This window comes from Chryseobacterium sp. CBTAP 102, assembly GCF_003201365.1.
In the GTDB taxonomy this organism is placed as follows: Bacteria; Bacteroidota; Bacteroidia; order Flavobacteriales; family Weeksellaceae; genus Chryseobacterium; species Chryseobacterium candidae.
Window position 1 is genome coordinate 346,786 of sequence record NZ_QICX01000002.1, and the last position, 101,211, is coordinate 447,996.

Genomic DNA, 101,211 nt, shown 5'->3' on the forward strand with positions numbered 1-101,211 from the left:
TATGAAAACAAAAGAAGAATTAAAACTCTATTTCGAAAATGGAGATATCCCAAAACAGGAAGACTTTTGGGAATGGCAGGACGCTTACTGGCATAAAGGAGAGAAACTAAACAATACTTCACTTGATCTGCCTGTTTATACAGAATTTGCCTATTCACCAACGGATAGTACAGAAATTATTGGAACTGATAACATCATTGTTTTTCCTGAAGGTATAAAAACTGTGGGAGGATTTATCTTTTCAGTATCTGTACCACGCATTTCAAAAATTATTTTTCCTAAATCTCTGGAAAGGATAAAAGCTCGAGCATTTAACTCTCAATACCTAAAGGGATCCATAACAATTCCTGGTTCATGTAAAACAATAGAAACATTCGCTTTTGCAAGTGGTAACGCCCGGATATCAAAATTAATATTAGAAGAGGGAGTAGAAACTATTGAATCATCAGCATTTCAGTTATCAACAAGTAACGACCTAACAGCTTTATATATTCCAGATTCAGTCAGCTCTGTTGGAGAAAATGCATTTGCCATTCCTTCCCTTAAGAATGTTTCAGCGCCTACAGGATTAGATCTAAGTAAGGCAGGTATTCCGTCAACAGCTACAATCACCTATAGATAAACTCAACAACATGAAAACAAAACAAGAATTAAAACAATATTTCGAAAACGGAGACATTCCGGTACAGGAAGAATTCTGGGAGTGGCATGATTCATACTGGCACAAAGATGAAAAGATTCCTGCAGATCAATTAGATTATGATCTGTCTAAAAAAGCAGATGTAAACGCTTCCAATATAAGCCAACAGGATGCTCAGCTTTGGAAAGAAAAAATTGAAACTCAGACAGCTATTCAGTCGCCCCAACTAAATGGAAACGTCTTAACCGTATTTTATACAGGTGAGAATGGGGTTCAGCAAAGTAAATCGGTAGATTTAAGCAGTTTGGTAACCCGTGATATCAGCATTGAAAACGCGGTATATGATGCCTCTCAAAATATGATTACCATTACCCAGAATGACGGATCAGCATTTCACATCAATCTCTCGGAATTCAGCATCATTCCAACGACCAATGCTGATGGAAGTGTAACAGTATCACAGGAAGGTCAGGAAAAAATCACTGTAAAAAAAGTAGCTGTAACAGGAAGTTACAACGATCTTTCCGATAAGCCAACTTTTAGCGGGAATGATAATTTACAAAATGTTATCGACAGAGGTAACGGAACAACCAAACCTATTATTTTTCAGCCAAGCCAGGGCAGAGCGGGCGAAATAAACTTCAGTCCTACCACTTATTCCTTTTGGTTTGGAAATTTGAATACGGATCATACCGGAGCTTACGGACTAGGCATTGGTTATAATACATTATCAAAATTAACCACAGGAGCAAATAACGTAGCTCTCGGTTCTTACTCTTTAAATGAAACCACCACAGGAAGATGGAATACCGCAACAGGTGTTTCAAGCGGAGCTAAACTTACAACGGGTAATTTCAATGCTTTTTTCGGAACACAAGCGGGAACTGAAACAACAACAGGAAATGGAAATACGTACATCGGAGATGAGGCAGGAAACAAAAATATTGCCGGAACCAATAACACTGCGCTCGGTCTTGGAGCCGCCTATTCCTTAACTAATGGAACCCAGAATACCTTTTTAGGTGCTTTTGCGGGAAATATTCATGGAAAAGTGACAACTTCAGGCGCATGGGGTTCCAATACATTTATCGGATATAATGCTGCTTCAACCACTCATGCAATGGGGGTCTGGGGAGATAACAATGTCGTTATTGGCTGTAACGCTCCATTAGGAGGTTCCACATTCAACAAGTTGGTTATTGAATCCAATCCGGTAGCAAGACGTCATGATTTTGTAACCCCTTTAATTGGTGGAGACTTTGCTGCAAGAACATTGGATTTTGATGCTGTAATCAGTGCAAAAAGAACTCCACTGGCCGATAACACCTATACAAAAGTAGCGGTTCTGAATGCCGGTAATGTATTGGGATATAAAAACCTTTCCGACTTCCAAAACTGCATTCCTCTCACAGGAACAGAAGTGAACAATCCCGTATCCGGTCATATTCAGTTTGAGAATGCCGAAGCACCGGAAATTGAATCTCTTCTTTATAAAATTAATACCCAGGACGGAATTAAAAACCAGGTAGGTTTCTTTCCAAGCGGAGTTTTGATCACATCAGGCAGTGTAGATAATTCTATACAATCGAATTTAGATGTCAGTAAAGATTACGGTGTATTGGCAAGAGCTTATGGCGCAAAACTTAGTTTAAGTAATGCCGGAGCCTCTTTAACGAGTTTTACCGATCATTCTGACGGAAAAGGAATCATGGTAAGCAATTATCCAGATGAACCTGTTATGGTAGAACATCAGGTATCAAATGCCAGAGGATTAAGTTCTAAAACTTATTTTGGAGACAACGCACAGGAAAATGATTACATCCAGAAACAATATGCAGACAAACAGCATTCCTACAGCACCAAAGAAGAACTGACAGGCGGAAAATGGATCAATGGCAAATCTGTTTATAAAAAAACATTATATCTGGATCAGATTCCAAGAACAGGTGAAATCGACTTAAGATCTGAATTCCCGGATCTTGAAACCATCATCTCTAATGAAATGTTTACAGAATGGTATGATCTTAAAGCTGCATTTGCAGGTAACCAATGGCGAACAAAAGCATACATCACGATCGAAAGAGAAAGAGCAATTATTGAACTACTAAATGTGCCTGATTATGATTATTCTCTTATCAACTCGTTTACTCTAACACTTGAATACACCAAAAAATAAAAACAAAATGCCAACAAACGATACATCAACAGCAAAATCCGCATTTACTGTCGGAAAATCCTTAATAGGAGAAGGAATTATTAACTACAAAGAAACAAACCCTATGAATACCAATAATGCATCACAATCACTTTTCAGATTTGTAAGTCTGAGAAACCCGCAATTAACAGAAATTAAAGACAAAAACTTAGGATTTATCCACAGACCTAAAGGAGTAACCGGTGTTTTTGATACAGCAGTCGTTGGAAGACCTGCCAAAACTTTAAAATTTACAGCCATGAAAAGGGCTGCCGGTGAGTTTAACAATTCCGGATTCGAAAGCGAGAAGAAAATCGAAGAAGGAGCATTTAAAGACCTTCTGATGATCGGAAGAAAGCTTTCTAAAAAAGAAACATTAGAAAGCGCTGACTGGAAGTTGGTTACGGATTATTACAAAAGCCTTATTAACACCAACAGACAGCTGAACGCAGAAGGAATTGCTATATTTTCCCAGCTTTGGAATAATTATATTTATCAGATTGTTACCCAGGGAGATTTCTATATTAAAGAAGCCATCAGCCACATTTTAATGGCTATTCAGCTTGGTTTTGCCAGCAACCAGGACCTTACAGATCAGGAAATCATCAAAATTAATGGAGAAAAACCATTGGAGAAGGCAATGGATGGAAAAATTATACTCCCTACCATTCTATTTTCAGAGGATACAGAAACGGCATCTTTAGTTTCTGCGAGAGCTGAAGGTTCTGAACCCGCTTTGGCAGCAAGAACGGTTCAAAGATTAGAATCTGAAGCAAGAGCTTCGTTTGTATCCAGTAAAGCGATCCACAGAAAGGAATCTCTTAACACACTGAATTCCGAGCTGGAAAAGCTTCAGAAAAAGTTCCATAAATCCAGACATCAGGCCTACCAGGATGAGTATTCCAGATATATGGCAGAAAACAAAGAACGTTTGGAACTGTATGACAGAAAGCTGGCAGAAGTAGACAGTAAAATCACTCCGGACATGTCTGAAGAAGAAAAAGAACGTCTTTACAGCACTTTGAAAGAATATGAAGTTGCTCCTTTCGTATTTACATACAAAAATGAAATCAATTTAGAAGATTTACAGGCAAAGCTTTCTCCTGAATCTTTCGACCTTTTTGTGGAACTTTTCGGTGAATCCACAACCAGCTTAACTTCTGTGGCAGAAGATACAGACAGCCTTCAGATCCTTTCGCATGACACCTTAAGAATGGGTGCTCAGACCATTGTTCTCGATGATGAGATTGAAAGCTATGCTGATGCTTTACTTGTTGTAAGAAACAATATTTCTGCTTCCATGGAGACCGCACTTCAAAACAGCCCACTTCCGGAACAGCAGTATGCCAATATCGGCGGAGCTTCAATACCTCTTATGCAGAATACAGCCAGAACACCGATGGCATACAGCTTATATGCTCACAGTGCTTACATAGTAGCAGGCAGCAGAGGATTTGTTAATTTTTCTTTTGAGGTTGAAGATGTTTCGTGGAGTGTTGCCAATGCTAAAATTACAGCTACAACAGATGCTGCCGGAACTTTCGAAGAAAATTACAGCAATATTCCTGTTGTAGATAATAAGATTACTTTGCCTGCGGCTTTGGTAAACAGATTCAGAACCAGCTTTAGTTTCAAAATAGAAATTATTTTTGATAACGGAAGCCAGGCTTATGGAGAGATTGCCACACAATATCTGAAAGAAGACTTAAACCTTACCGGAATGCTGACTTTGAAGCGTGCAGCAGTGGAAAACCCAGGAACCCCTGAACCAGGTACAACCCAAAAACGTAAAAATTTCGGGATCAAAAGATTGGGAGTAGCAGATTATATGAAAGTCGTGCAAAGTGTTCACGCTTATGTTCCTGGAGAGGTTTCTAATATTGAGAATGTTATGGCAAGCGAACTGCGACATAAATCTTCGGTTTCCAGAGAATACTCTGAAATTACCGATACAACTTCCAAATCTCAGGAAACAGAGAAGATGTCAGACACTTCCAAAACTTCCAGAACGGATATGCAGACCGAAGTTGCGAAAGAAATTGAGAAGCAGCAGAGTATTTCTGCCTACACAAGATTCAGCTATGGAAATGACAGTGCCATGAAGTTTGAAATCGGTGCAGATTATGCCAATAATACGGCACAGCACGACAGTACAAGACAGGCTGTGATGAAATCTCAGGAAATCACGGAAAGAGCAATGGAAAGAGTTCTTACTAAAATTTCAGAAGAAAGAGTTCAGAAAATCATCAAGGAATATACGGAAACCAATGTTCATGAATATGATAACAGAGGAAAGGTAACCAATACTGATAATGCTGAAGCTGCACAGCCTAAACACATTACCGGAGTTTACAGATGGATCGACAAGAAAATGAAAAACCAGATCTACAACTATGGTAAGCGTACAATGTTTGAATTTATGGTTCCTGAACCTTCAAGATTACACCGTCTGGCTCTTACTGTTGCCAAAGCTCAGGTGCTTAAGGCTCCTGTAGATCCAAGAAAAGCACCGGAACCATGGTTAATGGCAGATCCAAAATCTGCAACGATTGTACAAATCCAGCATTGGGCACAGGAATATGGAGTAACTTTAGAAGCTTTCCCGGAAGCAACAAAACAGGTTATTCATACAGCTTCGGCTGTTCCTAGTCAAAATGATGATTTTGGAATTGACTATACACAGTTTACCATCCCGGACAATTATGCCGGAAAAAATGCAAGTTTCAATTGCGTGTCAACAAGAAACAGAGGTGGAGGATGGTCTGGATCCCGTTATTCTGAAGTATTCTTCTCTAATTTTAAAGGAGACATGATTGGACGTTCTGAACGTGGTGGAGACCTTGTTTTTGGCGAAGCATCATCTGGCTTCAATATCACAGGTAATGTATCTTTCCAGGTGAAGGGACACAACGTAAGAAGTTATACCATCAAAGTAGTGGTAAACTGTGAGCTGAGCGATGTCTTTATCAACAAATGGAAAACAGACAGTTTTAACGACATTATTAAAGCCTATGAAGCTGCTTATGCCAAATTCCAGGAAGATCAGGCAAAGCTGGATGCAGAACAGAAAGAAAAAGAAGCCCAGCTTAAAGAAAGACAGGATACTTTCTACCGTTATATGGAACATGATGTATTAAAGCACAACTGTATCGCTTATTTATTACAGGATTACCTTTATACATTAGGCCAGGAAACAACCAACGGTGCTGATGAGAAAACAACCATGGATAATTTCCAGGTATACCTGAATGAAAATCTGGACAGATATACAGCCCTTGCCAAGTTTATGGAGCAGGCATTCGAATGGGAAATCATGGATTATACCTTCTATCCATACTATTGGGCTAACCGTAAGAGCTGGCAGGAATTCTATATCAGCGAAAGTATGGACCCATTGTTCAGAAGTTTCCTGCAGGCAGGTATGGCAAGAATTATCGTTACCGTAAAACCAGGTTTCGAAGCAGCTGTTCAGTTCTTCCTTGAAACAGGACTAATATGGAATGGCGGTTCTGTTCCGGTAATCGGAGACCCAATGTACATGAGTATCGTGGACGAAATGAGACAGCCTACCGGAGAACCTCAGGGTAAATACTGGATTACCAGAATCCCTACTACATTGACGATCCTTCAGGATAAGTCTACAGGACTTCCAGTGGATCATCCGCTTCCTATCTTCCCTGAAGATGATCCGAAGAACTGTGAAAATCCAAAAGAACTGGAGTTTGAAACAAGCTTCTCTTTGGATAAGGATGCGCAATTGCAGCATAGTGATGGTACTACAACATTGCCTACAACAATTGTTGGATAGAATTTACCTTAATGGCGGTGTGAAATATCACCGCTATTTTTTACAATTTTTAATTTCAAAAAACTTAAGAAATGAAAAATATAGATATTAGAAACTTAGCAAAGATTGGTGTGGCAGATGTAGATGTTTATAAGGCTAATCATAGGAAATTTAGTGCCACATCTCCCAAATTATTAATGTTTTTTAGATCTTCAGATCAGGCGAAGGGTCTTCCTAAAGATTCATCTGGTAAAAACAACGATATGAAATATAATCAATCATTTGGTTTTGATATGTTTTGCCAGCATCTATATGGTAATAATACTGATGTCTACAAAAACGGATACTATGAAAAAAAGGTAGTTGGCGGAAAAACAGTTGACGACAAATCAAGAGAAAAAATTGTAGGAAAACTTGAATCTTTTTATGAAAAAGATCCTAATCTTACATATGAATTAAAAGACCCAAAAGGTCCGCCAGTATCTTACTTTATTGATGAGACATACACATTATCAAAAAGGAACAAAAAAATGACAGATATCAGTTATTATATTCCCAATGTACTTATTAAGCCAGGTCAACAAGTCGTATTGTCTGCCAAATTTTTCGACACAGATAATGCTTCAAAATTAGGAGCTATTGTTTCATTCAAATTATCTAATAATAAAGGTATTGAAACTTTTACCCCCTCTCTTACATTTAATAATAATGAGGATGTTTTAGATTTTATTATTAAAACTAAGTCAAGTGAATTTATTGATGACAAAACAACAATAACTGCCTTTATCAATGATGGTACGGGAAAGGAATTAGAAATAGGCAAAGTAAATCTTCTACCAAATAAATTATTAAAAGCGAAATCTTTCTTTATTGATGTTTTCTATAATACGACTACTTCAACAGCTCCCTTCAATGGTACAACAATGATAAATGATTTAAATATGAAAGCTTTAAATCAATCGTCTGTAGAATTAATTTCTGGAGGAGCAAATAAAACAATGTTTATTAAAGCTAATGATCAAGAACTTGTAGATGGAAAATATGACGGGCAGCCAATTTCCAATATTTTGACAAATAAGGGAGCTGGAAAGCCATATGAACTCAATGATTTAAATAAAGCTTTAAGAATAATAACGTCCAGATTCTATGAAGAAATAATTAATGAAATTATAATAAATACTGAAACAGAATTAAAAAATCTCGATGTAAATGACGGAACTGCTACAAGAAAGCTAATTGATCCATCTACCTCACTAAAGGGAACATTAGATGACCTGGATATTACAAAGCCTTTCAATTCAGGAGGTAATATTATGAAAAGATATGATTTTATTAAAGATCGATTATATGGTTATTTACATCATGAATTTAAAATAAATTATCTTTTTGCATTTATATGTCATAATATCGAAACAAAGGTAACTACAACTTCAACAGCAACTACTTCAACTACTTCCCGTGATGAAGCAATGGCTTTTCTCGATGCAAAAGAAATCATTATTCCCAATAATGCTATTGGAAAAACAATGACTTTAGCTCATGAAATTGCACACTGCTTCGGTGTAAGGCATACTTTTGATATTTCAGGAAGCAGTCCACAAATAGGGGATCTGAAACTTCCTCAGCAAAAAACCCTTGAAAATATTATGGATTACCCTAAGAATGGTGATGCTGACAGAAGGTCTTTTATTAAATACCAATGGGATAAAATAAGAGAGAGTGTTTCTTCGCGTGTAAATACAGTTGCAGAACTTAACTTTGAACAACATACCGACAGAAACCAATCCGGTCTCGTCGATTTTTCTAAAGAAACAGGTTATATATGGGACTATAGCAGAAATTTAATGGACTTCCTCATGAGAGCAATGGAAAAAAAATATAATGGTGATTATTCAGAAATTAAAAATTCTAGTGATAAAATTTTGACTATTTTTGATAATGAAATTACCAAAACTTTAAATAAATTATGAAAACTCTATTTAAACTTATACTTTTTATATTTATTCCATTACATTTTTCAGCTCAGGGCTCTTTACAATATGATTTTAAAAAACAGGTGAATTATGTTTTTCAAGGTTCTCTATATGAGGCTTTCCAAGAAGCTGTAACCAATTATAATAGTAATTCCAAAGAATATATTCAGTCTGATATTCTACCTTTAAAGTTTGCAACTCAGCATAAAGAAAGTAAAAATAAAAACTACACAATAAAAATTGAAGATTTCCCCAATCAATATAATATAAAATTCAAATTTGATCAATATGAGAACAGCAAGGAAAACTGTTTGAATTTTTTAGAAATTGATACAAATAAATTATTTATACAATCACAAAAAGATAATTCAGGAGTTAAGTATATTAATACATATTTAAACTCTTTTATTCTAAGTAGTAGTTGTGATAATGATAACACAAAAACATGGATTTCAAAAAGTTTCCTATGCAAAACCCATGTGATATCTAATGATTACATTGATCTTAACAAAGATTCTAAAATATTCAACATATTGTATTACAACACTTTATCATTAACCTCTAACAGCGCTAAAAATAAGTTTGAAATTACTATTTATGAGAAGGTTGATAGGCAAATGAATCTTTTAATGAGAAAAACAATTATAAAAGGGAATAAGGAAGATGCAATTGATTATTTAAAACGCTATAATATTAATTACAATAGCATTAATGATAAGGACTTTCAGGAACAGGATTTCAAAAAAATTTAAAACTGATTCCTAATAGTAATACTTAAAAAAATTTTGCAGAAATAATGTATAGATGTTACATTTTGAAACTATACAAAAAGTAGAAATACTTTAATTGATAAGCCTCAGCATCCTGTGGCTTATTTTTTTAACTCCAAAGCTAGCTATATTCATCACATATAAAATATTGATGTAGCTAAATAATATGATAACCTCGAGAGTGAAAGAAAAAGATTTAACATGTGACCGTTTAGATGGCGGAGGAGTTCCTGTATATTATCGCAATGGCAGCCCTTTTACAGGTGTTGTTTTAAGATACTATGATACTGGCGAACTTTTTTGTGAAGAGGAATATAAAGAAGGATATCAGGAAGGATGGTTCAGATCTTATCATAAAAATGGAAAAAGATATACAGAATATAAAGCGCATAACAATGTAGAATACGACGGAACTTATAAAAAATGGGATGAAAATGGTAATTTAACGGCATCCTTCTAATAAAAATATAATAGATAAAAAATAAAACACGACACGTTTTGTCGCATTAACCGCATATATTTGTCTTATAAAACCTTACCATGAAACGTAGCACTGCTGCATCATAAAAAAAGAGAAATGAAGAAAGATTTTTATCTGACAAGATATGCCTTAATTATTAAAAGATTAGAAAGTTCTCCAGCTACTTATTCCCAGCTGGAGCACTATCTTTTGAATTCTTTTGAATTCCAGGATGCCGATATCAAAAGTTATTCTATCCGTACCCTGCAGAGAGATATCCGCGAGATTTCTGATCTCTTCAATCTTTCCATCCACAACAAGAAAAAAGGAGACAATCGATACTACATCGAGAGCCGTCCCATTATGGAAGTGGATGAGTACAACCAAAAACTACTGGAATCTTTTCAGGTGAGTAACGCCATGAATACCCACCCCGATTTTTCAGATTTTATCTTCTTCGAAAGCCGTAAACCCACCGGTGTAGAACATTTCTATGACCTGTTCTTCGCGATCCGAAATAAAAGGGTTGTAAGTTTTGAACACTACAATTACAAGAATAAACTGATGACCTCCAGAAAAGTTCACCCTTTGGCCTTAAAAGAATCTAAAGACCGATGGTATCTTATTGCCATTGATACAAAAGATAAAGTTTTAAAATCTTTCGGGCTGGACAGAATTAATTATCTGGATGTATCCAAAAATCAGTTCAGAGAAAAGTACAAATACAACTTCAGGGAGCATTTCAAAAATGCATTCGGGGTGATGAACCTTACAGAACAGAATCCACAGAACATTGTATTGAAATGCAGCCGCCACCAGGGAGAATATATCAGAAGTTTTCCGCTTCACCAGTCACAGAAAGAAACCAAAGAAACTCCGGAAGAGATCTATTTTGAGTTCTTCCTGCATCCTACTTATGATTTTATGCAGGAGATTCTTTCTTATGGAAAGGAAGTAACCGTTCTGGAACCGAAAGGTTTAGTTGATGACATCCGCAATCATTTGCAGGAATCTTTGAACCGTTATCTTGAAAGCTGATCATCAGGAATATATTCCATATTTTTTGTTATATTTACATAAATATACCTTTATTGAAAACTTTATTCATTGGCATCAGCTGCTTTATCTCTTCCTTTTTTCTCGCCCAGCAGAAAGAAGAGTTCAGGCTTGTAAAGAGTTATTATAACCAGCACAGAAATATGCTGAATAAAGAGTTTAAAAAGAAATTTGATGCCGAATCCAATACGGTAAAAAAAGCTGCTATAAAAGGAGACTTCCTTTTTTTCATGAAAAAAATGGACAGCATTGAAAACAATGCTCTGATCGGAGCTTTATTAAAAGTCAGAAATCTGGAAGACCTTCAAACCATCAAAAATACCGCATTCACCTCATCCGAAAAGTTTGCAGATGCCGAAAAGATCGCAGATTATCCCGGAGGTATCAATTCTTTGAGGCAGGAAGTTGCCAATCTGCTGTACGTAGATGGGGTATATTCTGAAGAAAAGATGGTAAAAACAGATGTCGCTTTTATTGTAGAAAAAGATGGAACTGTCAGCAATGTTCATGCGCAGGGAAATAATTTCACCTTCAACAGGCAGGCAGAAATAGCCCTGTATTCTCTGACCGAAAAATTTTCTCCGGCAATACTGAAAGGCGATCCTACTATTTACCGTTTTAAACTTCCTTTAACTTTAACGATAGCGGATTAATGTTTACAGACGAATATTACATGAAAATGGCTCTACAGGAGGCAGAAACCGCTTTAGAAAAAGATGAGGTTCCTATCGGATGCGTGGTGGTTTCAAACAACAGAATTATTGCAAGAGCCCATAATCTCACCGAAACACTGAATGATGTTACAGCCCACGCAGAAATGCAGGCCATCACCTCCGCAGCCAACTTCCTGGGAGGAAAATATTTAAAAGACTGTACGCTGTATGTTACGATGGAACCTTGCGTCATGTGTTCAGGCGCACTTTCCTGGTCTCAAATCTCGAAAGTAGTGATTGGAGCACGGGATGAACAAAGAGGTTTTATCAATAAACATCTTTCTCTCCACCCGAAAACAGAAGTTATTACGGGAATCATGGAAGCGGAATGCTCTTCTATTGTTAAAGAATTCTTTAAAAGTAAAAGATAATTAAAAACAAAAGCCAGAGGATATTGATATTCTCTGGCTTTCAATTTTATAACCACAAATACCTTATATTCAGTTTTTTAAGATACAATATCTCACCAGATCAAAATATTCTCCGTCCTTTTTCACTTCTTTTATGAGAACAGCCTCCTGCTCCATTCCTATCTTCTCCATAATTCTTCCGGACGCGGGATTGTGAAGGAAATGAGTGGCAAAAATTTTATTCAACTTTAATTCATTAAGACCAAAATCTATTATCGCTTTTGCGGCCTCAGTTACATATCCTTTATCCCAGTAAGGAATTCCTATCCAGTAGCCAAGTTCAGCTTTATCATCATCTCTGTCATGCAGCCCAATAGCTCCCATGATTTGACCTTCTTTATTCCGGATAGCAAATGTGTATCCGGTATTGTTATCAAAAGCTTCTTTTGACATTTTCACCCAGGATATCGCATCATTTTCCACGTATGGATAAGGAATATTAGAGGTAAGATCAGAAAAAATTCTGTGCTGAAGATATTCAACTATAGAAGAAATATCTCTTTCTTCCAGCTGGGAAAGAGTCAGCCTTTCTGTTTGTATGACGGGAAATTTTTTCATTATGTTAACAGTAAGATTGAGGAACTAAAGTATCGGCTGGATTCAACCTCAACTTTAACCATTTAAATTTATAAATCTTTTCCGAGGAAATAAAGACCTTTCAGGGTGTGAAGTCTGTCCATCACATGAATCTTATCCGTCAGAGGCTTATATACGTGAGAAACACCTCCTGTTGCCACTACAAAACAATCGTCATTCACTTCCTCATTGATGCGGGTTACAAAACCTTCTACCATCCCAAGAAAGCCATATACCATTCCGCTTTGCATACAGGTTACCGTATCCAATCCCAGGACAGATTTTGGTTTTTTCAGTTCGATATCCGGAAGTTGTGCGGTCTGGTTGATCAGCGAATTCAGAGATGTAACAATTCCCGGAGCAATAATGACTCCTAAAGTTTCCCCTGTTTCAGCTACACAGCTTGCGGTAAGAGCCGTCCCAAAATCTATGACAATCTTTTTTCTGTTCGGGTACAAATTGTGTGCTGCCACCAGGTTTGCGTAAATATCTGTTCCCATCTGCCTGGATTTCGCCTGAACTCCTGAAGGTGTTGACCTATCAACAATCACAGGATTTGTTCCATGAATTTTTTTGATGCCGGAGCTCATTACTTTGGTAAGCTGAGGTACTACGGATCCGATAATTACCTTATCAATCTCTTTGGGATCAATTTTATAGGTCTGATACAGCATCAGCATCTGTACATAAAGCTCATCTGCTGTTCTGTAAGGTTTTGTATTGATAACCCACGAAATATCACAATTATCCCCATTGAAAAGACCAAATCTGATATTGCTGTTTCCTACGTTTATTACAATTGAATTCATTGACATATTTTTCAGAAGAAATTCATTACATAAATTGAAATTCCGCTTATTTTTGAGGCACTAAATTTAATGATTTTTATAAAAAAAACCTGCCAATCTCCCATAAATTAAGATAAGCTCAATAATATCATTTATAAAAACTCTCCTGTTTATAAACTGTACAACTCTTCCGGAAGTTACAAACAATAGTCGTTTTGGCCTTCAGCAGATGTATGGAGGTTTAAAACAGGGCTGCGGTAGACTTCAGTAGATGTCCTAAACGCTCCTGCAAGCTGTAGTAAGTCCAAAGAAGCCTCTGAAAGTGTCCCGCGGTTCTGCTTGTAACAAAATGATAGATTTTTTAATCATTATCGAATATATTAAAGTAAAACACCATCAAAAAACATCTCTATAGATTAAAAAGATAACGGCGCGGAAATTTTATTTCCGCGCCGTTTATATTATTCTTTTTGTATTGATTATCTCACTTCAACAAAATTATTTTCCATATTCACATCTGCAATTCTCTGGCTGAAATCAATCCCCAGAACAGATAACTGAGATTTTGTGTAAGGAATAGTAAGGGTATATTCTTTCTGTGTCCAAGGCCAGTAAGGCATTGTTTTAAACTCACCATAAATATCTTTTTCTTTCCATGTGTGGGTCATATTCATTGGAATCTGATAGGTAACGATTTTCTTATCGGTTGTCATCACTCCAAAGTCAATCGGCATTGGAACCTGTCCGTTATTAATTAAAGTAATGGTGGTAGATTTTGCATCGTATTTTACATCCTTGATTCCGTAATCGATTGTCTTTGTTGTATTAATCCAATAGTTATGGAACCACTTCAGATCCATTCCGGAAACTTTTTGGGCAATATGAAGGAAATCTCTGTCTGAAGGATGTTTCATACTCCACTGGTCATAATATTGTTTTAAGGTTTCTGTAAGATTCTGCTCTCCCATAATATATCCAAGCTGTACCAGATACAACTCCCCTTTCACATAAGATGCATAGGTATAAGCTGTTCCGTTATCATGGTGGTCACCTAACCAGACTGCCGGTTCTTCAATTCCTTTTTTAATAAAATTTCTGTAAGCATCCAGTGTTTTAGCAAAAGGATTTGGCAGATCTTCAGGGAATAACTGATACATGGTATATCCTTCCGCATAGCTTGTAAAACCTTCATCCATCCATGGACGCACAGATTCGTTAGTGGCAAGCATCTGCTGATACCATGAGTGAGCGCCTTCGTGAGCCATTAGCCCCATTAAATCTTTAATATTTTTAGCTTCTCCCAGAATCATGGTACACATCCCGTACTCCATTCCTCCATCACCTCCCTGGATAAATGCGTAGGTAGGATATACATATTTTCCAAAGTGAGCATTCATAATCTGGAAATACCTGGTAATATAAGGCTGTGATTCGCCCCACACTTTCGTTTTATCATTTTTCTGATACACCAGATATACTTTCGGACCTTCCGGAACATTGAAGCTTTCTACCGAATAATCTCTGTCTGCACTCCATGCAAAATCAAGAATATTTTTTGCAGTCCATTTCCAGATTGCCTTTTTATCTTTTTCTGTTTTTATTTTTGCATTAACATCATAACCTTTTACTTCTGCAGGATTTTCCAGGATTCCTCCTGCTCCTACTACATAATCTTTGTTGATTTTAATGGTAACATCAAAATCGGAGAATGGTGCATGGAATTCTCTTCCCAGATAATCAAAAGTGGCCCAGCCGTCATAATCGTACTCAGCAACTTTCGGATACCACTGCGTCATGGTCATATCTACTCCTTCTCTGTTGTTTCTTCCGCTTCTTCTGATCTGCATAGGAATCACAGCATCCCAATCCATTGTAAACGTAGTGGTAGAATTTGGCTTGACAGGTTCTGCCAGATATACTTTCATAACGGTTTCTTGAACTTCAAATTTCAGATCTTTCCCATTTTGTTTAATCCAGTGAATATTCTGAGCACCTTCCTGGTCTTTAGGAATGGAAGCAAGTCTTGAAACACCGTCTTTCTGTAGTCTTCCGTCACCATTTTTCCCTTGGGAAGCCACTCTCTGATCCATCATAGAGTTAGGTTTGAAAGCATTCCAGTATAAATGAAAATAAACCACATTCAGCTCATCGGGTGAATTGTTGGTGTATTCTAAAGTTTGTTTTCCCTGATAGGTAAATTTTTCAGCATTGACATCAATATCCATCTTGTATTTCGCAGCCTGCTGATAGTAAGCTCCTTGCTGAGCCTGAAATTGTGAAATGATAAACGCAAAAATGATTGCAGCCGATTTTCTCATTTAAAATTTTATTTTTTCTAAAGGTAGGTAATTTAAATAAAAGCCTCAAATAGGAGTTATTCTGAGGTTTTATTCTGTTTGTTATGGTTATAGATGGATTTTGATCTGAATTGTTAAATTTCTTTCTGAGTTTTCTTGAAATAATTCTTGTCAAGGTTTGAAACCTTGACAAGAATCACTGATACACGGCTTTTCAAAGGTGCTATATTTATTTTCAGGCGTTTTTTAATAATTTCTTAATTAAAGTAATCTGTCCCAGATGATAATAGCTGTGTTCAATCATTCCATCGATATTTCTTTGGTAGGTTCCGTATTTTTCATCAACAAAAACCTCATCAAGTCTGGAATCAGGCATTTGTTCTAATAATAATGCAAACTTTTCAGAATCTGTCCATAGTTTATTCAACAGCTCTTCCCATTGTTGCTGAGATTCTATGGCTGGAAGATCAAAACTGAACTGATCTTTGATCTCAAGCCCGCCGCCTTCAAAAACATTAATAATGCCTGCAATATAATAATCAATATGAAAGGTAAGCATGGCAATGGTATTTAAAGAATCTACTTTTGCAACCGCCTGTTCCCAGGTAACATCTGAAAGCTGATCTTTAAAATTGGTATTGGCGATCCAGAAACCATCCAGTAGAACCTCTCTGAATCTTTTGGCAAGTTGTGAAATTGAGCTCATGGATATTTATTTATGTTTCCTAAAGATAGGTTTTTATTTAAATACAAATTTCACCAATGAAAACCACTATTCTAAACACAATAAAATAGTGCAATTTGTGCAAATAAATTTGTGATATTCGTGTTTAATTAATTACAAAAAACCTCAAATACAAAAGTATCTGAGGTTGATATTATAATTTTAAATTACAATTATTTTTTTGCAGAAGCTTCTTTCTTTCCACTTCTTAAAATCTTTTCAAGAATTCTTAAAGTGATCAGATAGGTTGGCTTTACTCCCGTAAGCCCCAACCCTCCTGAAGACAATGTACTCCCTGTTTCCAGCGGATTATCTGAAGCGTAATAAGCATACATTACAAACAGGTCCGGTGAAATGTGGTGTCTGATCTTAGAGGCTACCTGAATGGCTTTCTGGTAATGCGCTCCTTCCATTTCAAGACCTATTGCTTTCCATGAAGTATTCATAAAATACAAAAGAATATCTTTATTCTGAAGAGAAGTACCCAGAACGGTAATCATAGGACCTTCAAAAGCTTTTAATTCATCATCTTTGAAATCTTCCAGTTTTAAGGCATTTTCAAAAGGATAGTTATCTGCCGTTCCTTCAAAAATATGGGAAGTAGGAATCATAATATCTCCTTTCTCTCCGGTAAGAATACCTGCTTTACCCATAATGGAAACAGATTTTACATGCATCATATAAACTTCTCCTTTATGTTCAAAAGGTCTAAGCAATTCATCCATTACTTCAAAAGCCTGCTCTCCGAATGCATAGTCAAAAACCATTACCACATCATCTCCTCCGAACTTGCAGTCTGCAAATGGGGTATTCTTTAGATCTGTTTTGCTGAGGTCTATGATTTGTACATCTATATTACTTCCGCTCTTGTCCGCAATATGGATCATTCCTTCCTCCAAAGCATATTTTAAAACCTTATCACGAAGTTCTTTTTTGTTCGAAATCTCTTCGTACAATTTATAATCCACCTCATGATGCTGCTTCTTTTTAAGGGCATTATTGGCATACAGCATATTTTTCACCGAGTGCATATTGGCAGAAATAATATGCAACGGACGCATGTGAAGATTGTTTTCAAATAAAACCTCTTTCACTTTGTTGGCCCATTTTTCACCAAAATAATGGTGACCTACTCTTTCTTTTAATATAGAACTGAAATGAATTTCTCTTTCTCTGCTTCCTTTGGCATCATCAAGACTTACTTTTGCCAAGTTGTAAATGATTTTGAACAGACGGTCAGGATTATGATCATCACCGAAAGTATTGTAAGCTCTCAACGTTTCATCAAAAGATCTTCCTATTAAAGAAGAAAGATGAATAAGCGCCACTTCTTTTTCTTTTCTGCTGAATTTCTTTTCACCTTTCACTACTTCTTCAATAATTTTGAAAGCACGTGTCGGCTTCCAGTTTTCATCCTGAATGAATGCCAGATTACGGATTTTGTCAGCTTCTATAAAAAGGAAGGTAAGGTGGGTAAGAATGTCATAAATTTCGGAACGGCCCAAAAGAACCTCAATATTCATCTGGTGTTCGTCTATTCTATAGCAGTTTCTTCTTCTTTTCTTAGGGACAATAGGTTCGAAACTTCCTTTATCAAACCCTTCATCAGATGTAAGGTGAATAAAAGCGCATTCTTCAATTCCTTCCGGAAGTCTGTCCAGCACGTACATCAAACCGTCCAGTTCCAATTTACTTGGAATATTCATGGTTCCATAAATTTCCGGATTGATGGTCTTTAACAAACTTCTGATACTTTCTCCTGAAACTCCGCCCGGCTTGAAAAATCCTCTATAAAACAGGTGTCTCATAGAGATGTATAGTCTTTCAATAGCCTCTGTTGTTTCTCTTGCTCTAGAATTTGTCATAAAATAAATTTCACACAAATATACAAAATCTCTGCTCAACTTATTTTAAGCAACCTTTAAGAAAACACTTAAAATAGTGTGAGTTTGCTATTAGAAAAGGGACGGAAAATTTAAATCCTTTTATCCTGGCTGTATGAAAATTTACGAAAAAGCATTTTCCTGAAAAGTAAAAATCAATCTATCCAATTGTTCCGGGATCAGCCATTTAGATATTAAGGCTTTGAGGTTGTGCCACAGCAGGAGAATTCATAAGTATAAAACCTTTAAAGAAATTGCCAAAAGGGGCCTGTTTTTCTGGGGTGATTTTACAGTTTTAAACTTCATGTTTTTTACCAATGACAAAGGCTGAATTATTGATTGTATAATCACTGCTGCAACTTTAGATGAACAGAAATCCACGGCAATATAAAAACTTTACGAAAAATATATGAAAACAAAATCTTTAACTTGAATGTTCGATGCCTATGTGCTGCGCAGAAGAGTTACTATGGAAACCATCTTTGATCAGCTTAAAATATTATCAGGTAGAGCATTTATGACACAGAAGTATAGCCCAATTACCTCAATACTATTTTTTCTGCACAGATAATATCCAATTTCATTAAAAAAGCTTTCTCTAAAAAACAATTCTGCAGATACTAAACAGATTTATTTATTTTAATAGTTATACCGAACCCTCTTGAAATTATTTAACAATATCGCTGTAAAACAAAATAACCAGAAGTAATATTCACACAAAACTGCAATTTATCATTTCAGTTTAATATTTTTTTAATGATATTCATTGTGTATAATAAAGATTTTCATCTAAATAAAGAGGAATTAATAGTGGTTATATTTCATGTTTTTTTACATTTGCAAAAAACACATTTATTTATTTACTGAATTGCCACGGCAATTAAAAAAATCTATTCTTCACAACGACTATTAAAGTTTAATGGATAGATTATTATTTTTTTGAAACATTTAACTTGTAAATTAATAATAATTATGATGAAAAAAACCTCTACAATCTACAAATGGGCATTTTTACTTATTTGCTTATTTCTTAACGACAAAACCAAAGCTCAAATTTACACAAGCACGTATGATGGAATTAGTTATTCCTCTAACCAACCAAACAATTTGAATATAGTTTATTTTGTAGCAAATAATGTCCCATTAGATCCAACTTATAAAACACGTCTAAGTGCTATAATGCTTTGGGGACAAAATTTTTATAAACAAAATATGATAAGTAATGGATATGGTGCCAAGGCATTTGGCCTTTTTAGAGAAACGGCGAATCCTAATAATGTTAAAATTATTTTGATTCATGGAAGCCAACCCCTTTCAAGCTATCCTTATACCGATTCTGGTTTAATGCAAAATGAAGTAAATACTTATTTTGCGAATAATCCAACACAAAAAACCAGTGAGCATACACTTGTGATTGCAGCCGTTCCAGATCAGGCTACCGCAAACGTTCCTTTTTATGGCGTAGGCAAAACTTGTTTTGCACTTGATTATCCACAATTTAATATTCAATATGTGGGCACCAGTACTTATGAATTTTCTAAATGGTTTGGGGGAATGATGCATGAACTTGGACATGGCCTTAATTTGCCACATAGCAGGCAAACCAACTCCGAAAACTTGAATCCAAATAAAGGAAAGAACCTTATGGGTCCAGGCAATTTAACATTAGGAGCTTCACCAACATTTATTAACAGAGCAGGATCTGCTATACTTAATAACTGCCAAGTATTTGCCTCTGCTCCAGGAGGAACTTATTATAATAATCATAATGCAGGACTAACCTCTCTCCACACAACATATAATAATGGCATTCTTACTGTCTCAGGTTCATTTCAGTCTGACAGGCCTGTAACAGATATAAACATTTATCAAGATCCACACCCAGCACCACATAGTGTTGGAGGTGAAGCTTATGAAAGAAAAGCATGGTCGGTTCCACCGGTTGGAAACACATTTTCTGTAAACATGCCGGTAAGCGAATTAGAAATAACAAACGGACAATATAATTTACAAGTAGAACTTGTGCTTCAAAATGGAGAAACAACCTTTGATTATTATCCTTTTTCATATATAAACGGAATTCCTAATATTAATGTCCATTTTGGCACTTTAGCCACTCTGGAGACAGATTCTTTTTATAATAATCAAAGCATATATCCAAATCCTGTGACGGACGACCTAAATATTAATCTAGGTTCTGCTAATGACAATTATAATATAGAAATTATCAATACTTTAGGAGAGGTAATACACAAGACCGGCACTTCAAAAAAAACAATCAAAATATCATTATCTACCCTGCCGGCTGGTATGTATATTGTAAAAATAAAAAATTCTTCCAGTAATAGCGGTAAATCTTTCTCTATTATAAAAAAATAGTTCCTGATATTATTTTATAAAGGCTTGCAATTTTGCGAGCCTTTTTAATATAAACAACAAAGGCTGATTCAAAAAAAAAAAAAAACATACACACCCCTAAATTTTTTAGGGTTAAAATGCTTCCGATTTATTTTTTTTGTAAATTTGCCCTGTAAAAATTAACCCAATTATGTCAACCTTAAGATTCAAAGCATTAGAAACCCTTCCATTTAAGGATTTCAGAAAAGACAACTCTGTTGAGATCCCTGCAAAATTATCAGAGCTATTCTGTAAAAATGTTTTCTCAGAAGAAACAATGAGAGAATATTTAACAAAAGAAGCATTCGGTTCCATCATGGATGCAATTAAAAAAGGAACTAAGATCCAGAGACATATTGCAGATCAGGTAGCTGTAGCAATGAAAGACTGGGCAATGAGCAAAGGGGTAACCCACTATACTCACTGGTTTCAGCCTTTAACAGGTACTACTGCAGAAAAGCACGATTCTTTTTTTACACCCATTGAAGGAGGAAGAGCAATCGAAAGATTCAGCGGAAATATGCTTATCCAACAGGAGCCTGATGCATCATCTTTCCCTAACGGAGGTATCAGAAATACTTTTGAAGCAAGAGGTTATACAGCCTGGGACCCTACCTCACCGGCATTCATTATGGGAACTACATTATGTATTCCTTCTATCTTTATCTCTTATACAGGAGAAACGTTAGATTATAAAGCACCTCTTTTAAGAGCTTTGAACGCTGTTGATGAAGCTGCAACGAATGTAATGCAGTATTTTGACAAAAACGTAACTAAGGTAACGCCTACTTTGGGCTGGGAGCAGGAATATTTCCTTGTTGATTCAGCGTTATATCAATCACGTCCGGATCTTGTATTAACAGGTAAGACTTTATTAGGACATTCTCCGGCAAAAGGACAGCAGCTGGACGACCACTATTTCGGTTCTATTCCTACAAGAGTAATGAACTTCATGAAAGAGCTGGAAATAGAATGTATGAAATTAGGAATTCCTGCAACAACAAGACATAATGAGGTTGCTCCGAACCAGTTCGAGCTTGCACCAATGTTTGAAGAAGTAAACGTTGCGGTAGACCACAACTCTCTGTTGATGGACATCATGGCAAGAGTAGCGCACAAGCACCACTTCCACATCCTGTTCCACGAGAAACCATTCGCTGGAGTAAACGGAAGCGGAAAACACAACAACTGGTCTTTAGCTACAGATACTGGTGAAAACCTGTTAAGCCCGGGAAAGAATCCAAAGAAAAATTTACAGTTCCTGACATTCTTTGTTAACACCATTAAAGCGGTTCACGAATATGCAGATCTTTTAAGAGCAAGTATCGCTTCTGCAAGCAATGACCACAGACTTGGTGCCAACGAAGCGCCACCAGCCATTATTTCCGTATTCATCGGAAGCCAGCTGTTCAGTGTATTGGAAGAACTTGAAAAAGTAACCAGCGGAAAATTATCACCGGAAGAGAAAACAGAATTAAAATTAAATGTAGTTGGAAAGATTCCTGAAATCCTTTTAGATAACACAGACAGAAACAGAACCTCTCCGTTTGCATTTACAGGAAATAAATTTGAGATCAGAGCGGTAGGTTCTTCTGCAAACTGCGCAGAGTCTATGACCGTAATGAATACTATTGCTGCTAAACAGCTTAATGACTTTAAGAAAGAAGTTGATGCTTTAATTGAAACGGGTCTTAAGAAAGATGAAGCGATCTTTAATGTATTGAGAGAATACATCAAGCAGTGTAAAAACATTATGTTTGAAGGTGACGGATATTCTGATGACTGGGCAAAAGAAGCTAAGAAAAGAGGATTGAACAACCTTAAGACAACTCCTGAAGCTTTAAAACAGGAAATGGATAAGAAATTCTTAGATCTTTATGAAGAGATGGGAATTTTCAACCACAGAGAAGTAGAAGCAAGAAACGAGATTAAATTAGAGAAATACTCTACTGTAATTGATATTGAGGCAAGAGTGTTAAGCGATATCGCCAGAAACCACATCATCCCATCTGCATTAAATTATCAGAACAGATTAATTGAAAACGTAAAAGGTCTTAAAGATATCTTTGGCGATAAAGAATTCAAAACGCTGGCAAAAGAACAGATGAGTTTAATTACAAGCATTTCTGAAAATGTTTCTAAAATCAAGCTTGGGGTTGAAGATCTTATCAAAGCCAGAGAAGCTGCAAAAAGCATATCAGACAGCCAAAAACAGGCAGAAAACTACTGTAACAAAGTAAAACCATTATTCGATCCTATCAGAGAGGCTTCTGACGCATTGGAAATGATGGTTGACGATGAGCTTTGGCCAATGACAAAATACAGAGAAATGTTATTTACAAAATAACGTCCTGTAAGGTTCCATATTAGTTTAAATTCCTCGGTTTTCCGGGGAATTTTTTTGTTTTGTTAACATCATAGAAAATCAAGACGTTGAATCACAAAACCCGATATATAGAAGAAAATCGAAGAAGTTTGTTAAAGAATCTTAATAAAAAAAACCGCACACTTACCAAAAACAGGCTGTTGCGGTTTATTTTTCTTTAACATATGCAAACTATATGTTAAAATGTGTTAAAATAAGATTCTGACAATTATCATATCAGGGGTCTTTTGCTTGGAATCTCTACTTTTGTATTGCTTTTGAAAATAAATATTCCTTTTTAACACGGATAATCAAATATATATGAAGAAAAGAGTTTTGTTTTATTTAGTTGCTTTAGTCTCTACAGTTTCATTGCAATCGTGTGCTACAAATTATGTGGTTTCAAAACCAGCAACTTATACAAAAGAATACAAAACAGATGCCAAACTAGCTTCTATAGATTACAAAAAAATGGAGCAGGATAAGCAAAAACTTATCGACTCATTCCTTGCAGAAAAGGCGGCATCTATCGCTAGTGCTAAAAAAGCAGTTAAGAATTCTGAGATTGCAAAAGCAATCAAACATAATAAAACCATTGACGGTATCCTTGAAGAAGCTGAAACATACCTTGGAACTCCTTACAGATACGGAGGGACAACCAGAAACGGTATCGATTGTTCAGCTTTTGTTCTTTCTGTATTCGGGGCAGCAGCAGGCCTTAGCTTACCCAGAGTAGCGGCTTCTCAGGCCCAGGAAGGTGAAAGAGTAGAAAAAGGAGAACTACAGAAGGGAGATTTGATCTTCTTTTCTCATGGAAGAAGAATTTCTCACGTAGGTATTGTAGAAAGTGTTTCTGAAGAAGGTGAGATTAAGTTTATCCACGCAGCAACATCAAAAGGAGTAATGATTTCTTCACTGAATGATTCTTATTGGGGACCTAAATTCAGATTCGCCAAGAGAGTGATCAACGAAGAAGGAGAAACTTATAATAACTTAGCTGCCTCTACTCCGGCTACACCAGCAAATTTTTAATTTTATAAATAATTGATTTAAATAATGAAGCCATCAGAATTCTGATGGCTTTTTTATGTGCACATTTTTGGTAAGTTTTCGTTAAGCCAATGGGATAGCAGTTAAAGAGAAAAGCGGTTAAAATCCGCTCCTATTGATTTAATTCTGACATTTTAATATAGCAGTTATTACACGACTGAATATATCAACTGTTCTTATCAATTTCAATATCTAACTTATACAACAGTCCATAGATTTCAGAAAGAGAAAATTTAGCTTTTTTAAGCCTGTTTAAGGCAGGATCTATTGAATAATTAACCGATGTACGGAAATCCGCTTTTTCCAGATTTGTGCCATCAAAAACAGCGCCTGAGAGATCGCAGTTATTGAAGACTGCATTGGACAAATCACATTCACTAAAATCTACCTCAATCAATTTGGAATTTCTGAAAACTGTTTTCTTAACAGATGTCTGATAAAAAAGCGAATTATTGAGAGCACTTCCATCGAACATAAAAGATAATCCGAAGACATTACAATCACCGAACTGAAGGCCAAACATCTTACATTCTCTGAAAACAACCTCATGAAAAGACGTTTTTACCAATTTCGCCATGCTGAGATTACACCCTGAAAACTCACAGTCTGTAAAGCTGAAACCGGATAGATTTCCGTATTCAAAATTACAGTTTCTGAACGTACAGTTTTCGTACCCGCCCTTTTCTATTTGAGAAAGGTCGGTATTTTCAAAATCCTGATCCAGGACGTAAGCTTCTTTCATCTTTTATGTTTTATGATACCACAATATACCCTGCAATCTGCAGGCTTATCAAATGGGTAAATACTAGTTTTTGAGAGTCCTTTTAACTCAAAAACATTACACCAAACTGTTTTTATCCGAATAATTAAGTTTAAAGAAAATAAAAGTCATCATAGAGAAGGCCAGTAAAGAACTTCCTCCATAACTGAAATAAGGAAGCGGAATCCCTACAGTAGGAAAAAGCCCCATAACCATCCCCAGGTTGATCGAAAAGTGCATCAACAGAATCGAAGCAAAACAATACCCAAAAACACGGTTAAAAGTAGATTTCTGCTGTTCAGAAAGATAATAGATTCTTCCTATGTAAACCAAATAAGCTAGCACCAGAAGAGCACTTCCAACAAAACCCCATTCTTCCCCAACCGCGCAAAAAATATAATCTGTCTGCTGCTCCGGAACAAATTTACCCTGAGTAACTGATCCTTCACGATATCCTTTTCCCCACAGTCCACCGGAACCGATAGCTGTTTTGGAATACAACAGGTTGTATCCCGAAGTATCCCTGAATGCCTTTTCCCCTTTGTAAAGAACCTCAATTCTTTCTCTCTGGTGCTTAGGAAGTTTTTCTAAAATATAAGGAGAACCGAAAGCCAGTCCGCACAATAAAAGAATGGAACCTGCAATTCCTGAAATTGAAATAACATCCCAAGACATCCTATGATAATTCATTGCAATAAGAACTCCTGCAATCAATAACACTGCAATCGTAACATAAATAGGAGGAATAGCCAGAGAGATCAGAAAAACTCCGGCAAAAACAAATCCTATACCGAATAAAAGGCCGCTCAGTCCTTCTCTATACAAAGCAATGAAAAATGCAATAAATACTAGCATGGAACCTACATCCGGGATAGCAAGAACTACTGCTGCCGGAATACCAATTATGGCTAAAGTAGTCCACAAAGACTTCTTGTTTTTAAGATTGAAATCTGGGCCTGAAACATAATTAGCCAGCATTAAAGCTGTTCCTATCTTTGCAAATTCTACAGGCTGCATGGTAAAACTTCCGAATTTATACCAGTTCTTCTGCCCCAGGATCTCTTTACCAAACGGGAAAAGTCCTATGAGCAGCAATACGCCGCCAATATAAATAATCCCTGCCATATTCTCAAAGAATTTACTTCGGCTGAAAAAGATGATAAGCCCCACAAATAATGAAATACAGAAAAAAACCAGTTGTTTTTCTCCCAGTTTCTGGTCCACACTGTAAATATTTGCAATGGCAAAAATGCAAAGCAGGAAGTACAGCCCAAGGCCCAGTTTATCTATTCCTTCTGTCCATTTCATTGCTTCACAGTTTTTTTAGCAGTGTTATTCTTTTTGGTTTCCTCTTCTATCTTCTTTTGCAGTTTTGCTTTTTGCTGTTTCACCTGCTCCAGACTATCCTTTATTCTTTTCTGTCTGATTGAGTCAGGTTTAGGATCAATATATAAGCCTTTACGTTTCAAATCTGCAATCCACTGCCTTTTGTATTCAGGCATGAAACTCGATGTGATCATTTTTTTGTAAAGATGTTCTCTTTTCAGATCACCTGTAATATACTTTTCAGCAATCACTGTACAGGCTGGTCCTGCCCAGGTAGCTCCAAATCCTGCATGCTCCATTACTGCTACCACAACAATTTTGGGTTTATCAGCAGGAGCAATTAATACAAAGATGGAATTATCCTTTCCTTGCGGTACCTGTGCTGTTCCTGTTTTTGCTAATTGTGTAAAATCATTGGATTTCAATCCTCTTGCAGTTCCTCTCAGCACTACAGCTTCCATTCCTTTCAATACCGGTTCGAAATGCTTCGGATCAACTAATGTCTTATGTTTAACCTTAAATCTTGGATCTGGATTGGGTTTCCCATCAATTGCTTTTACGATATGAGGAGTATAATACCATCCTCTGTTAGCAATAGCCGCTACATAATTGGCCAGCTGAATAGGAGTTACCAAAACATCTCCCTGCCCCATTCCATTATAAATAGCACCGGTAGACATTTCATCCCAGTTTTTAAAATCAGTTCTCTGGGAACCGCTTGCCTTCATGATTGCTTTAAATCTTTTTTCGTAAAAATCTCCTGAAGGTATTCTTCCTTTTGCCCCGACAGCAAAGTCATTATTTAAAAATTCTCCGACTCCGAAGCTGCTCATTATTTTTTTCCACTCATCAACACCTTTTGAAGGATTTCCCGGATATTTTTTGATAATGGCAATAAATGCGTAGGTGAAAAAACAGTTACTGGAAACCTGAATGGAAGGAATAAGCGGATCTGCTCCACCATGACCTTTAATTCTTTTTCCTTTATAGAAAAATCCTCCTCCACAAGGAAAGATTGTTTTCTCATCCATCACTCCCATCTGCATTGCCGCTAAAGCGGTCAGTAATTTGAAAGTTGATCCCGGGGGATATCCTGCCTGTAAAGAACGGTCAAAAGTAGGTTTATTTTCATAAAGCGTATCTTTTGAAAGGGCATATAAGTTTTTTGATTTATTAGGTCCGGTAAAAAGGTTGGGGTCAATATCCGGTCCGGTTGCGGCTACCAAGACTTCTCCATTATTAGGGTCTAAGGCCACAATTGCACCATGTTTGTTCACCAGCATTTCTTCCGCTGTTCTCTGAAGATCGTAATCAATGGTTAATGTAATATCTTTACCCGTAATCACATCTTTATCTAAAGCACCGTTCTTATAGGAGCCAATATTCCGAAGCCTGATATCTTTCTGGATATATTTCACTCCTTTTACTCCACGAAGTTCTTTTTCGTAGGATTTTTCAACCCCTGTTTTTCCAATAAAATCTCCCGGTAAATAGTAGAGAGAATCTTTTTTAATATCTCTTTCGTTTACCTCACTGGTATAACCGAGAAGGTTTCCTGATGTGGAAACTTCGTACTGACGCTGAGGTCTTGATACAATATTAAATGCAGGATATTTAAAAATAATTTCCTGAACTCTTGCAATATCTTCTCTGCTGAGGTCTTTAATGAAAGTCATCGGCGTCAGCTTAGAATAATATTTTTCCTTTTTGATAGTATTGACTTTATTGATAAAATCCTGTTTTGTAATTTTCATCAAACTACAGAAAGCCAGAGTATCAAAATCAGGTTTCATCAAAGCCTGAGTAAACGAAATTTCATAAGCAGGCTGGTTACCCACCATGATTTTACCATTTCTATCAAAAATAACCCCACGCTGCGGAATGACATATTCTGTTTTAATGGAAGTATTCGCTGCATTTAATGCATAACGGTCTGTAAACAACTGCAAATATGAAAGCCTCGCCACAAAGATCAGGGCGATGATAACGAGGATGGAAAAAATTTTTAAATAACGTGTGTTCAAACTTTTTGTTTGATTTTAAATATTAATGCGTAGATGACTATAAAGATAAATGAAATTACACTTGTCACCAACACATTAAATAATATTTCAAAAAACCTGCTAAACTTAAAGAACTCGATATACTGTACTAGAAGCTGATGCAGGAAAATACTTGAAAATAAAAACAGCAAAAACTGCGCCCATTGAAGGGACTGAAAAGAGAAAAAGTCCGTAGACGTATCTGTGGAAGTCCTGAATATCAACGTTCTGAAATAGGCAATTAACGTTGTTGCAAATGCATTGATTCCCCAGGAATAGAGGAAGCCGTCAATAGACAGCCCTATTAAAAAGCTCAGTCCCAGGAACTGAAATTTATTTCTGAAAAACGGATAGAACATAACAAACACAGGATATAATACCGGAGTATATTTCCCCAAAAGTGTAATCCTGTTCAATACAAAAATTTGTAATGCCACAAGAAAGATCATGATCAATATATCGGTAAATAAAGTCCTGCTAATCATTTTCCTTTTTTATTACAGCCTGTAGAGTATCCTGAATCTTCTGCACTTCTGCTTTCTTAAGATTCTTCACTACATACACTTTATTCAACGCTCCCATTTTTTCACTCAGCTCTACGGAAATATCCCAGAAGCCGGTTTTATTGTCTACAGAATATCCTGCAATAGTCCCGATTGTTACTCCTTTAGGGAAAATAGCAGATTTTCCGTCTGTAACAACAGTATCACCTACTTTCAGGGCTACATATTTTGGGATATCCGCCAGGTGCATGACCCTTGAATTATCTCCATTCCATGTTAAAGTACCAAAATACCCTGAGTTTTTAAGTGCTGCATTAATTCTGATCTTGTTTACACTTAATACTGATTGAACCAATGCATAACTGTCTGTAGAATTGATTACAATTCCCGCAATACCTCTTGGTGCCATTACTCCCATTTGAGGAAAGACTCCGTCTCTGCGTCCGCGGTTGATTGTAAAGTAGTTGTTTCTTCTGTTGATACTGTTAAAAACAATCTCTCCATCAACAAAAGTATAGATCTGCCCGCCACCAATAGTATCATGAACTCTTTTGAAAACCGGATTTTTCTCTCCGTCTTTTCCATAGAGTTCAGTCATAAGGGCTTTATTCTGAACCACAAGATCTTCATTGATCTGTTTTAGCTTCAGATAAGAAACTCCTTCATCAATATATCCGGAAACCCAGGAATTAAAAGCAGCCGTTTGGCCTGCAATCCAGGATCTCTGCATGGCATTTCTTGAGAATATCAAAACCAGAGCAATAATTTGCAGGAATATAAAGAAGACGAAAAGAGTATTCTTCGAAAATAATCTCAGCAAAAATCCCATTCAGATATAAAGTCGTAAAAAGTTAAAATTATTTAATTAAGAAATTGAACTTATCCATATTCTTAAGGGCAATACCTGTTCCGCGAACTACAGCTCTCAACGGATCTTCAGCAACAAATACAGGAAGACCTGTCTTTTTGTGAATTCTGTCCGCAAGACCTCTCAATAATGCCCCGCCTCCAGCAAGATAAATACCTGTTTTGTAGATATCCGCGGCAAGTTCCGGTGGTGTAAGAGATAATGTTTCCATTACAGCATCTTCAATTCTGATGATTGATTTGTCTAATGCTCTTGCAATCTCTTTGTATCCAACCATAATTTCTTTAGGCTTACCAGTAATAAGGTCTCTACCCTGTACCGGGATATCTTCGATATCTACATCAAGATCTTCTACTGCAGAACCTACTTCAATTTTGATTCTTTCTGCGGTTCTTTCTCCGATATAAAGGTTATGGTGAGTTCTTAAGTAATAAGCAATATCATTGGTAAACACATCTCCGGCAATCTTCACAGATTTATCACATACAATACCTCCCAAAGCTACTACAGCAATTTCCGTAGTACCACCACCTATATCGATGATCATATTTCCTTCAGGCTTTTGAACGTCAATCCCTACCCCAATTGCAGCTGCCATTGGCTCGTAGATTAATCTTACTTCTTTTGCATTTACTTTCTGAGCAGAGTCTCTTACTGCTCTTTTTTCAACTTCAGTAATACCAGAAGGGATACAGATTACAATTCGTAATGCTGGTTGAATGAATTTACCTTTGATTCCGGGAATTTTCTTGATGAATTCCTTAATCATGTGTTCAGAAGCGTGAAAATCAGCAATAACTCCATCTTTCAAAGGACGGATGGTTTTGATATCCTCATGAGTTTTACCTTGCATATGCTTAGCCTGTTCCCCTACAGCAATGGGTTTACCCGTAGAACGTTCAATTGCAACAATTGACGGTTGATCTATAACAATTTTATTATTATGGATAATAAGGGTATTAGCCGTTCCCAGGTCTATCGCAATTTCTTGCGTAAACATATCAAATAAACTCATATTTTTCTTCTGATTTTAAGAATACAAAGATATAAATTTAAGACTACTAAAGAAATTTCCCAACAACTTAATTTGGTTAAAATTTTATTAAAATTTATAATTCTTTATTAACTTTCAATTTAGACATTTACAGAGTTTGATTTCAACTAAAATTAATGGGATATTAAAAGGGTTAAAAAGCGAAATAACGGAAGGATAAAAAGACCAGAAATCTGCACAAACAAGATCAAATAAAATAAAGAACATTAACAATCATGATCAAAATAAGCAATTTTATCAATTTAAAGTTTTGCCTTGCCGTCATAAAGATCTTTTTCTTTCTTTTATAGTTTTTTACGATAATTATCATATACACTATCTGAGAGAGGTTAATTAAAAAAATCGTAAATTTGCCACTACCTATGTTACAGTATTCCAACATTCATCGAACGTCAAATTTTGCCGTGCTTTCAATAAGCTACGAGAAAGCCGATGTAGAAACGAGAGGAAAGTTTGCATTCTTTGATGAGAACATCAAAAACTTTGTTTCCAGAGTTCATGAGGAAGATCTGGGCGATGCATTTGTTGTTTCCACCTGTAACAGGACGGAAATCTATACCACTTCTCCCAATTACCTCTTAGTAGCAGAAGAGTATTGCAAAACAATTGGAGTACAACTAACAGACTTTCTTCAATTCGCTAATATCCTTACCAAAGAGGAAGCTTTGATTCATCTTTTCAGAGTAGCGGCCGGCCTTGAAAGTCAGATTATCGGGGATTTTGAAATTATCGGACAGATTAAAAAAGCATACAGCCGTTTCAAAAAAGAAAGACAAAATTCTAATCCTTATCTGGAAAGAGCCATCAATTCGGCTATTCAGATTTCGAAAAGAATAAAAAATGAAACCGGTATCTCCAATGGTGCAGCTTCTGTTTCTTATGCCGCGGTTCATTACATTCTAAATAACCAGAAGAGAATCACTGAAAAAAATATTCTTCTTTTGGGAGTAGGTGAAATTGGACAGAATACTGTTGAAAATCTGGTAAAACATGTCTATCAGCCGAAAATTAAAATCGCCAACAGAACTCAGGAGAAAGCAGAAAAGATTTCCCAGAAATATAATATTCCTCATGTTGATTATTCTGATTTTGACCAGGAATTAAAAAATACAGATATTCTTATTGTGGCAACAGGGGCCAAACATCCTATTGTTAACCAGTCTCATTTCCCGAACGGGAAAGAAACGCTGATCATTGATCTTTCTATTCCGCATAATGTTGAAAAGAATGTTACTGAAAATAAAAACGTAACTCTGATTGACGTAGATGAGCTTTCAAAACAGATTCAGGAAACGATTCAACAGCGCGAAAAAGAAATCCCTAAAGCTGAAAAAATCATTAAGGAACTGATGAAAGACTTTATTGAATGGGAGAAAAAGAGAAAGCTGGCACCCAATATTCATCATTTCAAAGCAGTTCTAAAAAACATGGAACGCAATGAAATGCATAATTTTTATAAAAAGAATAAATACATAAACATCACGGACATGGAACTTTCTGACAAAATGATCCAGAAAATCACCAACCGTTTTGCAAAATATATCATCGATAATCCTTTAAAAGCCGAAGAAATTAGTAAATTAATGCACGAAATATTAGTTGAACAACCAAACAACGAATTCAATGAAAAGCATTAGAATCGGAACAAGAAATTCCGCACTTGCACTTTGGCAGGCTAGAGAGGTTGCGAGGCACCTTCAGAACAACAATTATTTAACGGAAATTGTTCCTATCGTTTCTTCTGGCGACAAGAACCTCAATCAGCCGCTTTATTCTTTAGGAATTACCGGGGTTTTCACAAGAGACCTTGATATTGCCTTACTGAATGACGAAATTGATATTGCCGTACATTCTTTAAAAGACGTTCCTACTCAATTGCCTCAAAATATTGAGATGATCGCTTATCTGGAAAGAGATTATCCACAGGATATTCTGATCAGAAAAGAATCTGCAAGGAATAAAGAATTCCACGAGCTTAAACTGGCCACCAGCAGCTTGAGAAGAAGAGCTTTCTGGCTGAGAAATTATCCGGCTACTGATTTTTCGGATATCCGTGGAAATATTCAGACAAGGCTTCAAAAACTGGAAGACGGAGATTTTGATGCTACCATTTTATCTTTGGCGGGAATCAAAAGAATGAAAATGGAAATTGATTATGAAATGCTTCCATTAATGATCTCTGCTCCATCACAAGGGGTAATCTCTGTAGCCGGACATACCGACAAACCGGAGATCAACGAAATTGTACGCCAGATCAATCACCAGCAGACTCAGATCTGTGTGGAAATTGAAAGAAACTTCCTGAGCACTTTAGAAGGAGGCTGTACTGCACCTATCGGCGCTTTTGCAGAAATCATCGGCGACCAGATCCGCTTCAAAGCAGCACTTTGCTCTCTGGACGGGAAAAACTGCATTGCTGTGGATGAAAATTTTGTATATACTCCAGCTGAGAATTTTGGAGAAAAGTTTGCACAAGTTGTTCTTGAAAACGGAGGGAAAGAATTAATGGCAGAAATCAAAAGCCAGATCTGATATTTCAGATGTAAATTCCTTTAGCCGCACTTTTTCATCTTCTTAATTTTACAGACATGAAAATCTTATTTACCAAAAATATAGACCATACGCTTATATCCAAAGAATTAGGAGAGGATATTTTGGTTGACTGTGTTGAGGTGATTAAGACCAAACCCATCATGATCAGTCCTTTTGAACTGAAGAATTATTCTCTTATTTTCACCAGTGTCAATGGAGTTGCTTCTTTTTTTAAAAACAGATTCAAACCCAATGAGAATTTTACAGCCAAAAACTACAACAAGATCTATTGTGTAGGGGAAAAGACCAAAAGAGAACTAAGGAAGCATGGCTTTGGGACATTTAAGGTACTTAAGAATGCTGAAACACTTTCCAGATTCATTATCGGAAAATGCCAGCACGAGCAGTTCCTTCATTTCTGCGGCAATCTTGCCATTAACGTTCTGGACAAAGACCTTCCGTTACAAAACATTAAGTACAAAAAAGTTACAATTTATAATACAGAGGAAATCAATCCTGTAATAACTGAAAAATATCATGCTGTGGTATTTTTTAGTCCGAGCGGAGTTCGTAGTTTTGCAAGGCGAAATTCTCTGGAAGGCATGAAGCTTTTTTCCATTGGCGAAACCACTTCCGGTGAGCTGAGAAATTATACGCAGGAAGAAATTTTTACTTCTGAAGAAAATACCCTGACATCCATCTTTGCATTGATCAGAAAAGAAATCGGAAGTAGAATTTAGAATATCTGTTACCGAAATATTGCCGGTAATATTAGTTACAATAGATTATGATAAAAAACGACCTATATTTAAAAGCACTTCGCGGAGAAACCGTTGAAAGACCTCCTGTCTGGATGATGAGGCAGGCTGGAAGATATCTGCCGGAATTCATTGCTTTAAGAGATCAATATGATTTTTTTACAAGATGTCAGACTCCTGAACTTGCTGCTGAGATTACATTACAGCCTATCCGAAGATTTCCTTTGGATGCCGCGATTCTGTTTTCTGATATCCTGGTAGTTCCGCAGGCAATGGGAATTGATTTCAAAATGAAAGAATCTGTTGGCCCATGGCTGGATACTCCTATCCGAACAATGGAGCAGGTTCAGAATATTGAAACTCCGGATGTGAATGACACTTTAGGTTACGTTTTTGATGCTATTGAACTTACTCTTCAGAAGCTGGACAATGATATTCCATTGATCGGTTTTGCGGGTTCTCCATGGACTATCCTTTGCTACTGTGTGGAAGGAAAAGGAAGTAAAGCTTTTGATATTGCAAAATCTTTCTGTTTCCAGCAGCCTGAAGCCGCTCATTTATTATTACAAAAAATCACAGATACTACGATTGCCTATTTAAAGAGAAAAGTAGAAAAAGGAGTTTCTGCAGTACAGGTTTTTGATTCCTGGGGAGGAATGCTTTCTCCTACAGATTATCAGGAATTCTCATGGCAGTATATCAACCAGATTGTTGAGGCATTAAGCCCGCTTACGCATGTTGTGGTATTTGGAAAAGGATGCTGGTTTGCACTGGAAGATATGACCATGTCTAAAGCTTCTGCTCTTGGGGTAGACTGGACTATTAAGCCGGAATTCGCAAGAACTTTAACGAACCATACGATGACACTGCAGGGGAATTTTGATCCTGCAAGACTTCATTCAACCCCTGAAACGATTAAGAAGATGGTGAATGAAATGATTAACCGTTTTGGAAAAGACAGATACATTGCTAATTTAGGTCACGGAATTTTACCGAATGTTCCTGTTGAAAATGCTGAAGCATTTATCAGAGCAGTAGTAGACTGGAAACCGAATTTGTAAGATTATTCTCTTAAAAAATACAATAGCCTTGTTATCCGTTAACAGGGCTTTTTTATTGTAATTTAATTTTTCCGGAGGGTTTAACACGAAAAGCATTATAGCAGGAGGAGAAATCTGCCTGAAATGTGCTCCCGGCAACTATCAGGTCATTATTGAGGGCCGGTGTTATTGTATACCAATACACTAATAAAAAAAGCAGCCCAAAGGCTGCTTTAATTCTATATCGTAGAGATTCTTTATTAATTAACTCAACATTCTCTGTGCTTTTCTGACACCTTCTACCAAAGCATCAATTTCTTCGAAAGTGTTATAAACAGCGAAACTTGCTCTTACCGTTCCTGCAATATTTAAGAAGTTCATAATAGGCTGCGTACAGTGGTGTCCTGTTCTTACAGCAATTCCCATTTTATCAAGGATCATCCCTACATCAGAGGCAATCCCCACTCCTTCCAGATTAAAGGAAACAACACCTGTTCTCCTTGCTTTTTCACCATAGATCTTAATACCCTCTATTTCCAAAAGCTGTCTTTGAGCATACTCTAATAATGCATTTTCATGATTCTGAATATGGGTATGGCCAACTCTGTTCATAAAATCAACAGCAGCACCTAAAGCAATATTTCCACCTACATTTGGTGTTCCTGCTTCATATTTAAATGGAAGACCTGCATAGGTAGTTCCTTCAAAAGAACAGGTTGCAATCATCTCTCCTCCTCCATGGAATGGTGGCAAAGCTTCTAATATTTCACGTTTTCCATATAAAATGCCTGTTCCCATAGGCGCATACATTTTATGACCTGAAAATACAAAGAAGTCACAATCCATCTTCTGAACATCAATATTGAAATGCGGCGCAGACTGAGCTCCGTCTATCACAACATAGGCATCCGTATTTTTTCTTGTCTTGGCAATAATCTCTTCAATAGGATTCACAATACCCAGCGCATTGGAAACCTGATTTACAGAAACAACCTTCGTTTTTTCACTTAAAAACTGATCAAAATAATCCATCTGAAGAATTCCGTTTTCATCAATCGGAATCACACGAAGTTTTGCTCCTGTTCTTTCACAAAGCATCTGCCAGGGAACAATATTAGAATGGTGTTCCAGATATGAAATAATGATTTCATCATCTTTCTGCAGTTTCTGGGTTAAAATATAAGCGATAAGGTTTAATCCTTCTGTTGTTCCTTTTGTAAAAATCACTTCAAAGTCATGCTCAGCATTGATGAATTTTTGAATCTTTCTTCTTGAAAGCTCCATTTCTTCTGTTGCCAGCTGGCTCAGCGTATGAATTCCTCTGTGAACGTTGGCATTAAGTTCTGTATAATATGCGTGACAAACTTCCAAAACTGAATTTGGTTTTTGGGATGTAGCGGCATTATCAAGGTAAACCAGGGGCTTACCGTTCACTTCTCTGTCCAATATAGAAAACTGGCTTCTTATTTCCTGAATGTCAAACATTTATTTATTATTTAAATTAAAACGTCCTTATTTAGAACTCTTCAAATTTACGGCTTTTTTCCGAAAGGAAGCATGAGGTGAGGGACTGATCGCGGTCAGTTGATAGAAATATTCAATAATTTACAATAAAGAAATCCGATAAATAAAGATAAAGTTATTGAAAGACTAAGAGATTAAAGTTTTATCTCTATTCTTACTTTTAGAAAATAAAAAACCTACCAATAAATTGATAGGTTTTATATTGTTTAAATAAGCAATTCTTATTCTGCTGCAGTTTCTGCTGCTGCTTCAGGAGCTGCACCTTCTTCAGTTGCAACTTCTTCCTCATCATCATCATCCATTGCAGCTGCACCTCCTTTCATTGCATTTCTAGACATCTTAACAGCAACTACTACTGCATTGTCCGGGTGTACGAAAGAATATCCTTCTGTTTTGATACCACCGATGTAAAGTTTGTTACCAATTCTTAATGGAGTAACATCTACAACGATTTCGTCAGGTAGGTTAGCAGGAATAGCTTTTACTTTTAGTTTTCTGAAAGACTGACGTAAAACACCACCAGCAACAACACCTTTAGAACGTCCGGTAATTCTTACAGGAACTTCCATGATCACTGGCTTATCGTCAGATAACTGATAGAAGTCGATGTGAAGAATTTTGTCAGTAATTGGGTGAAACTGAATATCCTGAAGAACAGCTGGAATTGTTTTTCCGTCAACCTCAATAGATACCGTGTGTGCTTCAGGAGTGTATACTAATCCTTTGAAAGCTCTCTCTTCAGCAGAGAAGTTCAAAGGTGCTTCACCTCCATAAACAACACAAGGAACTAATTCAGCATCACGTAAAGCTTTTGTAGACTTTTTGCCCACGCTTTCTCTTTTTGTACCTTGAATTGTAATAGATTTCATTTATAAAAAATTTAAAAAATTGTTCTGATTTTAATTTGCAATTACCTTAAAATCAATTAAATAACAAATTTACTGCTAATTGATTTGTGCTCATGAACCATCGTCATAACGTCAGCAAATAATGGGGCGCAAGATAGCACTTTTATTTTAGATGACAAATTATTTTTAACAGGAATTGAGTCAGTTACAATAACTTCCAACAATTTTGAATTCTCAATATTCTCGTAAGCCTTCCCTGAAAGCACTCCGTGAGTAGCCATTGCTCTTACTGTTTTCGCTCCTTTTTCAATTAAGATATCTGCTGCTTTACAAAGCGTACCCGCAGTATCAATCATGTCATCAATAAGGATTACGTTCTTACCTGTCACATCCCCGATAAGGAACATTTCTTCTACAACGTTTGCTTTTTTTCTTTCCTTATAAGCAATTACTACTTCTGCACCCAGGTGACCAGCATAGTTTTTAGCTCTTTTTGCACCTCCCATATCCGGAGAAGCAATGGTAAGATTATCAAGGTTTAAAGATCTTATATAATCTACGAAGATACTGGAGGCATACAGGTGATCTACCGGAATTTCGAAGAACCCTTGAATCTGATCTGCATGAAGATCCATAGTCATAATTCTTGTTGCACCCGCAGCTGTAAGAAGGTTGGCAACTAATTTAGCACCGATCGGCGCTCTCGGTTTGTCTTTTCTGTCCTGTCTGGCAAGTCCGAAGTAAGGAATTACTACGGTAATGCTCTTTGCAGAAGCTCTTTTTGCTGCATCAATCATTAGAAGAAGCTCTAAAAGATTGTCTGCGGGAGGGAATGTAGATCCAATCAGGAAAACTCTTCCTCCTCTTACAGATTCATCCAAAACAGGCTCAAATTCCCCGTCGCTGAACTCCTGAAAGTTGATTTTTCCTAATTCTTTCCCATAATTCTGGGCAATTTTCTCTGCCAAGTCCCTGCTGGTTCTTGTACAAAATAGATAACTTAACTGATCGGCCATTTTTACTTTTTAAAAGATTTTGCAAATTTAAAAAAAAACCACAAGATTTACTCCTGTGGTTTCTAAGTTTTTATTTTATCAATTATTAAGGGAACTTAACTCCTGAATATTTGTTGGGATCTACCTGCGGAAGTGTAGACTTGTATTTAGCATTGATAGACTTAATAAATTCATTAGCAACAATACCATACCCACGTCCTGTAAGGTGAACTCCATCTAAAGAGAAGGCTCCTCCTGTAACAAATTTCGCAGAATATTTTACACCATTAAATACAATTCCTGACTGTGCATTCAATTCAACCATCTTAGCGTTGGCATCTACAAATGCAAGTCCATAGGAATCAGCAAGTGATTTTATAGAAGCATTATATGCAGTTGTTGCTGTTTTCACATATCCGGCTTCTGTTTTTGTTAATACATGCTGGTTTTGTAACGGATAAGAAATTCCATAAATATTTACAGGTGCAGAAACTCCTGCTGCAGTACTTCCAATTACAGAACTTGTAGTAAGCAAAATATAATCATCCGCCGTTGCCTGTCTTGCCTGTCCAAAAATCTGTCCGAAAGCTGCAGCCAACTGAGCCCCCAAAGAAGGAGTAAGTGCTGCTGTAAGCTGAGCAGAAAGATCCGTCAGCGCAACATCTTTAATTAAAACAGGGTTCGGACCTGTAGCGGAAAGTAAATTAATTCTATCCCCAGCTCCAAAAGCAGTAAGTGCCTGCTTCAAAGGACCATATAAACTCGTATTAAGAGTTGTCAAATTTGAACCTAAAAGAGCAGGTGTTAAAGGGTTATAAGGCACAGTAGTAAAGAAAGGCACTGAAGTAACAGAAGGGATATTGGCAATAACTCCTTTTGTTGTTCCTACACTTTTAAGACCGTCTAAAACCGCCTTAATAGATCCGGCAACAAGTGCAGGATCAGAGATATCATTTGATTTATAAGTTGTAGGATCTGTATTTCCTGTCTGAACTGTCGCAGTCGAATATGTTGTAACTCCTCCTACAGTCTGTGAGTTTGTTCCTCCGTTGGTAGCATATGACAATACATCATTATTTCCTATCCAAAGAGAGAAAAACGTAGCTTTCTGAGCCATAGCATCAGCCAGCACACTGGTTGTTGCAGAAGAAGCAAATCTTACAAAATAAGGATTGGCTGTACCAGTTAGAAGACCTGCCTGACTACCGTATCCAGGAGCTACCAAGTGGAATGACTTCGCACCAGGAACTCCCATGTTATTATAAGATCCTCCGCCAGACAATACATCCAATGCTGCTGCCGCGCCACTTGGCACAGGAGCTAAAGATCCGTTAACAACCTGCAGAGTCAATTTACCAGGGAAGCCTGGAAGATTATTGAATCCACCTACGTCATTAGGCATCAAAGGTTGTTTAAAGTCTCCTCCGCCTGCAAGTTTCATCTGTGCAGCAATCATACTTGGATAAGATTCATTTTGACCACTGCTGTACAGTGCACCATCACGATATCCTGAAGTAAGGGAATTCCCTAAAGATATATATTTTGAAAAGTCTGCGTCACCTTTTGTTACCGGAATATCTTTCACATCCGTATCGAAATCCGTATTACAGCTTACTGTAAAAAGAAGTGCAGAAACTGCAATTGTCGATATTATGATTTTTTTCATAGTCTTCTAAAATTAAAATGGATTATAAGATAAACCTAGACCTAAGTAAAATGCTGTTGCTTTAGACTGTCCGTAGAAACCTAAATTAGCATTATTTACATTTCTGTATTGAGGCATTGCATATCCTCCCGCAATATCAACCCCAAATTGTTTCAGCTTAATACCGATACCTCCTGTAATAACATAAGTGTCATATGAAGGTGTTTCCGGAATAAAGTTATCCGTTGTATAAGGAGCTTCATCATAGTAAGCCCCCAAACGTCCATAGATCATGTTGGTGAATGCGTATTGAGTTCCCAATCGGAATGTTTTGGAGTTTTTAAAGTTTTTAGGATTTGTAAGAACGGTCGGATCTGATGGATTGTTTCCAATTGGAGCATTCTCGAAATCCAATGTAAGTTTACTGTATCGCTCCCATCCATGGTAGTTAAAGTCCGCAGAAACCTGCCATTTTGGCGTCACCTTATAAGTTAAACCGATTGTATATTCTTCAACCAACGGAAGTGTGGCTGAAAAACCATCCTGCCCTGCTGCATTTAGTTTTAGCTGATTATAAACAGATTGTGAAGGGAACTGGAATGTAGCTGTCCCATTTTTAGCTTTCATGTCTATTGCTGAACGGTAGGCAATACTTACATCTAATTTCGGATCAGGTCTGAAATAAAAACCGAACCCATATCCATGTCCGCTTGCTTTTTTATCATTGATATTCACCTTTCCGTCAAATTGCGTTACTGCCTTGTCCCAATCTACCACTCCTTTTGCATAAATATAGCTAGCCCCAAAAGACACCCATGGAGCAAGTTTCACAGAAATCATTGGCTGGAAATAGAAACTTTTCAGTTCTAATTTCTGAACCATTTCTTTCCCTTCCCAGTTATCAGGCCATTTGATTGTACTTCCGAAAGGTGTTGTTACACTAAGACCTACGGTAAGTTTCTCTATTGGTCTATAAGTAATCGCTGCATAGAAAGGAGTTCCTACAGGGTTATCTGTTTCCGTACTTTGCAAAGTATTGAAGTTTTGAAAAGTAACTTTGTTACTTGCAGCAAACCCTCCTGCCACTACACTCAGTTTGGAAGGGATAAATGACATACCCGCCGGGTTAAAGAATGTCACACTCGCGTCTTCGGCATGAGCACTAGTATGCGCCATGGCCAATTGTTTTACCCCCTGCAGGGAAACTCTGAAGCCTCCTGCGTAAGATAGAACTCCCGCCAATAAAGCAGTTGATACTAATATTTTTTTCATAGACTATTATTATATAAGTCAAATATAAAATTATTTTGAATACATCTGTTAATATTTGCTAATATTTTAAACAATATCCCCAAAGAAAACTATGTTTAAAATAACACATTTAAATAAAATAAAAGAAAACTATCATTATTAAAGGTTTAAGAACACGCAAAAAAAGTATACACCCTACTGTTTAATTTTAAACAAATGTTTAATTTAAAACTATTGTGCCACAAAAAACAAGATTACAACAATGAAATGATAATAAATGTTAAAGAAAAAAAACACTTTTTTTATTACCCTGTATCAGCTTTTATACAGCCTCCAACGTTCATTCTTATTCAAAATAAAGAAATGTTTCATTCCGAATTCGGGTTATTTAAGTATTTTAGAATTGCATAAAGATAAAAATACATAAATTTGCAGATTATAAATAATAGAAATATGAGTTGTGGATGTAAAACATCCGGCGATTCTGCACATTCTTGCGGCCCTAAAAAAACCGCAAATGGCTGTGAAAATGTAAATACCTGCGGGAATAGTTATAAATTAAGTGTTTTTGACTGGCTTTCTAACATCAACAATCCGGCACCAAACAGGTGTGATTTTGTAGAAGTTAGGTTTAAAAATGACAGAAAATCGTTTTATAAAAATGTAAATAATATTCCTTTACATATTGGTAGTGTAGTTACAGTAGAATCAAGTCCGGGACACGATGTAGGCGTAGTAAGCCTTACGGGAGAATTAGTAAAGATTCAGATGAAAAAGAAAAAGTTTTCTGAAGAATCGGCACTCAAAATATACAGGCAGGCCAACCAAAAAGATCTTGAGGTATGGCAGGAAGCAAGAAAAAAGGAAGATGGCGTAAAGCTTGAAGCAAGAAAAATTGCACAAAGATTAGGCCTTGAAATGAAAGTTACCGATGTGGAATATCAGGGTGACTCTTCAAAAATCACTTTCTACTACACTGCTGATAACAGAATAGATTTCAGACAGTTGATTAAAGATTATGCCGGAGCATTCCGCACAAAGATCGATATGAAACAAATCGGTTTCAGACAGGAAGCTGCCAAAGTGGGTGGAATCGGGTCTTGCGGACGTGAGCTTTGCTGCTCTACATGGCTTACCGATTTCAGATCTGTAAACACGAATGTTGCAAGATATCAACAGCTGAGTATCAACCCTCAGAAACTGGCAGGACAATGTGGCAAGCTTAAATGCTGTCTTAACTATGAGCTTGACAGTTATCTGGATGCATTAAGCAACTTTCCTTCTTCTTCAACTACTTTGGATACAGAGAAAGGGAAAGCGTTCTGTATTAAAATTGACGTTTTCAAAAAGAAAATGTGGTTTGCTTATGTGGATAGTTCCATTGCATGGTATGATTTCGATATTGATCTTGTTAAAAAGCTGATTTCAAAAAATAAAAGAGGAGAAAAAACACTTCCTCTTGAAGACTTGAAACAGCCTGAAACCTCTACTCATACTATTGATCTGATCCAGGAAAACAATGTGGATCGTTTCGAGAAGAAAAACAGAGGAAACAGGAACAGAAACAACCAGAATAAGCAGAATAACAACCAACAGGGACAACAGGGGCAAGGACAAAAAAGAAACAGACCGGACAGACAAGAAAGACCGGAAAGATCTGATAAAACAGAAAACCCAAATGCTCAGTCTGCCAATCAGCCTAAACCTCAAAAGCATCACCCACAGCAAAAAGCACCTGTGGAAAAAGCTGTGAATAATTCTGACACTGATAAAAAACAACAGAGCAGCCCAAACAAGAAGAAATTCAAAAAGAAATATCCTCCAAAAAAAGATAATAATGCATAAAATTTTAGGATTACTGTCACTTATCCTTTTCTTTAGCTGTAACTCTTCCTCAGGAGGAGATATCATCATGAATTCCGTTGATAACAAATGGAATAAGAAAAGTGAACAAAAATTTAATCTTGAAATTTCAGATCCGCAGAATCCTAAAAATATTATATTTGTTGTAAGAAACAACAACAATTATCCTTACAGTAATATAAGGTTTATAGTGAATTTCACCAATCTCCAAAACAAAAAAAAGGAAACAGACACCTTGAATTATGTACTGGCAAAACCGAACGGAGAATGGCTTGGTACAGGGTTTGGTGATACGAAGGAAACTTTGTTTCAGTATAAAGTAAATTATCAATTTCCAGGGAAAGGAAAATATGAAATCGGCCTTACCCAGGCTATGAGAAATGACAACCTTCCGGGAATTGAGGATATTGGCGTAAAAATAGAAACGGCTAAACCGTAACCATAAATGGAAGAAAACAAAAAAAATGCAGGAAATAAGGGGAAAACATTTCCTCTGCCTCCCAAGAAAAAGAAAGACACCTCCTGGAAAAAATGGGTTTCGTTTATTTGGATCGGACTCATTGCAGTAGTTCTGGGAATTTCAGGACTTTTCTTTTCGGTTTCTCAAGGGTTCCTTGGGGAAATGCCTGATGTAAAAGAACTTGAAAATCCGGACATCTTTGTTGCTTCTGAGATCATTTCTTCAGATGGAGTAACTCTGGGTAAATTTGAAAAAGAAAAAACTCAGCCAATTGTTTACAAGGATCTTCCTCCTTATCTTATTTATGCGCTGCAGGCTAAAGAAGATGAGCGTTTCAAAGAACACTCAGGAATCGATTTATATTCCGTTGCCAGAGCCGTAGCGTATGGTGGTGGACGTGGCGGGGGTTCTACCATTACCCAGCAGCTTGCCAAACTTCTTTTCACAGGAAACGCTTCTCAGAATAAAGTTCAGAGAGCATTCCAGAAACTGAAAGAATGGGTGGTAGCGGTAAGCCTTGAGAAAAGATATACCAAAGAAGAAATTATCACTCTTTATTTTAATAAGTTCGATTTCCTTTTCAATGCTAATGGTATTGAAATGGCTTCCAGAGTTTACTTTAACAAGAAGACTTCTGAGCTTACACTACCTGAAGCGGCAACATTTGTTGCCATGCTTGAAAATCCAAGAAAAAACAATCCTTACCGATATCCTGAAAAGGCCAAAGAAAGAAGGAATGTCGTATTGGATCAAATGCAGAAAACCGGATATATTGATGCTGCAACCTATGAAAAAGCAGCCAGCACTCCAATTGAAGTAGATTTCCACCCTATCAAAAGCATCACTGACGGATATTCTGCTTATTACAAATTTTATCTGAGAAAAGAGATTGACAAATATCTTGAAGCTCATGAAAAAGAAACCGGTAAAAAACTTAACCTTTACAAAGACGGTTTAAAAATATACGTTACTCTTGATTCTAAAATGCAGAAATATGCTGAAGAGTCAATCAAAGAACACTTAACAGATCTCCAGAAGAGATTTGATGCAGAGCAGAGAGGAAGAAAGAACAGACCTTTCTACTATCTTAATGACAAACAAATCAAAGATGTAATGGTTCAGGCCATGAAAAGAACCGGCCGTTACAAATTGCTGAAAGCTGACGGAATGCCTGAAGATTCTATCATGATGGAGTTCAAGAAACCTATCAAAACTTCACGATTCACATGGGCCGGAGAAGAAGAGGTTGAAATGTCTCCTTGGGATTCTATCAGATATCACAAACAAATTGCACAGGCAGGTTTGATGTCTATGGTTCCGGGAACAGGAGAAATCAAAGCATGGGTAGGTGGTATAGACTGGCAGCACTTCCAGTATGACCATATCAAGCAAGGTAAGAGACAGGTAGGATCTACATTTAAACCTTTCGTATATGCCACTGCTATTATGAAACTGGGAATGACTCCTTGTTCGGCTGTTTCTAACGGAACTTATGATCATAACGGATGGCATGTACCGGGAAGAGGTGGAATGCTTACTTTAAAAGATGCATTGGCACACTCACAAAACCCTGTTGCTGCAAGACTTATTGAAATGACAGGAGTGGACGCTGTCATCCAGACTGCAAGAGACCTGGGGGTAACAGAAGATATTCCAAGAAACAATACTATCGCTCTAGGTTCATCAGATATTACGATTTACGAAATGCTTGGTGCATACAGTACTTTCGCCAACTATGGAAACTACAACAAACCAGAGATGATCTGGAGAATTGAAGATGCCAACGGTAGAGTGATCAAAGAAGTAAATGTAGAACCGAAAGAAGTAATGAACCCAATGTATGCTTACACTATGATTGAACTGATGAAAGGTGTTGCACAATACGGAACCGCTTCCGGAGAACTGGGCAGAAGAGGAATTTCAAAAGCAGTAGAAATTGCTGCCAAAACAGGAACCACTCAGAACAACTCCGATGGATGGTTTATGGGAATTACTCCAAAACTGGCAACCGGAGCATGGGTTGGATGGGAAGACAGAGCGACTCACTTCTTTGGAACAGGTGAAGGTCAGGGTGCGAAAATGGCATTACCGATCTGGGCAATTTTCATGAAGAAAGTATGGGCAGATAAGAGCTTAGGAGTTACTCCTGATGATAAATTCGTAAAGCCTTCAGACTGGAAAGACGGATGTTCAAACCTTAAAGGACTAAGCGGAGGATATGGAGATGACGGAAGCCTTCAAACCATTGACGAAATCAAAAATCCGAGACCGGCAGATCCAACTCCTAAAAAAACAACAGAAAAGAAAGAAGATAACATTAATGAAAACCTTCATTCTAATGATGAAGTAGATTTCAATAAATAAATTCTCTTTTAGAAATACACAAGACCTTTCAATAATCTGGAAGGTCTTTTCTTTTATAATTAATACCTTTGGAGCATGAATATCGAACGTATCAGACAGCCATTTATTGAAAATTTTCCCGGTGATTTCTCCAACAACCCCATGCAAAGAAACACCCCAAAGGTTTTATTTGCCACCATTAACCCTGCCGGCTTTGACAAACCTGAGCTGATTGCTTTTAACGAAGCTTTATCACAGGAAATAGGGCTGGGAAAATTTGAAGATAAAGACCTGAACTTTCTTGTGGGAAATAATCTTCCGGACAATGTTCGAACCTATGCTACAGCTTATGCAGGGCATCAGTTCGGAAACTGGGCCGGACAGCTTGGAGACGGAAGAGCCATCCTTGCAGGTGAAATTATTAACGAGGCAGGAAAAAAGACAGAAATTCAGTGGAAAGGAGCCGGCGCTACCCCATACTCCAGACATGCCGATGGAAGAGCCGTTTTAAGATCTTCTGTAAGGGAATATCTGATGAGTGAAGCTATGTATCATTTAGGAATCCCTACAACAAGAGCATTGAGCCTGGCTTTTACCGGTGAAGATGTAATGCGTGACATCATGTATAACGGAAATCCAAAGTTAGAAAAAGGAGCAGTGGTCATCAGAACAGCCGAAAGCTTTCTGCGTTTCGGACACTTTGAACTCATGTCTGCCCAAAGAGAATACAACAACCTACAAGAATTGGCTGATTTTACTATTGAAAACTATTATCCGGAAATTACATCATCAGACCATCAGAAATATAAAGACTTCTTTGAAAATATATGTACCCGTACTGCGAATTTAATGGTTGAATGGTTCAGAGTAGGCTTCGTACATGGAGTGATGAATACAGATAACATGTCAGTTCTGGGATTAACCATTGATTACGGTCCTTATTCAATGATGGACGAATATGATTTGAATTTCACACCCAATACAACAGATCTTCCGGGAAGAAGATATGCATTCGGAAAACAGGGGCAGATTGCCCAGTGGAATCTTTGGCAGCTGGCTAATGCCCTTCATCCATTAATTAAAGATGAAAAGTTTTTGGAAAACACTTTAAATAATTTTGGAACCTATTTTTGGGAAGCCCATGACCAGATGCTTTGCAAAAAGTTCGGATTTGATCAGCTGCGACAGGAAGATGAAGATTTCTTCACCAACTGGCAAGGTCTTATGCAAGAGCTTCAGCTGGATTACACCCTGTTTTTCAATCAACTGGTAAAAACAACTCAAGAAACCAATATATCAGAGCATTTCAGAGATGTGTCTTATATTATTTTGAGCGAAGAAAAGCTGGCAAAACTTAATAATTTCATCAAAAGCTACAGATCAAGATTAGAACTAAACTCTATTTCCCAAAAAGAATCTTTAGCCATGATGGAAAAATCAAATCCAAAATTCATCCTTCGAAATTATCTTCTTTACGAATGCATAGAGGAAATCAGCCATGGTAAAAAAGAGATGCTGGAAAAGCTCATAAAAGCCCTCGAAAATCCATATCAGGAAATATACACTGAGTTCTCTGCCAAAAGACCGTCGGAATATGATGATACAGCAGGATGTTCCACACTTTCATGCAGTTCGTAATTAACAAATATTCATAAAAAATTAAAAACAACGTAATTATTTTCATTTTTTTATTATATTTACTATCAACTTTAAATGTAAACCAAATGAAAACAAAATTACTATTTATTTCCCTAATCTCTTTTGTATTTGGGAATGCACAGATTCTCTCAGAGACTTTTCAGGGTACGACATTTCCACCAACAGGATGGACTACCGGAACAAATGTAGCTTCAAGACCTTGGGGATTCACTACCACCATCTTCAATGCAACCGGTCAAACAACATTTAATATCACTGGAGGTAAATCCGCAGGTATCGGATGGATTGCCCAGGCACAGGACGCTCATTTAACAAGTCCTTCTTTCAGTTTAGTAGGAACAACAAGTCCAGTACTAAAATTCAATGCAAAAATTGGATACGAATACATGGTGGATCCAAATCCAAACGGAGATCTAAAAGTAGAAGTATCAACAGATGGAGGAACCACATGGAACCAGGTATGGGTTGAAGAAAACTATGGATTATTTATCGATTATGAAACATTGGCAATTACAGTGAGTTTAACTCCTTATGCAGGGCAAGCCAATGTTAAATTCCGATTTCATTACGTAGCTAATGACGCAGACAGCCTTTCTATAGATGATGTACAGGTTTTAGCAAGTGCTACATTAGCTACTCAGGAAGCAAATGCTAAAGTAAAAGATTTCACTGATATCTATCCAAACCCGACAAAAGGAGAAATCAACATCAGAACAGACAAAAAAATCAAATCTTCCACAGTATTTGATGTAAGCGGAAAATCTCTGCTTAACAATACTTCTGAAAGATTGGATATGTCTTCACTTCCAAAAGGAATCTATCTATTAAAAGTTGACTTCTCAGACGGAACGTCCAAAACAGAAAAAGTAATCAAACAATAACAACGTTCATACAATCTTTCACAACCACCATTTTTGGTGGTTTTTTTATTTTATTTTTGCAAAAAATTTGACCTGTGTCTTATATCAAAACAAAAATCACCGATTTTTTCAAACTGGTTTTTCCTTCCACCTACTCTGAAGTGGCAGTATTTCTGTTTTTTATTGTCTGTTATGGAATTTTAGGTTCTTATATTGCAATCCATTACAGGATTATTTTTGACAATAGAATTCCATGGGATGCTTATTTCAGTTTTGACAATAAGTCTATTCTTATGACGGGAGGTAGTTTTGAGAGACATCCTCTATCCTACTATTTTTTTAACTGGGTAAGAGAGTTTTCACTATTTATTTCAGGAGGAAAAATGGACGCCAACTTCAGGCTCACGCTGGCATGGTTTAGTAACATCATCATCACATTGAACATTATTCAGGTATTTAAATATTTAAAGAATATCATTTACCTTCCTTTATGGTTAAGCCTTTTAATTACTTTGTTCTTTGGAGTTTTTTCAACTAATATCATCCTTTCTTTCACTCCGGAGAACTTTACTTACACTTTATTCTTGCTCTCATTATACAATTACTATGCAGCCATAAAACTGAGAAAAGAAGAAAAGATACCCGCAACTGCATTATCCCAGGCGGGGATAACCATTGGAGGGCTTACCATTACCAATTTTGTCAAAGTTTTTATTCCCCTTATTTTCGAAAAAGATCTTTTCAGAAGCTGGAAAAAATTTGGAAATGCATTATTTAGAGTGGCAATCACTATGATCTGTTTCATTGTTCTTTATTTGAACAGAATTGATTTTAAATACCAGAACATCTTTTCAAAAACAAATCAGCAGTATGAAAAGTTCTCAAATGTAAAGTCGATGCCAACATGGGATATGATTTTTTCTTTCTTCTTCGGAGGGAATATTCTTTTCCCGGGATTCATCATGTCAGACAAGCATAATATGAAAGGATTTAATTTCAAAGGACTTTATATGGATCTCTATTCATCAGCTATTCCTTACTTTTTCATAGCAATATTACTGATCCTGATAAGTTGGAGTTATATTAAGAATTTTAAAAACAAATGGGTTCAGATAATTATTATTTCGTTTTTGATTGACATTGTTATCCATTGTGTGATGAGGTTTGGCCTTCACACTTCCTATATCTATGGAGGACATTTTGTTTTTGTATATCCTCTGCTTTTAGGATGGCTCTTTTTTACTTACAGAACATCACCGAAAATGATGTCATTTTTAACATTAACTGTCGCAATATTATGTACTTATCTGCTGGTCAATAATATCTTTAGAATGTCAGAATTCTTCTGGTTTATGGAAAATTATTATCAATAAAAAAAGCTGAGAAATTTCTCAGCTTTATGTTTTTTATGTTGAAATAAGTTCTTCCTATTTTGCCTCGGCACAGAAAATTCTATACTGCACAGCAACTGCCGATTTAAAGTATTCTCTGATTTTGGAAAGATCGCTGGCAGCACTTTGTTTTGTAAAATAACTTCCGGCTAAAATTTTATAATTAGGTCTTAAAGATGCATCTGTTTCCACTTTCAGATTAGGAAATCTTTTTCTGAAATAAGATTTCACCTCATTAGCTTCTTCATTACTTTTCACTGTTGTAATCTGGATTTTAAACCCTAAAATTCTAGGATTTTTCCTACAGATTTCAGCATTCGTAAGCTCTCTGCTCGGCACAAAGATCTTAGGTGGTTTTGTATTGATTCCTGTAGAAATTCCAGTATCATTATTACTAAAATCTTTAGAAGAATTTGTTGGAGTCACTTTAGCACACTTCCCTTCAATTCCTTCCAAAGCAGCATTTATTTTGGAATCCATTGTCATAACAAGCTCTGTTCCTGACAGGGTATCCTTTTTAACAACTTGCTGTGCTTCAATATTATAAAATCCAAATAATGATAATATCGAAAATATTTTGATTAGATTTCTCATTTAAACTTGTTTCCGCAAATTTATACAAATTAAAAAACTATACCAAACTGGTTATTTAGAATCAATACAAATTAAACGTAAATGATATTTTCCCTTTTCGATATACCGTTAAATTCCTGTTAAAAATATTATTTTTGCGGAATTGATTGAATGTTCAATAATTTACTAACATAAGATAATTTAAATGATTAGTTGGAGAAAGCATTATAAAAAAACGTTGATCGCAATAGGCTTATTGCTATCAACCAGTGCTTCATTTTACGGGCAAGACGGCGATCCTAAAAACGGAGAGAAACTTTTCAAAGCGAATTGTACTGCATGTCACGCGCTGGACAAACAGGTTGTAGGACCACCATTAAAAGGGGTTGTAGAACGTGTAAAGACAGAAGGTGGTGTAGGCAAAGATTGGCTTTACAAGTGGATCAAAGACAACAAAGCTCTGAGAGCTTCCGGGGATAAATACGCCAATGAGATTTTTGAGAAGTTTAACAAGACTGAAATGCAGCAGTTTCCTAATCTTACAGATAAGGATATTGACGACATTTTAGCTTTCACTACTAATCCGCCAGAGCCGGAACCAAAGAAAGATGATGCGAAAGCAACAGCTGATGCTGGCTCTACTTCTGCAGCTCCTGCAGACAAAACTACTACAAACGTTGTCATCATTTCGCTTTTAGCAATCGCAGGTTTACTGGTTTGGATCTTAGCTAAACTAAGACAACTGGTAAAATTAGGTCAGTCTGAAGATTTAGCCGGGCTTAATGAAACAAGAGTGCGCTCTTTCAGTGAAATGTATGAGAAGTTCCACTTCATTGGCAAAGGTTTATTAGCAATTCTTGCTATTTTAGCTGCTTACGGAGTATGGAACTGGTTAATGTGGATTGGGGTTTACAAAGGTTACAAACCTGAGCAGCCTATCTATTTCTCTCACAAAATTCACGCCGGAGAACAGAAAATTGACTGTCAGTTATGTCACTCCAGTGCCAAATACGGAAAAGTATCTGAAATTCCTTCTATGAACGTTTGTATGAACTGTCACAGAACAATTTCTGAATACAACGCAGATCACTACATGGAGCCAGGAAAAGATAAGGCATTCTATGACGGAGAAATCCAGAAGATCTACGCAGCAACAGGCTGGGATCCTGCAAAACAACAGTACACAGGAAAAACACAGCCGGTTGAATGGACAAGAATCCACAACATGCCAGACTTCGTTTACTTCAACCACTCTCAGCACGTAATTGCTGGAGAACAGGCGATCATCAATTCTTTCAACAAAAAGAACCCTAACAACAAAATCGATGTTGTATGTAAAGCTTGTCACGGTAAAATTGATACAATGAATGTTGTTCAGATGGCAAACGACTTTACTATGGGATGGTGTATCGAGTGCCACAGAACGACTGAAGTTGATATGAACAACGGTTATAATAAAGAGTACTTCAAAAATCTACATGACAAGTTGAAAAAACAATATCCACAAGATGGAGGTAAGATCACTGTAGATGCAATTGGAGGTCTTGAGTGTGGTAAATGTCATTATTAATAACTAAAAAATTAGAAGTATAAATGGCTTCAAACAAAATACAATTCAGAAGTATTCATGAACTTAAAGATCCAGCTTTGAATAATAAGCTGGCTCAGAAAGAGTTTCAGGAAGAAATTCCGGTAGAAGATTTCCTTGGAGATGCTGAGAAAAACGGATCTAGTACTTCAAGAAGAGATTTCCTTAAATTACTAGGTTTCTCTACAGCAGCAGTAACATTAGCTGCCTGCGAAGCTCCGGTAATTAAAACGATTCCTTATGTGGTAAAGCCGCATGACATTATTCCGGGAATCCCTAATTATTACGCTTCAACTTATTTTGATGGTTTCGACTTTGCTAGTGTTTTAGTAAAAACCCGTGAAGGTAGACCTATCAAAATTGAACCCAATCCGGCTGGTGGTGATTTAGGTAAAACTAACGCAAGAGCTCAGGCAAGTGTTCTTTCTCTTTATGATAATGATAAAGTAAAGCAGCCTAAACTAGACGGTAAAGATGAAACTTTCGATAAAGTAGACAGTTTCGTTATTAAAGGTTTGGAAGAAGCTAAAGCGTCTGGCAAAAAAATTGTGGTTTTATCACACTCTTTTGCTTCACCAACTTTCAAAAAGTTATTCGCTGAATTCAAAGCTAAATATCCTACAGCTGAATTAGTAACTTATGATGCTTTCCCTTACGCTGCAGGATTAGATGCGGCTCAGGAAGTATTCGGACAAAGAGCATTACCTGTTTACGACCTTAAAGGTTCTGAACTGGTAGTTTCTTTCCAGGCTGATTTCTTAGGAGATTATAACGCTTCAAGCTTAGAAACATCTTATGCAGCAGCAAGAAAGCCAGGACCAAACATGTTGAGACACATTCAGGTGGAATCTAACATGTCATTAACGGGTGCTAATGCTGATTCAAGATACAGATTAAAACCAAGTGCTGTAAACAAAACTTTAGTTGAAGTTTACAATGCAATTGTAGGTGGTGGTACTTCTGATAAGACGGCAACTGAAATTGCTAACGAATTGAAAGCAAAAGGAAGCAAAGCTGTTGTTTTCGCTGACGGTTCCAAAGGAGCACAGGTTTTAGCACACTTAATCAACCAAAAATTAGGTTCAGTTGCTTTCACAGGTAAAGCAAACTTCCTTAAAGAATTCGACGGTGCAAGATATCAGGAATTCCTGGGATGGATAAATGGTGGACAAGTAGGTGTATTGGTTACCAACAACGTAGACCCTATCTACTCTCATCCAAAAGGAGAAGATTTCAAAAAATCTTTATCAAAAGTTCCTTACGTAATTGCTGTAGCAGATAAGAAAAATGAAATGTACAAAGCAGCGAAAGCTGTAATTCCGGTTGCTAACTGGCTGGAGTCTTGGGGAGATATCGAACCACAGACAGGAGTATATTCATTAATGCAGCCTACGATCCAGAAGATCTACAAATCAAGACAGATTGAAGAATCTCTATTGGTATGGAAGAATGGAAAAAACAATGCAGCAAACAACTACTACGATTATTTAAAGGCAAGCTCAGCTTCTCTTTTAGGTGGTACTTCTTTCAACAAAGCATTGTATAACGGTATCAACGCTTCCACAAACGCTACTACTTTATCTTATGCAGGTGGAAACGCTGCTCAGGCTGTTGCGGAACTAGGAAACTTTAAAGCTTCTGAATTAGAATTAGTATTATACACTAAGACTTCAATGGGAGACGGTACTCAGGCAAACAACCCTTGGTTACAAGAATTACCTGACCCGATCACAAGAATGTCTTGGGATAACTACCTTACAATTTCTCCTAAAGATGCAGAGAAATTTGCAATTGATAACGATCTTAATGCGAGAATGCAGTTAGATGGTTCTATTGTAAACCTTACTGTAAACGGAGTTACGATAAAAGATGTTCCTGTATTCGTACAGCCAGGACAGGCTGAAGGATCTGTAGGTCTCGCACTTGGTTATGGTAAGAAAAACTCAGGAGCAACTGCAGATACTGGTGTAAATGCTTATCCTTTATTTGACGGTTCTAACCTTGTTCTTTCAGGGGTAAAAATCGAAAAAACAGGAGAAGATCACGAATTCGCAGGTATCCAGCTTCAAAATACATTGATGGGTCGTTATGAAATCGCGAAGGAAGTTCCTTTGGCAGATTTCATCAACGTAGCTTTCGATGATGAGCACAAAGGATGGAACAAGCCTTTGGAATACCACACGATCAGCGGAGCACTTCCGGCGAGAAAAATCGACCTTTGGGATGCTTTTGATGATACGGATGGTCCTCACTTTAATTTATCTATTGACTTAAACTCTTGTACGGGTTGTGGAGCATGTATTATTGCTTGTCAGGCAGAAAACAACGTTCCTGTAGTAGGTAAAGAAGAAGTAAGAATGTCCAGAGATATGTACTGGTTAAGAATTGACCGTTACTACTCTTCAAGACAGAAAGTTGAAGTTTACGAAGGGCTGAAAGAAGGAATGGCTGTACCAGAATTGTACGGTACTGCTTTCGGAGACGGAGGTGCATTAAACCACCCTGCAGACAACCCGGATGTAATCTTCCAACCGGTAATGTGTCAGCACTGTAACCACGCTCCATGTGAAACTGTATGTCCGGTAGCGGCTACTTCACACGGTAAGCAAGGTCAAAACCATATGGCTTACAACAGATGTATCGGTACCAGATATTGTGCAAACAACTGTCCGTACAAAGTAAGACGTTTTAACTGGTTTACGTATAACCTAAATGACAAGTTCGATTTCAACATGAACAATGATTTAGGAAGAATGGTACTTAACCCTGACGTAGTTGTAAGAACTAGAGGGGTAATGGAGAAATGTTCAATGTGTATCCAAATGACTCAGAATACTATTCTTGAGGCTAAGAAAGAAGGAAGAAGAGTGAAGGATGGAGAATTCCAGACTGCTTGTTCTAAAGCTTGTTCTACTGGTGCAATGACATTTGGAGACATGAATGATAAAGATTCTTCAATCAGAGAGCAGTATGCATCTAACAGAAGATATTATTTACTAGAGGAGATCGGAACAAAACCAAACGTGTTCTATCATACTAAAGTAAGAAACAGAGTAGAAAAATAAAGTTTAAATAATAAATAGGTAAAAAATGTCAGGACATTACGAAGCTCCGATAAGGGAACCTCTAATTATTGGTCACAAAACTTATCACGATATTACAGAAGATATCGCACGACCTATCGAAGAAAGAGCAGGTAAATTATGGTGGATCTCATTATATGCTGCACTAGTTCTATTCCTCTATGGATTCGGCTGTATCGCTTACACTATCGGGACAGGTATTGGAGCATGGGGGCTTAACAGAACTATTAACTGGGGTTGGGATATTACCAACTTCGTATGGTGGGTAGGTATCGGTCACGCCGGGACCCTAATCTCCGCAGTATTATTATTATTTAGACAGAGATGGAGAATGTCTGTAAACAGATCTGCAGAGGCAATGACGATCTTTGCGGTTGTACAGGCAGCAATCTTCCCTGTAATCCACATGGGTAGAGTTTGGGTTGGATACTGGGTATTCCCTTTACCAAACCAATTCGGTTCTCTTTGGGGGAACTTCAACTCTCCTCTACTTTGGGACGTATTTGCGATCTCTACGTATTTCTCAGTATCAACTGTATTCTGGTTCATGGGACTAATCCCTGACTTTGCAATGATCAGAGATAGAGCTAAAACTCCTTGGACTAAGAAAATTTATACATTCCTTGCATTCGGTTGGGGTGGTAAAGCAAAACACTGGCAAAGATTCGAAGAACTTTCTTTGGTTCTTGCAGGTTTGGCAACTCCACTTGTATTCTCAGTACACACAACCGTATCATTTGACTTCGCCACTTCGGTAATTAAAGGATGGCACTCAACAATCTATCCTCCTTACTTCGTTGCCGGTGCAATCTTCTCAGGATTTGCAATGGTACAGACCCTATTGTTGGTAGCAAGAAAAGTGTGTCACTTGGAAGAGTATATTACAATGTATCATATCGAAATTATGAACATCGTAATCATCTTAACTGGTGGTATGGTAACTGTAGCTTACGCAACTGAATATTTCATCGGATGGTACTCAGGTTCAAGATTTGAAGATTTCACATACCTTTCTCCAGGTGCTGCTGTAGGACCTTACTGGTGGGCATTCTGGTCATTGATCATCTGTAACCTTGTTATCCCGGCTTCTTTCTGGTTCAAGAGACTTAGAACGAACATTATCTGGACATTCATCGTTGCATTAATCATCAACATCGGTATGTGGTTTGAGCGTTTTGATATCATCGTTATCAACCTTTCAAGAGACTACTTACCAGGATCATGGACTATGTTTAAGCCAACGATCATTGATGTGGGTGTATACTTAGGAACAATCGGATTCTTCTCTGTATTATTCTTATTATATGCAAGAACATTCCCTGTAATTGCACAGGCTGAATTAAAATCGATTTTGAAAATCTCAGGTGAAACTTATAAAGCAAAAGAAGGAGATGAGCACCACTAAAATTGTATACGGACTTTATGCTGACGACGACGACTTAATGAACGGCGTTAAAGCATTCAACGATAAAGGAATCGCAATTAACGAAGTTTATACTCCGTTTCCGGTTCACGGACTAGACAAAGCTTTAGGTTTAAAGAAAACCAGAATTTCTGATGCCGCTTTCATCTATGCTTGTTATGGTGTAACTATCGGTGCTACTCTTACCTGGTATGTGATGAATCACGACTGGCCTCAGAATATCGGTGGTAAACCCGCTTTTGACTGGGGACACAACATGCCTGCATTTGTAGTTCCAATGTTCGAATTAATGGTATTCTGTGCAGCTCACATGATGTCTTTAACTTTCCTGGTTAGAAACAAAATGTATCCAGGAGCTCCAGCTCAGAACCCGGACCCAAGAACTACTGATGATAAATTCATGATGGAATTCGTAACTGAAGATGTAGAATCTGTAAAACAGTTGCTTATTGAAACTGGAGTTGAAGAAATAACTGTTAAAGACGCTTAAAATGAAAAAGAATGTATTAAAAATTACAGCGGTTTTAGGTTTAACAACAGTTTTACTTAACTCTTGCGGACCAAAGGAGAACACTCCGCTGGTATATTTCCCGGACATGTATTTTCCGGTAGCTTATGATCCGTTGATGAAAGCTCAGGATGCTTATTCAGATCATGAAAATGAAATTCCTGCTTTTGTTAAAAATAATGGTGCAACAGGTCTTTCTCCGGTAGAAGGATCAGTTGCTCAAAATAAAGATGGAGTTTTTGAAGAAAGCTTATTACCTAAAAATGTTGATGAGTACAATGCAGGGTATGAAGCATCTAAAAAACTTACAGTATCTCCTTTGAACCCGGCTAACGCAACGAAAGATCTTGAAAGAGGAAAAATATTGTTTGATCATACTTGTGCTGCATGCCATGGAACAGGAGGTGATGGACAAGGACCTATCGTTCAAAGTGGGGCATTCTCCGGGGTACCTAACTATGCTGACAGAGAAATTACTGTAGGATCTGTTCATTATGTATTAACAAACGGTAGAAATTCCATGGGATCTTATGCTGGACAATTGAACGCAGGAGACAGATGGAGAGTAGCAATGTATGTGATGAGTGCTTTCAAAAAAGGAGCAGCAGCACCGGCAGCAGCTACAGCGGCGGCACCAGCAACAACTGAAACGACTACCGAAACTAAAAAATAAGAAAAGAAATGTATAGTTTTTCACCAAAATTAAAATCAACTTCTATAATACTTCTTGTTGTAGGTTTAGTTCTTTTCGGTATTGGTTTCTTTTTGAACAAAGGAATTTCTACTGAAAAAATAGAACAAATGATGGAAGCTGTTCATGCTTCCGGTCATACCGCTCCTACACACTCAAGTGAAATGGTTGGACCTCAGGATCACGCGGCTCACCTTGAGCATGCTACCATGCAGGTACACAACCAGCCTTTAGCAGCAATACATTTTGTAGCTGTATTTTTCTTTGGAGTAAGCTGCTGCGTATTATTCTTCTATTCTATTCAGCACGCTGCACACGCAGGATGGCCAATCATCATTACAAGAGTAATGGAAGCTATTGCTTCTTATATCCCTTATGGTGGTGCAATCCTGGTAATCCTGATGATCTTAAACATCACTCATAATGGTCACTTATTCCACTGGATGGACCCTGCTTTAACAGATCCTGAAAATCCACACTTTGATGTGATCTTATTCGAGAAGAAAAAATTCTTAAATATTCCTTTCTATGCAGTAAGAACTTTAATCTATGTGATTGGTGCTTCTTTCTTCGCTTGGAAATTAAAAGCTCAGTCTAAGAAAGTAGATGAAACGAAGTCTAAAGTAGAGTATCAAATGCTTTACAGATGGGCAGTAGGATATATTGCATTCTTCGGATTTGCTTCTGCAGCTTGGGCTTGGGACTGGTTGATGTCTATTGACCCTCACTGGTATTCTACAATGTATATCTGGTATTCAATGGTTAGCTGCCTTTCAAGTGGTATCGCTGTAATCATTCTATTAAGTGTTTATCTTAAGAAAAATGGTTTCTTACCACAGTTCAATGACAACCACTTACACGATTTAGGAGTATTCCTTTTCGCTACAAGTATGCTTTGGACATATACATGGTTCGCTCAGTTCATGCTTTACTGGTATGCCAACGTTCCGGAAGAGGTTAACTACTTCTTCGGTAGATTCCAGCACTACTCTCCTACTTTCTTACCGATGTTGATCATCAACTTCTTATTACCACTATTGGTATTAGTAAGCAGCAGCATCAAGAGAAACTACAAAGTAGTTACTACAATGGCAGTAGTGGTGATCTTAGGACACATCTTAGATTACTTCAACATGGTAATGCCGGGAACGGTAGGACCATACTGGAATACTCCTGAAGTATTCCTGTTAATCCTTGGAGCCATCTTATTCGTAGCCGGATTATTTATGTTTACTGTACTTTCAGCTTTATCTAAACTGAAGTTGATCCCTACAGGAAACCCATTCTTACACGAATCTGAAATTTATGAGTATCCTTTCTAAGGACTTGTAACAAAATAAAATGATAAAAGACTGATTGTTAAAACGATCAGTCTTTTTTTATGCATACAAAACAACAGATATTTATGCACCTCTATGATGGGATCAAAAACTTAACAACACATTACTATGAAAACAAAACTTTTCATTTACTCATTCTTCCTTTTTTTATATAGTTTTATTTCTGCTCAGACAATCACTTTTGTTTCTGAAAAAAGTAATACTCCCCTTCCCAGAGTTTCAGTGTTTGGGAAAGATGGAACCATTGTAGCGTATTCTGATATTGAAGGTAAGATTGACAAACAGTTACTCTCGCCTTCTCAGGAAAAGTTTCAGCTTGTCTACAATAATTTTCCGGTTGCCACTTTATCTTACTCAGACTTTGATCAATCCGTTATAAAAATCAATGATCAGGTAAAAGAGATTGAAGCCATAGTCATCAAAAATAATAAGCCTGCCAGGTATATTTTTATCAAAGGAAATTTTAATGCTTATGTAACGGTAAATAATAAGCTTAACAGCTATGCCGATGGAATTGTAACCTACATCTTTGACAATAAAACAAAAAAACTGAAAAGTACCAATGTGGAACAGTACAGAGTTTTCAGACTAACGGACTCTAAAAACGAGAAGAAAGAAACTTCATCATGGGATTATGGAAATTCTCTACAGATTCCCAAACTAAAAAATGTGGGAAATCCGGAAGAATATAAAACAAAAAGAAATACCATCAGAGAATTGAAAAGCGATCATAAGGATCAGATTGAGGTAACCGGCGGAGCACTTCAGGAAAAAGAATTTTCATTTTTCGGATATAGATTTTATGATATCAGAACCATTTTGAATATGTCCTTTGAAAAAGGATCAGAAAAAACGCTGAAAGATTTCCAGGAATACAATGAACTTGTTTTTGTTAAACTAAAACATAAAAGCGAACCCGAATACAATCAGATTGCACTTTACACTAATTTCTATCCTACGGAACTCAGCTTCAATAATGACAACGATATTGAAAAGGTAAAATTCAATAAAGATAACAGCAGTTATCAGACATCTTACTGGAAGGATTCTTCATTCCCCAATATGCAGACCATCTTCAGTAATTTTTTCAAAGGAGACTTAAAAGAACAACCCAACAAAAAGTAAAAATATAGGATTATGGCTTCCGTGATCAAGAAATAAAACAAGCCATAAAACATAAAGTGAAAATAAAATCCAGTATTAATAAAGGTTTTATTAAATTTGCAACAAACCAAATAAAAATGAAAAAGTTTTCTTTTCTACTTGTTTTCAGTCTGTTGCTTTTTACAGCATGTAAGAAAGATCATGTAGATGCTACGAATACTAAAACGCTGCAGTCAAGTATCAATGATATGACTTCCAGTTTACCTACCATTAAGCAGATTAAGTTTAATGAAGCTCTTTATATCCTTAAAACATTTGGAGTAGAGGCAGATGGTGATATCAATGAGCTAAAAGCCCTTGGAAAACTGATTAACGGGAAGAAAGTTCCTGAAATCATGTCTTTGGCTGACGAAGTTGCACAGAAAAACGGAATAGAATGGGCCAGTACTGCCCCGCCATCACTGGGAGAAATGAATATCTTCGGGGATGATAAAGCTAAAGAAAGCGATCCTAATGATGTAAAAGCAGGATCATTAAGCCTTGTGACAAGACCTACAGGAGATGACGGAACCGGAGCGCCTACGGCCATTCAGATTGTTCCAAGACTTGTAGATGCAGCCGGAAATCCGGTATCTTTCACAGGAGCAGGCCTTGAAGCCACTCTTGAAGTCTTCAGCAATGGTGTAAGATTAGCTACAGCTAAAAACCTGATGCAGGATAATAACTTTAAAGGATTCAATTTAAAGTTTTCATCTATTCCTGCTTCAAAAGTGGTAGATAATAAAATTGACATCACAGTTTCCGTAAAAACTACGGCAAAAACTTTCAAAATGTCAAAAATCGGACTTGATGTGAATGCAGCAGCTCTGAAAGTTCCGGCCATTCCAAAAACGGATTCTACAGCGGTAACAGAACAGCCAAGCGCAGTGGTGGATCCAAACAATCCTACAGCACCTTCCGGAACAACTACAGATCCTGCAACAGCTACTCCTGCAACACCAGCTGCACCAAAACAGCCTACTGCAGATCCTAAGAATACTGTAAGCAAGTTCCTGAACAGTGTAAGTTCTCAGAATTTAAAAGCCGCATACGAAACAGCCAGCAATCCAAGCTGGGGAAGCTATGAATCTTTCTCAAATCCTACTTCAGGTTTTGGATCTGTAAAAAATGTAAGTGTAAAAAACATTACAACAAGTGGAGCTAATGCTAATAGTGCCAGCGTAAATGCTACTTATGATGTAACGGATAAAAGCGGGAAGACAACTTCTTTAAAAGTAACTTTCGGGCTTAAAAATGTAAATGGAGACTGGAAAATTTCCAGCTATAAAATCAATTAATAAATGGCTTCAGCAGAACTGATCAAAAGATTAGAAGAAACAATTGAAAATATCCCTGATTTTCCGATTCCGGGAATACAGTTTAAGGATATTTCACCCATCTTTTTGAACCCAAAACTTTATGAAGATGTTATTGCAGATCTTGCTGCCTTCAGTAAAGGGAAAATAGATGCAGTCTGCGGAATAGAAAGCCGCGGTTACCTTTTTGGGATCGCAATTGCTGTAGCATTGGAAGTACCTTTCGTCTTAATCAGAAAAGCCGGAAAGCTTCCTCCGCCTGTCATTTCAGAAAAATATGATCTGGAATATGGAAGTGCCATAATTGAAACCCGTGAAGGACAGATAAAACCCGGACAAAGAATTTTAATCCACGATGATCTCTTAGCAACGGGAGGAACTACTGAAGCAGCAGCAAAATTGATAGAAAAGCAGGGAGCAATTGTCTCACAGTTTAGTTTTCTTATCGGTTTGCAAGGTTTGAATGGTGACGAAAAACTGAAAAGATTCGGTGCAGAAATTTACCATATTTTAGGGTATTAAGATTCAATATATATGCTTCGACTCCGCTCAGCATGACAACGCTAATCATTTACTGTGAGATTAAACCAGGGAATATTAAAAGTCACGCTGAGCGGAGTCGAAGCGTTTTTTATAAGAATTTACATTATTTGTTTAAATAAAATCAACAATATAAACAAAGTATTTTGTAAATATCTCAGAAACAATTAAATTTGCATTTCAATTTTTAAAAACTTATGGCAAAATTGGGAAAGAGTGCTCAGCATGAGCAAGAAGGTAAAGAAACGGTTGAGTTCTTTAAAGACCTTGACAGAGAAGCTTTAAACACTGAAAGATTTGTTGAAAAATATTCAAAACCACTGGGTTTAATATTCGGAGCATTGATTTTGGGAGTTTTAGGATTCTTTGCTTATAAGCAATTTGTGATTGCTCCAAAGAACACTGAAGCTGTAAAAAGTTTCCTTGCTGCTCAAAAAAATCTTACAGAAGGTAAAGATAAAGATGCTTTAGGTGGAAAGTCTGCTGCTAATCCTGGCTTTATAGGAACAGCCAACGAGTATTCTTCTACTGAAATTGGTAAACTTTCTGCTTACAATGCCGGTTTATTAAAATTCAAAGAAGGAAAATTTCAGGAAGCATATGATCTTTTGGATAAATTTTCTTCCAAAAATAAAACTCTGATGGCAATGAAATATGGAGCTATGGCTGACGCAAAATCAGGTCTTAACAAAAACGACGAAGCTCTATCTTTATTAGACCAGGCCGCATCAGCATCTGATGATCCTTATACAACTTATTATTTTACAAGAAAAGCAGGTATTCTTGCTTTAGGATTAAAGAAAAATGCAGAAGCTAAAAAATACTTCTCTGCAATTGATGAGAAATATCAGGACTACGACAACGGAATGTCTGATTCTTATATCGAAATGACTAAATATTATTAAAAAATGGCAACAGTTAATCTTTCCGATTACAAGCCACTTCATATAACTAATGCCGAAGATTTTTCTATCGGCATTGTTTTTTCTGAGTGGAATGATTTTGTAACGTACAATCTTCGTGATGCAGCTTTGGAAATCCTTGAAAAAGAAGGAGTAAAAACAGAAAACATCAAACTTTTCCCTGTACCAGGAGCTTTTGAATTAAGCTATGCAAGCATGCAGCTTTGCAAAGAGAGAAAATATGATGCAGTAATCTCTATCGGATGTGTAATCCGGGGGGAAACACCACACTTCGACTATGTATGTTCTGCAGTAGCACAGGGAATCAAAGACTGTAACATCATGACTGATACTCCCACAATCTTCTGTGTATTAACAGATGACACCAAAGAACAATCTGTCGCAAGAAGCGGCGGTGATCTTGGAAACAAAGGCGTAGAAGCAGCCGTTACAGCGCTAAGAATGATTGATTTCAAAAAAAAATTATCTGATAAAAAAGGAAATATCGGTTTTGGACACTCTTAACTGCTTATCCACTTTGACAATATAATGGACTATTTTTTAATAGTCCTTTTTTATTAGTAGATAAATAATTCTAAAATCTTACTAATAACAAGGATGTTTTTCTTTTTTTCAGTCAAAAGTTCTCTACAAAAACTATCTTTGTGAAAATTAATAAAGACGGTCAAGACATGTTTTTAAAAAAAATAAAGCCCTTCCTGTATTTAGGAATTTTTTATCTTATTATTTCTTTGATAATAAGAGCAGTATTCTTTTTTCATCCAATTACTACCGCTAGTTTCGGATTTTTCGAAGTTGTAAAAGTTTTGCTGATAGGTCTGGTGAATGACGTTTTCGTCTTCATATTGGCCAGCTCTATTCTTGCCCTTTACTTCCTCTTTCTTTCGGATTCAAAATATAAAAAGCCTTACGGTTATACTATTCTGGGAGCGCTGGTTCTATTCTTCCTTTATATCTGGCTTGTTCCGAATAATATTTTCAAGCAGTATGGAGGTTCTGTTATGGAGATCGCTCTTGTTTTTGTAGGAATAAAGACGCTTTTCTTCGGATTGATGCTGTTTCTTCCTACACAAAGAATTAAAATCCGTAACACCCTATATTTCATCACATTACTATTATATGTTCTGCTGATCATTTTCAACGGAGTAAGTGAATATTTTTTCTATAATGAATTTGGAGTACGTTATAATTTTATTGCAGTAGATTATCTTATTTATACGAATGAGGTGATTGGGAATATCATGGAAAGTTATCCGGTTATTCCTCTGTTTTCAGCCATCATGATCGTTACCCTTGCCATCACCTGGTTTATTTATAAGAAAACAAAAAATGAACTGCTGGAACTTCCTGATTTTAAACAAAAAATGGTGCTGCTGGGCAGTTATATGGTACTTTGTGCGTTGAGTGCACTGGCAATACCTTCTTTGATGCAAATCAGATCCGACAATGTTTTTGCAGACGAAATTGAAGCCAACGGACTTCCCAAGTTCTACTGGGCATTTACCCATAATGAGCTGGATTATTTCCAGTTTTACTCTCAGATTAACCAGCAGCAGGCTGAAAAGAATTTCTTAAGCCAGTATCCACAACAGACTTTATCAAGGACTGTTGTTGCTGCACAGCCTGAAGTAAAGAAAAACGTAGTATTGATCTCCATTGAAAGTCTTTCTGCAGATTTCATGGAACATTATGGTAATACCCAAAAAATCACGCCTTTTCTTGACAGTCTTGCTGATAAATCGCTCATGTTTACCAATCTTTATGCAACCGGAAACAGAACTGTACGCGGATTGGAAGCTCTGACATTATGTATTCCTCCCACAGCAGGAGAAAGTATCATCAAGAGAGATGATAATAAGAATAAGTTCACCACCGGAAGTGTTTTCAAGTCTAAAGGATATGATGTCAAATTTTTATATGGTGGATACAGCTATTTCGATAATATGCAGGACTTCTTCGGAGGAAACGGCTATGGAATTGTAGACAGAAATAATTTTAAACCTGAAGAAATCACTTTTGCCAATGTTTGGGGTGTTGCTGATGAAGATATGGCCAGAAAAGCTATTCAGGTGATGAATGCTGAAGCAAAATCCGGAAAACCATTTTTCAATCACTGGATGACGGTTTCCAATCACAGACCGTTTACTTATCCTGACGGAAGAATTGATATTCCCGGAACAGCAAAATCCCGTGAAGGCGGTGTAAAATATACCGATTACTCGCTTAAATTGTTCTTCGATATGGCTAAGAAGCAAGACTGGTATAAAAACACAGTTTTTGTCATCATTGCAGACCACTGTGCATCCAGTGCCGGAAAAACAGAACTTCCTATGGATAAATACAGAATTCCTGCCATGGTATTTTCTGAAGGATTTATTCAGCCTCAGAAATTCAATGCCCTGATGTCTCAGATAGACGTAATGCCGACCGTTTTGGGGCTATTAAACTTCAGCTATCAGTCTAAATTCCTGGGCCAGGATGTTTTCAAACCCGAATTCCAGCCTAAAGCTTATGTGGCAACCTATCAGGATCTTGGATTTATCAAAGGGGAACGTTTGACCATTATTTCGCCGGTAAAAAAGGTAAAACAATATTCTTTAGAACTGGAAAAAAGTGATCTGAAACCGGAGTTTAAACTGTATTACGACGAGAAATTATTAAAAAATCCAGATCAGAAACTGGTAGATGATGCTATATCAGCTTATCAGTCTACCTCTTACTGGCTAAAGACAAAACAACTCAACAGATAAATATCTAGGTATTTTCGCTTATAATCTGGCGTAAAATATTTAAATTAACCCATAAATTTATTAGTATGAAATGGACAGACGACAGAGGCGGAAACGTTGATGACCGCCGTGGTTCAGGAGGCGGAGGAGGCGGTATGATTGTAGGAGGCGGACTCGGAACTTTAATTATAGCAGCCATCGTATTCTTTTTGGGAGGTGATCCTTCCGGTATTTTGAATTCCGGCAGCATGCAGCCTTCAGGAAACTCTGGAGAACAAAGAGAACTTACAGCCAGCGAAAAACAGATTGGGGAAATGGTTGACATGATGTCCGGATGGAATACCTTAACCTGGAACCAGATATTTAAAGAAAATGGGATGACTTTTTCTGAACCCAGAATTGTTCTTTTTGAAAATACAACTTCTTCAGCATGTGGTACAGCGCAATCTGCCATGGGACCTTTCTATTGCCCTGCTGATCAGAAAGTCTATATGGATATGAGTTTCTTCGGTGAGCTTCAGCAAAAATTCGGAGCTAAAGTAACGGAATTTACGGTGGCTTATGTTCTTGCGCATGAAGTAGGACACCATGTTCAGACGCTTCTGGGAACTACTCAGAAAGTAGATGCGTTAAGAAGAAGCGGAAGATATTCCGAAGAACAGATGAACAGAGTATCCGTTGCTACAGAATTACAGGCTGATTTCTATGCCGGAGTATGGGCAAAAAGAACCAATGACAGCAAACACATTCTTGAACCGGGAGATATTGAATCTGCCATAGATGCCGCAGAAGCAGTGGGCGATGATAATATTCAGAAAAGAGCACAGGGATATGTAAATCAGGAAAGCTTTACCCATGGATCTTCAGCTCAGCGTAAAGAATGGTTCATGAAAGGCTACAACACCGGAGATATCAGGCAGGGAGATACTTTCAACCAATTATTGAAATAATTTTATCAGATTTATTGATTATATAAAACAAAAATGTGGTCTCATGTGAGACCGCATTTTTTATTACAATTCGATGGGATTAGAATTTTTTCTGGCTTCTTCTTTCACCCTTTCTTCCATTCTTTTTCTCATATCAGCAGGATTCTGATTTCCGCCACCGCCTCCAGAGCCTCTTCCTCCTCCGCCTATTCTCATCGGAGCACTGATACCTCCTGCACTCTGACTCATGAATGACATGGGATCCGTTTTAAACTTTTGCTGCTGCTTTACATAATCTGTTCTTTTTACCTTTAGCGTATTTCCAAACTGATTCAAAGTTGGAAATTCTGCAATTTTATAATTTTTCATTAAATCGAAAGAGTAATCTCCTTTGTCATCCTCTACTTTTACAATAAGTCCTGGAAGTCCTCCGAACTTATAAGGTCCATCCTGATAAGGAAGATCTGTGGTAAACCATGCTGTCCATTTTCTTCCTCCAAAATCGGTTTCTGCTTTCTGAACTTTATAGTCACCTATTTTCCTTGTCTCTGACTCTATTTTCCAGTTCAAAGGCCGATCTTCTTCGTAGGAGTAGATATCACGTCCGATTCTGTCTTTAAAATAGGTCTTTTGATTTGTTTTATCTTTTTCAATGGAATAGCTGATATTGGTTCTAAGACTTTCCAGCTGGTCTCTGTTGATGCTTGCTCTTCCGCCTCCGCCCTGAAATGCCCTTTGCATGATAGAGTCTCTTTTGATTCTGTTTTCAGAATAAAACACTGATTTTTCCGGAGAAATATCCAGATAAGCATTTTCCGTTTTGATATCTGTTTTATTTTCCGCATCTGGCTTCATAGTGACCTGATACACAAACCTGTTTGTCTGTGCAGAAACATTCTGTATGAAGAGTGCCAACGCGATAATACCTAATTTTTTCATTTATATTTTTTATTTTTTTGAATTTAAAAAGAGAACTGTATAAAATGATGATTTCTATTTTTTATAGATCGAAAATACGATTCAAGGTTAAATCCGTAACGAAATCTTCACATTGAAAGACTGGATTTATCTTTTTTTAACATAATTTATGCCCCAGAAAATTGCTATTAATATCAGAATCATTAAAATAGATATCTTCGATTTGAGATTGCGGAAATTAGTTTGTATTTTTGCATCATTAAATCATTCTAAATAAATACAATGATAAAAGTATCAGACTATGCAAAGGAGAAAGCCATCCAGTTGATGACGGAAGATGGTTTTAACCCTGCTGAAGATTATATAAGAGTAGGGGTGAAAAGCGGCGGATGCTCTGGTTTAGAGTATGTTTTAAAGTTTGATAACCAAAAAACAGAAACAGATCAGATTTTTGAAGATAATAACATAAAAATTATTATAGATAAGAAATCCATCCTTTATTTAGCAGGAACAACTCTTGAGTATTCAGGAGGGTTGAACGGAAAAGGGTTTGTTTTTAACAACCCGAATGCATCCAGAACATGTGGATGTGGGGAATCATTTAGTCTTTAGTGAAAAGACATTAGATCCTAGATTTCAGACCTCAGAGCTATTCTGAATTCTGAAATCTATAATCTGAAATCTAAAAAAAAATAATGAGTAAATATACAGAAGACGATTTAAGAGTCGATCTAGAAAATAAAAAATATGAATTCGGTTGGGAAACGAAGATTGATTATGAAGACTTCCCGATTGGTTTAAATGAGGATATCATCCGTGCCATTTCTGCTAAAAAAGAAGAGCCGGAATGGATGACTGAATGGCGATTGGAATCTTTCAAAATCTGGCAGAAGATGGTAGAGCCTGAATGGGCAAACATCAAGTATGAAAAACCAGATTTCCAAGCAATCCGCTACTACGCTGCTCCTAAAGTAAAGCCTGAGCTGGCAAGTCTTGACGAGGTAGATCCTGAGTTGTTGAAGACATTCGCAAAGCTAGGGATTAATATCGAAGAGCAAAAAAGACTTTCCGGAGTTGCAGTAGACATCGTAATGGACTCTATTTCTGTGAAAACTACATTCCAGGATACATTGGCAGAAAAAGGAATTATTTTCTGTTCAATCTCTGAAGCTATTAAAAATCATCCTGATTTGGTAAGAAAATATCTTGGAAAAGTAGTTCCAAGGGGAGATAACTTTTATGCCGCTTTGAATTCCGCAGTATTTTCTGACGGAAGTTTCTGTTATATTCCTAAAGGGGTAAAATGTCCTATGGAACTTTCCACTTATTTCCGTATCAACCAGGCAGGAACAGGACAGTTTGAAAGAACGCTTCTTGTAGCTGATGAGGGAAGTTATGTTTCTTATCTTGAAGGATGTACAGCACCATCAAGAGATGAAAACCAGCTTCACGCAGCCGTTGTAGAGCTTATTGCTTTAGATAATGCTGAGATCAAATATTCAACGGTCCAGAACTGGTATCCTGGTAATGAAGAAGGAAAAGGCGGGGTATTCAACTTTGTAACGAAAAGAGGACTTTGCGAAAGAAATGCAAAAATCTCATGGACACAGGTGGAAACAGGCTCAGCAGTGACATGGAAGTATCCGTCTTGTATCCTTAAAGGTGACAATTCTATCGGAGAATTCTACTCTATTGCGGTAACCAATAACCACCAGTATGCAGATACAGGAACAAAAATGATCCACATTGGTAAAAACACCAAATCTACGATTATTTCAAAAGGTATTTCTGCCGGGAAATCTCAAAACTCCTACAGAGGACAGGTGAAAGTAATGCCTTCTGCAAAAGGAGCAAGAAACTTCTCACAATGCGACTCTTTATTGATGGGTAATGAATGTGGTGCTCATACTTTCCCTTATATTGAAATCAAAGATCCCACGGCACAGTTGGAACACGAGGCAACGACTTCAAAAATCGGGGAAGACCAGATTTTTTACTGCAACCAGAGAGGTATTGATACAGAAAGAGCAATTGCTCTGATAGTAAATGGCTTCAGTAAAGAAGTTTTAAATAAACTTCCGATGGAGTTCGCTATTGAGGCACAGAAATTATTGGAAATTTCACTGGAAGGTTCAGTGGGATAATAGAAAAAATGATTTTTATGAAGAGGTTTTTATTAGCATTTTTTGGATTTATTTCCTTAAGTTTTTCTGCTCAGGAAAATAAAGGGTTTCAGTTATCAAGTCATATTCTTGATATTTCGCAGGGAAAACCTGCCGGAAGTGTGGTCATAGAACTGGAGAAATATAATGAAACAAACAGACAGTGGGTTTCTATAGGTAAAAAGCAAACTGATAATAATGGCAGGGTTTCAGATTTTTTACCGTATCAAAAAGCTGGTAACAACGGAAAATACAAACTTGTATTCTTCATAGAAGATTATTATAAACATAAAAATATAGAAAGCTTCTATCCGTCTATTGAGGTAATATTCCAGATAAAAGATAACGAGCATTATCATGTTCCAATCACATTATCACCATTTGGATATTCCACATACAGGGGAAGCTAATACAATTATAAAAAAGCAAAAGTTAGCAAGAATGTTACAAATTAAAGACCTTCACGCCAAAATTGAAGATGGCGCAGAAATATTAAAAGGGATTAATCTTGAAATAAAGCCGGGAGAAGTTCACGCAATCATGGGACCCAACGGAGCTGGTAAATCTACCCTTTCCTCTGTAATCGCTGGAAAAGAAGATTATGAGGTAACTGGTGGAGAGATTCTTTTCGAAGGACAAGACATCAGTGAAGAAGCTCCAGAAGATAGAGCTCACAAAGGGATTTTCCTTTCTTTCCAGTATCCAGTGGAAATTCCGGGAGTTTCTGTAACGAACTTTATCAAAGCTGCTTTGAACGAGACAAGAAAAGCAAACGGACTGGAAGAAATGCCGGCAAAAGAAATGCTTGCATTAATCCGTGAAAAATCTGAAAAATTAGGAATCAAAAAAGATTTTCTTTCAAGATCATTGAACGAAGGATTCTCCGGAGGTGAAAAGAAAAGAAATGAAATTTTCCAGATGATGATGCTTAATCCTAAACTGGCTATTCTTGATGAAACTGACTCAGGATTGGATATTGACGCCTTAAGAATCGTGGCAGATGGGGTAAATCACTTTAAAAATGAAGGGAATGCAGTTCTTTTGATTACGCACTATCAGAGATTGCTAAACTATATTCAGCCTGATTTTGTTCACGTTTTAGCAGATGGAAAAATCATCAAAACAGGTGATAAGTCTTTAGCATTAGAACTTGAAGAAAAAGGTTACGACTGGCTTTTAAATTAAGAAGGAAGTATAGTATTTCAGAGATTAAATGTATAGCGCCCATTTATGAAGTGCAGCAAAATATGAATCTCTAAAGTAAAATTTGGATTCCTATCACTCGGAATAACAATATTTTAGTTCAAAAAAAAGAAAAAATGGTGCAAACCACAGATATACCAGTAATGGCATTAAAAGAACAAATTATAGAGAACCACAATGAATTTTTGGAGAGTCTTCGTCACAGATTTCTGGATGATGACAGAAAAATAGCACTTCAGAGATTTGCAAACCTTGGTTTTCCGACAAAAAAAGACGAAGAATATAAATATACCAATCTAAAGGAAATCACGGAAAAAAGCTACAACTTCTTCCCGAAAGAGAACCACAATATCACTAAAGAGCAGTTTGATGAACTGCACCTTGGAGAAGAAAATTTTGATTGGATTGTTTTTGTAAACGGTAAACTTCACAAAGAACTTTCTAAAGTTTCTATTGAGAATGCAGAGTTCCTTTCATTCAATTATGCATTGAATGATGACAAGCACAAAGAGGTTTTTGAACAATATTTCAATACTATTGCTTCCAAAGAACAGGCTTTTACGAACTTAAACCTTGCTTACTGCAAATACGGATTCTTCCTGAAAGTTCCTAAAAATGTAGTGATTGAAAAGCCAATACACGTTTTTTATATCTCTCAGAATCAGGAGGAAAACACGTTTTATAATACACGAAACCTTTTGATCGTAGAAGAAGGAGCCAAAGTAGAGGTCATTGAAAGCCACCACAATTTTGACAGCACTTATGTATTAACCAACTCTGTAACAGAGATCTTTACATACCCGAACGCAAAAGCAGACTGGCACAAACTTCAAAATGACAACAATACAACTTACCTGATTGACAATACGTTTGCAAGACAGGAAAAAGACAGTTTAACCACCGTAAATACATTCTCTTTCGGAGGTAAACTGGTAAGAAATAACCTTGATTTTATTCATAATGGATCTAATGTCAATTCATTCATGAACGGAATCACCATTATCGGGAAAGATCAGCTGGTAGACCACCATACGGCAGTTCACCATAACTTCCCGAACTGTGAAAGTTATCAGAACTACAAAGGAATCTTTGATGGGAATGCTCACGGAGTTTTCAACGGAAAAGTTTTTGTAGACAAAATTGCTCAGAAGACCAACGCTTACCAACAGAATAACAACGTATTGCTAAGCGAAGGGGCAAGTATTGATACAAAACCTCAGTTAGAGATCTTTGCTGATGATGTAAAATGTTCTCACGGTTGTACAGTAGGCCAATTGAATGAAGATGCTTTATTCTATCTGAGAGCAAGAGGAATCTCTAAAAAAGAAGCACAGGCATTACTTTTATATGCCTTTGCTAATGATGCCATGCAGAATATCGATATAGAGCCACTAAAAGATAAAATTTCAAAGCTATTGGCTGAGAAATTAGGAGTTGATATAGAATTTTAAAACTTATATATATTGATACACAAAAGCACTTCAAAATGAAGTGCTTTTTTAATGTATTTCAGATTTTTTCTATCTTATTTTTTCAACCAGCTTTGGTTATCTTTATTTTCTGAACGCTTCTTACCGTTATCAAAATTGTAGGCCAAACCTACTCCTAATGTCTGTTTCAACTGTGTTTTCCATATCTGGTTATGATCATACAAAAGGTCAAGGGTAACGTTGGTAGAAATATATTTATTGATTTTCATACTTAAAACTCCACTATACCCAAGAACAAGCCTGTCCGGATGATCAAGATAGTTGGAGAATACAGAAGCCGTATTCAGCAAGGTGATGTTCTCCATAATCTTCAGCTTATACATGGCTGTTCCCAGGAAACCGAATTGGAAAAGAGAAGAATCTCCATCATTTTTAAGACCATAAGTTCCTGCTTTCTGAAGATCTTTGTCTAAAACAAAAGTCCATCTGGCATTCGCCGGGCGTAAAGTCACTGTAAAGTTGTCATTGGGACGATAAGTAACCCCAGCCCCTACGCTCAGGTATCCGGGAGCCATAAAATTGGAAATCTTTTTGGCATCAGGATTATTTCCATCTTCATATCCCGGTGCAAACTGAGTCTGAAGCCCAGCACCAGCTGAGAGATACCAATGCTTGGCAAATTCTCTACCATAGTTTGTAGATAGGTTAATAACATCCTGAGTCTTTCTTACTCCAGTTCCCTGCGTGTTATTTTGTCCGTAACCCAGGATAATTATATTTTCCCAGAGATCTTTCCCTTTTTCATAGGTGAGGTTATAATTAACACCGGCAAGCCAGCCCACATTGTTGGCTCCCCCGCCTACCCAGTTTGAAAAGGCAGCCTGATTGAGCATTAAGGTATTTTGCCCCTGAATAGACCAGGCTTTAACGGTATCTGATGCCGGAGCATCTGTTTTAGTCTCTTGGGCAAGCGCTAAAGCACCAAGAGAAATAGAACTGATTAATAAAAGTTTTTTCATAAATGACGATTTATTACAAATGTATAAATAATAATCTATGCCATTATAAAATTCACTTTAAATTGAATTTAATATAATTTATTTTAAAGCAATAACAAACTGAAAATAAGACAATTAAATATAAATATTTTATCTCGCAAACTTAAAGCAACTTAAAATTACAGTATTGTAAAAACAAAAAAACACCTCATTTATGAAGTGCTTTTCCTGTTTAAGTATTTTATTCTACATCATTTTTTGATCCACCACTGGCTGTCTTTACGGTCGGAGCGTTTCACCCCATTATCCAGCGTATAAGCGAAACCGATTCCAAGAGTTTGTTTTAACTGCGTTTTTTCTATCTGATTATGATCGTAGAGCAAATCTACCGTCACATTGGATGAGATATATTTGTTTACTTTCAGGTTCAGTAAAGCTCCATAAGCAAGAACCAATCTATCCGGACGGTCGAGGTAATTCGAGAAAACAGAAGCTGTATTGGTTAAGTAAATATCTTCCATTATTTTCAGTTTATATATTGCCGTTCCCAGGAAACCGAATTGCAGTAAGGAGGTATCACCGTCATTTTTTAACCCATAACTTCCAGCCGTCTGAAGATCTTTATCCAATACAAAAGTCCATCTGGCGTTGATAGGACGTAAAGTGACAGTCAGATCATCATTCGGTCTGTATGTGATACCCATACCGACATTCAGATAACCTGGCGCCATAAAATTTGATATTTTCTTCGCCTCAGGATTATTTCCATCTTCATACCCTGCTGCAAACTGTGACTGTAAACCAGCTCCTGAAGAGAAATACCAGCTTTTTGAAAACTTCCTCCCATAATTGGTAGAAACATTGATCACATCCTGGGTTTTTCTTATTCCTAACCCTTTTGTGTCATTCTGCCCATAACCCAGTATAATAATATTCTCCCAAAGATCTTTGTCTTTTTCATAGGTTATATTGTAATTGACACCGGCAAGCCATCCTACGTTGTTGGCACCACCTCCTACCCAGTTTGAAAAGGCAGCCTGGTTAATCATTAATGTATTTTTTCCCATTACTGACCAGTATTTTACAGTGTCTGCAACTACGGAATCTTTTTTCAATTCTTCTTGTGCACTTGCATTTATTCCTATAAAACAGGAAAGAATCAATAAAAACTTCTTCATTACTCTAAATAATTTTCAATGCAAAAATATTAATATAATTTTTTTTAAGGTAAATCTGGCTTTAAAAGAATCTGATTTCAATAAAGTTTAATCACCTCATAACAAGATATTTCTATAAAATCAATGCCAAAATAATAAGTTCAACAGTTAAATTTAATACCTTTTGTCTTAAAATCAGGTCGGTAGAAACTTATTCATCGCCAAATTTTCCGAAATTTATCATTGGCTTTTGATTTGACGTAAAATCCACATGTTCAAAAATGTAATTTCCAAAAGAGCGGTTATATACCCATTGCTAATGCTTTCAGCGATGTGGTTCGGATATTTTTTACAAATGCAGGGCTTTTTTCAAAGCTGTTTTGGAGCCATTATTCCTCTCTTGCCCGAGGGATTATTTGGCATAGTTACATCTCCCCTCTTACATGGAAACATCGATCATATTATAGGAAACTCTATCCCGATAGCGGCACTTATGTTTTTATTATATCAGTTTTACCCTGTGGTAGCCAATAAAGTTTTTATTATCGGCTGGCTGGCAACGGGGCTTTTGGTATGGCTGCTTCCTCCAATTGACATTCTCACTGGCGAATATATGTACACTTGTACCATCGGAGCCAGCGGTGTGGTATATGTTCTTGCTTTTTTCCTTTTCTTCAGCGGGGTATTCAAATGGAATACAAAACTTCTTACTATTTCAATGCTTGTAGTGCTTTATTATGGCAGCTTGGTTTGGGGAATGCTTCCGGAAGAACTGTTTTATAATATGCAGGAACCGAGTAAAATTTCATGGCAGGCCCATCTTTCCGGAGCTGTAGTAGGCAGTATTATTGCGTTTGCTTTTAAAAACGTAGGAGAAAAGAAGAAAAAATTTATCTGGGAGTTTCCGAATTATTATAGCGAAAAAGATGATAAATTGTGGCAGGAATATAAGGAAAATCATCCTGAGGATTTTATGGAACTTCCCTACAAGAAAAAAGATGATATCTGGGATCATCTGGAGGAATTGAGAAAAAGATAAAACTTAATTTACTACATTTGAAGAAAAACACACATGATTTCCGAAGAATACTTATATTCAATCGCCCTTCGCGAGTGCAGCCAGATTGGCGACATTCATTTTCATAAGCTTGTCCGTACATTCGGAAGTGCTCAGGATGCCTGGAAAAGAGCAAAAAAAGAATATAAAAAACTGGAAGGAATAGGACAAAGAACGGTTTCAGACATTGGAAATAAGGCTCATTTGGAATTTGCAGAAGAAGAATTGGATTTTTGCGAAAAAAATAATATTCAAATAAGGCTCAGACACCTTCAAGAAACCCCATCCCTGCTTAATGAATGTAATGACGCACCGGCTATTCTTTATCAAAAAGGAAATATTGATGAGGCACAACCAAAAGTAAGTATTGTAGGAACCCGTAATATGACAACTTATGGGAAGCAGTTCATTGAAGACTTTTTTGAAGCAACACAATCTTCAGAATATACATCTGTAAGTGGTCTCGCTTTAGGCATCGACAAAGAAGTTCACGAACAGTCTATTCGCCACCGGAAACCTACCATTGCGGTTCTTGCACATGGTTTCAGGTATTTATATCCGGCAAAAAACAGAAAACTTTCTGAAAAAATTTTACAGGAAGGAGGCGTATTAATAACAGAGTTCAGCTCTGCAAGAAAACCAGACCGGGAAAACTTCATCCAAAGAAACAGAATTGTGGCAGGAATATCTCCGGCAACTATTGTAGTGGAAACCGGTTTTGGAGGAGGCTCTGTAAGCACAGCTGCCTTCGCTAATGATTATAACCGTGATGTTTTTGCGCTGCCTGGAAAAATTACAGACAGCTGCAGCCAGGGATGTAATCAGTTGATATTCCATAATAAAGCAACAGCCATTTCTACCTTAAAAGATCTTATCGGACTTCTCGGGTTAAATGGTCCCAAAGAAAAAATGGAAGAGTTATTTCCTTATTGCGAGACTACCTTACAATTATCTGGCAATCAAAACTTAATATACCAATCTATTAAAGACCAGCCTCAGATTTCATTAGATGATCTGGCCCAGAGAATTGATCTTGCCACTCACAAAATTTTACCAATAATTTTGGAATTGGAACTTTTAGGGAAAGTAAAATCATTTTCCGGGAGACAATTCATCGCCATTTAAGATTTAATGATTTCTTAATACTGCATTATTTCACACATAACATTTCATTTTTAACAAAATTTGAACGTAAATTATTAATTTAATAATATTACGGAACATTATTATTTAATTTTTAACAATGTTAAAATATAGTGTTGTGAATCTTGAAAAAAAAATTAAATTTGTTGACAATAATATTCAACCTTAATATATGGAACAATATAATATTGACCAGAAAATCCAAGAGTTTATTGCAAAAATTGAAGCAAAAAATCCTAACGAACCGGAATTTTTACAGGCTGTAAAAGAAGTTGCCGTAACCGTAATTCCATTCATTGCTACTAAAAAAGAATATACCGGAATGAAGCTGCTTGAAAGAATGGCTGAAGCTGAAAGAATTATTATTTTCAGAGTTCCATGGGTTGATGACAAAGGAGAAATTCAGGTTAACAGAGGTTTCAGAATTCAAATGAACTCTGCTATTGGACCATACAAAGGAGGAATCCGTTTCCATCCTACTGTAAACTTATCCGTTCTTAAATTCTTAGCTTTTGAACAAGTATTCAAAAACTCTTTGACAACTCTTCCAATGGGAGGTGGTAAAGGAGGTTCAGATTTCGATCCACAAGGAAAATCTGATATGGAAGTAATGCGTTTCTGCCAGGCTTTCATGACAGAATTGTGCAAGCACATCGGTCCTGAAACAGATGTACCTGCGGGGGACATCGGTGTTGGAGCAAGAGAAATCGGATATTTATTCGGACAGTATAAAAAAATCAGAAACGAGTTTACAGGAGTTCTTACAGGAAAAGGTCTTGCTTACGGAGGTTCATTAATCCGTCCTGAAGCTACAGGATACGGTGTAGTATACTTCGCAGAGCAGATGCTTAAAACGATCGGACAAAATTTCCAGGATAAAATCGTAACGGTATCAGGTTTCGGAAACGTAGCGTGGGGAGTGATCAAAAAAGCAACTGAATTAGGTGCTAAAGTAGTAACGATCTCTGGACCAGATGGATACATCTATGATAAAGATGGTATCAGCGGAGAAAAGATCGATTATTTATTAGAGCTTAGATCTTCCGGAAACAACAGAGCGGAAGACTATGCTAAAAAATATCCTTCTGCTGAATTCCATGCTGGAAAACGTCCTTGGGATGTGAAGTGTGACGTTGCCTTCCCTTCTGCAACTCAAAACGAATTAGATCTAGATGATGCAAGAAAATTAGTTGAAAACGGATGTGTTTGTGTGACTGAAGCTGCGAACATGCCTTCCACACTTGATGCTATCAACTATTTCTTAGATAATAAAGTATTATTCTCTCCTGGTAAAGCTTCCAACGCTGGAGGTGTTGCAACATCAGGATTAGAAATGACTCAGAACTCTATCCGTCTTAACTGGACTTCCGAAGAAGTTGATGCAAGATTAAAGGAAATCATGATCGGCATCCACAAAGCTTGTAGAGACTACGGAAAAGACGAAGACGGTTATGTAAACTACGTAAAAGGTGCAAATATTGCCGGCTTCGTAAAAGTAGCAGAAGCAATGTTGGCTCAAGGAGTTGTGTAACGAAAAAAAACAAAGGTTGGGAAAAACTCCCGACCTTTTTTGATATAGCCTGTTCCCGGGATAATGGGAAAAAAGTAAAAAGTGAAAGGAGAAAGCGCTGCTATATGCAGCGCTTTTTTTATTTTTATATCATGCAAAGCACGTTTACAAATATTGATGAATACATTTTCCTGTTTTCGGTAGAAATACAGGAAAAGCTTCAAGAACTTAGGAAAGCAATTCATTTACAGGTTCCGGATCTTGAAGAATATATTGGATATCAGATGCCTGCCTTCCGGTACAAAGCAAAACCGTTGATTTATTTTGCGGGTTACAAAAAGCATATCGGATTCTATCCGGGAGCTGAAGGTATCCGGAATTTTGAGACAGATTTTAAGGAAAGAAAATATAAGTTTTCTAAAGGCGCTGTCCAATTTCCAATTAATGAAGATCTTCCACTGGATCTCATTACTAAGATCCTGCTGTTCAGAGTGGAAGAAATTGACCAAAAAAAATCCTGAAATACAAGATTTCAGGATTCCGGCTGGTGTTTGCTAAAGTGCTTTACTTTTTCTTCTTTTTGTCTTTCTTCTCTTCTTTAGGAGCATCTGCAGGTTTAGTAGCATCAGTAGGCGTTGTACTTACTGATGGATCCGTTGCAGGTGCAGTTTCCATTGTAGTTGCAGGTGATTTTTCCTGTTGATTCTTTGGATCCGAAGGACTTGTAGTCTGAGTATTTGGTTGTTGAGTTTGAGTTGTCGTAGTGTTATTAGTAGAAGTATCGGCCGGCTTTTGTGTTGTTGATTGGGCTGATACTGCGATTACTCCGACTAATGTAAACGCTGCCGTTAAAAATAACTTTTTCATAATATAATATTTAAATGATTGTTTAACTAAAACGAAGCATCATTTGTGAAATTATATGTAAAAAGCTTATTTAACGGAATTTATAATTATTTAAGAGGAATTTGCAAAAAATAAGTTCGGGTGATTTGGTTGGAAGACTGATGCCGGAAGCTGGAAGTTTATTCCGGTTAAAAGACTTTAATTAAACCGTTTTTACTCTCAAAACTTCCCTCTCCCTCCTCCTGCTTCCATCCTTGAAATCTACTTCTCTATATTCTTCATCATTTTTTCTACAAATTCAAATGCTGCAGGACAGATAACCGTATTTTTAAGCATCAAATTATTGATCTGGTAAATCTTCTTACGGTCTGTATGGGGATATTCCCGACAAGCTTTTGGTCTTACATCATAGATAGAGCATGTATTATCACCATTCAGAAAAAAACAGGGAAGATTTTGCAGAACTTTATCATTATCTTCATCCACTCTTAAAAACTTTGCTTCAAAGTCTGCAGACTTCATTCGGAGATGTTTGGCAATTCGCTCAATATCTTTTTCAGTATAGAGAGGACCGGTTGTTTTGCAGCAATTAGCACATTGCAGACAGTCTATTTCTTCAAAAACTTCATCATGGGTTTCCTGTACTGCATAGTCGAGGTTTTTGGGTGGTTTCTTTTTTAATCCGTCCAGAAATTTCTTATGCTCTTTCTGCTTTTGTATCGCTTGTTTTTTATAAAAATCTAAATCCATTTATCCTTTGTTTATCACTGAATCCGGGAGTTCTTCTTTCTTATATTCATTGATTTTATCCAGATCCAGTACCGTTGAAAGATTTTCTTTGTTTGGATAATACATCGGAACAAATTTAGCTCCATATACAATTTCTCCTGTAGTATACGAAGACCTTTGAACCACCGTATTTGAAAACACTTCATCAAACGCGCGTACCTGTACGATAAGTTCCATATCCGTATTTTTAAAATCTTCCTCAGAAAATCCGTAAAACGGAGAGTTTTCATCAATTTTATGCACCACAGTCCAGTTGAGAGCCAGCGTATTGATTTTGCTCATCTGTGTCGTAAGCCCGTAAAAATTACTTTTGGCTACTCCGTTTTCTATCACCTCAATGGCTACAGATACAATAACGTCTGCATCCGTCAGCGCATTATTCTTATAGGGAGCAAGCCTGAACATTAATGCTGAAGATTCCTGAAAAGGAGCAATAACGGCTATATCAGAAAACCTAAGATAGGCACGGGGCCTTGAAAATCTTCCGTAAAAAAGCCCTGTAGCAATGGCAAAGGTAAGCAATCCCAGAAAAGCTTCAAAAGTAGCCACAAGACTTGCCAGAAAACCTACAGGAGCGATTCTTCCATATCCAACCGTAGTAAATGTCTGAGAGCTGAAGAAAAAAACATCAATAAATTCATTAAGCGGATCACTCTTATCAATCCCGGTAAGATGTTCTACACCAATAAGATAATAGATCATAGCAAACAAAAGATTAATGATGATATAAGCAATAACCAGATAAGATATAAAACGGAATGAAGAGAGATTCAGCATGGTGTGATACCAGCTTAGCCTGTTAAAAACGTTCACTCCTCTTCTCTGAACATTCGGGAGACCATCTTTATTGATAAACCTTCCTGAGGCATTGGTTCCGAAACCACTGTTCTCCGCATTTTTCTGACGGATCTTTTTTCTGAGTCCTCCTGTCATTTGTTAATCATTTTGACTTTGTTATATTATGATTTTCCTCTATCAGTAAGCCATCTGATGATCAGCTCTTTTTTCAACTTACAGATATTCAAAAAGCAAAGTTAAGAATAGAATCCATTAAGATATCAATGCTTTTTAGGAATCATCCTTTAATATTCATCATTCAGATGACAGATTGCTTTATCAAAGGGCTTTATTGAACTTTCATTCAAAAGAACTAAAACAAAAAAACAGCAGAAATTTTGAATTTCTGCTGTTTATACAATCTTTATTAAAATAGTTTTATATAGGTTGTGCCGGTGATTCCATTACCGTAACACTTACATTGCTGACAGATTTTACAATCCCCGATTCTCCATGTATATTGGCAAGAAAATCAGGAAAGCTTTCGATAGGAAAGGCCCAATAATAATGTCCATCTACAGGAGAAGGAAAGTTGGCTTGCAATCTTCCGGTTAATTTCATAGGTACAAAGTATTCAACAGATGATCCTTTCAGTTTCGTAAGGACAGAAATAGACTTTTTAGAATTGGCAGGAACGATGGTCTTGTAGCTGCTGGTCTCCGTAATTTCTTCAGAGTTTTCTGTTCCTTCCGTTGTATCTCCTCCCACCACAACTTTTGTGCTTGCCGAAGCTTTTGCCACTAACGGAATATCAACGGATACTGATGCTGCCACTTCAAATGAACCTGAGACAGTACGTTTCCAGGAGGTAGAATATCCTTTTTTATAAGAATAGGTTACCGTAATTTCACTTTCTCTGTCGCCATTATTAATCGCCTCCGTGGTATAGGCATTATCCGGTAAATCCACCCCATCTGTTTTTATGGATACCTCAGGAGTTCCCAGAACAATGGAAACATTAGGATTAGGAGCTGTATTCCGTGTATCTCCATCTACAGAAAGGTCAGGATTAAAAATAATTCCATCCGGAACCTGACCAGAGTAAGCAAAAACATTTTTCAACCTCGTTCTTTCTCCGGAATAACTAATATCATATCCCATATCTTTCAGATGATTGGGCCTGAATGGGATTTCACGCTCTTCATTAGATGAACGATAGCGGGCACTCAGTCCATTATTACCTGCCAATTTAAACTCATCTACAATTTTCCAGCCTTGCTGAAGCATTTTCGCCTCTGTAAGCTGCGAATTCTTTACTTCAGAATAATTCACTTTTTCTGAATCATCATTAATAGTACTCACTTCATCCCTTGAACATGACACCGAAAACATCAGTAAGAGAATACAAATAGAATTGATTTTTTTAGTCATTTTAATAATTTTTTAGTGTTTAATAATTAAATTTACAAAAAATGGATTCTTTTAAGGTATTTTTTTGCGAATTAATCAAATTTTAATCTTTCCCAATTTTTTCATTTTATACTCCTATATTTTTACAGCACGGGTTGTAAAATACTGTCTATATGAAATTTATCAATTTCGGGACTGGAATTTTTAATGTGAATTATATTAAATTTGAACTATGAAAAAGCTTGAATCAAGAGAAGACATTGAATACCTTGTCAATTCATTTTACAACAAAGTTGTTAAAGATGAAACCATTGGATTCTTTTTTAATGATATTGCTAAGGTAGACTGGGATCAGCATCTTCCTAAAATGTATTCTTTCTGGGAGTCTATTCTTTTCGGGCAGATGACCTATAAAGGAAATCCAATGGGTGTACATTTCCCGATTAACGAGATACAGGCGATGGAACAAAAACATTTTGACAGATGGCTGCTGCTTTGGCGCACTACTATTGAGGAAAACTTTGTAGGAGAAAATGCAGACATGGCAATCTACAAATCCGAAAATATAGCCAAACTTATGGCTTTCAAAATGGAGCTGGCCAGAAGGCTCTAAGTGCTTTGAGTTCCCGTTTTGAAGTTTTCGGGAATTGATTTCAAATGGAATTCTTTTTGCTTTTTTAAGGAACTATTACTGTAAAGATATAAGCTGCCAGATTTACCAACAGAACAGTACCATAAAGAACATTTGTCTTACCGCGACTTAAAGATAACATTACAATAAATACGGATAAAGAAAGCAGAATAATGTCTTTTTTGTCCAAACCTAATACAAGTGGAATATCATACATAATGCATACCGCTGAAACTGCAGGAATAGTAAGACCAATACTTGCCAGTGCAGAGCCTAATGCCAGATTTAAGCTGGACTGGATTTGATTGGCTCTTGCTGCACGGATCGCAGCAACCCCTTCAGGAAGAAGAACTACGGCAGCAATAATTACCCCAACCAGGGATTTTGGAGCTCCAAGACTCTGTACCATACCTTCTATGGTATCTGATAATCCTTTCGCCATCAGTACGACAATAACAAGACAAATCACCAGAAAAATAAAGCTGATAAGCGTTTTTGGTAAAGAAGGTATATAATGTTCTTCAGGATGCTCATCAGGAACAATAAAGTAGCTTCTGTGTCGAACCGTCTGTACCATCAGGAAAACCCCGTAAATGACAAGACATGCTATGGATATAAAAATAAGCTGTGCTTCGTTATAGAATGGTCCGTTGACACTTGATGTAAAATTGGGAAGAACAAGGGTAAGTATCAGAATGGAAACAATACTCACCAGATAAGTAGTTGCTGAGGTTCTTGCGAAGAACTGCTCATGATATTTAAAGCCGCCTGCCAAAATACATATTCCGAGAATTCCATTAAGAATAAGCATTACAGCAGCAAAAACCGTATCTCTGGCCAGCGTGATCGCCTGATCTCCGCCGGCAACCATCAGCGAGATGATGAGTGCCACTTCAATAATGGTGATGCAAAGAGCCAGAATGATGGTCCCAAAAGGCTCTCCTACTTTATGAGCTACAACTTCAGCATGATGTACTGCTGATAAAACACTTCCGATCAATAAAATACCGGCAAGAATATCATTAAAGACACCACTTCCCATAAAACCGGAAAAATAGTACCCTACTGCCAGAATAGGAAAAATATAGGTATAATGTAAAAGTTCTTTTAGTCTCATATCGTGACTACAAAATACAAAAAATCTATAATAATTTCAATATTAAAAGAAAATATTAATAATATTTTAATGAGGCCAGAAGTTAAAATCCTGATAATCTGTGAACATATGAAACAGAAGCCCGATTCCTATAATCCTGATATTTCCTTTGAAGAACAACAGCAAAAAATACACCGCAATGGCGTAATAAGAATGTAAAAAATGAAAACCTATGCTTTCTCTTGAAGGATCAAAAACAGGATTGGCAAAAAGATGGTCAAGATCTACCAGCATCGTAGCGAGAAGAATGAAATATGCCTTTTTCCAGTTTTTACGATAAAAAATCAATGCGATAAAAACAGGAAAAACAAGATGCAAAAAATAATGCGTAAAAGTTTTGAGCAATGCGATGTCTGATGAAGCCATTCATGAAAATTTTATTCGGGTTCTTTGCTTACCATCGTAAAATTAAGGGTAATTCTCCTTTCTTTGCTTTTATTTTTATCCAATAATGACCGGATTGATTTCCGTACAATACATAATCGATATCTGAGATGATTCTTTTTTCAGTGATACTCAGTGTTTTCAAAGAAGAATACAACAACGCATTATTTCTGATTACAATATAGTTTTCATTTAATCGGGGCGGCATTGCTATCGGATTTCGGGTCGATTTTATCGTAATTCCATTATTATGCTGAATGATTTTATTCGGTTGAAAAGGAATTGCCGTGAATTGATTTTCATTATTGATCCACTTCTCAGACTGGAAATACTGCCAGGTTTTCTCAGGATCATTACTCAGAATATCGACCATATAGCTGGGCTGGGTGATCTTTTGAACCGTCTTTTTTTCAACTTCATTAAAATTATCATCATATTCATACGTGACGATGGTATCATTGATCTGTTCGAGATCTGCCACGGCTCTTAAAGAATTTATCTGCGAAGAATCTGCTATCCGTTTATTGAAAAAATGAGAAAAATTTCTGATGTTTTCTTTGTCTAATTCAAGTTCTAGAAAATGATTTCCTTTCTCAGCTTTTGAAGCAATCGTATTAAGAATCTCCGGATTTGAATTATTATTGATTTCAATTTCATCCTCATTTAGCTCAATGGAAAAGTTTCGGATCTTATGTCCTGAAATGAATGAAATGCTTCCCAGTGTATTTTGAATAAATTTATCTGCATCCCAAACATGATGTAGAGAACTCTGTAGAAGTTTTTTCTGAATAGTTTCAAAAGCATGATCTGACGTTCCCGCAATGCAATAATTTCCGTCTATCATAAAGAATAACTGATCCTTCTGAAAGCGGTTATTTCCCTTATCCACAGCCTTTTGATCCTTTAAAAAATCAATGACCTTCTGTTGATCTTTAAGTTCCAAAACTGTGTACCATTCGGACAGCCTGGTGTTTTTAATATGGAAGACCTGCAGGAAATCCGGTATTCTGATCCCTGAATATTTTACTGATCCTGAACTTTTACTCTTTCTTTTACTTCCGGACCATTTTGAAGGATGAGTTACTAAACTGAAGAGGTACTGTCCCGTTAATTTCTTCGTGTCAATTAAGACCACTGCATCTGCATTATCAGGAATATATTGAAGGCTTTTATCTTTGTGAAAAGCTACAAAATATACTGCAACAGCCAGCAATAAAAATAACGGGATAATAATCTTCCTTTTTTTCATCTATAAAATTTGAGGCTTCTTGTCTGTTTCCTTTGTTTTAAAAACCTGATCGAATATATCAAAGAAATACATTAAGCTGTTTTCCGAAGAATCTTTGATGTTATAATTCATCTCAGTCTGGATACTTTCTCCTTTTACTTCTGTTTTATAATACAATTCTCCAACATTTTTTTTGATCGCCTCCAATGTTTTTCTCTCTTTCGGACTTTTGAATTCTTTATCTAATCCTGTTAAAAGTTTCCGGATATCCAGTCTTCCCGACAAAGGATATTTCGCTGAATCTTTTGCCCATTTTCTGGAAATATCAGATTGGTCTACCGGCAGAATATTATCTGCTGAACTCATAAGATACACTACTCCATCTTTCACGCTAAAGAATAGCTGATCCACATAGCCTCCGTTTTTTTCTTCTTTAAATGTGTACAAATCTCCTTTTTTAGAGAATCTTTTAGAAAGCTTTTTATTGGTCGCAAGCATATCAAAAATACGGTTCCAGTAGCCTTCGTTCTCTGTTGCAAAAGCGAAAGTGAAGTTGGGAACAGCAATCTCTTTGGTTTTCTTTACTTCTTTTTCATTGAAATCTGCATCGTATTCATAATCGGTGTATTCTACTGTTTTAGATTTCAATTCGTTTAAAACAAAGATTCCGTTTCCGGGTGCAATTTTGGTAATTGCTTCTTCATCCAGTACAATTTTCATGGTTTCCATGATCAGCTCCATTTCTTTTTTGTACTCATTTTCTCCGGAGTTCTGAAGAAGGCTGTACATCATGTCAAAGCATTTTGCTCCATTCACATTCATTGCATAGTAACCGACACTTTTTTCATTGATCAGTTGCAGCAGCTTTTTGTTTTTCTTTCCTTTATAAATGGCAGAGATATTCTTTTGAATGTCATTATTTCTGTGCTGATAATTATTCACCAGTCTTACTTTGTCTTTATCAAAATACAGATTGTATGTATAGTTGGAGTTGTACATGTTTTTGAAAAACTGTCCGTAGCCGTAATACTTCGTCATTTTTCCGTAGATACCTTCATTTACAATTCTTCCATAATCTGTGTACACAAAAACATCGGAATTGGCATCTCTGAATGTAAGCATCTCTTTTGGAACTTCAATTTCTAAATTTGAACTGAAATATTGGTCAAAACGATCTTCAGCGTTCTTTTTAACAACCTTAAAGTTTTCTCTTCGGATAGAGTCCTGTTCTTTCTGGTAGGCTTTAGCTTCTTCCTCATCATATTCTGCATCAGGCATTTCCTCTCCATTTTCAGAATTCTCAGCAGTTTCCTTATCTGCAGGATATTTATGATGTTTCTCCAGGTATTTGATATCTTTCTGGATTCTTGCGATCTCGTTATTATTATCTTTAATACTTTCTTTCAGATACTTGATATCTTCCTTCAGGCTTTTGATTTCTTCTTTGTAATCAAACGGCTTTTCCGGCTCTTCGGTATACACTGTATCTCCCGGCTCTGCGTAAGCGGAGTCCACCACTGCAACTGCTGTACTGTCTGCAACTGCTTCCTCTGCCCAAAGATCCTTATACGGTTTTGTATAGCTGATCATGCTGAGAACAGCACGGCTTCCGTTCCACGCTACAAAAATATCATCATTGATATCTACATAAGAATAGTTCTTTCTGCTGGAAACTTCCTGTCCTTTTTTCTTTACAGAATTAATAAACTCCTGGAACTTTTCTCTATTATCAATGATAAAATGGGTATTATAAGCTTTAATCGAGTCATTAAAACTTGCATAGTGATATTGAACAGCATCATATTTGATTCCTGTTTTGGAATAATCTGTCCATGAAAGATTTTCTTTGCTCTTTTTGCTGAGCTCATGCAGCAAAGGGTTCAGTTTATTCCAGTTGATTTTATTATTAAGCTGTTTTCCGTTAACTTCCATATAAAATACGGCATCGGAAGGAATTTTCATGCTGTTTTGAGCTAAACCCCATGTAAAGCCAAAGAGAACGAAAATAATGGTTTGTGTTTTTAATAAGATAGATTTCATGACTATAGTTTAGAAATTTATTGAAAAAGAATGGTGTTTTGAATTTGTTTTTTTTGAAGGATCAGATCCAGAATATCAGCCTCCAGCTTGAGTGCTTTTTTATTGGGAGAAAGCACATACGTATTATTCGTTTGTGATTTCACCGTGCTTTCAAACTGCATAATGGAAGTATATTTCGCATCGTTAAAAACCTCCTTATCAGCCTTACTCATCTTGTCGTAATCTGTTTTGAAGGTATTTACTTTATTCCTTGTTAATATCTTTTTTTCAAGATTTTGGCTGTATACTTGTGTTGGAACCACTTTGCCCAATATTTTCTGAGCCTTCAGTTTTTCCAGACCGGCATTGATATTTTCTATTTTCTTGAAATTGCAGCTCAGTTTGATGATGTAATTATCAAAATCCATGGAAGTTTTCACATTACTGATTCCCGGAGTTGCTTTAAAAATTCTGGCAGCTTCATTGATTTTATTTTCAATTTCTGATTTTTTAGGAACTTTTTTTCCGTTGATGGTTTCCATCTTGGAAATTGAAGCCAGCCGTGTTTTGCTTTTACTGGCATTAAGAATAATAGTATATTCTCCTGTACCATCTGCTTTTACGTTCACCTTATCCAGAATATCGAAACAGCTTGTTAAAAATAACAGGGGAAGCAGAACAAGAAATAGTTTTAATATTTTTTTCATGATTAGGTTTAAAACCACAAAATTACTTAATTCTGACCTTAAATCCTTATAATCTTTGATTTTTTGGACATAAATAGCTGTTTCCCGGTACTTTTTCAGGGAAAAATACGGTACTTTTTCCGTATATTATTTTTTAAATACGTCCTTTAAGGTAGTTCTGACGAAGATCTTCATCCAGTTTTTCAATAGCATACCGAAGGCAGGTTCTGGGCATTTCTTTATAATACTGATTCAGATAACGGATCAGCGCTCCTTCATTTTTATTTCCCATTTCCCTTAGCAGCCATCCATTTGCTTTGTGCATCAGATCATGTGGATGTTTCAGATTTCTGGTGACGAATTCTTTTGTCAGATCAAATGACCCTTTTTTTATATAATGCATTGTTCCGACAACAGCAATCCTTTTATGCCACATCTCATCAGATTCTGAAAGATCTCTAAGAAGATTTTCTTTCTGATTTTCAAAAGCATATCTGCCTAAAATTTTATAACAGGTTGAATCTACCAGATCCCAGTTATTAACATAGGGAAGATGATCCAGATAAAAAGCGATCACTTCTTCTTTTCCTGCTTTATCTTTTGTTTTTTCGAACTTTGAAATCAGCATAAAAAGAGCCGTCAGTCTGTGCTCATGATATTTTGAAGAAAGTAAGGTGCTGAGTTCTTGTAAATTTATTTTCGAGTAATATTCTTTGGCTACAGAGCGTTGATCCGGAACTTTTACCCCCAGAAAAAAATCACCCTCACCATATTCTCCTTTTCCCGTTTTGAAAAATCTTGGAAAAAATTCTGCCTTTTCAGGAATGGATAAAACAGCAAGTGCTTCCTGTATTTCTTTAACAATACTCATAATAAATTAAGCTTTCTCTTCTAAAGCAATATTTTCCTGCTCTCCCTCCTCTTCTGCAATCTGTTTAGGGTTCGCCACTTTTGCAATAGTAAGCCCTTGAACAATGATCGAGAATACTACTACACAATAAGTTATACTTAAAATAATCTCACTGTATTCACTTTTAGGAACAGACATCGCCAATGCGATGGAAACTCCTCCGCGGATTCCGCCCCAAACGAGAACTTTTACCGTCTGTGGACTGAAACTTCTTCTCAGAGAAGTAAATTTTGTAGGTCCCCAAATAGAAATAAATCTTGCAAACAGAACTACCACAATGGCAACTAAGCCGGGAATCATGAAATGTCTGAGATCTTTAATCATCAAAAGTTCAAAACCGATGAACAGGAATAGTACAGCATTCAGAATTTCATCAATCAGCTCCCAGAATTTAATCAGATAGTCCTGCGTCACTGATTTCATTTTGAAACTTCTGTTGAAGTTCCCCATAAACAATCCTGCGGCCACCATTGTCAATGGTCCTGAAATATGCATCTGACGGGCAATAAGATACCCTCCCATTACAACAGAAAGTGTCACCAACACAGAGATAATATAATCATCCACTTCACGCATCAATCTTGAAGTAACCCATCCTAACAGAACCCCGAGTAAAAGACCTCCTCCGGCTTCTTTAAGCAGAAGCAATCCGATGGTTTCAACACTCAGATCAACTTCTTTTCCGACCGCCAGCTGTAAGATCACCGTAAATACTACAACCGCCATACCGTCATTAAAAAGAGATTCTCCGGCCACTTTTGTTTCCAGTGATTTGGATACATTGGCTTGTTTCAGTACACTCAGAACCGCTACCGGATCGGTAGGAGAAATCAAAGCACCAAAAACAAGACAGTAGATAAAAGGAAGCTTTATTCCTACATAAGGAAGCAGATAAAACATTCCGAATCCTACAACAAAGGTAGAAATCACAACACCTACCGTGGAAAATATCACTACAGGTCTGAACTGTTCTTTCAGATCATTAATATTAATATGAATTCCTCCTGCAAAGAGCAGAAAATTAAGCATGGCCCCCATCAGAACTTCTGTAAAATCTATGCCGTTCATCAGTTTATGAAGATGTCCGAAAGTTCTGGGAAGAACCGTTTCTCCGAACAGGACCAGAAAAATAGAAACCACAATGGCAATGACCATAATTCCGATGGTACTCGGAAGTTTTAAAAACCTGTAGTTAAGATAGGCAAATATTGATGCTAATACGATTAATGCTGAAAATGAATAATATAATTCCACTAAGTGTTTTTATTTTAAGATTAGTTAGTGAGTTCCAAATACAGTATTTTGATATAAATCTGCTTCCCATCCTTTTCCCATATATCAAACATCGCATCTTTAGAAGCTTTTGAACTCCTGGTATAATCCTGTCCTATATTCAGAATATTGAGAAGAATATACTCATCTCCCACAGAATTAACGATATAAGCTGTTTTCTCAGATTTTCCGTCTCCTGAACTTCTTATTCCTTCAGTAAGGGTACGGAACTGGTTCAGATGATGGATAAAGTTATTTCCATCTTTTACAGAATCATAAGCCCTAAGAAGAATTAACAGAATATCCAGATTGGTCGGATCTTTACCATACAAAGCTTTCCCCTGTTTGATACAGTCTGCAAAATTATTTTGCTTAAAAGCTTCTACAAGACTTTTAAAGCTGTCATCTGATGTACTTATTTTATCGTTCCTAAAATTTCTTCCGTAATATAGATATTGAGCTTCTATACTGTCCAGAGACTTTGGATATCCTTTAAATTTGAAAATAAGTTTTTCGTAATTGTACGGAGAGTCGGAAGTCCTGAGACTTTTCTCAATAGCTTTTAAATCAATTTTTGATTTCTGGCTGAACCCAAAAACCGAAAACAAGATGAATAAAAGGAAAAAGTAATACTTCATTAATTGTTGCTTTCTTCCTCATCATTGTCGAAATATTCGAAAAGGAAATCGTTGTATGGGAATCTGGAAATATGAATCTTCATAACCTCATCATAGATCATTTTCTTCATTTCCGGGAAGTTTTCTTTCGTTAGGGCAGAGATGAATACAGTTGGATATTTTGATTTTGCCATCCACGTCTTTTTCCATTCCTCAAGAGAAATATTTTTACGGGTTGAAGGCGTAAGATCATCTTCATCCTTTTTCTCATAGCTGAAATCATCAATTTTATTAAAAACCATAATCATCGGCTTCTGATGAGCGTTAATTTCCATCAGGATATGATTAACAGATTCTATATGGTCTTCAAAGCTTTCGTGAGAAATATCCACCACGTGGATTAAAAGATCAGCTTCGCGAACCTCATCCAATGTAGACTTGAATGATTCTACAAGCTGAGTGGGTAATTTTCTGATAAATCCTACGGTGTCTGTCAACAGAAAAGGTAAATTTCCAATTACCACTTTTCTTACTGTGGTATCCAGTGTAGCGAATAATTTATTTTCAGCAAAAACTTCAGATTTTGAAATGGAATTCATCAGGGTAGATTTCCCTACGTTGGTATATCCTACCAAAGCTGCACGAACAACTTTCCCTCGGTTATTACGCTGGGTAGCCATTTGCTTGTCGATGGTCTTCAGTTTCTCTTTCAGCAATGTAATTCTGTCACGGATAATACGACGGTCAGTTTCAATCTCTGTTTCTCCGGGACCTCTCATTCCAATTCCCCCTTTCTGACGTTCAAGGTGGGTCCACATTCTTGTCAGACGTGGCAAAAGATATTGATATTGTGCCAGTTCCACCTGGGTTCTTGCATATGAAGTTTGTGCTCTTTGGGCAAAAATATCAAGAATAAGATTGGTACGGTCCAGGATTTTCACTTCCATATCTCTTTCCAGGTTTTTAAGCTGCGAAGGAGAGAGTTCATCATCGAAAATTACGGTTCCGATCTCGTTTTCTTTTACATATTCTTTTATCTCAATAGCTTTACCGCTACCGATAAAGGTTTTGGAATCAGGCTGAGTTAGTTTTTGGGTAAAACGCTTTTGTACGGTTGCTCCTGCTGTGAAAGCTAAAAACTCCAGTTCATCTAAATACTCCGTCAGCTTTTCTTCATCCTGATTCTGCGTGATAACACCCACCAGGACCGCTTTCTCATAGTTATGTTCTTTCTTTTCTAACATTAAGGTCTGTCTATGTTTATGATTTTTACAAGTTAATATTTTTCGGAAAAAAAACAAAATCAATTTTTATTTAATAATATATTTTAATATAAATTTAAGTTTGCCAGTGAGTTATATTCCAAAAAAATCAATAGCTTTATATAATAAATTTCTGATTTTTAATTATTTAAATCAAAAGCTAATTTCCGGAATATCATGATTATCCCTATCAGATGTATGATTATTGATGATGATGAACTGGACAGGCTGGTTCTTCAGCATTACATCAGGCAATATCAAAACATTGAAATTGTCGCTACTTTCGATGCTGCAGAAAAGGCAGTTCCCTACCTTGATATTCCTGTTGATCTCCTGATTACTGAAACCAATTTAAAAGGAATGAGCGGTTTTGAATTCCGTAAACTGGCTCATAAAATACCCGCCTGTATTTTCGTAAGCTCACATCCGGAGCTGGCGGCCGGAGCCTTTGAGATTAATACTTTAGATTTTATTACCAAACCTCTTACTGCAGAACGCTTTCATTATTCTATGGAAAAACTTTTTGATTTTCTTGAAGTAAAAGAAAAATGTGAATGCTATGACGCTATGCTGGGAGAAAACTGTATCAAAATAAAAGAAGGAGGTCATGTTTTTCAGATTAAAATGAAAGATATTCTTTATCTGGAAGCTCTGAAAGATTACACCAGGATTATCACTCTTGAAAAAAATTACTGTATTTTAAATTCACTGGGAAATCTTCTGCAAAAAAATTTTTTTGATTATTTTATCAGAATACACAGAAGCTATGCTGTTCCACGCCATCTTATCCGCGGAAAAAGCTGTCACGAAATAGAGCTTGCACATCACATCAAGCTTCCTATTGGCCGAACCTATAAGGATAATCTTTCTTTTTTCAATCCTTAAAAAATATATTCGTGATTTACAAGATGCCATTGGTCTATTATTTCTGCCGTTGGTCTATAATCCTGTCATTCAATGGAGATAGTTGGTAACTTAGTCTTCCCAGATTCCCAAGGAAAACACATCTATATAATCCCCAAAACTGTTATCCATGGAAAGAACATCTATTTATTGTATCATTCTGTCTGTCTTTTTCCTCCCCATACTGCACACACAATCTGCAATTTTGGAAGCCGGACCGGATGCTTCAGGACCGAATGGTTTTGTTTGGTACAGCGTAGGTCAGACAACCTATCTGGAAAAAGGAACAGGAAATGACGTTACTGCCAATGCAGGAGGAAGCGGAGACGGAGAGGAAGCAACAGCAGACGGCACAGGGAAATATTTCCCTAATACAGCAACATTACAAAAACAATTCCCAACAGGCAGGCATATCATAATACTATAAATTCCAGGAACACAAAAATGAATGTTACCAGGCTGCACAGCACAGCAACTCTGGAAGAAATAAAAAAACATTCCCAAAAACTAATGACTCTCAAAAACTGGTAACCTTAAAAAGCTGATAACCAAACTAGATTTTTCAAACAAAGAAGTCCGCTATAAGGCGGACTTTTGTATGATAAGAGAAAATTTTAATCCCAATCAGCAGCTACAAATTTCATTGAATTTCCTTGATCATCTGATAAGGTAAGAAAATGTCCCTCAATAGAATAATTAGTCATGGTCTCTACTTTTTTCTGAAAAGAAGTTTCAAGATTCATATCCTGGCAGGCTTTCATTGTGCTTACTCCTTTTGAAATGCTTACTCTTCCACCTTTTTTAAATTCCGAAACAAAAGACATCATGTTACATCCCATATAAACACGTGCCTGAATTTTACCCCTTACCTTATTGGCAGTCAGATTCATTTCAGCATTACTGGCTGTTAATTGATCTTTTGAAAAGCCATCAAAAGAAATAAGCATCCATTGCCTTTGAAGAAAGGGATCCCTGGTGGACATTGAGGAACAATTTAAAACGAGTCCTAAAAGTAAAACGGCAAAAAGTGGTAATAGTATCTTTTTCATGCGGATTATCATCCCATTTTCATACCAATCCGGGACAGAATCTCGTAAAAATTAGTAAATTAGCGACACAAAAATTATTTTATAAAATGAAAAGACTATTTCTACTATTCACTTTCTTGCTGGGCTTTGCTCAGATGAGGGCGGATGAGGGGATGTGGCTGCTAATGCTCATCAAAAGACTTAACGGTGTTGATATGCAAAAAGAGGGTCTACATCTTACGCCTGAAGAAATTTATTCCGTGAACAATTCAAGCTTAAAAGATGCTATCGTAAGTTTCGGTGGTTTCTGTACAGGTGAAATTGTTTCGGATAAAGGACTTATATTTACCAACCACCACTGTGGTTACGGTGCTGTTGCTGCGGCTTCTACACCGGAAAAAGATTATTTGAAGAACGGTTTCTGGGCAATGAAACAGAAAGACGAATTCAATGCAAAGGATCTTTATGTAAGATTTTTAGTGAGAATGGATGATGCTACACAAAGAATCAATTCTAAACTAAACAACAATATGACCGGAGCAGAGAGAAAAGCTGTTATTGATGCTGAAACTAAAGCCATCCAGACAGAAAACTCTGAAAACGGGAAATATACTGTTGTAGTAAAAGATTTCTTCAACGGAAATGAATTCTACTATTTCGTATACCAGGATTATAAAGATATCAGATTGGTAGGTGCTCCGCCTTCATCATTAGGAAAATTCGGAGGAGACACAGATAACTGGGAATGGCCAAGACACACTGCAGACTTCACCGTTTTCAGAGTATATGCTGATGCTGCAGGTAACCCTGCTGAATATTCTCCAAGCAATACTCCTTTGAAACCTAAGCATTTCCTTCCGGTTTCTCTTAAAGGAATTAAGCCTGGTGATTTCTCAATGATCTTAGGTTATCCTGGAAGAACGAACCGTTATCTGACTTCTTACGGAATTCAGCAGATGGTAACTAAAGATTACCCGGCATGGGTGGAAGCTTCTAAGCTGGCTATGGATGTCATGAAAAAGTACATGGACAAGGATAAAGCAACTCAGCTTAACTATGCTTCTCAATATGCTTCTGTAGCCAACTACTGGAAAAACAGACAAGGGACTATCGATGCAGTAGAGAAAAACGGAACTATTGCTGATAAACAAAAAACTGAAGACATTTTCAGACAATGGTCTATTAAGTCTGGAAATGAAGCTTATGATGGTATTCTGGAAGATATTGCAATGTACTATAAGCAGGTTTCTGAGAGAAATGTTGAAAGAAACTATGCTACTCAGTTTTCAAGAAATGCAAAATATATTACCCTTGCATTACAGCTAGGATCTGCTCTTAAAACATATGCTGCTCAGGACATGCAGGGAAGATTAGCGATGAAAGCTAAAACTGAAGCGGCAATCAAAGCGGCTTATGAAAACTTCAACCCGTCTTTGGAAGGAGAAATGCTTTCTTCTATGGTAAACCTATACCAGATGAGAGTTACTAATAAAGAAATTGCTTCTGCTACCATTTTAGGATTAGATGCTAAAACAATTTCTAACCTGGCCTACTCTTCTATCTTCGCCAACAAAACTTCTGCAACGAATTTCTTATTGCACCCTGATGCCTTGAAGCTTGATGCTGATCCGCTTTGGAAAGCGGCCAACGGGATTGTTGCTGATCAAAAAATGAGTACCGAAAGATATGCTAACGTAGACGACAATTTTGCAAAAAAGAATCGTATGTTCTTAGCTGGTTTAATGAAAGCTATGCCTGAAAAGAAATTCTACCCGGACGCAAACTCTACTATGAGATTAACTTACGGTACAGTAGATAAATTACCTATCAGAAATGACAGAAACTATTTCGGAATTACTGATAATTATTATACAGATATGACTGGTCTTGTTGGAAAATACAAGAAAGGGGATGAAGAATTTGATCTTCCTCAAAGAGTGATTGATCTTTACAACCTTAAAGATTTCGGTCAGTATGCTGATGCTGCAGGTTATATGCCTGTAAACTTCCTTTCTAACAACGATATTACAGGCGGTAACTCTGGTTCTCCGGTAATTGATGGAGACGGAAATCTTATTGGTATCGCTTTCGACGGAAACAGCGAAGCATTAAGCGGTGATATCGTATTCGAGCCTGAATGGCAGAAAACGATCAACGTAGACGTTCGTTTTGTTCTTTGGACAATCGATAAGTTTGCTGGAGCCAGAAGATTAGTGGATGAATTGAAGCTTGTAAGAGATGAAAACACTCCGGCTGACACAAAAACTAAAAACTCAGGTACTACAACAACACCTAAGAAAGTTAAAAAGTAATCTTAACTGATATATTTTGAAACCGTGAAAGTAAATTTCACGGTTTTTTCATTTTTGACACTTAAAAACATTTCATGATTCCTGAAGCTATTATCCAACAAAACGAGGAAATACAACAATGTTATCATTTACATGATCTTCCAAATTATATTTTTCAAGCAAAAATTTACTTTCTTTCACTTTCCGAGAACAAAAAGTTATCAGGTCATACCTATAAATTAGTTCCTGACAATTGGAACATGAGCTGCAGAATCGGTGGATAAATGCCCTGATAAGCGTGGGTCAGGATGGACTTCAACTTTTACAGCATAGGGTTTAAATCCATTCCTTAAATAAAATTTCAGTGCATCGGGATGATCAAAACTGCAGGTATGCAGCCACATACGCTCAATTCCGGAAGACCATGCAATCTGAAGGGCCTTATTCATCAAAATACGTCCCAACCCGTTACCCGTTACACTTGAATCAAGACCCAGGAATACAAGCTCACAGGTATGTTTCTCACTAAAATCAAGCTCAAGCAATCCTATTTCAACTCCGTTTTGCTTTACTACAAAAATTTTTGTGCTCTCTCTGTTAAGAATATCATATAACTCTTCATCAGATATAATAAGGCGGGAAAACCACAGCCAATCAGCGCCGATTTTACGGAATAACTCCCTGTATGCGCTGAGATCAGGATTCTTTAATAAGTCAAGAGAGATACCTTCCGGCATTAAAAGATCGGAAAGGACTGGTCTTTTTGTCATTTCCAGACAAGTTACAATGCTTGCTATATGGCCTGGTTCAACATTTGAAAGACCAAGCGGAAGGGTGTATGATTTTGAATTCATTTTAAACTGTTTTATATGATTGATATATTAATGTGAGAAAGCGGATTAAAAGTATTATTCAGGCTATTCTAAATCGATTTTTCTGAATTTTATTTCCGATAGTACAGTAGCTGCTAAAATGAGACTGCCCCCTACCACCAATCGCAAGGAAAAGCCTTCATTCATAATAAAAAATGATGCGATGGCTGCAAAAACGGGTTCAAATAAATAGATTAAAGCTACCTTCTCTGCACTGATATAGTTTTGTGAGATATTGGAAACAGAATACACGTAGGCAGTGGAAAAAAGGCCACAATAAATGATACCCAACCAAAATTCATTTTTTACTGGGAACCAGTTTGCTGTACTATCAAATAGTGAAATGACAAGCATTATAAAGGCAACCGTCCAAAACATAGGAATAAGTGAAGACACGATATTTCTTTCCCTGGCCAAATATTCCACTTTAATTAAGTAAAAGGCAAATCCCAGCGTACCGGTTAAAACATAGAGATTAGCTGTACTAAATGTAATTTCTTTTGTTATTGAAATTACAAACAGTCCTGATAATGCTACAAACCCAGCCAGCCAAGTTTTTAAATCTATTTTTGTTTTGTACAATACAAGTTTCAAGAGCGGAACAAGGACAACGCTCATCCCCGCTATAAATGAACACTCTGAGGCAGAGGTATGTTTTACCAGCCCCAACGTTTGAAAATGAATACCAAATGCCAGAGGAAGAGCTAAGGTAACCCCTGCTTTAACAGATGAAAGACTTATACTTCTTAAGTTTTTAAAGAATATTAATGTTATAGCAAGGGCGGCTACAGCAAAACGATAAAACAGAAACGTTGATTGCGAAAAACTACCGATTGACAATTTAGTAACCGGAAATGAGATTCCCCAGAACGCAACGCCCAGAATCAGCAGAAGTATAAAAGTAATTTTTTTGCTCATAATATTAGAATTTTAATAAAATGTAATGAGTTGATTCATTCATTTAAATCATTAAATTTGTTTGATTTATGGATTTACATCAGTTTAAATATTTCTTAGCCTTATCAAAAGAATTGCATTTTTGGAATACAGCTTCAAAAATGCACATCACGCAGTCTGCACTGAGCCGTCAAATCCAGTCTTTGGAAAATGAGCTCGGATTACAACTTTTCTACAGGGATAAGCGGAATGTCAAATTAACACCTGCAGGAAAATTTTTACAGGAAAAATGGGAAATAGAATTAAATCATTTAAATTCTTTACACCAGCTTGCTAAGCAGATTCATCTGGGTGAAAGTGGTTCCATAAGATTAGCTTACCCTGATTCCATCTCCTCTTCTGTACTTCCTGAATTCATTAAAAAAATAGTTCATCTTTATCCTAAACTTAAAGTTGAATTACTTCAGTTGACCACAGAGAATGAAGAGGAATACCTTAAAAACTATAAGGTTGATATTGTGTTTACACGGGATTTAACCTCATCTCCTACTATTAACCACAAGAAACTTAATCATGAAAACCTTTCATTTGTAGTTCCTGAACATCATGTTTTCAGATCTTTAGAGGATATAACAGAACAATCTCTGAAAAAAGAAAAATTAATTCTTACAACACAGGATCATAATAGCAGTTATAATGATATTGTTAAAGAAATTATTACGTCTTATAATATGCAACCAGACTCTTCCATACAATGCGAGTTTGGCTCAACAGTGATTTCTCTTATAAAAAATGGTTTGGGCATTTCGATTTTACCCTACTCCTACAGCTTACATCAATATGTGGGAATACGATTTATTCCACTCCCTTTTGTCACCGCACTTTATATCAACTGGCGAAACGATGATCCTAATCCGATTCTCAAAAATATACTCAATCTGATCTAATCCTTAATTAAGGACATACCATCTCAATATGAAGTATTCCATCTTCTTCGTATAGATCTCCTTCTTTTTTAAAACCTAATGATGTATAAAATTCACACAGATAGCTTTGCGCACTGATACGAATTGGAGATTTAGTAAAAAACTTTCCGCAGCCATCAATTGATTTTCGCACCAACGCTCTTCCCAGACCCAATCTCCTGTATGACAATCCAATAACAATTCTCCCAATGGATGCATCATCATAAGAAACTCCCGGAGGAATAAGTCTGGTATACCCCGCAATATCACCATTAACTATGCACATGAGATGATAACTCTCCAAATCTTTATTATCAATATCCTGATATACACAATTCTGTTCAACGATGAAGACCTGATTTCTAAGTTTCAATATTTGATATAGCTCCATAGAATTCAGTTCTTGAAAAGATTTAATTACATGCTTTACTTCCATATTACTGAATAGTAAAAATTATAGGGCCAAAATTAATCCAACTTGTAATACCGAAAAATGCTATTTTTTGATAAACTAATTCGATTTTAGCATTAAACGAGGTGAAAATACCTCTAAAAAATCTGATCTGTTTTGAAACCATGAAATTTGCTTTCGCAGTTTTTTATTTTTGATGTGTAGAAACATTTATTTGATGCAATGAGCTACACACAAAGGAATACATCCGCTGGATAGAAGAAGCTAAGAAACCTGAAACTATGGAAAACAGAAAAAATAAAAATGATCCAGACGATTCTGGATGGGAAAAAGGGAAATAAAACCTATTCTATACATCATGAAGTGGAATCAGCTTCATTATTTCTTTCTAATGAATTAATATTATTAGGGTTTTCTGGTACGAGAAAACTCATTACAAGCAGAACTATAAATTCAAAAATAAGAACCCAATACCACTTTACAAAGTTAAACAGCCAAATATATGGTAAAACTAAAGATACAAAGAAATAAATATTTGTTACTTTTAAAGTAGACCATTGGCCAGATAATATTTTTTTAACGTTTTTATTTAAAATCAGGATTAATAAAATACCACAAACAACAAAGACAGCTTTACGTAAAAAAGTACTTGTATAAATATAAATATCACTAATAAACATTGTCGAAATAACACCTACAAATAGTAATATAAAAATTATATTTACAATCCTGTATATCCATTTATAGACTTTGTTCTCATCTTTTCTTTCATAAATATAAGTGAAATTTATATTTAAAATTCTTTCTTTTTCTATTATAAAATTATGCCCGGGAATACTTTTTATTTCAAAACCACCCCCATCTAACCTTTTATATCTTTTTACATCTGATAAAACAATTGTTTGTAGTTGGTTACTTTGGGGATCCAAATAATAGTTAATTACTCTGCCTGAATATAATTTCGTTTCTTCATTTTGCTCTGTTAAAACATCAGCATTTGTATAACCATAAGTAAGAGTATCATCACTATTTAAATTATAAGTACCCTTTACTAAGTCTTGCCAATAATTCAAATATTTCATAACACCAATTGATTTTACAAAAGTTGTTCTTGTTATTAGGTATGTTAGTATACCTAGTAAAAATGAAAGAGTATATATACAAATCATTAACAGAAAGAAATGCATATAGATATCTTTATCTTTTGGTGCTAACTTTTTATCTGGATTGGGAAGCTTGTTATTAGATAGATCATTAAAAGTATCCCATATTGTTTTATATGAAATTGAAGGTAATAAATCTAAATTTAGAGCTTTGTTGCAGAATACAAAAAAAAGAAAAGTAACCAAGAGAATAATAATACTCGTTAGTATTGTCCATATAAATCTTTCAAAAAGATTTCCCTTGTCGAATTCTTTCGAATACTCTCTGATAAAAAGAAATTTCCGGAAAATAATTCCCGGAAATAAAAATATCATTAAATAGACAATAGTATTTAAAGGTAGTGTCTCACTAACTGTGTAAGTTAAAAAGTTATTCTGGAAAATTTTGAGCCCTCATAGCTCAAAAAATTTTACGGAAATAACTTTTTATTATTTTTAACCATTACATAGTTATGATCGACAAAGAAGACTTATTAAACAACAAGGATTTCTATAAGTCCTTTAAAAATGGAGAAGACTTAACC

General features: G+C 36.6%; 88 protein-coding genes. 50 read left to right on the top strand and 38 right to left on the bottom strand.

Annotated features, from left to right (window positions below; genetic code table 11):
• The 9 genes from C8D70_RS04870 to C8D70_RS04910 all read left to right on the top strand — a co-directional run.
• Positions 1-622 (top strand): leucine-rich repeat domain-containing protein (locus C8D70_RS04870; protein ID WP_110366556.1); only part of this gene is annotated, 622 nt, incomplete at its 5' end.
• Positions 623-632: 10 nt separating this feature from the next.
• On the top strand, positions 633-2,816 hold the full coding sequence (locus C8D70_RS20725; protein ID WP_181416094.1) for a hypothetical protein: 2,184 nt from the start codon (positions 633-635) through the stop codon (positions 2,814-2,816).
• Positions 2,817-2,823: 7 nt separating this feature from the next.
• Positions 2,824-6,642 carry a hypothetical protein gene (locus C8D70_RS04880; protein ID WP_146212852.1) on the top strand — a complete coding sequence of 1,273 codons (3,819 nt, stop codon included), beginning with the start codon at positions 2,824-2,826 and terminating at the stop codon, positions 6,640-6,642.
• A 71-nt stretch (positions 6,643-6,713) separates the two neighbouring features.
• Positions 6,714-8,591, top strand: coding sequence for a hypothetical protein (locus C8D70_RS04885; protein ID WP_110366558.1), 1,878 nt, complete (start codon positions 6,714-6,716; stop codon positions 8,589-8,591).
• Positions 8,588-9,346 carry a hypothetical protein gene (locus C8D70_RS04890; RefSeq protein WP_110366559.1) on the top strand — a complete coding sequence of 253 codons (759 nt, stop codon included), beginning with the start codon at positions 8,588-8,590 and terminating at the stop codon, positions 9,344-9,346. The genes C8D70_RS04885 and C8D70_RS04890 overlap by 4 nt, the downstream gene beginning before the upstream one ends.
• Before the next feature lie 184 nt (positions 9,347-9,530).
• Positions 9,531-9,824, top strand: coding sequence for a hypothetical protein (locus C8D70_RS04895; RefSeq protein ID WP_110366560.1), 294 nt, complete (start codon positions 9,531-9,533; stop codon positions 9,822-9,824).
• Between the two features lie 117 nt (positions 9,825-9,941).
• Complete coding sequence (locus tag C8D70_RS04900) at positions 9,942-10,862, top strand: helix-turn-helix transcriptional regulator (RefSeq protein ID WP_110366561.1); 921 nt, start codon at positions 9,942-9,944, stop codon at positions 10,860-10,862.
• 53 nt (positions 10,863-10,915) lie between these two features.
• Positions 10,916-11,533, top strand: coding sequence for a hypothetical protein (locus C8D70_RS04905; protein WP_228407983.1), 618 nt, complete (start codon positions 10,916-10,918; stop codon positions 11,531-11,533).
• Entirely contained in the window at positions 11,533-11,964 is a 432-nt protein-coding gene (locus C8D70_RS04910; RefSeq protein ID WP_076596437.1) for a nucleoside deaminase, read from the top strand. Before C8D70_RS04905 ends, C8D70_RS04910 begins: the two co-directional genes overlap by 1 nt.
• Before the next feature lie 69 nt (positions 11,965-12,033).
• Here the strand turns inward: C8D70_RS04910 and C8D70_RS04915 are convergent, their stop codons facing one another.
• The 5 genes from C8D70_RS04915 to C8D70_RS04935 all read right to left on the bottom strand — a co-directional run bounded on the left by C8D70_RS04915 (position 12,034) and on the right by C8D70_RS04935 (position 18,253).
• A complete protein-coding gene (locus C8D70_RS04915) occupies positions 12,034-12,561 on the bottom strand; it encodes a GNAT family N-acetyltransferase (protein WP_110366562.1) in 528 nt (175 codons plus the stop codon).
• Between the two features lie 68 nt (positions 12,562-12,629).
• Positions 12,630-13,388 (bottom strand): type III pantothenate kinase, encoded by a 759-nt coding sequence (locus C8D70_RS04920; RefSeq protein ID WP_076596439.1) that lies wholly within the window; start codon positions 13,386-13,388, stop codon positions 12,630-12,632.
• A 458-nt stretch (positions 13,389-13,846) separates the two neighbouring features.
• Positions 13,847-15,685: a M1 family metallopeptidase gene (locus C8D70_RS04925; protein WP_110366563.1), complete on the bottom strand. Its 1,839-nt coding sequence runs from the start codon at positions 15,683-15,685 to the stop codon at positions 13,847-13,849.
• A gap of 214 nt (positions 15,686-15,899) precedes the next feature.
• On the bottom strand, positions 15,900-16,370 hold the full coding sequence (locus tag C8D70_RS04930) for a DUF1572 domain-containing protein (RefSeq protein ID WP_110366564.1): 471 nt from the start codon (positions 16,368-16,370) through the stop codon (positions 15,900-15,902).
• Between the two features lie 191 nt (positions 16,371-16,561).
• The gene (locus C8D70_RS04935) at positions 16,562-18,253 is read right to left on the bottom strand and encodes a DUF6909 family protein (RefSeq protein WP_076596443.1); all 1,692 of its coding nucleotides are present in this window, start codon (positions 18,251-18,253) and stop codon (positions 16,562-16,564) included.
• A 172-nt stretch (positions 18,254-18,425) separates the two neighbouring features.
• On the opposite strand from C8D70_RS04935, the gene C8D70_RS21305 reads away from it, so the two are divergent.
• The 4 genes from C8D70_RS21305 (at position 18,426) to C8D70_RS04955 (ending at position 24,065) form a co-directional block, all read left to right on the top strand.
• Entirely contained in the window at positions 18,426-18,602 is a 177-nt protein-coding gene (locus tag C8D70_RS21305; protein ID WP_083688865.1) for a transposase, read from the top strand.
• Positions 18,603-19,243: 641 nt separating this feature from the next.
• On the top strand, positions 19,244-20,650 hold the full coding sequence (locus C8D70_RS04945) for a T9SS type A sorting domain-containing protein (RefSeq protein WP_110366565.1): 1,407 nt from the start codon (positions 19,244-19,246) through the stop codon (positions 20,648-20,650).
• A gap of 169 nt (positions 20,651-20,819) precedes the next feature.
• Positions 20,820-23,015 carry a glutamine synthetase III gene (locus tag C8D70_RS04950; protein WP_076596445.1) on the top strand — a complete coding sequence of 732 codons (2,196 nt, stop codon included), beginning with the start codon at positions 20,820-20,822 and terminating at the stop codon, positions 23,013-23,015.
• A gap of 339 nt (positions 23,016-23,354) precedes the next feature.
• Positions 23,355-24,065, top strand: a complete 711-nt coding sequence (locus C8D70_RS04955) for a C40 family peptidase (RefSeq protein WP_076596446.1) — start codon at positions 23,355-23,357, stop codon at positions 24,063-24,065.
• A 184-nt stretch (positions 24,066-24,249) separates the two neighbouring features.
• On the opposite strand, the gene C8D70_RS04960 is transcribed toward C8D70_RS04955, so the two are convergent.
• From C8D70_RS04960 to C8D70_RS04985, 6 genes are all read right to left on the bottom strand, one after another.
• Positions 24,250-24,825: a pentapeptide repeat-containing protein gene (locus C8D70_RS04960; RefSeq protein WP_110366566.1), complete on the bottom strand. Its 576-nt coding sequence runs from the start codon at positions 24,823-24,825 to the stop codon at positions 24,250-24,252.
• A gap of 96 nt (positions 24,826-24,921) precedes the next feature.
• Positions 24,922-26,151, bottom strand: coding sequence for a rod shape-determining protein RodA (rodA, locus tag C8D70_RS04965; RefSeq protein ID WP_110366567.1), 1,230 nt, complete (start codon positions 26,149-26,151; stop codon positions 24,922-24,924).
• Positions 26,148-28,193 carry a penicillin-binding transpeptidase domain-containing protein gene (locus C8D70_RS04970; protein WP_076596449.1) on the bottom strand — a complete coding sequence of 682 codons (2,046 nt, stop codon included), beginning with the start codon at positions 28,191-28,193 and terminating at the stop codon, positions 26,148-26,150. Before C8D70_RS04970 ends, rodA begins: the two co-directional genes overlap by 4 nt.
• Entirely contained in the window at positions 28,190-28,696 is a 507-nt protein-coding gene (locus tag C8D70_RS04975; protein WP_076596450.1) for a rod shape-determining protein MreD, read from the bottom strand. Before C8D70_RS04975 ends, C8D70_RS04970 begins: the two co-directional genes overlap by 4 nt.
• Positions 28,689-29,543, bottom strand: a complete 855-nt coding sequence (gene mreC / locus C8D70_RS04980; protein WP_076596451.1) for a rod shape-determining protein MreC — start codon at positions 29,541-29,543, stop codon at positions 28,689-28,691. The genes C8D70_RS04975 and mreC overlap by 8 nt, the downstream gene beginning before the upstream one ends.
• Before the next feature lie 28 nt (positions 29,544-29,571).
• Entirely contained in the window at positions 29,572-30,597 is a 1,026-nt protein-coding gene (locus C8D70_RS04985; RefSeq protein ID WP_045491741.1) for a rod shape-determining protein, read from the bottom strand.
• Positions 30,598-30,998: 401 nt separating this feature from the next.
• Here C8D70_RS04985 and hemA point away from each other — a divergent pair, with 401 nt between their 5' ends.
• From hemA to hemE, 4 genes are read left to right on the top strand one after another with little or no spacing between them, the layout of a single operon-like run.
• Complete coding sequence (gene hemA, locus C8D70_RS04990; RefSeq protein ID WP_076596452.1) at positions 30,999-32,273, top strand: glutamyl-tRNA reductase; 1,275 nt, start codon at positions 30,999-31,001, stop codon at positions 32,271-32,273.
• The gene (hemC, locus tag C8D70_RS04995) at positions 32,260-33,168 is read left to right on the top strand and encodes a hydroxymethylbilane synthase (protein ID WP_076596453.1); all 909 of its coding nucleotides are present in this window, start codon (positions 32,260-32,262) and stop codon (positions 33,166-33,168) included. The genes hemA and hemC overlap by 14 nt, the downstream gene beginning before the upstream one ends.
• Before the next feature lie 56 nt (positions 33,169-33,224).
• A complete protein-coding gene (locus tag C8D70_RS05000; RefSeq protein WP_076596454.1) occupies positions 33,225-33,908 on the top strand; it encodes a uroporphyrinogen-III synthase in 684 nt (227 codons plus the stop codon).
• Between the two features lie 47 nt (positions 33,909-33,955).
• Positions 33,956-34,987, top strand: a complete 1,032-nt coding sequence (gene hemE / locus C8D70_RS05005) for a uroporphyrinogen decarboxylase (RefSeq protein ID WP_047376227.1) — start codon at positions 33,956-33,958, stop codon at positions 34,985-34,987.
• A 243-nt stretch (positions 34,988-35,230) separates the two neighbouring features.
• On the opposite strand, the gene C8D70_RS05015 is transcribed toward hemE, so the two are convergent.
• The 5 genes from C8D70_RS05015 to C8D70_RS05035 form a co-directional block, all read right to left on the bottom strand.
• A complete protein-coding gene (locus C8D70_RS05015; protein WP_110366568.1) occupies positions 35,231-36,451 on the bottom strand; it encodes an aminotransferase class V-fold PLP-dependent enzyme in 1,221 nt (406 codons plus the stop codon).
• A gap of 260 nt (positions 36,452-36,711) precedes the next feature.
• Entirely contained in the window at positions 36,712-37,359 is a 648-nt protein-coding gene (locus tag C8D70_RS05020; RefSeq protein WP_076596456.1) for a 50S ribosomal protein L25/general stress protein Ctc, read from the bottom strand.
• 56 nt (positions 37,360-37,415) lie between these two features.
• Positions 37,416-38,354, bottom strand: a complete 939-nt coding sequence (locus C8D70_RS05025) for a ribose-phosphate pyrophosphokinase (RefSeq protein ID WP_076596457.1) — start codon at positions 38,352-38,354, stop codon at positions 37,416-37,418.
• Between the two features lie 85 nt (positions 38,355-38,439).
• Complete coding sequence (locus tag C8D70_RS05030) at positions 38,440-39,999, bottom strand: G-D-S-L family lipolytic protein (RefSeq protein WP_110366569.1); 1,560 nt, start codon at positions 39,997-39,999, stop codon at positions 38,440-38,442.
• A 12-nt stretch (positions 40,000-40,011) separates the two neighbouring features.
• A complete protein-coding gene (locus C8D70_RS05035; protein WP_076596459.1) occupies positions 40,012-41,250 on the bottom strand; it encodes an OmpP1/FadL family transporter in 1,239 nt (412 codons plus the stop codon).
• A gap of 432 nt (positions 41,251-41,682) precedes the next feature.
• On the opposite strand from C8D70_RS05035, the gene C8D70_RS05045 reads away from it, so the two are divergent.
• From C8D70_RS05045 to C8D70_RS05070, 6 genes are all read left to right on the top strand, one after another.
• The gene (locus tag C8D70_RS05045) at positions 41,683-43,074 is read left to right on the top strand and encodes a stage 0 sporulation family protein (RefSeq protein ID WP_110366570.1); all 1,392 of its coding nucleotides are present in this window, start codon (positions 41,683-41,685) and stop codon (positions 43,072-43,074) included.
• Positions 43,067-43,531, top strand: a complete 465-nt coding sequence (locus tag C8D70_RS05050; RefSeq protein WP_047426948.1) for a gliding motility lipoprotein GldH — start codon at positions 43,067-43,069, stop codon at positions 43,529-43,531. Before C8D70_RS05045 ends, C8D70_RS05050 begins: the two co-directional genes overlap by 8 nt.
• Positions 43,532-43,537: 6 nt before the next feature.
• Positions 43,538-45,916: a transglycosylase domain-containing protein gene (locus tag C8D70_RS05055; protein ID WP_076596462.1), complete on the top strand. Its 2,379-nt coding sequence runs from the start codon at positions 43,538-43,540 to the stop codon at positions 45,914-45,916.
• Between the two features lie 75 nt (positions 45,917-45,991).
• Positions 45,992-47,533, top strand: a complete 1,542-nt coding sequence (locus C8D70_RS05060) for a protein adenylyltransferase SelO (RefSeq protein WP_076596463.1) — start codon at positions 45,992-45,994, stop codon at positions 47,531-47,533.
• 86 nt (positions 47,534-47,619) lie between these two features.
• Positions 47,620-48,435, top strand: coding sequence for a T9SS type A sorting domain-containing protein (locus C8D70_RS05065; RefSeq protein WP_076596464.1), 816 nt, complete (start codon positions 47,620-47,622; stop codon positions 48,433-48,435).
• A 74-nt stretch (positions 48,436-48,509) separates the two neighbouring features.
• Complete coding sequence (locus tag C8D70_RS05070; RefSeq protein WP_228407984.1) at positions 48,510-49,787, top strand: DUF6080 domain-containing protein; 1,278 nt, start codon at positions 48,510-48,512, stop codon at positions 49,785-49,787.
• A gap of 54 nt (positions 49,788-49,841) precedes the next feature.
• On the opposite strand, the gene C8D70_RS05075 is transcribed toward C8D70_RS05070, so the two are convergent.
• Complete coding sequence (locus tag C8D70_RS05075) at positions 49,842-50,399, bottom strand: sporulation protein (protein WP_076596465.1); 558 nt, start codon at positions 50,397-50,399, stop codon at positions 49,842-49,844.
• A 184-nt stretch (positions 50,400-50,583) separates the two neighbouring features.
• Between C8D70_RS05075 and C8D70_RS05080 the strand changes: the two genes are divergently transcribed.
• The 13 genes from C8D70_RS05080 (at position 50,584) to C8D70_RS05140 (ending at position 66,612) form a co-directional block, all read left to right on the top strand.
• On the top strand, positions 50,584-51,948 hold the full coding sequence (locus tag C8D70_RS05080) for a c-type cytochrome (RefSeq protein WP_110366571.1): 1,365 nt from the start codon (positions 50,584-50,586) through the stop codon (positions 51,946-51,948).
• A 23-nt stretch (positions 51,949-51,971) separates the two neighbouring features.
• Entirely contained in the window at positions 51,972-55,031 is a 3,060-nt protein-coding gene (locus C8D70_RS05085) for a TAT-variant-translocated molybdopterin oxidoreductase (RefSeq protein WP_110366572.1), read from the top strand.
• A 25-nt stretch (positions 55,032-55,056) separates the two neighbouring features.
• Complete coding sequence (gene nrfD, locus C8D70_RS05090; RefSeq protein ID WP_034691792.1) at positions 55,057-56,454, top strand: NrfD/PsrC family molybdoenzyme membrane anchor subunit; 1,398 nt, start codon at positions 55,057-55,059, stop codon at positions 56,452-56,454.
• Positions 56,441-56,962 carry a DUF3341 domain-containing protein gene (locus C8D70_RS05095; RefSeq protein ID WP_027371993.1) on the top strand — a complete coding sequence of 174 codons (522 nt, stop codon included), beginning with the start codon at positions 56,441-56,443 and terminating at the stop codon, positions 56,960-56,962. Before nrfD ends, C8D70_RS05095 begins: the two co-directional genes overlap by 14 nt.
• A 1-nt stretch (position 56,963) precedes the next feature.
• Positions 56,964-57,653, top strand: a complete 690-nt coding sequence (locus C8D70_RS05100; protein ID WP_110366573.1) for a c-type cytochrome — start codon at positions 56,964-56,966, stop codon at positions 57,651-57,653.
• Positions 57,654-57,661: 8 nt separating this feature from the next.
• Complete coding sequence (locus tag C8D70_RS05105; RefSeq protein WP_076596469.1) at positions 57,662-58,993, top strand: quinol:cytochrome C oxidoreductase; 1,332 nt, start codon at positions 57,662-57,664, stop codon at positions 58,991-58,993.
• A gap of 126 nt (positions 58,994-59,119) precedes the next feature.
• Positions 59,120-60,136, top strand: a complete 1,017-nt coding sequence (locus C8D70_RS05110; protein WP_110366574.1) for a hypothetical protein — start codon at positions 59,120-59,122, stop codon at positions 60,134-60,136.
• A gap of 116 nt (positions 60,137-60,252) precedes the next feature.
• Positions 60,253-61,452 carry an NTF2-like N-terminal transpeptidase gene (locus tag C8D70_RS05115; protein WP_076596471.1) on the top strand — a complete coding sequence of 400 codons (1,200 nt, stop codon included), beginning with the start codon at positions 60,253-60,255 and terminating at the stop codon, positions 61,450-61,452.
• A gap of 3 nt (positions 61,453-61,455) precedes the next feature.
• The gene (locus tag C8D70_RS05120; protein ID WP_110366575.1) at positions 61,456-61,992 is read left to right on the top strand and encodes an adenine phosphoribosyltransferase; all 537 of its coding nucleotides are present in this window, start codon (positions 61,456-61,458) and stop codon (positions 61,990-61,992) included.
• Between the two features lie 215 nt (positions 61,993-62,207).
• Complete coding sequence (locus C8D70_RS05125; protein WP_076596473.1) at positions 62,208-62,915, top strand: hypothetical protein; 708 nt, start codon at positions 62,208-62,210, stop codon at positions 62,913-62,915.
• A 3-nt stretch (positions 62,916-62,918) separates the two neighbouring features.
• A complete protein-coding gene (ribH, locus tag C8D70_RS05130; RefSeq protein ID WP_076596474.1) occupies positions 62,919-63,437 on the top strand; it encodes a 6,7-dimethyl-8-ribityllumazine synthase in 519 nt (172 codons plus the stop codon).
• 167 nt (positions 63,438-63,604) lie between these two features.
• Complete coding sequence (locus tag C8D70_RS05135; RefSeq protein ID WP_110366576.1) at positions 63,605-65,683, top strand: LTA synthase family protein; 2,079 nt, start codon at positions 63,605-63,607, stop codon at positions 65,681-65,683.
• A gap of 65 nt (positions 65,684-65,748) precedes the next feature.
• The gene (locus tag C8D70_RS05140) at positions 65,749-66,612 is read left to right on the top strand and encodes a neutral zinc metallopeptidase (RefSeq protein WP_110366577.1); all 864 of its coding nucleotides are present in this window, start codon (positions 65,749-65,751) and stop codon (positions 66,610-66,612) included.
• Between the two features lie 63 nt (positions 66,613-66,675).
• Here the strand turns inward: C8D70_RS05140 and C8D70_RS05145 are convergent, their stop codons facing one another.
• Positions 66,676-67,530, bottom strand: a complete 855-nt coding sequence (locus tag C8D70_RS05145; RefSeq protein WP_110366578.1) for a GLPGLI family protein — start codon at positions 67,528-67,530, stop codon at positions 66,676-66,678.
• Between the two features lie 261 nt (positions 67,531-67,791).
• Between C8D70_RS05145 and C8D70_RS05150 the strand changes: the two genes are divergently transcribed.
• The 5 genes from C8D70_RS05150 to sufD all read left to right on the top strand — a co-directional run bounded on the left by C8D70_RS05150 (position 67,792) and on the right by sufD (position 72,325).
• Entirely contained in the window at positions 67,792-68,121 is a 330-nt protein-coding gene (locus C8D70_RS05150; RefSeq protein ID WP_076596478.1) for a HesB/IscA family protein, read from the top strand.
• An 83-nt stretch (positions 68,122-68,204) separates the two neighbouring features.
• Entirely contained in the window at positions 68,205-69,653 is a 1,449-nt protein-coding gene (sufB, locus tag C8D70_RS05155) for a Fe-S cluster assembly protein SufB (RefSeq protein ID WP_076596479.1), read from the top strand.
• Between the two features lie 17 nt (positions 69,654-69,670).
• Positions 69,671-70,081 carry a hydroxyisourate hydrolase gene (gene uraH, locus C8D70_RS05160; RefSeq protein WP_076596517.1) on the top strand — a complete coding sequence of 137 codons (411 nt, stop codon included), beginning with the start codon at positions 69,671-69,673 and terminating at the stop codon, positions 70,079-70,081.
• Between the two features lie 31 nt (positions 70,082-70,112).
• Positions 70,113-70,856, top strand: coding sequence for a Fe-S cluster assembly ATPase SufC (gene sufC / locus C8D70_RS05165; RefSeq protein WP_034691829.1), 744 nt, complete (start codon positions 70,113-70,115; stop codon positions 70,854-70,856).
• 161 nt (positions 70,857-71,017) lie between these two features.
• The gene (gene sufD, locus C8D70_RS05170; RefSeq protein ID WP_110366615.1) at positions 71,018-72,325 is read left to right on the top strand and encodes a Fe-S cluster assembly protein SufD; all 1,308 of its coding nucleotides are present in this window, start codon (positions 71,018-71,020) and stop codon (positions 72,323-72,325) included.
• 74 nt (positions 72,326-72,399) lie between these two features.
• Here the strand turns inward: sufD and C8D70_RS05175 are convergent, their stop codons facing one another.
• Both C8D70_RS05175 and C8D70_RS05180 read right to left on the bottom strand, forming a co-directional pair.
• Positions 72,400-73,323: a DUF3078 domain-containing protein gene (locus C8D70_RS05175; RefSeq protein ID WP_110366580.1), complete on the bottom strand. Its 924-nt coding sequence runs from the start codon at positions 73,321-73,323 to the stop codon at positions 72,400-72,402.
• Between the two features lie 230 nt (positions 73,324-73,553).
• A complete protein-coding gene (locus C8D70_RS05180) occupies positions 73,554-74,480 on the bottom strand; it encodes a DUF3078 domain-containing protein (protein ID WP_076596481.1) in 927 nt (308 codons plus the stop codon).
• 250 nt (positions 74,481-74,730) lie between these two features.
• Between C8D70_RS05180 and C8D70_RS05185 the strand changes: the two genes are divergently transcribed.
• From C8D70_RS05185 to C8D70_RS05200, 4 genes are all read left to right on the top strand, one after another.
• On the top strand, positions 74,731-75,498 hold the full coding sequence (locus C8D70_RS05185) for a rhomboid family intramembrane serine protease (RefSeq protein ID WP_076596482.1): 768 nt from the start codon (positions 74,731-74,733) through the stop codon (positions 75,496-75,498).
• A gap of 33 nt (positions 75,499-75,531) precedes the next feature.
• On the top strand, positions 75,532-76,641 hold the full coding sequence (gene dprA, locus C8D70_RS05190; RefSeq protein WP_110366581.1) for a DNA-processing protein DprA: 1,110 nt from the start codon (positions 75,532-75,534) through the stop codon (positions 76,639-76,641).
• Between the two features lie 190 nt (positions 76,642-76,831).
• Complete coding sequence (gene gdhA, locus C8D70_RS05195) at positions 76,832-78,190, top strand: NADP-specific glutamate dehydrogenase (protein WP_079243812.1); 1,359 nt, start codon at positions 76,832-76,834, stop codon at positions 78,188-78,190.
• A gap of 131 nt (positions 78,191-78,321) precedes the next feature.
• A complete protein-coding gene (locus C8D70_RS05200; RefSeq protein WP_110366582.1) occupies positions 78,322-78,690 on the top strand; it encodes an iron chaperone in 369 nt (122 codons plus the stop codon).
• Between the two features lie 43 nt (positions 78,691-78,733).
• Here the strand turns inward: C8D70_RS05200 and C8D70_RS05205 are convergent, their stop codons facing one another.
• The 4 genes from C8D70_RS05205 to C8D70_RS05220 all read right to left on the bottom strand — a co-directional run bounded on the left by C8D70_RS05205 (position 78,734) and on the right by C8D70_RS05220 (position 82,012).
• Positions 78,734-79,036, bottom strand: a complete 303-nt coding sequence (locus C8D70_RS05205) for a hypothetical protein (RefSeq protein WP_076596485.1) — start codon at positions 79,034-79,036, stop codon at positions 78,734-78,736.
• A 240-nt stretch (positions 79,037-79,276) separates the two neighbouring features.
• Entirely contained in the window at positions 79,277-79,765 is a 489-nt protein-coding gene (locus tag C8D70_RS05210; RefSeq protein ID WP_076596486.1) for a YkgJ family cysteine cluster protein, read from the bottom strand.
• Positions 79,766-80,737 (bottom strand): ion channel, encoded by a 972-nt coding sequence (locus tag C8D70_RS05215; protein WP_110366583.1) that lies wholly within the window; start codon positions 80,735-80,737, stop codon positions 79,766-79,768.
• A gap of 282 nt (positions 80,738-81,019) precedes the next feature.
• On the bottom strand, positions 81,020-82,012 hold the full coding sequence (locus C8D70_RS05220; RefSeq protein ID WP_110366584.1) for a hypothetical protein: 993 nt from the start codon (positions 82,010-82,012) through the stop codon (positions 81,020-81,022).
• Positions 82,013-82,223: 211 nt separating this feature from the next.
• Between C8D70_RS05220 and C8D70_RS05225 the strand changes: the two genes are divergently transcribed.
• Complete coding sequence (locus C8D70_RS05225) at positions 82,224-82,604, top strand: group III truncated hemoglobin (RefSeq protein ID WP_076596489.1); 381 nt, start codon at positions 82,224-82,226, stop codon at positions 82,602-82,604.
• Between the two features lie 64 nt (positions 82,605-82,668).
• On the opposite strand, the gene C8D70_RS05230 is transcribed toward C8D70_RS05225, so the two are convergent.
• From C8D70_RS05230 to hflX, 9 genes are all read right to left on the bottom strand, one after another.
• Complete coding sequence (locus C8D70_RS05230; RefSeq protein WP_110366585.1) at positions 82,669-83,739, bottom strand: calcium:proton antiporter; 1,071 nt, start codon at positions 83,737-83,739, stop codon at positions 82,669-82,671.
• 66 nt (positions 83,740-83,805) lie between these two features.
• Positions 83,806-84,144: a DUF6122 family protein gene (locus tag C8D70_RS05235; protein ID WP_076596491.1), complete on the bottom strand. Its 339-nt coding sequence runs from the start codon at positions 84,142-84,144 to the stop codon at positions 83,806-83,808.
• Positions 84,145-84,172: 28 nt separating this feature from the next.
• On the bottom strand, positions 84,173-85,411 hold the full coding sequence (locus C8D70_RS05240) for a hypothetical protein (RefSeq protein ID WP_110366586.1): 1,239 nt from the start codon (positions 85,409-85,411) through the stop codon (positions 84,173-84,175).
• Positions 85,412-87,430 carry a hypothetical protein gene (locus C8D70_RS05245; protein ID WP_110366587.1) on the bottom strand — a complete coding sequence of 673 codons (2,019 nt, stop codon included), beginning with the start codon at positions 87,428-87,430 and terminating at the stop codon, positions 85,412-85,414.
• Between the two features lie 17 nt (positions 87,431-87,447).
• Positions 87,448-88,116, bottom strand: coding sequence for a hypothetical protein (locus C8D70_RS05250; protein ID WP_110366588.1), 669 nt, complete (start codon positions 88,114-88,116; stop codon positions 87,448-87,450).
• A gap of 133 nt (positions 88,117-88,249) precedes the next feature.
• Positions 88,250-88,966 carry a DNA alkylation repair protein gene (locus C8D70_RS05255; protein ID WP_110366589.1) on the bottom strand — a complete coding sequence of 239 codons (717 nt, stop codon included), beginning with the start codon at positions 88,964-88,966 and terminating at the stop codon, positions 88,250-88,252.
• Between the two features lie 6 nt (positions 88,967-88,972).
• Entirely contained in the window at positions 88,973-90,259 is a 1,287-nt protein-coding gene (locus C8D70_RS05260) for a cation:proton antiporter (protein ID WP_110366590.1), read from the bottom strand.
• Positions 90,260-90,279: 20 nt separating this feature from the next.
• Positions 90,280-90,915 carry a DUF4919 domain-containing protein gene (locus C8D70_RS05265; protein WP_110366591.1) on the bottom strand — a complete coding sequence of 212 codons (636 nt, stop codon included), beginning with the start codon at positions 90,913-90,915 and terminating at the stop codon, positions 90,280-90,282.
• Entirely contained in the window at positions 90,915-92,138 is a 1,224-nt protein-coding gene (gene hflX / locus C8D70_RS05270) for a GTPase HflX (RefSeq protein ID WP_110366592.1), read from the bottom strand. Before hflX ends, C8D70_RS05265 begins: the two co-directional genes overlap by 1 nt.
• Before the next feature lie 195 nt (positions 92,139-92,333).
• Between hflX and C8D70_RS05275 the strand changes: the two genes are divergently transcribed.
• Positions 92,334-93,041, top strand: coding sequence for a LytR/AlgR family response regulator transcription factor (locus tag C8D70_RS05275; RefSeq protein ID WP_228407985.1), 708 nt, complete (start codon positions 92,334-92,336; stop codon positions 93,039-93,041).
• Positions 93,042-93,189: 148 nt separating this feature from the next.
• Positions 93,190-93,486 carry a hypothetical protein gene (locus C8D70_RS20730; RefSeq protein ID WP_181416095.1) on the top strand — a complete coding sequence of 99 codons (297 nt, stop codon included), beginning with the start codon at positions 93,190-93,192 and terminating at the stop codon, positions 93,484-93,486.
• Between the two features lie 187 nt (positions 93,487-93,673).
• Here C8D70_RS20730 and C8D70_RS05285 read toward each other — a convergent pair whose 3' ends face one another.
• Positions 93,674-94,108, bottom strand: coding sequence for an META domain-containing protein (locus C8D70_RS05285; RefSeq protein WP_110366617.1), 435 nt, complete (start codon positions 94,106-94,108; stop codon positions 93,674-93,676).
• An 86-nt stretch (positions 94,109-94,194) separates the two neighbouring features.
• Between C8D70_RS05285 and C8D70_RS05290 the strand changes: the two genes are divergently transcribed.
• On the top strand, positions 94,195-96,399 hold the full coding sequence (locus C8D70_RS05290; protein ID WP_110366593.1) for a S46 family peptidase: 2,205 nt from the start codon (positions 94,195-94,197) through the stop codon (positions 96,397-96,399).
• 218 nt (positions 96,400-96,617) lie between these two features.
• Here the strand turns inward: C8D70_RS05290 and C8D70_RS05295 are convergent, their stop codons facing one another.
• Positions 96,618-97,232, bottom strand: a complete 615-nt coding sequence (locus tag C8D70_RS05295; RefSeq protein ID WP_076596501.1) for a GNAT family N-acetyltransferase — start codon at positions 97,230-97,232, stop codon at positions 96,618-96,620.
• 63 nt (positions 97,233-97,295) lie between these two features.
• A complete protein-coding gene (locus tag C8D70_RS05300) occupies positions 97,296-98,168 on the bottom strand; it encodes a DMT family transporter (protein ID WP_110366594.1) in 873 nt (290 codons plus the stop codon).
• A gap of 68 nt (positions 98,169-98,236) precedes the next feature.
• On the opposite strand from C8D70_RS05300, the gene C8D70_RS05305 reads away from it, so the two are divergent.
• On the top strand, positions 98,237-99,094 hold the full coding sequence (locus C8D70_RS05305; RefSeq protein WP_076596503.1) for a LysR family transcriptional regulator: 858 nt from the start codon (positions 98,237-98,239) through the stop codon (positions 99,092-99,094).
• 7 nt (positions 99,095-99,101) lie between these two features.
• Here the strand turns inward: C8D70_RS05305 and C8D70_RS05310 are convergent, their stop codons facing one another.
• Positions 99,102-99,503, bottom strand: coding sequence for a GNAT family N-acetyltransferase (locus tag C8D70_RS05310; RefSeq protein ID WP_228402570.1), 402 nt, complete (start codon positions 99,501-99,503; stop codon positions 99,102-99,104).
• A 377-nt stretch (positions 99,504-99,880) separates the two neighbouring features.
• Positions 99,881-100,606 carry a hypothetical protein gene (locus C8D70_RS20655; protein ID WP_146212853.1) on the bottom strand — a complete coding sequence of 242 codons (726 nt, stop codon included), beginning with the start codon at positions 100,604-100,606 and terminating at the stop codon, positions 99,881-99,883.
• Positions 100,607-101,211: the final 605 nt, after the last annotated feature.

Coding starts and splice junctions, on each gene's coding strand:
- C8D70_RS20725 (WP_181416094.1), top strand. CDS start 633: ATGAAAACAAAACAAGAATTAAAACAATATTTCGAAAACGGAGACATT.
- C8D70_RS04880 (WP_146212852.1), top strand. CDS start 2,824: ATGCCAACAAACGATACATCAACAGCAAAATCCGCATTTACTGTCGGA.
- C8D70_RS04885 (WP_110366558.1), top strand. CDS start 6,714: ATGAAAAATATAGATATTAGAAACTTAGCAAAGATTGGTGTGGCAGAT.
- C8D70_RS04890 (WP_110366559.1), top strand. CDS start 8,588: ATGAAAACTCTATTTAAACTTATACTTTTTATATTTATTCCATTACAT.
- C8D70_RS04895 (WP_110366560.1), top strand. CDS start 9,531: ATGATAACCTCGAGAGTGAAAGAAAAAGATTTAACATGTGACCGTTTA.
- C8D70_RS04900 (WP_110366561.1), top strand. CDS start 9,942: ATGAAGAAAGATTTTTATCTGACAAGATATGCCTTAATTATTAAAAGA.
- C8D70_RS04910 (WP_076596437.1), top strand. CDS start 11,533: ATGTTTACAGACGAATATTACATGAAAATGGCTCTACAGGAGGCAGAA.
- C8D70_RS04915 (WP_110366562.1), bottom strand. CDS start 12,561: ATGAAAAAATTTCCCGTCATACAAACAGAAAGGCTGACTCTTTCCCAG.
- C8D70_RS04920 (WP_076596439.1), bottom strand. CDS start 13,388: ATGAATTCAATTGTAATAAACGTAGGAAACAGCAATATCAGATTTGGT.
- C8D70_RS04925 (WP_110366563.1), bottom strand. CDS start 15,685: ATGAGAAAATCGGCTGCAATCATTTTTGCGTTTATCATTTCACAATTT.
- C8D70_RS04930 (WP_110366564.1), bottom strand. CDS start 16,370: ATGAGCTCAATTTCACAACTTGCCAAAAGATTCAGAGAGGTTCTACTG.
- C8D70_RS04935 (WP_076596443.1), bottom strand. CDS start 18,253: ATGACAAATTCTAGAGCAAGAGAAACAACAGAGGCTATTGAAAGACTA.
- C8D70_RS04945 (WP_110366565.1), top strand. CDS start 19,244: ATGATGAAAAAAACCTCTACAATCTACAAATGGGCATTTTTACTTATT.
- C8D70_RS04950 (WP_076596445.1), top strand. CDS start 20,820: ATGTCAACCTTAAGATTCAAAGCATTAGAAACCCTTCCATTTAAGGAT.
- C8D70_RS04955 (WP_076596446.1), top strand. CDS start 23,355: ATGAAGAAAAGAGTTTTGTTTTATTTAGTTGCTTTAGTCTCTACAGTT.
- C8D70_RS04960 (WP_110366566.1), bottom strand. CDS start 24,825: ATGAAAGAAGCTTACGTCCTGGATCAGGATTTTGAAAATACCGACCTT.
- rodA (WP_110366567.1), bottom strand. CDS start 26,151: ATGAAATGGACAGAAGGAATAGATAAACTGGGCCTTGGGCTGTACTTC.
- C8D70_RS04975 (WP_076596450.1), bottom strand. CDS start 28,696: ATGATTAGCAGGACTTTATTTACCGATATATTGATCATGATCTTTCTT.
- mreC (WP_076596451.1), bottom strand. CDS start 29,543: ATGGGATTTTTGCTGAGATTATTTTCGAAGAATACTCTTTTCGTCTTC.
- C8D70_RS04985 (WP_045491741.1), bottom strand. CDS start 30,597: ATGAGTTTATTTGATATGTTTACGCAAGAAATTGCGATAGACCTGGGA.
- hemA (WP_076596452.1), top strand. CDS start 30,999: ATGTTACAGTATTCCAACATTCATCGAACGTCAAATTTTGCCGTGCTT.
- hemC (WP_076596453.1), top strand. CDS start 32,260: ATGAAAAGCATTAGAATCGGAACAAGAAATTCCGCACTTGCACTTTGG.
- C8D70_RS05000 (WP_076596454.1), top strand. CDS start 33,225: ATGAAAATCTTATTTACCAAAAATATAGACCATACGCTTATATCCAAA.
- hemE (WP_047376227.1), top strand. CDS start 33,956: ATGATAAAAAACGACCTATATTTAAAAGCACTTCGCGGAGAAACCGTT.
- C8D70_RS05015 (WP_110366568.1), bottom strand. CDS start 36,451: ATGTTTGACATTCAGGAAATAAGAAGCCAGTTTTCTATATTGGACAGA.
- C8D70_RS05020 (WP_076596456.1), bottom strand. CDS start 37,359: ATGAAATCTATTACAATTCAAGGTACAAAAAGAGAAAGCGTGGGCAAA.
- C8D70_RS05025 (WP_076596457.1), bottom strand. CDS start 38,354: ATGGCCGATCAGTTAAGTTATCTATTTTGTACAAGAACCAGCAGGGAC.
- C8D70_RS05030 (WP_110366569.1), bottom strand. CDS start 39,999: ATGAAAAAAATCATAATATCGACAATTGCAGTTTCTGCACTTCTTTTT.
- C8D70_RS05035 (WP_076596459.1), bottom strand. CDS start 41,250: ATGAAAAAAATATTAGTATCAACTGCTTTATTGGCGGGAGTTCTATCT.
- C8D70_RS05045 (WP_110366570.1), top strand. CDS start 41,683: ATGAGTTGTGGATGTAAAACATCCGGCGATTCTGCACATTCTTGCGGC.
- C8D70_RS05050 (WP_047426948.1), top strand. CDS start 43,067: ATGCATAAAATTTTAGGATTACTGTCACTTATCCTTTTCTTTAGCTGT.
- C8D70_RS05055 (WP_076596462.1), top strand. CDS start 43,538: ATGGAAGAAAACAAAAAAAATGCAGGAAATAAGGGGAAAACATTTCCT.
- C8D70_RS05060 (WP_076596463.1), top strand. CDS start 45,992: ATGAATATCGAACGTATCAGACAGCCATTTATTGAAAATTTTCCCGGT.
- C8D70_RS05065 (WP_076596464.1), top strand. CDS start 47,620: ATGAAAACAAAATTACTATTTATTTCCCTAATCTCTTTTGTATTTGGG.
- C8D70_RS05075 (WP_076596465.1), bottom strand. CDS start 50,399: ATGAGAAATCTAATCAAAATATTTTCGATATTATCATTATTTGGATTT.
- C8D70_RS05080 (WP_110366571.1), top strand. CDS start 50,584: ATGATTAGTTGGAGAAAGCATTATAAAAAAACGTTGATCGCAATAGGC.
- C8D70_RS05085 (WP_110366572.1), top strand. CDS start 51,972: ATGGCTTCAAACAAAATACAATTCAGAAGTATTCATGAACTTAAAGAT.
- nrfD (WP_034691792.1), top strand. CDS start 55,057: ATGTCAGGACATTACGAAGCTCCGATAAGGGAACCTCTAATTATTGGT.
- C8D70_RS05095 (WP_027371993.1), top strand. CDS start 56,441: ATGAGCACCACTAAAATTGTATACGGACTTTATGCTGACGACGACGAC.
- C8D70_RS05100 (WP_110366573.1), top strand. CDS start 56,964: ATGAAAAAGAATGTATTAAAAATTACAGCGGTTTTAGGTTTAACAACA.
- C8D70_RS05105 (WP_076596469.1), top strand. CDS start 57,662: ATGTATAGTTTTTCACCAAAATTAAAATCAACTTCTATAATACTTCTT.
- C8D70_RS05110 (WP_110366574.1), top strand. CDS start 59,120: ATGAAAACAAAACTTTTCATTTACTCATTCTTCCTTTTTTTATATAGT.
- C8D70_RS05115 (WP_076596471.1), top strand. CDS start 60,253: ATGAAAAAGTTTTCTTTTCTACTTGTTTTCAGTCTGTTGCTTTTTACA.
- C8D70_RS05120 (WP_110366575.1), top strand. CDS start 61,456: ATGGCTTCAGCAGAACTGATCAAAAGATTAGAAGAAACAATTGAAAAT.
- C8D70_RS05125 (WP_076596473.1), top strand. CDS start 62,208: ATGGCAAAATTGGGAAAGAGTGCTCAGCATGAGCAAGAAGGTAAAGAA.
- ribH (WP_076596474.1), top strand. CDS start 62,919: ATGGCAACAGTTAATCTTTCCGATTACAAGCCACTTCATATAACTAAT.
- C8D70_RS05135 (WP_110366576.1), top strand. CDS start 63,605: ATGTTTTTAAAAAAAATAAAGCCCTTCCTGTATTTAGGAATTTTTTAT.
- C8D70_RS05140 (WP_110366577.1), top strand. CDS start 65,749: ATGAAATGGACAGACGACAGAGGCGGAAACGTTGATGACCGCCGTGGT.
- C8D70_RS05145 (WP_110366578.1), bottom strand. CDS start 67,530: ATGAAAAAATTAGGTATTATCGCGTTGGCACTCTTCATACAGAATGTT.
- C8D70_RS05150 (WP_076596478.1), top strand. CDS start 67,792: ATGATAAAAGTATCAGACTATGCAAAGGAGAAAGCCATCCAGTTGATG.
- sufB (WP_076596479.1), top strand. CDS start 68,205: ATGAGTAAATATACAGAAGACGATTTAAGAGTCGATCTAGAAAATAAA.
- uraH (WP_076596517.1), top strand. CDS start 69,671: ATGAAGAGGTTTTTATTAGCATTTTTTGGATTTATTTCCTTAAGTTTT.
- sufC (WP_034691829.1), top strand. CDS start 70,113: ATGTTACAAATTAAAGACCTTCACGCCAAAATTGAAGATGGCGCAGAA.
- sufD (WP_110366615.1), top strand. CDS start 71,018: ATGGCATTAAAAGAACAAATTATAGAGAACCACAATGAATTTTTGGAG.
- C8D70_RS05175 (WP_110366580.1), bottom strand. CDS start 73,323: ATGAAAAAACTTTTATTAATCAGTTCTATTTCTCTTGGTGCTTTAGCG.
- C8D70_RS05180 (WP_076596481.1), bottom strand. CDS start 74,480: ATGAAGAAGTTTTTATTGATTCTTTCCTGTTTTATAGGAATAAATGCA.
- C8D70_RS05185 (WP_076596482.1), top strand. CDS start 74,731: ATGTTCAAAAATGTAATTTCCAAAAGAGCGGTTATATACCCATTGCTA.
- dprA (WP_110366581.1), top strand. CDS start 75,532: ATGATTTCCGAAGAATACTTATATTCAATCGCCCTTCGCGAGTGCAGC.
- gdhA (WP_079243812.1), top strand. CDS start 76,832: ATGGAACAATATAATATTGACCAGAAAATCCAAGAGTTTATTGCAAAA.
- C8D70_RS05200 (WP_110366582.1), top strand. CDS start 78,322: ATGCAAAGCACGTTTACAAATATTGATGAATACATTTTCCTGTTTTCG.
- C8D70_RS05205 (WP_076596485.1), bottom strand. CDS start 79,036: ATGAAAAAGTTATTTTTAACGGCAGCGTTTACATTAGTCGGAGTAATC.
- C8D70_RS05210 (WP_076596486.1), bottom strand. CDS start 79,765: ATGGATTTAGATTTTTATAAAAAACAAGCGATACAAAAGCAGAAAGAG.
- C8D70_RS05215 (WP_110366583.1), bottom strand. CDS start 80,737: ATGACAGGAGGACTCAGAAAAAAGATCCGTCAGAAAAATGCGGAGAAC.
- C8D70_RS05220 (WP_110366584.1), bottom strand. CDS start 82,012: ATGACTAAAAAAATCAATTCTATTTGTATTCTCTTACTGATGTTTTCG.
- C8D70_RS05225 (WP_076596489.1), top strand. CDS start 82,224: ATGAAAAAGCTTGAATCAAGAGAAGACATTGAATACCTTGTCAATTCA.
- C8D70_RS05230 (WP_110366585.1), bottom strand. CDS start 83,739: ATGAGACTAAAAGAACTTTTACATTATACCTATATTTTTCCTATTCTG.
- C8D70_RS05235 (WP_076596491.1), bottom strand. CDS start 84,144: ATGGCTTCATCAGACATCGCATTGCTCAAAACTTTTACGCATTATTTT.
- C8D70_RS05240 (WP_110366586.1), bottom strand. CDS start 85,411: ATGAAAAAAAGGAAGATTATTATCCCGTTATTTTTATTGCTGGCTGTT.
- C8D70_RS05245 (WP_110366587.1), bottom strand. CDS start 87,430: ATGAAATCTATCTTATTAAAAACACAAACCATTATTTTCGTTCTCTTT.
- C8D70_RS05250 (WP_110366588.1), bottom strand. CDS start 88,116: ATGAAAAAAATATTAAAACTATTTCTTGTTCTGCTTCCCCTGTTATTT.
- C8D70_RS05255 (WP_110366589.1), bottom strand. CDS start 88,966: ATGAGTATTGTTAAAGAAATACAGGAAGCACTTGCTGTTTTATCCATT.
- C8D70_RS05265 (WP_110366591.1), bottom strand. CDS start 90,915: ATGAAGTATTACTTTTTCCTTTTATTCATCTTGTTTTCGGTTTTTGGG.
- hflX (WP_110366592.1), bottom strand. CDS start 92,138: ATGTTAGAAAAGAAAGAACATAACTATGAGAAAGCGGTCCTGGTGGGT.
- C8D70_RS05275 (WP_228407985.1), top strand. CDS start 92,334: ATGATTATCCCTATCAGATGTATGATTATTGATGATGATGAACTGGAC.
- C8D70_RS20730 (WP_181416095.1), top strand. CDS start 93,190: ATGGAAAGAACATCTATTTATTGTATCATTCTGTCTGTCTTTTTCCTC.
- C8D70_RS05285 (WP_110366617.1), bottom strand. CDS start 94,108: ATGAAAAAGATACTATTACCACTTTTTGCCGTTTTACTTTTAGGACTC.
- C8D70_RS05290 (WP_110366593.1), top strand. CDS start 94,195: ATGAAAAGACTATTTCTACTATTCACTTTCTTGCTGGGCTTTGCTCAG.
- C8D70_RS05295 (WP_076596501.1), bottom strand. CDS start 97,232: ATGAATTCAAAATCATACACCCTTCCGCTTGGTCTTTCAAATGTTGAA.
- C8D70_RS05300 (WP_110366594.1), bottom strand. CDS start 98,168: ATGAGCAAAAAAATTACTTTTATACTTCTGCTGATTCTGGGCGTTGCG.
- C8D70_RS05305 (WP_076596503.1), top strand. CDS start 98,237: ATGGATTTACATCAGTTTAAATATTTCTTAGCCTTATCAAAAGAATTG.
- C8D70_RS05310 (WP_228402570.1), bottom strand. CDS start 99,503: ATGGAGCTATATCAAATATTGAAACTTAGAAATCAGGTCTTCATCGTT.
- C8D70_RS20655 (WP_146212853.1), bottom strand. CDS start 100,606: ATGAAATATTTGAATTATTGGCAAGACTTAGTAAAGGGTACTTATAAT.